The organism is Chitinophaga sp. ARDCPP14 (assembly GCF_051362515.1).
In the GTDB taxonomy this organism is placed as follows: domain Bacteria; phylum Bacteroidota; class Bacteroidia; order Chitinophagales; family Chitinophagaceae; genus Chitinophaga.
In genome coordinates, this window is record NZ_JBKIXB010000007.1 from 346,030 (window position 1) to 461,372 (window position 115,343).

Genomic DNA, 115,343 nt, shown 5'->3' on the forward strand with positions numbered 1-115,343 from the left:
TTCCTTCCGCCAAAAGTAAAAAGGTGAACGGTGTATTACGGCAGGACTGGGAGATAAGCCAGGCAGGGCTCAGCTTCGAGCATGGTGGTATCCTTGGTTCTGCCAATCATCGTGGACCTATTTTGCTGGCTAGTCATGCCGGTATGTTTGTGCGCATGTTCACCCTCACCGGCGATTCCCTGTTCCTGAACATGGCCCGCGCCGCCGTGCTCGGAAGAGATGCGTTTGTAGATAGCGCTACCAGCGTAGCCTCCTACTATTGGGATGTGATGAATAAAGGCGCCGGTCCTTATCCGCACCACGCCTGGTGGCAGGTGGGATGGATCACCGATTACCTGCTGGCTGAAATGGAGATGCGTTCATCCGGGAAAGTTCAATTCCCGAGAGGATTTATTACACCGAAAGTAGGGCCGCATCAAACCTATGGTTTTGCCGCAGGGAAAGTGTATGGTACCAGTGCGGATTTGTTGTTGAAAGATGGATTGCTGAAAACAAATAACCCTTACCTCGATTACTATTGCGCTATTAATCTTAAAGAGCATAAGCTGTTCCTGCTGTTGCTGAACAGCGACGACGATCCGCTGAAGTGTTCGATAGACATTGATTACACCAAAGTACTGCCCGGTAAAACCATAAAGCCGGTTGCCTGCTACCGGATCAGTAAAAACGGCAGTAAAAAGACCACTGAAATAACGCCATCATTCCAGGAAGACATCCCGCCTTACGGACTGAATGTAATAGAAATAAATTATGAGCTGTTGGCTAAGTAGATATTTATTCCTGGCTGCCATAGGATGCCTGTGCAGCGTATCATCAGTACAAGCGCAAACCGGCTACTTGTTGGAAGCAGAAGATTTCCAGTTCAAAGGCGGTTGGCAGGTGGAAAAGGTGCCGGGCGAACAAGTGTCCGGTAATACTATCCTCCGCGTTTTTTCCGGTAAAGTAAAAGCCGCGGATGCGCTTACCGTGATCAACAGCAAAGCTGCCGGCACATTTACTATTTGGGTACGTACCCCGGATTATCCCGCCAATAAACCCGGCACGCGTTTGTTCCAGGTAGCCATCAACGAGCAACCGCTGGAAAAAGAACCAGGGCAGCATGGCAAGGAAGGCTACTACTGGGAAAAGGCTGGTACTGCTACGCTTGATGCCGGCGAAAATGTAGTTGCGCTGCAGGATACAAAGGGTAATTTTGGAAGATGTGATGCCATCTTCCTGGCCACTGCCGGCTTTGATCCAAATACAGAACCGCTGGCATCACTCCAGCGTTTTAAAATAAGGCCACTAACGGTGAAGTATATACCACCTGCTCCGGTTACACCGGCAGCCGGTGTGAAAAATATTTCCGGGCAAGGCACTGTTATCGCTGGTATTAGCAACGGTAAACTCCGCCTGCAATTCCTGCAAACAACTGACCGGCAGATAGTAGCCAGTAACAGTATCCGGAAAGGCGATCAGTGGATCGATATGCAAACGCATGGCGAAGGAAGCAAAATATTCCTGCTTACCGCCAAAGATCCGCAGATCAGCTTTGGCAGTTTCTTCCCTTCCTGGAACGGACCGGCAGCTTCCGGTAGTTTCCAAAGCCGCGGCAAAACGTTCACGGTACTGGCTGCTGAAAGTCTTACCAATCCCTTTCTTGCGGGCACACTACAGGAATGCCTGCCGGTTGCCGTGAAGCAGTTATCGGATAAAAAACTGGATGTCACCTATCAGACTGCCGCAGGAGATACCCTGAAAGGTACCTGGCAACTGGCGCCTGGCAATAATCATTTACTGCTAACGTTAACGTATATACCAAAACAGGCGGGATATTACAGCCTGGCAGTTACCGGTTTTGAAGGAGTAAAAAAAGAAGAGGTAACCGCCATACAGCTGCCTCCCATGTTTCAATACCAGCGCATCCCGGATCACCCGGTGATGCTGCCTTCTGCCATGATGCCGCAGCCATTGGCCATCATGGAAACGAAGGAGAGGATCGCTGTTTTTGTTTCCGGAACACCGGCCGATTTCCCATTGGATTGGGGAGAAGCAGGTACTTCGCCGATGGGATTTACCATTAAGAATAAAGAGAATAACGTACAGCCGGTAGCGTTATCGCCGGTGCTGGGACTGGATGATTCCAGGCGTGCCGCCGGTGAGGCTGTCACCCGTGAATTTGCACTGGGTGCATTGCCCTCTGGCTGGAACGATGCACTGGCGTATATATCAGACAGTATCTATAAAGTAAAGGACTATCGCATACAGGGACCCGTTTCTCTCACAGAAACTGTTTTCAATATTACAGACCTGATCCGGAACGACACCGCAGCGGGCTGGGCGCCGGAACTGAAAGGCTTTTACGATATCGAAGCAGATCCGAAAGTGACGCCCACCGTTGTGCAGGCTGCGCCACTGGCAGTGGTTTCAGCGGCAGTGCTGGAAAAGGACGAAGCGTTTTACATCAGCAGGGCATTGCCCACTATCGAGTATACGCTGTCCCGCAGCGGGTTCCGCTGGTCGAGGGGCATTGCCGGCACACCGTTTAACAAAGATAAACAGTCGCTGGTGCTGAGCCCCTACCACTCGCAGTTTACCACGGCATACTACGAGGGCTTGCATCAATTGCTTGGTGAAGCCAATCCCTGGCTAAAAGAAATAGCGCTTCCCGGAAATAATATCAGGTCAGCGAAAGGCTATTCAGTGAACATTCCCGCCTGGACACAGGAACTGGCAGCTTACCGTTTCACCAAAGATAAAAGCTGGCTGGAGGCCGCAAAGAAACATGCGAAGGAGTATATTGCAACGGAAGTATATGGCACTAAAACCGCACCATTAGGCAAGCAGCCTTTTTATAATGCATCTTTCTACGCCTATTGGTGGGATCTCACAGACCTTTATGACATCACAAAAGATACGTTCTTCCTGCGCGCTGCGGAAACTACTGCTTTTCAGACGCTGGCGGGAGTAAGGGTGTATCCGGAAGTAAAGGAACAGCTGCAAACGATTCATCCGGGCAGTACCTACGATGGCAACACTACGTTGTGGTGGAAAGGCGGAGAGAAATACCGCCTCGGGTTTCCAAGAAAGAAAGGCGATGCACCGGAGAAACAGGTGCCGCAAAGCCTCGTATCTCCCGTTGGACTCGGATTTGAGCAACCCTTTACATTCTTTGATCCGGGCAAGCTGGTGCGACCGGTATTCATGAGCAGCTGGGCGCCTCACCTGTTACGTTTATTTGCTGAAGATAACCGGACGATTTTTGAAATCTATGCACGCAATGCCGTGATAGGACGCTTTTCAAACTACCCCGGCTACTATGCCACCGGGTTTACTGATATTACGATGCAGCCGGATTTCCCTTATAAAGGTCCGGATGTGAGCTCTGTTTATTATCATCATATTCCGCCGCATCTGGCGTTTACACTGGATTTCCTCATCACCGAAGCAATACAGCGTTCCCACGGGAAAGTGAGTTTCCCCTATGGCAAGCAGGACGGCTTTGTATGGTTTAATAACCGGGTATTTGGAGGAGGCAGCGGCAAAGTATTCGATGATGAAGGCGTGCGCCTCTGGATGAAAAGAGGACTGGTGCAAATAAACAACCCGGCCGTAAATTATGTCACCGCTATTTCTCACAACCGCTTCTGGTTGTTTTTACTCAATGAATCGCAGGAAAAAGTAACCGCTGATATTCTTCTTGGAAAGGAAGTCGCGGTGCAGGATAACGTAGTTGCTGCCTGTTATGCCACTGCCGCTGCTCCGCCGGCCACTGTTCCCGTGAACAACCGCAAACTGCGTGTGCCCGTTACCGGTAAGGGATTTTCTGCCATCTCTTTCCCGCTGAAGATAAAGAGAGAAGTGAAAAGTATACCGCCGGTAAAGAATGGTATGCAGGTGCTGGATCTGGGTACAGGGATTGGCAAATGTTATGCATTCAGGATACGTTCGCCCTTTGGATGGGATGCCATATACACCTACCTGGAATCGCCGCCTGAAGCGGGGTTGCAGACCAGCTTCCAACTGAATGGAGAAAGCCGTGTTATTACTGCCTATCCTTATGAAAGCTCGTTTTATCCCGTGAAAATATCAGCAGAAGCGGTGCTGAAAGTAAAGGTCACCACCGGAAACGGACAAGTGAAAGAAGGGATTGTCACATTTGATAACAACTGATCGCAATATGAAGCATTATTTTATCCTGGTACTATGTATGGGAATGTCGTTGGAAATAGCTGCACAGCATAAAGAAGAAGCGGAAAGAGCTAAGCTCATTGCCCTTTCACAGGCAGGCGCCTCGCCTTTATATTTTTACCCGGCTGATACTGTGCCATTAATAGCCCCCGGCAACTTCAACAACCCGGCGGAATCCACCGTGCGCAACGGAGCGCCTCATTTCTTTCAAAAAGTTGCGTCAGGAAAACCGGTGACGATCGGGTTTATAGGAGGAAGCATTACGCAGGGTAATCAATGCTACCGGCCACAGGCCACCCGTTATATCCAGTCGATGTATCCATCGGTAACCATGAAAGGCATCAATGCCGGGGTATCCGGCACAGGCACTGATCTTGGCGCCTGCCGCCTCCGGGATCAGCTGCTGCAATATCACCCCGACCTGGTATTTGTGGAATTTGCGGTGAACGGCGCCTATACAGATGGAATGGAAGGTATTGTGAGACAGATACGAAAGTATGATCCCACTATCGACATCTGCTTTATTTATACGATCCATAACGAACATACGAAAATCTACCTGGAAGGCAGCATCCCTGAAAACATCCAGGGCCTTGAGAAAATAGCGGATCATTACCAGCTGCCATCCATACATCTTGGTATGGAAATATCCGTGCTGGTAAAAGAAGGGAAGGTGGAGTGGAAGAGTGACAGCACAGCTATACCGGGCAAAATTATTTTTTCCCGCGATGGTATACACCCGATAACAGCCGGTGGCAACCTGTATGCAGCGGCTATTGCAAGAGGCATGAATAAGTTGAAGCAACACACCGCTATTTCTTCCACCACATTACCTGCACCACTGATAGCAAATAACTGGGAAGACGCGGGCATGTATGCCCCGCAGGATATTGCTGCATTCAGTGCTGACTGGAGCCGCGTTAATACCGCCAATTCCCCGCAAAAACAGTTTACAGGATGGTTCCCCTATATTATGAAAGCAACGCAGCCAGGCGCTTCCTTTACCTTTAAATTCAACGGCAGCATGTTTGGCATTTTTGATATCGGTGGTCCCGAAATGGGGCAGCTGGAAGTAATAGTGGATGGTAAGCCGGCCAGGCTCGCCGCCGCCGGTGTAAAAGGCGCCCGCCAGCTGAAGATAGTGAACGCAACAGATCCCAATGGCAGTAACGTAATTAACCGGTTCAATAACTTTTGCAATAATAGGTACCGCGGTCAATACGAGTTCATCTCCCTGGCGCCCGGTATTCATACCGTCACCATCCGGCTATCTTCCGAAAAAGCAGATAAAGTAAAAATCCTGGGAGATAAACAACTGGAAGATATTACCAGGAACCCCGCTAAGTACGATAAAACCACGGTGTATATCGGGAAGATCCTTTTAAGGGGAAAGCCCCTGTAACAACAGCAACTTTTTATGGGAACATTCCCGTGAAATGGGAATGTTCCCAACTTTTTTAGCGGCCCTATATTTTGAAGTTACGATGCGCAGGCTGTTAATTTGAAGGATTAAAAACTGATACGGTATTAATTATTTCACGTTCATATGCGGTGCTTGTTAATCATACTTCTATTATTGCCTGTTCAGATTGCACAGGCAACTGATACCCTGTTGCTGCAAAGTCCGCATAAAACACTGTGCACAAAACTTTTTACAGCACACGGCGCCCTCCTGTACCAGCTGCAGGCTGGCAAGCAGTGGGTGATCATGCCATCGCGCATGGGCATCAGGGTAAACAACAAAACCACCGGCGTCCATGTGCAACAAATGACCATCTCCAAAAGGGAGATAATCCGGGAAACACATCCCACGCGGCTGAATGCAGCTGTAGCTAAACAGGAGTGCATTGCCTATACGATCGCCATAAAAGAGCCTGGTACCACCTATACCATAGAATGCAGGATGTTTGATAACGGCTGCGCCTTCCGTTATATAATAGATGGAACAGCAGATAAACACGTGCAGGAAGAATTAACTGCTTTTACTGTGCCGGCTTCATACGGTGTATGGTATTTTGAACGGAACAACAGCTGGAAACTCCAGTCGTATGCAGGGTTATGGCAACGCTCTACCATCAGTCAGTTATCCACCGTGTCAGCACAAGGCCCCATTCAGGGAAAGCCGCTAGTGATTGAACTGCCACAAAAAAAATATGCAGTGATTACTGAAGCTGCGTTGTATAGCTATAGTGGCATGCGGCTCAAAGCCTCCGCCAATGGCAGCTTGCAGGTGAACTTCACAGAAGGCGATACCGGTTTTGTAGTGAAAGGTACATTAGTTACCCCGTGGAGAACGATCCTGTATGCAGATAACCTCAACGCAATGGTGAATAACCAGGTGATTGAAAATCTGAATCCGCAGCCCGACAGCCGTTTATTTACCGATATCACCTACATAAAGCCCGGTAAAAGCGTATGGAGCTGGATTACGAGAGATGAACACTATATGGAGCCTGCAGAAGAGATGCGGTTTATAGACGCCGCTGCTGCCCTGGGCTTTGAATATTCGTTGCTGGATGAAGGCTGGGAAACCAAATGGCCCCATAAATGGGAACAGCTGAAAATGCTGTGCAGTGATGCAGCAAAGAAAGGGGTACGTATATGGGTATGGAAAAACTCTAAAGAGATAAGAGACACCGCGCAGCGGGATGTTTTCCTCGACAGCGTAGTGATGGCGGGTGCGGCAGGCATTAAAACCGACTTCATGAACAGCGAAGCCCAAACACTGATCGCGTTTGAAGAGGGCCTGCTAAAAGCAACGGCCGCCAGGAAACTGATGGTTAACTTCCACGGCTGCCAGGCGCCTACCGGAGAAAGCAAAACTTACCCCAATGAAATGACCCGCGAAGGTATCCGCGGCATGGAACTGAATATTATGAAAGAACCGATCCCGGCATGGCATAATGCGGCGTTGCCTTTCACCCGGTTCCTCTGCGGGCACGGCGATTATACCCCCGGCTTTTTTAGCAACCGCGGACATACAACCAATACGCATCAGCTGGCACTGCTATACCTGTTTAATTCGCCGTTTCAATGCATCGCGGAAAACCCGGCCACTTTGCTGGATAATGATATTTATAAACCCATTCTCCCACTGCTGAAAACATTGCCGGTAACCTGGGATGAAACCATTGTGCTGCCTGGCAGCGATATAGGCAGGATGGCCGCTTTCGCCCGGAGGAAGGGGCGCGATTGGTACATAGCCGTGATTAACGGAACTGACAGTGCCAGCACATTTACCCTGCAGCCATCTTTTCTCAGTAAAAAAATAAAATATACAGCAACACTGATCACAGACACGCCTGATGGCAACGCTTTTGCATCCACATCTCCGGAGATCAATGCAAAATATTACAGGAAAATAATGATACCCGCAACAGGCGGTTTGGTTTTACGGTTAGCAGCACATAATAATGAAAACGACTAGAAAACTATATGGTCATATCGGATTGTTGTGCATCGCCGCTAACATGGTGAATGCACAAAGCCGGGTGTCTGTAAACCAGCAGAATATTGTTATCACCACTGCCGGCCGGTCGTACGCATTCGCTCCGTCATTTGTGGTATTATATAACGCCACGGATCCCGGTATGGCGCTAAAGCCCGCCGGTATTAAAAAAGTTGAATACAATGTGCTTACCTGGAAAGTAGCCGATAGCGCGAAGGCCGACTTCAAACAAAAGAAAATAAGTGCTTCGGTTGCCGGCGACGGCTTCGACGACAGGATACTGCGCAGCAAAAAAGAATACAGAACCGCGAATATATTTAACGCCGGGGAAAGGATGGAGGTCGTTGCAGATAGCATTGAACAAAAGAATGACACGGTTTTCTTCCGTTTCCCCTCTTCCCAAAAATTCCGGTTAACGGCTTATGTTATCACCTCCGCCAAACCTTACCCCGTATTGCAGTACAGCTTCCAGCCTTTGCAGGATGGCTATTACAGCATTGGTTATACCGGCGCGCCGGCATCTGTAAAGGAGAAGGCCACTGCCATATGGCAGCCACTGATCTGGCAGGAAAAGCGGATCCCGGATGCCGCCTATCTTACGCCGGCATTTATGGCTACACTGCCCACTACCATGGTATACGACGGCGCTGCTACCATTGGTGTGCTGGCCGCACCGGAGTACCTTCCTTTTCAGCCGTTGCCCGTACTGGCTAACAGCCAGTTTGGTATTGCACTGCTCAACCCGCAGCAACAATTGCAGCCACAGGTATATGCACCTATACCGGGAGGTTACGGTTCCCGCATGAATGCCGGGCAAACATTCCGTTTCGGACTTCAGCTGGTAGCGGAACCACTTGCCATCAACAATACTTATGAACGGATTGCGGAAAAAGTATTTGGCTTCCGCGATTACCGGCACAATGATATCTCTTCGCTTAATAGTACGCTGGATAATATGGTGGACTATGCCATGTCCGGCTACGCCTGGTTCATCGACAGCCTCAAAGGCTGCGCTTACTCCACAGATGTACCGGGCGCTGTGAAAAATGTTTCCAGTCTTAACCCGCTGGAACTGGCGCTGATAAGAGATGATACAGCGATGTTTGAAAAGAGGGCGTATCCGTTAATGGAGTTTATGTTGTCGAGGGAGAAGTTTCTTTTCAGCCTTGACAGCACCCAGAAGATCCAGAGTCCTTCCCGCAGGTTAAAAGGTCCGGTAGCGCCATTGTCGGAGTTAGCGGCGCTCTATGAGCTTTCAGGAGGCACTAATGATTTTTACCTGCAAATGATGCAGCGGGAATATAACAACGACCGCATACGCAATCTGGATGTAAAAGAAAAAGGTAACAACTGGATTAACGCGATGCAGCTGTACCGCGCCACCGGCAATAAAACCTACCTGGATGCCGCAGTAACAAAGGCAAAGCAATACCTGGAACAACGGGTGTACCAGCCACAAACTGCTTTTGATGATACGTTCTCCGGCAGCTTCTTTTTCTGGCCCACTTATACCAACAGGTGGATAGAGCTTTTACAGCTGTATGAACTCACCGGCAATAAAATATTCCTCGATGCAGCAGTGCAGGGAGCCCGGAATTATACCATGTTCACCTGGATGTGCCCAGTAGTGCCCGACAGCCTGATCACCGTGAATAAAGGCGGGAAGGCGCCCATGTATTGGTACCTGCAATCCAAAGGACATCAGCCCATGTATTACCCCGAGGAAAATGCGCCGGCCTGGCGGCTTTCGGAAACAGGACTGACGCCGGAATCATCCGGTACCGCCACAGGGCATCGCGCTATTTTCATGGCCAACTATGCCCCGTGGATGTTACGCCTCGGGTATTATGCGAAAGACAGCTTTCTCCTCAATGTCGCCAAAGCGGCCGTGATAGGCCGCTACAGGAACTTCCCCGGGTATCATATCAACACTGCGCGAACTACAGCTTATGAAAAAGCAGATTTCCCGCTGCATGAACATAAAGAACAGAGCGTAAATTCTTTTCATTATAATCATATCCTGCCTATGGCTTCCATGCTGCTCGACTACCTGGTAACGGAGACCTATATACGTAGCAAAGGGAGTATTCATTTTCCCGCAGCGTATATTGAAGGATACGCCTATCTGCAAAGTAATATGTATGGTATGCAGAAAGGATCTTTTTACCAGGATAAGAACGTGCAGCTATGGATGCCTGCAAGATTACTGCGCATCAGCAATACAGAGCTGAATTACATCGCTGCAAGGAAGGATCATAAACTATTGCTGGCTTTTACCAATCAGTCAGCGCAGCCCGTTACCGCCACAGTAACAGTAAACCCCGCATTGGTAAAACCGGCCGCCGGAAGTAAAGTGATTTCATACACCGGCGCGGCGCCGCAACAAACCAAGGACAGCACCTTTGTTGTTACCGTACCCGCCAACGGCATAGCCGCCGTAGTGCTTCCGGATGTAACCTATGCAGGTGCCGGGTTTCAGCAACAAATATTATCAGGGACCAATAACCGCAGCCGGGATTATACCAGGCTCAGCACCGGCAACGCACACGCGATGCTGTTTAAGTTCGGCAGTTACGGCAGGCGCCTGTATATCTACCTGGAAGACGATGATACCAAGCTGAAAAATGTCTCCCTGTATTATACCAGTAATACCAAGAAAGAAGCAAAAATCACGGATACCACCTACCCGTTTGAGTTTACGGTACCATTACCGGAACAACAACCGGTGAAATTCCGTTTAGCCGTAACCGGTATAGATGGAAAATCAGCAGAAAGTAAAACAGTTGTACTGGGAGAAAAAGAATAATTATGTACAATACACCGGCACAGAAAATTTTCAGGACCACAGCAGCCATCTTACTGGCTGCGAGCATCCACGTGTCCGCTCAATCCGTACACGTAAAAGATTTTCATGCCATCCCCAACGATGGCCTGGATGATGCCAAAGGCATACAGGACGCACTGAATTATGCAAAAGCAAATAGCATTCCTACCATATTATTTGACAGCGGCCGGTACGATCTGCTACAGGTAAGCGCCACTGCATTGAACGCTTACACTGGTCTGAAGGAATATGCAGGGCTGCATTTACAGGGAGCTGCAGCAGCGGATCATACGCCGGCTACGTGGCTGGTGAAGAAGAATCCGCAGCAGAATAACACGATACTGCCGCCGCATATGCGTTTCGACCAGTGCAATAACCTGGTGATGGAGAACCTGGTATTCGATAACGATCCGCAGTATGCTACCGCGGGAACAGTGGTGGAGAAAGATACTTCGCATGTAGTGGTGCAGGTGTTTGACGGATTGCCGGCTGTAAACGGAATGGGTTGCTATACTGCTAACATATGGGACAGTGCGACACGTATGTTGAAACAGGTGCCCAGTCTTACTTTCGTTGATGAGATAGCCACGCAGCAACTTTACTGGCAGCTGGAAACAAGGGAGCAAAAGAATTATATGCGGATGAACAACGCTGCCTTTGCATCACGGCTTGCCGTGGGAGATATAGTGTCGTGGCACTTTGGCGGGCAAACCATGTTCCAGCTGGCAATAAACAACTGCGATGATCTTGTTCTCAGAAATATCTCGATGGTTAACATCGCAGGATTTGGTATCCATACTTACGCCTGCAAAAACATTACCGGGCAACAGGTGGTATTCAAAGCCACCGGCCGACAACTGGCAGTAGGTCCGCGCGATGCCTGGAAAATAAACAGCTGCGATGGCCTGGTAGCAATAGATAGTATGTATGTGGAAGGTGTTCGTTGGGACGGACAGAATGTACACAGCGCCTTCTTCCAGGTGAAGGAACGGCTCGCATATAATAAAATAAGGGTGTGGAAAAGATATACCGGCGTAGCGCCTTTCTTAAACGACAGCATCGGGTTTTGGAATGGAAATAACGCTGTCAGTAAAATGCCGGTGAGCTGGCAGCTGGAACCAGCGGGAGACGGCGGTATTTATGGTATCATCACCTTGCAGGATTCACTGCCTGATTTTGTACAGGCGGGAACGCTTATCACGGTGTACGAGTGGGACATTGATGACTACCGGTTGTCGCACAGCACCTTCAGGAACATCGCCGGGTGCGCGGGTGTTATCAAATGCACCAAAGCTACGCTGCAGCAGGTTTCCTACGATCATATTATGTACCCTGCGTTGGTGCTGGGTACGGAAATTACCACGCATAATGAAGCCACTTTTCCGCAGGATGTGATGATCCGGGAATGCAACTTTAACGCCAGCGGCTGGGTGTCGCGCATCGGTAAAACAGGATTGGTGGGGATTGGCAACAGCGGCACGGAAGCAATGGCAATAGGAACCATACAGTTTGATCACTGTTCTTTTTCCAATGCACCTATCGGCATTAATGCCAGTGGTATTAAGGTGTTGAAAATTACCAATAATCATTTCATCTCGGTGAATCAATCTTATAAAGTAAACAATAGTAACACCGGCCAGGTGATCTTTGAAAATAATACTGAACAATGAAGATGAAGAATATACTATTCGTGTTATTGCTGAGCCCTTTCCTGGTGATGGCGCAGGGTACTTCAAAGGCGCCGCTCAGTGGCGTATGGACGTTTGCGTTAGACCCCATGAGCAGGGGCATACAGGATAAATGGTACGCTGCGGATTTTGCTTCAGCAGGCTTTGATAAAGTACAGGTGCCACATAGCTTTTCAGTGGATAAGCGCTATTTTTTTTATACCGGAACGGCCTGGTATTTTAAGAAGTTCAATGCGCCTGTTGTGCAGAAAAACGAACGCACCTTCCTGCAGTTTGATGCCGTGTTTTATAAAGCAAAGATCTGGCTGAACGGGCAGGTGGCCGGCGGGCACGAGGGCGGCTATACGCCTTTTGAAATAGAGGTAACCGGCTTACTAAAAGATAAAAATACACTCGCCGTATCGGTGAATAATGCGTGGGATACTACCACTATTCCCGGGGCTAAGGCCAGCGACGCCAAAGAAGCGCCAAATGCCACCCAGCTATATGCCTGGATGAATTATGGCGGCATCACCAGGCCGGTGCATCTTATTACACGGCCCGCAGCCTTTATACAAAATATAAAGGTAGTGGCCGAACCGGATCTGAAAAAAGGGAATGCCCGTATACAGGTAATCGCTTCGCTGAAAGATTACCTGTCGCCCGATGTAAAGGTGAACATCTATCAATCAGGTAATAAAAATAACATCCGCTTTAAACAAATATCTGCCAATGCTTCGCAAGTAACACTGGAAGGCATACTGTCATCTGCGAAGTTATGGAACCAGGATGCGCCGAATCTCTACGAAGCTGAAGTGATTGCAGGGGCAGACACCATGCGGAAAACATTCGGTATCCGGCGGCTGGAAATTAAAGGCACGCAACTGCTGCTGAATGGTGAGCCTGTCCGCATGGGCGGTTGCAACCGGCCGCTGGATTACCCCGGATACGGTTCCCTTGATCCGGATACGGTGCTGGAGAAGGACCTGCAGCTGATCAAAAGCGGTAGCATGGAACTGTCGCGGATCAGTCATTACCCGGTATCTGAAAGTATGCTCGACTGGGCCGATAAGCATGGTCTCCTTATCATCAGCGAAGCTGGTAACTGGCAAATGACGCCACGCCAGATGGCCGATCCGCTGATGCGGGCAAAGTATCAGTCGCAGTTGAAGGAAATGGTGGAGCGCGACTGGAATCATCCCAGCGTAATCGCCTACAGCCTGGGAAATGAGTTTCAATCGCAAACACCGGAAGGTATTTCCTGGGTGAAAGATATGGGCGTTTTCGTAAAATCACTGGATGCCAGTCGGCTGGTCACCTTTGCCAGCTTTAATGTATGGCGCGAATTTGTAAAACGTCCGGAAGATGAAGCGTCCCTGTATGTGGACTTTATCAGTACCAATATTTATGGCAACGATCAGCTGCCACATCTCCAGCATATTCATGAAATATATCCCAACAAGCCGGTTTATATCAGTGAATTTGGTATGCGGCTGCCGCAAAGTGGAAAAGAAGAAGACCGTATTACTTATTTCAGAAGGGCCATGCAGATCTTCCGCCAATGCGATTATCTCATAGGAGCTTCTGTATGGACGTTTAATGATTACCTGAGCCGGTATCCCGGAACAGATGCAAACGGTTACCGTGCATGGGGATTGGTGGCGCCCGACAGGACACTGCGTGCGGTGTATCCTGTATGGCAGGAAGAATTTTCTCCTGCTGTTATTGAACTGGTAAAGATGAATGAAGATAAAGCCATTGTTAAGATCACTGCCCGTGTTGATTTTCCTTCTTATGTACTATGCAATTACCAGCTCAGGTATGGTAATAATTCACTGGAGCTGCGGACGCTGAAACCGGGTGAAAGCCAGGAGGTGACCATACCTGTTACCGGTAAGGCACTCACAGTAGCCTTGGTGAAACCCGGCGGGTTTGTAGTAGTCACAAAAAGTATAAAGGAATAATACACGATCAATAAAATTATAACCGTACAATCATGATACAATCTGGAGAAACAAACAGTCGCTCTTTTCCCGGCATAGCGCTTAACGCGGACCTGGTTATCACCGGTGGCGGCCTTTCAGGCGTGTGCTGTGCCATTACAGCGGCCAGGCAGGGATTAAAAGTAGTACTGGTGCAGGATAGGCCGGTACTTGGAGGAAATTCAAGCAGCGAAATCCGTTTATGGATACTGGGCGCCACCTCACATATGGGCAACAACAACCGCTGGGCGAGAGAAGGTGGCTTGGTAGATGAGATCCTGGTAGAAAACACGTACCGGAACCCGGAGGGTAATCCCGTTATATTTGATATGGTGCTGCTGGATAAAGTGAAGAAAGAACCTAATATCACCCTGTTGTTAAATACCGCCGTATATGCAGTGGAAAAAAAGGATGCCACTACCATTCGTTCGGTGAAAGCTTTTTGCAGCCAGAACCAAAAGGAATATTTATTAAGCGCTCCTTTATTTTGCGATGCCTCCGGCGATGGGGTAGTGGGCTTCCTTTCAGGCGCCGCTTTTCGCATGGGCGCTGAAAGCAGTGAAGAATTCGGTGAAAAATTTGCTCCTTCCGCCACGTATGGAGAACTACTCGGACATACCCTGTATTTCTACAGTAAAGATACCGGCAAGCCTGTAACATTCATCCCTCCTGAATTTGCCCTGAAAGACATTACAAAGATCCCGCGTTTTAAAACATTCAATGCAAAGGATTTCGGCTGCCGCCTCTGGTGGGTGGAGTATGGCGGCCGGCTTGATACCGTTCACGACACAGAAGACATCAAATGGGAGCTGTGGAAGGTGATATACGGCGTATGGGATTATATCAAGAACTCCGGCAATTTCCCGGAAGCAGCCACACTTACCCTGGAATGGGTGGGCGCTATTCCCGGTAAAAGGGAAAGCCGCCGCTTCGAAGGTGACTACATGATGAAACAGCAGGATGTGATTGAGCAACGTACCCATGAAGATGCAGTAGCTTTCGGCGGCTGGTCGGTGGACCTGCACCCCGCCGACGGCGTTTTTAGTGAGAAGCCTGGCTGCAATCAGTGGCATAGCAAAGGCATCTACCAGATTCCATACCGGAGCCTGTATAGCAAAAATATCACGAACCTTTTCCTGGCGGGGCGCATCATCAGCGCATCGCATGTGGCCTTTGCCTCTACCCGTGTAATGGCTACCGCAGCATATGTATCGCAGGCTGTTGGAGTGGCTGCGGCGGTTTGTAAAGAGCAACATATTTTACCGGCAGACATTTTTAATAAAGGGCACATCACCACTTTACAGCAACGCTTACTTAAAACGGGACAATATATTCCCGGGTTAACGCTAAAGGATCATGAGGACCTGGTACAATCGGCCCTGATCACCGCATCCAGCGAGCTGGTGTTTAAAGAGTTTCCCGGCAAGCCGCTCCTGAAACCTTTAACCCTCTCCGTTGCACAAATGCTGCCTTTGCAAAAAGGAGAAGTGGCGCCCTTTATTTTTCATGCAGATGCCACCAGCAACACTGAAATAGAAGTGGAACTACGCGTGAGTAGTAAGCGCGGCAACTATACGCCGGATATTACCCTGGCAAAACAAACCATTCCGTTACATCCTGGCAGAAACTGTGTGGACCTTCGCTTTAATACATCTTTAGAAAATACGGCCTACGCATTTGTTACTTTCATGAAAAACCCGTTGGTGCAATTGCATTTTACAGAGAAGAGAGTGACGGGGATACTGTCGGTGTTCAACAGCGTAAACAAAGCCGTCTCCAATTACGGCAAACAAACACCGCCCGAAGATATTGGCATGGAAGCATTTGAGTTCTGGTGTCCGCAACGCCGGCCGGAAGGGCATAATATCGATTTAAAATATCACCAGGGCATAAACTTATTCAAAGCAGAAAATATCCGCAACGGAACCGACCGGCCTGCATCCACGCCCAATGCCTGGGTAGCCGACTGGAACGATCCGCAACCCCGGCTGACGCTGAAATGGAATGCGCCGCAACAGATCAGTACCATCGATCTGTTCCTCGATACAGATTATGATCATCCGATGGAATCAGTATTGATGTCGCATCCTGAAACGGTCATGCCTTTTTGTGTAAGGCAGTACAGGATTAAAGATGCAGCTGGAAATATAGTAGCAGAGAAAACAGGTAATTACCAGACGCACAACCGTATTCAATTCCAGCAACCTGTTACAACGGATACGCTGGTCATTGAACTGGAACATCCGTCTGCCAATGTGCCGGCGGCATTGTTTGCGGTGCGTTGCTATTAACGGAGTGTTCCTTTTTATTCCTATAACATAAGTATGGAGAGCCTTCAGATCGCAGGATTTGAAGGCTTTTTTATGATGGGAATGGAGATGAATCATTAACGTTTGAGCAGGGACCTTAATATATTCACGCTAACCGTCAGGCCGCATCTTTCCAGTGTAGCCAGTACCTGCTCTGCTGATTGCGGAGGACTCATTAACCTGTTTACCTGTGCGTGGAATGCTTTCAGCACCCTGGTTTCATCCAGGCTGATCAGGCTTTTGATAAATTTGTCAGGTGTTTGCGCTTCCAGCTGATAAGGTTGTAACCGTTTTGAAGGAAAGTCTTTCAGGTTATTAGTTATAATCAACTTCGCATCGCCTTTAATAGCTGCTGCCAGTACATGCCGGTCATCCGGATCGGGCAGTTCTATGCTGTTTATAAGCTGCTGATAGGCTGATATACGGGCATCCGGAAATGCACTATCCATGGCAGCCTGTAGACTTTTTAAACGCTTTAATGGTATTTCAGGTTTATTTATTAACAGGTTCCTCATCCATTCTTCCTGTATCTGATTCGTCCATTTGGGCCTGTATAGTTTAATATCTGCGAGGCTTAATAAAATATCTCGCAAAGGAGCAGGGTATAACACATTTGCGTCTAACACAGCTACCAATCCGGTCGAATTGATCATCAGTATCCCATATTAAGTTTCTGTGATTGCTTAGCTAAAAAGTTGAGTTTATTGGTCCGGTTCTTTTGTAGCTGTTTATCATAAGCAATAATATCGTTTAACAGGATTCTCCGGTGTGTACCTACCTTAGTAAATGGAATTTCTCCCTTATTCAAAAGGCTCACCACATGAGGTCTTGATACGTTTAATATGTCGGCCGCCTGTTGAGTACTGATTTCCGCGTCGCTGGGAAGTAAGGTAATTGATTTTCCATCTGCCATATTGTCGAGTATCGTGTATAGTAACCTAAATGCCTTTGCCGGAATCGCCCTCGTTTTCTTGGTATTGTCTATTGTAATAGCAATACTTTTACTCTTGGTTTGTAATATTTTCCTGGAAATCTCATACATCTCATTAATAAAATACCTGGCTATTTCCTGATCCGATTTCGTAGTTTTTTGTGTAATGGCTTCCATAATGCAATTATTGTTGATACGTATACAAAGATACGTAAACGAAATAAACGAAACAAAACTTTGTCTGAAAATCCTCCACCATCCCCTCATTCCGGCTTTCTTTTTGTGTCATCCCCCCTGGTACAAAACATCTTCTATGACACAACCATTCCAGGTCGCCATCAGACAACCGGTACTCGATGATCTGAAAGCCCGCATTCTCGCCACCAGGTGGCCGGACGCAATAAATCCAGCCGGCTGGGAATACGGAATGAGCCTTTCCTACATGAAAGAGCTGGCTACGTATTGGGCCCATGATTTTGACTGGAGAAAAACTGAAGACGCCATCAATGCCTGGCCCAATTTTATCATAGAAATTGATGGCTATAAAATTCATTACCTCCACGTAAAAAGTAAATACCCGGATGCCATTCCTATCATCATTTCCCACGGCTGGCCAGGTTCTTTCCTGGAAATGCTGAAAACCATTTCTTATCTCACGGATAATGAAACACTGCCATTCGATGTAGTGGTGCCGTCACTCCTGGGGTTTGGATTTTCAGATAAGCCGGCAAAAGAAGGCATAAACGCCTCATTGATGGCCCACCTCTGGGTGAAGCTGATGGAAGGGCTGGGCTATGACAAATTTATAGCACAGGGAGGCGATTTCGGCGCCATTATCGCTACGCATATCGCCATGCGGCACCCGGACAAGCTGACCGGGCTGCACATGAACTATATTCCGTTCAACTATAAGCCGTTTATACCGCCTGGTGAAAAACTGACAGCAGAAGAAACGGCTGCACAGCAAAAAAACGCTCAGTTCTTCCAGGCGGAAGGCGCTTATGCCCAGGTACAAACAACAAAACCGCTCACGCTTTCATATGGCCTACAGGATTCTCCGGTAGGACTGTGTGCATGGATACTCCAGATCTTCCGCAGCTTTTCGGATCCCGGCGCAGTGCTGGAGCAGTTATTTTCAAGAGATGAACTGTTGTCGAATGTTACCCTGTTCTGGATCACACAAACGATCCATTCTTCTATGCGTTTATACCATGAGATCCGGAAAGAACCGCTGGCGTTCGGAGAAAGTGATTTCATAAAAGTACCTGTTGGCATTGCACGCTATCCTTATCCCGTTAGTTTTCCTGCGCGGAAATATGTTGAAAGAGGATATCATGTTTGCTATTGGAGAGAGATGCCAACAGGGGGACATTTTGCCGCCATGGAACAGCCCGAACTTTTTGCACAGGATGTAAGCGCATTTGCGAATACTATTTTATCAAAGCAGCAGTAGATACTTTAGGCACTCATTTTTCTCCTGGCATTTAAATATTTCCGCACGGGAATATCGTACAATACCATCACCAGGTAGGAGAAGCCCACCAAAAGGAGGGTGCCGGCGGTGATGATAAATGCCAGCTGCATGGTTCCGGGTTTATACGCCGCATAGTAATTGGCAAAGATCCATATCCCTGCATAATGTGTCATATAAAGCGGATAAGATATCTTCCCGGAAAAAACACACAAGTTTTTTAATCCGGAAGTAAGCCTCGCGCCAGTTCCGAGTGCAATGAGTAAAGGGAAATAAAACAATACCACCAGCACTTCCACCAGCCAGTTCCATTGAAAATGAGGCATCAGGAACGGCAACATCAGTAAGACCGACAGCCCGATGAAGCCCAGCCGGTTCTTTATCATCCAGTTGAAACGGAACACCAGCAGTCCGGCCAGAAAGGAATAGGAAATACGCACAGCGCCATCCCAGAAGTTATCTTTTCCCCAGCCACCCATCAGGTTCCCTGCGTGATAACCGACTACGACAATACCCGCGGCAGCCAGCAAGGCTAATACGACCAGGTAGCGCCGGCTTAGTTTAACGAGAATAAGCGCATACAATATATTGGCCACGTATTCCCAGAACAGCGACCACGCAGGCGCATTAAAACTGAACAGGTTAAAACCCCGGTCCATCATAAGTGGAAAGGGAATCAGGAGGATACTGGTAAGAAAGAACAACGCTATTTTGCCAAATCCATATAATTCCGGGTGACCGCCGAACGGATCAAAAAGAAAGCCCAACAGCCCCAATACAGACCCGAAAATAACCAGGGGATGTAACCTGATGATCCTCGATTTAAAGAACTCCCTGACCCCCATTTTGCCAATGCGGTTATCATAGGCATATCCAATCACAAACCCGGATAAGCAGAAAAAGAAGTCGACCGCCAGGAAACCATGTCCCACAAAGTTCTTACTGTAATCAGTATAAACTACTTCCATAAAATGAAAAACAACTACCGTTAAAGCGGCTATTCCTCTTAATCCATCCAATATTTCAAAATGCTGTTTGGTTCTTAGCAGGTCCGGGTTCAATTTGTTCACGTTCATTAAATACTGTTATATATAATATAGATGATTGGCTGCTTTACAGCCGCTAAAGGGCGGTAAATAAATGACATTATTTCTAAATTTCCTAACAATCAAAGCTGGTGTGCCTTTTGTGAACGGGGTTACTATAAAATATATATAGTATGGAAACAACAGATATCACCGTTTATATCGACAATAAGCCTTACCGTTTTCACATCGACGTGGATTACGAGAATGACAAAACCACCTACCGGGTATCCACCGATGAGGAGCACAGCGAAAAGCTCGATTTTATGCCGCCACACCTGCAGTTTAACGAAGACGGGGAAGTGACCCTGAAAGAGCGGCTGCATACGGTAGAGCAGGAGCAGATTGCGCGGCTTATCTGGCAGGAAATCATTGACAAGATGAAACCATGAAACGGTATGTGGCACGTTTGCCACAGCCTTGTCTCCGGTCTCAGCCATAGAAATGATCAGATGCCAATATAGTATCAAAATTTGCTAATCACTTTGAATTTTTTAGCAAATGATATTATAATTTGATCTCACTGTATTCCCGTTCCCACAGGGTGGTTTTAAAGTGAGGTCATTTAATGAAAACAACTGAAATCATCAGCGAAGAATGTTATGCCATCCGCCTGCAGCAGGGCGACGAGGTGGCTTTCCGTTATATTATGGACCGGTATTTTGCGGTCATTACTAATTTTGCGAAGAGGATTGTCGTGAATCATGCTATCGCGGAAGATGTAGCAGAAGAAACATTTATAAAATTATGGAACGATCATGCAAAGGTCGGTTCCTTTCAATCTATAAAGGCGTTTCTGTACATCGCCGCCAGGAATGCCTGTTTTAATGAATTGAGAAAAGAGAAAAACCTGCAATACCGCCATCATGCCTATGCCGCCAGCATGACGGGCGAAGCCGATTTCGTAGCCAACGAAATTATCCGCGCAGAAGTAAAAGCAGAGATATTAAGAGCAGTGAACAGTTTACCCGTAAAAATGAAAAGAGTATTCCAGCTCGGCTTCCTCGAGGGCTTGCCCAACCGCAAAATTGCGGAAGAATTGCAGATCTCCGTTAATACCGTTAAGGCGCAGAAATTCCGCGCACTGGAACTGGTAAAGGGAAAACTCCAGGGAAAAGATATTCTTCCCTTTGCATTAATAATACTGGCGGCATTTCACAAAGATTAATCCCCGTCTTCAAAAAAAATAAAAAAAAACTTTCTCCTCCACTAACCCGAAATGATCCGGGCAGTGTATCCACTATATAACGGCATTAATTTTTTCTCAGCAAAGATGTGCAGCCCGTGGCCCTGTAATGTGTGGTCGCAGTGGTCATGGCTGCATACTATTATTTTCTATGGAAGAAAAAGACGTACAACAGCTATTATATATCGCCGGACTTATTTACCGGCAGCGATCGGGGGAACTGGATGAAGCCGAGCAGGAAACGGTGGACAACTGGCTGGCAGCCAGTGAGCAAAACAGGCAGCTGTTCCGGGAACTTTCCAGTCAGGATCTGGAAGCCATCACGCGCAACGAAGCCGATCCGGCTAACCTGCAGGCATCTGTTGAAAGAGTATACCTGGCCACCGGCATTAAACCCGGACCAGCACGTATATATATAAGTAAGTGGAGAACCTGGAGATGGGCCGCTGCCGTACTTGTTCTTACTGTTGCCGGCGCCGCCGGCCTGCAGCTGGCAAAAGAGAAAAGTAAACCAATAGCGGCCATCCATACCACCGATGTGGCGCCTGGTAGCCGCAAAGCCACGCTGAAACTGGGCAACGGCGCTACCATTATCCTCGACGACGCGCAGAACGGCGTAATCGCCAACCAGGGCAAAACCGTGATCAAAAAATCGGGTAATGGCCAGCTGGTATACGATGCATCCGCATCCGTTACCACAGAAATAACTTACAACACCATTACCACACCAAATGGTGGCGAATACGAAGTAATACTGCCTGATGGCTCGCACGTTTGGCTGAATGCGGCTTCGGTGATCCGTTTCCCGGCAGCATTCACCGGCAATACCCGTAAGGTGGAAATTAACGGGGAAGCGTATCTTGAAATAGTAAAAAATGAAAAAGCGCCTTTCATCGTTGTTTCCGGCAAACACTCGGTGGAAGTACTCGGAACAAAATTCAATATCCATTCCTATCCGAAAGAAGAAGATATCACCACTACATTAATCCAGGGAAGTATCCGCATCGCCGCCGGTAAATATACCAAAGTGCTGCAGCCCGGCCAGCAATCGCTCGTGAACACCAGCAGCAATAGCAATATCCGGCTGGCCACCGGCGTAAACATGGATGAAGTACTCGCCTGGCGGAATGGCAAATTCATTTTTGACGACGCCTCACTTAAAACAGTAGTGAGCCAGCTGGAACGCTGGTACGATGTAAATATTGACTATGCCGGTATGGAAGACTACCGCTTCAACGGCGAAATATCAAGGAATGTAAGTCTTTCGAAAGTATTAAAGATGATGGAACTCACCAGTAATATCCACTATAAAATAAACGACAGGAATATCTACATGACAAAATAAGCAAAGCAAAAGACAAAAAAACCGGAAGCGCGGGAACGCTGCCGGTTATCGTCAGGCTAATGGGGACTTCGTATCAATAAAATCCTTCAACCTTAACATCGCAAATGTATGAATTTTATCATTCATCGCAAGGACCATCTGCGCCTATCCAAACCGGTGCCAGGGAATTGCTTTATCAACCATTCCAAAGTACTCCTGGTTATGAAACTAACTGCTTTACTCTTAACAGGTATCTGCCTGCAGGTCAGTGCAACGGCCTGGTCACAGGAGGTCACCTTATCAGAGAGAAACGCGCCGCTAAAAAAGGTATTGCAGCAGATCAGCAAACAAAGCGGTTACACCTTTTTTTACGATGCCCGTTATCTCAACGAAGCCAAACGTATCAACCTTGACATCACCAACACGCCGGTAGATAAAGCCCTGGACGCCTGTTTCGCAGGCCAGCCCTTTACCTACGAAATGCTGGACCGCACCATTATTGTAAGAAGAAAAAAGACAGAGGAAAAAACGGTCGCACCAACGGCAGTTATCAGCTGGGTACTGTCGGGGAAGGTGATCAACGAAAAAGAAGAAGCCCTGCCCGGCGCTACCATCAAGGTGTTGGGCACACCCAAAGGCGTGGTAACAGACGTGTTTGGAAAATTCCTGGTAGAAATCGGCAGCGAAAACGATTCCCTGTCGGTTACCTTCATCGGTTATAAAACACAGATCATACACCCCGGCAATCAGAAAACGATCGTCGTAAAATTATTGCCTGACCTCGAAAACCAAAAACTCAATGACGTTGTGATCGTAGGTTTTGGTACGCAGAAAAAAATCTCTGTTACAGGCGCCGTATCCACTGTGAAGGTGAGCGAACTGCAGCAGTCTTCCACCGCCTCCCTGTCAAATACCATCGGTGGCCGGCTTCCCGGTATCATTACCCGCCAGAACTCCGCGGAACCGGGTTTTGACGCCGCCAGCGTATTTATCCGCGGCCTCGGCACGTTCACCGGTAACAAGTCGCCTCTCATCCTGGTAGATGGTATCGAACGCGATATGAACAACCTGAACGTACAGGAAATAGAAACCTTCTCAGTGTTGAAAGATGCGTCAGCTACCGCTGTTTATGGGATCCGCGGCGCCAACGGCGTAATCCTCATCAATACAAAGCGCGGCGCTGAAGGCCGGCCCATCGTTTCTTTCCGTACAGAAACCGCCCGTCTCACCGGTATGCGCTTTCCCAGTTATATCAACAGCTACGAATACGCAATCCTGGCGAATGAAGCCATGAAAAATATCGGCAAGCCTCCTTTCTATACGGATGAACAGGTACAGAAATACAAAGATCATTCAGATCCTTACCTGTACCCGGATGTAGACTGGATAGATGTAGTACTGAAGAAACATACCATACAAACCATCAATAACCTCAGCGTAAGAGGCGGTAACCAAACATTCCGCTACTACACCAATGTAGGTTATACGTTTGTTGATGGTCTTTATAAAGAAGACAAATCCGTTCCTTATAAAACAAATACCAGCTTAAAACGCTACAATTTCAGATCCAATGTAGATGCCAATCTCTCCAAGAATCTTACGATGGACCTCAGTCTTGGCGGCATCATTGAAAACGGCAACGCTCCCGGCCTGCAAGGCGGCGCCCCGGAATTATTCGATGCACTGAGATGGACGCCCAACAACGCTTACCCCATAAAAAATCCAAACGGATCCATCCCCGGATTAGGCACTTTTCTGAATGAAAACCCCTTTACGAAAAGTACGCAAACGGGCTACCAGAAAAGGTTCCGGAACACGATTCAAAGCTCGCTCGGCGCTACCTGGGATTTGTCGTCGCTGGTTACAAAAGGACTTAAACTGAGAGGACTCTTTGCATACGATTACTACGGCGCCATGACCACCGTGCGCGTGAAAAGCCCGGCGTCTTACCAGTACCTCGGCCCGGATGCCAACGGCGTAGACCAGTATCAGCTCATCAAAACAGAGCAGGCACTCGGCTACTATACCAACTCCGGCGCCAACCGCGCCGCCTACCTGGAAGTATCTGCCAACTACGACCGCAGCTTTGGCGATCACCGGATAGGAGGGCTTATATTAGGTAACCGGCGTGAATATGTAGACCTGCTCGCAGGAAGTTCTATCGGGAATATCCCTTTCAGGCGACAAGGACTCGCCGGCCGCATAACCTACGATTATAACTCCAAATATTTGCTGGAGTTTAACGTGGGCTACAATGGCTCGGAGAATTTCCCCAAAGGAAAACGATACGGCTTCTTTCCCTCCGCAGCTGCCGGTTGGCTCGTGTCCAACGAAAACTTCTGGAATAAAAATATCATCAGCTTCCTGAAAATAAGAGGCTCCTACGGACAGGTAGGCAACGACCAGATAGGCGGCGCCAGGTTCCTGTTCCAGACAACCATCGATAAAGCCCCCGGCCATACCTGGTTTGATCCGTACTATATGTTCGGCGCCAATCAAACCTACCAGACAGGCGCTTTCATGGAAAGCCGCATCGGTAATCAGAACGTGACCTGGGAAGTAGCTACCAAAGGAAATATCGGGGTAGATATGGAACTGCTCAACGGAAAAATTACCCTCACCGTAGATGCGTTCAAGGAACGGAGAAATGGTATCCTCATCGCACGGCAACAAATACCCATATCAGCAGGTTACCCGTCAGGGATCATACCTTATGCCAACCTCGGAATAGTGAACAATAAAGGCGTAGATGGAAACATCGAAATAAAAAACAAAACAAAATCAGGCTTCTACTATTCCATCCAGGGTAACTTCACCTACGCCCACAATGAAATAGTAGAAGATGATTCACCTCTGAGACCACTGGCCTACCAGAACAGCCGCGGGCAAAGCATCGACCGCCCCTTCGGCTATGAAGCCCTCGGCCTGTTCAAAGACCAGGCAGATATCGACAAAAGCCCTTCGCAATCGACGCTGCAATCGGTAATACGCCCAGGTGATATCAAATACCGCGACCTCAACGGAGATGGTAAAATAACACCCGACGACAGAACCTATTTCGGTTACGCACGCAACCCGGAAATCATGTATGGCTTCGGTGGCACGGTGGCGTGGAAAGGAGTGGACATGAGCATATTTTTCACCGGCGCAGCCAAAACAAGCTACCTGCTCAGCGGCCGCAGTTCGTATGCGTTTTCAGGCGGAGTAGGGAATTACAACGTGATGCGCGAAGTATACGACAACCGTTGGATACCGGGTGCAGATAACACCAACGCCAAATATCCTACGGTGATTGATATCAACAATACCAACAACTATGTAACCAGCACGCTCTACATGAAAAACGGCAACTACCTGCGCCTGAAATCTGCAGAGATAGGGTATACATTCACCAAAACCCTCACCAAAAGGGTCGGTATCAGCAGCGTTCGCGCATTTATCAACGGCACCAACCTCGCCGTATGGGATCATATCAAAATAGCGAATCCTGAAATTGATAACGGGGAAAGTCTCTACCCGCTGCAAAGCAGCATCAATGCAGGTGTACAGGTAAATTTTTAAAGCATTAAAATCATTAGGATGAAAACGATCACAACATATTGTACGTTCCTGTTCCTTCTCCTGGCAGCCGTGTCCTGTAAGAAAGACTTCCTGGATAAAGCGCCGGATGATGATCTCACTATTGCCGACGTATTCTCTAACCGCGATTACGCCAACAACTATCTCACCAACGTATACTCACACCTGCCGGATGAAATGGTATGGGCAGATAATAAAGATAATCCCTTTCATGGCGCCGCGGATGAACTGAAACAGTTCTACCCGCCGTCGTTTTGCAACAGCATGACTTCCGGCGCATGGGACCCTAATTCCACCGTGATTAATCCCTGGGCCAGGAATTATGCGGGCCTGCGCAAAGCAAATATCTTTATTGAAAATATCGACAAAGTACCGTTGGATCAATTCTATACAAAGGAAGCGCGTGATCGCCAGAAAGGAGAAGCTATTTTCCTGCGCGCATTCTACCATTTCCTGCTGGTAAGATTATACGGCCCGGTACCCATCGCCGACAGCAGCATTTCACTGGATACCGATTTCAAGAGCATCCGGCGGCAACCCCTGGAAAAGTGCGTGGCATACATCGTATCACAATGCGATCAGGCAGCTGCACTGCTGCCGACCCGTATTACCTCCGAAACAGAATACGGACGGCCCGCCAAATCTGCTGCACTGGCGCTGAAAGCAAGAATGCTGCTGTACATGGCCAGCCCGTTGTTTAATGGTAACCCCGACTATGTGAATGTAAAAGACCATGAAGGCGTGTCGCTGTTCCCGGCTTACGACGCCAGCCGCTGGCAGGCAGCTGCAGATGCCGCAAAAGCCTGTATCGATCAGACACAGGCCGCCGGGTATGCGCTCTATACTTCTCCCGGTAATAACCCGGTGAAAAACTACCAGGAAATATTTTACATGAACAACAACCAGGAAGTATTCTTTGCCTATAATGATGGTACCTACGATGGCCTGGATGTTTATAACGAACCGCTTAGTCTCGCCGGATTTACTTTGCATGCGCCTACCCAGGATATCGTGGACCAGTATGAAATGGCAAACGGACAACGCCCTATCACCGGCTACACCGGCGATCATTCGCCCATCATCAACCCGCTGTCTGGTTATACGGAAACCGGCTTTACCGATACTCCCGGACCGGATAACCTGTATGTAGCCGGTACCAGCAATATGTATGTAGGCCGCGAACCACGGTTTTATGCCAGTATTAACTTCTCGGGGTCGGTGTGGAAAACGCGTACCGGCGGACTGGAATTCTGGTTCAAGGGGGCCGACGGAAAGCAACGTGCAGGCGGAGGCAATTACAGCGTAACAGGTTACCTGCTGAAGAAATTATCTGACCCGAATTTTGTTTTTAAACCACAGGAGAAAAGAACGCTGCGCACCTGGATCTTCTTCAGGCTGGGAGAACAATACCTCAACTACGCCGAAGCGTTGAATGAAGCACAGGGCCCCGTGGCCGATGTATATAAATATGTAAACCTGATCAGGAACCGCTCCGGGCTGCCCGCCCTGCCAGGCGGATTAGGCAAGGACGAAATGCGGGAACGTATTCATCATGAAAGACAAATAGAGATGGCGTTTGAATCGCACCGGTATTTCGATTGCCACCGCTGGAAGATTTCTGAAACAACAGATAACGCCAACATGTATGGATTAAATATCTATGCAGGAGAATCAAAAACAGATCCTGCTTTCTTTAAAAGAACCGTTTTTGAACGCCGGGTTTTTGAAAAGAAACATTACCTGTGGCCAATGCTGAAATCTGAAACTGATAAAAATCCTAATCTACTTCAAAACCCAGGATGGTAATAAAATAAACCGGATGAAAATAATACTGATGATGTTAATCCTCCTGCCACTGAGCGTGGCGGCGCAGGAACTGTATAAGTTCCCCGCGGATGCAGATACCCGTTGGATCAGCTTCGAGAACCGCTCCGGCGCCAAAGGGAGGGCAGGAATAGAAAACAAAGGCGCCAAAGGACATGCATGCGATACACTGAAAGCAGGTGGGAGTGTAACCTTACTGGATTACGCCGGCGCCGGAATCATTAACAGGATATGGCTCACCACTTCCCATAAACCGGAAGCGCTGCGGTCCATTCATATCGATATGTATTGGGAAGGTGCGTCCAAACCCGCGGTATCCGTGCCTTTGGGCGATTTCTTCGGCATCGGGCTGGCACGTAGAACGCCGTTCCAGTGCGCCCTGTTTTCCGATCCCGAAGGACGGTCATTTAACAGCTATATCCCTATGCCTTTTAATAAACATGCAAGGATAGTGCTGGTGAATGAATCAAAGGAAACGCACCTGTTGTTTTATGATGTGAATATCACCGCGCTGAAAAAGCCGCAAAAAGACCTGCTGTATTTTCATGCTTACTGGAGCAGTAATCAACAAACCAAACTGGGAGAGGATTTTGAAATACTGCCTGCCATCAAAGGGAAGGGCCGTTACCTGGGCAGCAATATGAGCGTAATAGCGGATACTGTGTATGGCAACACCTGGTTTGGTGAAGGCGAGGTGAAAATGTACCTGGATGATGATACGCAGTACCCTACACTGGCGGGCACCGGCACAGAGGATTACATAGGCACCGGCTGGGGACAGGGTGTGTTTGCGCACCTGTACCAGGGCTGTCCTATTGCAGATGCGGCAAAAAAACAATTCGCTTTTTACCGTTATCATATTCCGGATCCGGTTTATTTCCATAGTGGTTGCCGCGTGGTGATACAACAAATGGGTGGTGGCGGGAGAGACCAGCTGCGGGAAATTGTAAAAGCCGGTGCGCGTTTAAAAGTGGTAACCGTTACTACACCGGCCACCCTGGTTAAAATCCTGGAAGAACCTGGCTACCCGGATCTCTTCGATGAAAAATTCCCCAACGGCTGGGTTAATTTTTACCGGTTGGATAATTATTCCGCCACTGCTTATTTCTATCTCGATAAACCGGAAAATAACCTGCCGGCGCTGGCGCCGTTGAAGGAACGTTTGGCGGGTATACTGTCACCAACAGGTAAATGAATGTTATGAACTGGAACCAACTGGATCTGTGGATAGTCATCAGTTATTTATTGCTCATGCTGGGAATGTCTTTGTGGCACCGGCGTTTCTCGGGCTCCAACCTGGAAAACTTTTTCCTTGGCGGCCGGAAAATACCCGGCTGGTTGAATGGAATTTCCTACACGGCTGCCCTGGTAAGCCCGGATGCTGCTACAGGTTATGGCGGCCTCGCCGTGGTAACGGGCGCTTTTATTTCCTGGTGGTACCTGAGCAGGTTTGGACTCGCCTTGTTTTTTGGCGGCGTATTGTTTGCTGTTTTCTGGCGACGGCTAAACCTCTTCACCACGCTGGAGTTTTATGATCTTCGTTTTCCCCCGCGTGCGGCAGCAGCCATGCGCTTATGGATAGCCATCCGGACTTCTATGATAGCCATGCCGGCCTGGACAGGCATCACTTTACTGGCGGCGTATAAAATTATGGGTCCTGCATTCGGGCTTACAAAGGCAGAAACACTTTACCTGGTAGTGCCCATCTCTTTCCTGTTTGTTTTCTTTTCAGGATACAAGGGAGTAGTGATTTCCAACCTGATCCAGATGGTGATATTTTTTGCAGGCACGCTTACACTGGCCGCGCTCACATTGGCGCATTTCGGCGGCGCTGCCGCTATGACGGCCGCGCTGGGTCATGCTTTCAATGGCACACATCCGGAAGTATTACAACTCATGCCACCAGGTGAACATCCCGTATTCCCACTGGCCGCCGCAATGGCCTGGATGGTGGGGCAAAGCATTGGTTACGGCGGCGATGCGGCGCCAATGGGCGGCGCAATGGAAGGACAACGGATCCTGTCTACCCGCACACCGGCTGAAGCGCTCACCATGTACGTGGTAACTGCCATCAGCATGTTCCTGCTGCTGCTGCTGGTTACGCTTCCCAGTATATCCGCTGCCGTTATATGGCCCGAACTGCGCGTGGAAGGCGCCGACCGGGAACTGGTATATGGAAAACTCATGAAAACAATGCTCCCTGCCGGCGCTATGGGATTGCTGGTAGCTGCGATGATGGCCGCCACCATGTCTACCGTTGGCGATAATCTCAACTTTGGGAGCCAGGTGCTGGTAAGTGATATTTACCGCCGCTGGTTTGTAAAAAAGGCCAGCGAAAAACATTACATGCTCATCGGAAAAATTGGAATGGCGTTGATCCTGTCGTTGGCAGTGGCAGTAGTATTCAACGTGAGCATTATCACTGATGTGGCCATTTTTATGTTGCAACTCAGTGCGGCGGAACTGCCGGCTAACTGGGCACAATGGTGGTGGTGGCGTTTCAACGGGGCAGCGCGTATCGCTGCATCCTTCGGTGGCGCTGCTATTTTTTGCATAGTGGTATTGGGGCCTAAACTATTAATGTACCTGCACGTTCCCTGGGCGCCGCAACTGGTGCTGCCGTGGTGGTGGCAAACATTGGTAGTGATGGCGCTTACCACCGCGCTGTGGGTTACAGTTGCGTTGATGACACCACCTGATCCGGCCGAACTGCTGCATTCATTTTATGAACGCGCACGTCCACTGGGTTGGTGGAAGCAACACAGCGGCAATATGATACAACCTATTGTGCGCGGAATGGGTATTGCCGTAATTGGTTTTGGGGCTACAGCCATGCTGATCACAGGGTTAACACAGGCATGGTTTGCACGTTACTGGCCATGTGCCTGGCTGTTGTCTGGTTCGCTGGTGTTATTTTTTGTTTTTAGAAAGATGGCCAACAGGTACCTGTCGTGGCTGGCCGCCAGGGCAACGGTGAGCAGGGCTGTACTGGAGCAGCAATCCTTCGAATCTTTATCTCAAAAAGTATAAAAAAATAATTATGTCTGTAAGAAAAGAAGTCAGGACAAAAGAAGAACACGTACTATACCTGGGCGATTGGGTATTTCACCTGGGGCCCACGTTTATAGAAACGCCGTTTGGCACAGAAACAAAAGATGCAGATCTGCATTTCTATGGCGAGCGCTTAACAGCAGCACTGGAACATGTGGCGGATGTTACCACGCTTGCCAACTGGGAGCTGTACCGCCTTGCGCCGGGTAAGCTGGAAGCGTTCCTGGAGGAATCTGTAAGTCTTATTATCAGCGATGTGGAGGCAAAATGTTTCCATCTTTACCCCAGCTTTTTCGACCGCTCCCGGCGGGAAAATAAAGTGGTTACATTCCCCGACAGGCTTAGCCTTATTAAAGAATGGATCAATGATGGCGGCGGACTGATGATGCTCGGCGGATGGTTGTCGTTCAGCGGTGTGCAGGGCAAATCAGGGTGGGGCAGGTGTACACTAACGGATGCGTTGCCCGTGAAATGCCTCGTTACTGAAGACCTGGTAGAGTCCTCCGCTGGATTTACTGCAGAAGTATTGGCGCCTGATCATCCCGCGGTGAAAGGCTTGCCATGGCATGCGTTCCCGCCCATATTTGGTTACAATGAAGTAAGTGCTGTTGGCACCGGGGAAGTGCTGGTGCGTGTAAAAGAAACCGGTCACCCGCTGGTGGTAGCCGGCAGCTATGGAAAAGGCAGGGTGTTGACCTACATGTCTGATCCCGCTCCGCACTGGGGAATCAACTTTGAATTATGGGAAGGATATGATGCCTTCTGGCAGCAATCATTGCAATGGGTAAAGAAACAAAACAGGTAATTGATGAACCGTTCCATTTTACGCGCAGGAACAGCCGTAGCTGATATCACCCCGCCGCTGGAAGCCGGATTGCTTACCTCTTCAGTAGAAGGGCGTTACGATCCGTTTACGGCGGTGCGGTTGCCGCTGAAAGCCAGGGTGCTGGCGCTTACCACCACAACCACTACCGTCGCACTGGTATCGCTTGACCTGTTAGGGTTAAGCGATACCGCTACCGGCGGGTGGAAAGTATTCAAGCAGGGGTTGTCGGATGAAATATTGCCGGAGCACATTATTATAACGTGCACGCATACACACAATGCACCGGAATCGGTAGCCTTATCGCAATTGTATTTAACACCGGTATATCGTACATGGTTACACGAAGTACAGCAGCAAATACGTAGTGCTATTCATACAGCGCTGAAAGAGGCGCGCGCAGGTACCATCAGCATCAGCAGCGGTGTGCTGGAAGGATACTCGCTGCAACGCCGCATACCCACGCCGCAGGGCATCGTGATGTCCGATTCCATGCAGCCCGTTACACCAGAACTGATGCGCCGCGAACCGGCTGACCGCCGCGTGCATACGCTCCGGTTTACCGGGGCGAACGGGATCATCGCAACAGTGGTGCATGCGGTTTGTCACCCGGTGCATGAAATGTGCCTGCCGCATGTATCGCCCGATTTCCCGGGGGAGCTCTGCAACGCGCTGGAAGCCACCGGCAATAACGGCATGGTGATGTTTATCAATGGCGCCGCCGGTGATATCAATCCGCCTACGGTATCCGGAGGGCCCGCCACTGCAAGGCAACATGGCGCCGCACTGGCCGCAGTGGCGCAACAGGATACCTACAGCGAATCGCTGCAAGGCAATAGGCTGCTGTTCGCACATGATGAAATCACTTTTGGAATACGTGCCGCTGCCGTCATCAACAAAGAAGATGCGCACGCCAGGGTAAATGTGATCGCAATCGGGGAGCTGGCCATCGTCTTTCTCCCGGGTGAACCATTTACCACTACCGCATTGGAAATAGAAAGCGCGTCTCCATTTACGCATACACTCGTCGCGGCATATGCCGAAAATACCATCGGCTATATTCCGGATATAAAAGGATTCGCCGAAGGAGGATATGAAGCCGGGCCCGGTAAGTGGTCATTCCTGGAAACCGGGGCCGCTGCTATGTTACAGGCTACCGCCCTCCGCCTGCTGAACCAGTTAAAAAACAACACATGAAAAAGAAAATACTGCTGAGTGCCCTGGTATGCCTGTTGTACAGCTGCATACAGGTATATGCGAAAGATAAAACGCTGTTGTTCTGCGGCAGCAATAAAAACGGTCTCTATTTCCTTTTAACACAGGAAGGATATAAACTGAAACAGTTCAGCACTCCCGCTGCTGCCATTACTGCTGCCACCGATGGCGCGGCGGTATTCATCGTATCAGACACTTACCCCGCAATTGATCCGGAAAAGCGTATTACGGAAGCGTTGCTGGCGGCCGCCAAACAAAAACACCTGCAGCTATATGTTGAATATCCCGCTGCATTCCCGGGTCTCGATATTCCTGCAAAACCGCTGGAAACGAGGCTGGAACGCGGCGTGGTAACTACCGGCGATTTCGGTGCGCCGTTACAGCCCATGAGCATACTGGGTATCCATAACTGTTATATCCTGCCGGTGAGTGCCAATGATCCGTTGATTGTACTGGCTAAAGTAGTGGGGTTCGATAAAGCAGAATATGGCCTGGACAGCACCAAATCATATCCGCTGCTGTTTAAACAGGACGGCGCTTTTATTGCCACCACTGCATTGAGTAACTTTGAGCGCGGACGATACGGTCCCGCGGCTTCCATAAAACAGGTGTGGACGTATATCCTTGCCCGTATGACCGGCAACCCGCACCTCGTTATAAAGCACTGGCCCATGGATGTAAAACCCATGTATGGCCGCAACGCGACACTGCCCGGCAACGCAAGGCTCAACGCCATCCGGAAGGGAACCGCCTGGTTCTTTCATGGCCGCTTCTTTGTGCATCCGGCCTGGCAAAAAGAATGGGAAGAATACAACTCCCGCGAAATGCCAACAGGCCCGCCAATAAGTGCCGATAAGCCCGATGGCGACGGCTCGCTCGGCATCATGGAGGGACATACCTCCACCATCAATTACGACGGTACCCAGCAATACCGCTACTGGATGCGCGCAGATGTACAGGGAGAAGTAAGCATGGCCCTTTCTGCCGCAGGCAGGTTGCTGAATATTAAAAGCTATCAGCAGAACGCCGTAAATCTTATTAACTATACGTTGAAAACCTCCAATATGAGGGCCGGCCCAAAACGGGATCCCAACAGTCCCGCCTACGGCCTTATAGGCTGGGCAACGCCTAACCCCACAACTTTTTACGGAGATGATAATTCAAGGGCCATCCTCGGTATTATTGGCGCTTCCGCTTACATGAATACCAACCAGTGGGACCAGGAGATGGCTGCCGCCATACTGGCTAATTTCAGAACCACGGGCAAAGATGGCTTCCGCGGCGAACGGCTGGAAGAAAAAGATATCATTAAAAACGGCTGGCAGTTTTACAGCAACCGTTCCTTCGTACATCCGTCCCCGCATTTTGAATCGTGGATGTGGGCACTGTACCTGTGGCTTTATAACAAAACGAAGTACGAACCGCTGCTGACCAAAACAAAAAATGCGATCCGGGTAACCATGGAAAGTTATCCCGGCAACTGGCGCTGGGGCAGCAGCATGCAAACACAACGCGCACGCATGATCCTTCCTTTAGCCTGGCTGGTAAGAGTGGAGGACACGCCGGAACACCGGCAGTGGCTCGACAAAATGGTGACCGAAATTATGAAGTACCAGGATGAAAGCGGTGCTATCAGGGAAGAACTGGGCGTAAAAGGGAAAGGAATGTTCAACCCGCTGAACACCAATTCTGCCTATGGTTCCGACGAAGGCTCCCTCATTTTTAAAAACGGGGAAAAAGTGTCGTGTCAGTTATACACCTGCAATTTTGCACTGTTTAGTTTGAATGAAGCCGCGCGCGCAACAGGCAATAAAAAGTACCAGGAAGCCGCCGGTAAATTGTCGGCCTATCTTACCCGCATACAGGTACAAAGCAATAAACATAAAGATCTCGACGGCGCCTGGTTCCGTGCATTCGACTACGGGCGGTGGGACTACTGGGCCTCCAATTCAGATGCAGGCTGGGGCGCCTGGTGCACGCTGAGCGGCTGGATACAAAGCTGGATCATCACCTCACAAATCCTGATAGAACAACAGCAGAGCTACTGGGAAGTAACACAAAAGTCAGCGATCAGCGAACCCGCAAAATCATTGATCAATACCATGCTTAAATAGTTGTATGAAGATGAAAATATCTTTGCTGTTGTGGTGCCTCACCGGTTGTGCATTATCCTGCCGGGCAAACATCCGTTTGCCGAAGGTGCTCAGCAGCAACATGGTGCTGCAGCAGCAAAGCCAGGTAAAGTTATGGGGATGGGCCGATCCGGGGGAACACATCTCCATTACCACCTCATGGGATCAGCAGATATACAACGTCACCACAGCCGGCGATGCCAGCTGGGCAGCTACTATTACCACGCCGGCAGCAGGCGGCCCTTTTACCATTACGCTGAAAGGAAATAATACCATCACGCTGCAAAATATCCTGTTGGGTGAAGTATGGGTATGTTCCGGGCAAAGTAATATGGAAATGTGCGGAAACTGGGGACTGAAAGACATCAAAGCCATTCAGCCGGCTGCTGATAACAACAACATCCGGTTCTTTAAAATTGCCAAAGCAACCGCCGCACATCCACAGGATCACCTGACCGCCCAATGGGTTGCGTGCGACAGCGCCGCACTGAATACTTTCAGCGCTGTCGGCTATTTCTTTGGGAGGAAATTAAATGAACAGCTAAAGGTGCCCATCGGGCTTATAGATGCCAGCTGGGGCGGTACCGCTGCAGAAGTATGGACACCAGACAGCATTGTAAGCAACAACCCGGTGTTAAAAGAGGCAGCTACGCATATATTGCCCAACGGCATGTGTCCGCATTTGCCGGGTGTGGCCTGGAACGCCATGCTGGCGCCGGTTACACGCTATGCCATTGCCGGCGTTATCTGGTACCAGGGAGAAAATAATACCGGCACCGCCGCCACTTACCACCTTTTATTTACGGCTATGATAGATGCATGGAGGCAGGCATGGCGTCAGTTGCTGCCTTTTTATTTTGTGCAGATAGCCCCGTTTAATTACCGCGAAAAAAATACCGGCGCACTGCTCAGGGAAGCGCAACAACAAAGCATGCAACATCCTAATACCGGCATGGTCGTCACCACCGATATTACCGGCAACGTATACGATGTACATCCGGCTAATAAGCATGATGTAGGCTACCGGCTGGCCGACTGGGCGCTGGGGGAAACTTATCACCGCCAGGGATTTAGCTACAAAAATCCGTTGTTTAAAGAGATGATGATAAGGAAAGATAAAGTGATCATCTCCTTTGAAAATGCGCAACAGGGACTATCAGTAAGAGGCGATAGCCTGACGGAGTTATTTATTGCAGGAAACGACCGGCAGTTTTACCCCGCCCGGGCTACTGTGAAAGAAAACACACTGATGGTATGGAACAATAAAGTGAAACAACCCGTGGCCGTGCGCTACGCTTTCAGTAACACCGCTATCGGTAACCTGTTCAGTAAAAACGGTCTGCCCGTAGCGCCTTTCCGCACCGATCACTGGGAGGTGCCAACAAAATAAATTTATCCGCATGAAACATTTTGTCTTTTTATTACTCATGATATCATTCACTGGTTTACAGGCGCAGGACCTCGCCGGTCTCACACTCATCAAAGAGCATGTAACCACAAAACGGATCAGCAGTTACGACAAGGCCGGTGGTCCGAACGACAACCTGCAACACATTGAAAACGGCGGTAAAAGGACCCTTGTGGATATCAAAGGCGCCGGCATTATTAATCATATCTGGATCACGATGTGGCCCGCCCCGGATAAACTGAGCCGCAACGATGTGATCATCCGCATGTATTGGGACGGGAAACCATATCCTTCCGTGATATCGCCCATCGGTCCCTTTTTCGGACAAGGCTGGAACGAATCTTACCCTTTTACATCATTGCCACTGGCCGCTGCACCAATGGATGGTACCAGCCTGGTGAGCTATTTTGCAATGCCTTTTTCCAACGGGGCAAGAATAGAAATAGAGAACCAGTCGGGCACGGAAATACAACCTTTTTATTTTTGCGTGGACTATGTGGAAATGCCCAAACTGCCCGCCAATACCGGCCGCTTTCATGCCTGGTACAATAAACAGCTCATGGGATCGCAGGATAGCATAGAAAACGAGCATTGGATCTTTGGCCCCGAAGGGCAAAATACCGATGGCCGCAATAATTATGTAATAGCAGATATCAAAGGCGAAGGGCATTTCGTCGGCGTAAATTACTATGTGCAATCGCCCACACCTTTATGGTATGGAGAAGGGGATGATATGATTTTTATAGATGGAGAAACAATACCGTCCCTCAATGGTACCGGTACGGAAGATTATTTTAATACCGCCTGGGGCCCCAAAGTATTATATATGCACCCGTATTTCGGGTATGCAAGGGTGAACAACGATATCGGTACACTTGGCCGCACGCATCTTTATCGCTTTCACATCACCGATCCTATCTATTTTAATAAGTCGCTGAAGTTTACCATCGAACATGGTCATAATAACGAGATGACACTCGATCTTGCCAGTGTAGCCTATTGGTACACAAAGGAAGCGTTGCCGGTACCGGACATCCCGGATGCCAAAGCCCGAAAGCCCATGCCCGCGATCAACTCATACGATATCCACCGCTGGCGCAATGAGTGGCGGAAAAACAGGGGCAAGGATCCGAAGTTATGGAACTAACTATTTCATCATCATACATCTCACTAAATGAAAAATATATCCTGGTTATTACTGCTGCTTTTTAGTATGTCTTGTACGGGCAAAGCAAAAGACTCCACCGTGGCGCCGCCACCGGCGCCCGCGGATACCACCTTCTCCAATCCGCTGCTGGATGGCGGCGCGGATCCCTGGGTGTATAAAAACGGCAATGCTTATTACTTCCTTTGTACCAATGGCGGAAATATTACCATCCGTAAAACCGCCGCCATGTCGGAATTGAGAAATGCCATTCCCAAAGTGGTATGGACGCCTCCTGCCACCGGCGCTAATTCAAAAAATATCTGGGCGCCGGAACTGCATCGCCTGCAAGGCAAATGGTACCTGTATTATACAGCCGGCGCTACATCCGACCTGGCTACGCAGCGTTTGTTTGTACTGGAAAATGAGGCCGCGGAACCATTGGAGGGTGTTTGGAAAGACAAGGGAAAAATAGGCGATCCGCAGGCCGATTTTTTTTCTATCGATGGTACGGTGCTGACTTACAACAACAAAAATTATTTTATCTGGAGCGGCCAGATCTCCGGGAAAGATATCACCCAACGCATTTACATCGCCGAAATGGAAAATCCCTGGACCCTCAAAACAGGCAGGGTACAGATTTCCATGCCGGATTATGACTGGGAAAAACACGGTTCACCGGTAAATGAAGGCCCGGAAATACTGAAAGGCCCTGATGGACAGATCATACTGATCTACTCTGCCAGCAGTTGCGGCACAGATGACTATGCACTCGGTATGCTGCGCCTGAAGAAAGACGGTGATCCGCTCAATCCTGCACACTGGACCAAAGCCGGCCAGCCGGTGTTCACGAAGAGCGTTATCAACACCGTATTTGGTCCCGGTCACAATGGCTTCTTCAAATCGAAAGACGGAAAAGAAGACTGGATCATTTATCATGCAAATCCTCATGCCGGCCAGGGCTGCGGCGGCGCACGGAGTCCGCGTATCCAGCCGTTTACCTGGCGCGCCGATGGCACTCCCGATTTTGGGGAAGCCCTTAATCCTTATTATAAACTCAAAAAGCCCTCAGGGGAATAATACTATGGCTGTTTTTTTAAAAGAAGGGAAGAGCGAAGCGGCATTAAAAGCTACCGATGCCCGGGTAAAGGAAACGGTAGAGAAAATGATCAGTGAGATAGAACAGCACGGCGACGCTGCCGTGGTGAAGTATTCCGCTTCCCTGGATCGCTGGTCGCCACCTGCTTTCCTGTTATCGGCAGAAGCTATCCGGGAGATTATAGCACGCACACCGGACCAGGTGATCCGCGATATCCAGTTTGCGCAACAGCAGATCCGTTTTTTTGCGGAGCAGCAACGCGCTTCCATCCTTGATATCGAAATAGAAACACTGCCGGGCATCTTCCTGGGGCATAAAAATATCCCGGTCAACAGCGTAGGGTGTTATATTCCCGGTGGGAGATACCCGATGGTGGCCTCTTCGCACATGAGTATCCTCACCGCAAAAGTAGCCGGCGTAAAACGGGTCATCGCCTGCACACCACCGATCAACGGCCAGGTGCCGGAAGCCACTGTTTGTGCCATGCACCTTGCAGGAGCCGATGAAATCTACATTTTAGGCGGCGTGCCTGCACTGTGCGCCATGGCAATAGGCACCGGGTCCATCACCCCGGTGGACATGATTGTAGGGCCGGGAAATGCCTATGTAGCAGAAGCCAAACGGCAACTCTATGGTAGGGTAGGCATCGACCTGTTTGCCGGTCCTACGGAAGTACTGGTGATTGCAGATGAAACCGCCGATGCGGAAATGGTGGCCTGCGACTTATTAGGGCAGGCAGAACATGGCCCCACCTCTCCGGGTGTGCTCATCACCACTTCTGAACAGCTGGCCCGTGAAACCCTGGTGGAGATAGAAAGACAGCTCACCTTTCTTTCCACTGCAGACATCGCCAGGGTGGCCTGGGAAAATAATGGTGCCGTGATATTGGTAAAAGACGAAGCAGAAGCCATCGCCGTAGCAGACGAACTGGCCAGTGAACATGTGGAAGTGCTCACCCGCAACCCCGGTGTATTCCTTGAAAAAATGACCAACTACGGCGCCTTGTTCCTTGGTCCTGAAACCAATGTAGCTTACGGCGACAAAGTGATTGGTACCAATCATACACTGCCTACCCGTAAAGCGGCAAAGTATACCGGCGGACTATGGGTAGGTAAGTTCCTGAAGAATTGTACCTATCAGCGTTGCACGCCGGAAGCCAGCGCTATGATTGGTGAATATGCCATGCGGCTGTGTGAACTGGAAGGATTTGCAGGACATAAAGCACAGGCTGCCCTGCGCGTAAAGCGTTATGGAAAAAACTAGCCCGTTTTGGCCTGCACGTATACCTTCTGGTATTGCAGCGGCGTTTTGTGTGTGAGCAGTTTGAACTGCCGGTTGAAATTGGAGAGGTTGTTGAATCCACAGGTATAGCCTACCTGCGACATAGGCAGGTTGTTTTCTATCAACAGTTTACAGGCATAGCCAATGCGTACTTCCATTAAAAACTGCCAGTACGTTTTCAGTGTCCTGGATTTGAAATACCGGCAAAAGGAATTAGGGCTTACGTTGGCCGCCGCAGCCACTTCTTTGAGGGTGATTTTGTTACGGAAGTTATTGAAGGTATAATGATAGATCTTGTTGATGTTATCGGTGTTGATGATGTTGTAGGAACTGGCAAAACCAATGCTCGACAGCAGGGTACAGTCTTTTGAACCGGCGATGGTGTCCAGTATGTTGAGCAGGGAGGTGATCCTTTGTACCTGCCCGGCTTTGAGGATGTTCTCCATTTCCCGGCTGATCAGTTCACGGGTAACGCCATGAATCCGGATGCCGTGCCTGGCTTTTGCAAGCAGTTCTTTTATTGCTGTCAGTTCCGGCAGGTCAAGGAAACCGGCGCCCCAGAAGTGGTCCCCGAAATGTATGGCAATGGCTTCTATCTGCAACCCGGGTTGATCCTGGAAGTAAATGGCATCGCTCCGCCACATGTGCGGAAGTTCACTGCCCAGCAGCACCAGGTCGCCATCTTCAAATCTTTCCATACTGTCGCCCACCAGCCGCATACCGCTGCCCTTGCGGATCAGCGTAAGTTCAATTTCCGGGTGGTAATGCCAGTGATTATAAAGGTAAGGGTAGATGTCTTCCCGGATGCTGAACGAATAGTTATGGCCGGTGTCAACCTTACGCAGAATCGGTTTCATACAACGGAATTATATAATGAAGCTAATACAATTTATGATAGTTGCAAAACACATACACCCGCTGAAATCATGCGTGACAACGTATTTACGGTATACCTGCCTGCTGGTGCTTGTCCTCTGTAAATCCGTGCTGCCGCTTCAGGCCCAGCGCCTCCCCGTGATACCTGCCGGCGCCGATGCATACCGGATGTGGGACAAATGGCCTTCCCAACGGTTCGGAATGCGAACTTATATGAGAAGCACCTACGACCGCTCCGGCAGTAATGAAGCGGCCGACGCCAGCCACTATCTTTTCATGAACGGCGAAACGGATAACGTTACATTGGATGTAACGGGAACGGGTATACTTTATTTTTTTCGTACCAACCACTGGCACGGAAGTCCCTGGCATTTCACTACGGACGGACAGAAACATACCATAAAAGAAACGGCTACCGAAGATCCTGTAAATGCCCTCCGGAACATTAAAGCAAGCGCCTTCATCCCGGCTGCGCCGTTTCCCCGCCCGCTGGCCTGGACCTGGGGCGACACCAAAGGAGCAGACCTCATCTGGACCCCTATTCCATTCCGGGAATCCCTGCGCATCGCGTATTCCCGCACACACTACGGCACAGGATACTACATTTACCAGTTGTTTGCCAACCCCCGCAATCTTTCACAACGCATCAACAGCTGGGATATAGAAAAAGCACCCGACAAAGACGTAGTAGCGCTGCTCAGTAAAGCAGGGCAGGATATTGCACCGGTACATATACCAACCAGCCAGGGAACGGTAGCGCTCAACCAGGAAAAGGTAACGTTGACGGATATACGTGGTATGGCGGTAGTAAGGGCCCTTAAATTCATTATTCCGCTTGCAGACGCGGAAAAACTGGAAAGACTCCGCCTGTTGGTTACCTGGGACGATGCCTCCCTGCCTTCTATAGATGCGCCGCTCAGCCTGTTCTTTGGCGCAGGTACCCTGCACAACGCGGGCGCCCGGGAATACCTTGTAAAAGGCTTTCCTATCAATATCCGCTATGATAGTATCCGGCAAAATGTAGTGCTGGCCTGCTACTATCCGATGCCATTCTTCAAGGCAGCAAAGTTTGAACTGGCTGGTATCACACCCGGGGAGACTTTCATTAACTATGAGATTCGCTACCAGCAACAGCAATTGCGGCCCGCATTCAGCAGCTATTTCCATGCTACCTACCGCAATTTTCCATCACCGGAATTGGGAGAAGATCTAACGTTGCTGGATACACGTGGAATGGAAGGCAAATCCGAATGGTCAGGCAATTTTGTTGGCACCTCTTTTATTTTTACACATAGCGGCGATCTTGGCACGCTGGAGGGAGACCCGCGTTTTTTCTTCGACGACAGCCAAACGCCGCAGGCTCAGGGCACCGGTACGGAAGAGTGGGGTGGTGGCGGCGATTACTGGGGCGGGAGGAATATGTCGCTTCCACTTGCCGGGCATCCCTGCGGCGTAGCCCGGAAGGAGCAGGCAAAAGATAAAAAAGACCTCATCCACTCGGCATACCGTTTCCTCCTCGCTGATCTCATGCCCTTTGGACGCAATGCCCGCATCCAGCTGGAACATGGTGTGGACAATCGCTCTACCGAACACTATGAATCTGTTACCTACTGGTATGGACTGCCCGCCCCCTCTTTGATAAAAACAGATGAACTGGATATCGGTGATCCGGGCAGTGAACAACAACATGGCTATTATTCCCTGCAGGCATCTCCGGTAGAATCCATTGTTTCCCGTTACGAACTGGGTGTTGATTCGCTTATCATTAAAGGACAGGGCAGAAAGGAAATCTACCCCGTACACACAGAAGATGGCCGTTATACCACCGGGGTGTCGGAATTCACCATCCGCCTCGATCCCACCAACGTTGGTGTGCTGCTGCGGCGTACACTGGATTACAGTCACCCTAATCAAAAGGCGGCAATATATATCGCAGACGACAACGGAGACACCACCCATCTTAAATGGAAGCCCGCCGGCACCTGGTACCTGGCCGGCGCCAATACCTGCATGCATAGCAATCCGCCAAAAGAACTGGATAAAAGGGTGTACGAAGTGCAAACCAGTAACCGCCGCTTCCGCGATGATGAATGGCTGGTTCCGGCCGCCCTTACAAAAGGACGCAGCCGCATCAGGGTAAGGATCGTATTTGTACCGGTAGAACAGGAACTATACCCGGGATTTAAATTCCCGGGGAAAAACGCATGGAGTGAACTGCGTTATACCGCCTATAGCTATGTGGTGCCTGATTTTAAAGATTAAACATCTTCCAGCAGGATTTTCACCATGTTCTTGTAATTATTGATAAACTGGTGAGAGATCTTATAATTTTCTGTGGCGGTATAACTGGTTTTTTGGATCCCGTTTTCTGTCAGCTGGTAAATAAGGGCATCGGGGTAAGCCATTACAATAGGGGAATGCGTGGCAATGATAAACTGCGACTGCTGCCCGATCAGCTGGTGCATTCTTGTGAGCATGGCCATTTGCCGCGTAGGGGAAAGCGCGGCTTCCGGTTCATCCAGTATATACAGGCCATTACCGGAAAAGCGATGCACCAGCAAAGACCAGAACGCCTCCCCATGTGATTGCTCGTGCAGGGACACGCCGCCGTAACTGTCAATCACCCGCCGGCCCATGCCTTCCCGGTCCAGTTCTTCAATGTTGGTACCCACGTTGAAAAAACTCTCCCCTCGCAGGAAAAAGCCATCCTTTGCGCGCACTGCCGCCCTGGCTACCCGGATGTACTGATGTAACACGGAATGGGAAGCACGCGTGGAAAATGTGAAGTTCAATGATCCGCCTTCGGGGTTAAAACCACAGGCCACCGCAATGGCCTCTATCAGGGTGGATTTTCCCATGCCGTTTTCACCGGAAAGGTAGGTAACCTTCGGATGCAGCTGCAGGGTTGAAAAGTTTTTTAACGCGGGTATGTTGAAAGGATATTCCCCCGGTGTGGTGATCTTGTCCCTGTTGAGTGTAATGGCCGTTAATCCCCTTTGTGTAAGCATAGCCTTGCCTGTTAGTGTAGTTGTTAAAAGAAAGTAACCTTTCCGCTGTTCATATCGTAAACGCCGCCTGTAATGATCAGTTGCTTCTTTTTTTCCATTTCTGCAATAATAGGGCTATTTTTACGTATATTCTCTACCGTTAGCCTTACATTTTGCTCGCAAACGGCATGTACATACGACTCATTTTTGCTGTTCATATCTCCTTTAAATTCTTTGATGCTGGTAACTGCCGGCCGTATTTTTGACAGCAGCGCGGTTATATTGCCCAGTTTTACATTATCGATGGCCGACTTAATCGCGCCGCAATGCTCGTGGCCCAATACCAGGATTACCTTTGCACCGGATACTTTGCAACCGTATTCAATACTGCCCAGCATATCTTCATTCACAATATTCCCCGCCACACGCGCCACAAACACATCGCCGATCCCCCTGTGAAAAACATCTTCCACGGGTACCCTTGAATCCAGGCACGACAGAATCACCGCCTTAGGAAACTGGCTCAATGCCGCTGCCCTTACCCTGGAAGAAGTATTCCTGACCGTTAAGCGGTCATTTACAAAGTCCTCATTTCCCTCTTTTAAAATATCAAGCACTCTTTCCGGCGTCAATGACTGCTGTTCGTTGGACGACAGTACTTTATTTTCCAACACATCGGTGCTGTCTATAGCAACCTCCTTTTTTGTACTGCTGGTATCGCTGCCTTGTTGTAACCCTTTTTCGTTGCCCGGGTTGCCACAGGCGTATACCAACAAGAGGAGCATGATAACAGATAATTTTGCAGGTATCTTCATAATTTTTTTTTAGATGATTAACGGAATGCTTGGCATGTATAAGCTAACAATCCGGCAAATAACATTGTTTTATTTTCCGGAAAGATAAGCGAATAATGATCACAGCCTTGTATAAAAGTACAACGCCCGCGCTTGGCGCAGGCGTTGCAGGTTATGGTAATGTATCGTTTAAAACAATGGTGTAACCAGTTTAATAAAATAAACAGTATTAAAATCTGTTTTGCCGGTAAGCGGCAGTATTTTCTGGATATAGGTATTGTCTACCGGATCGGGGGGAACGATGCCAAAGTCATCGTCGTTGCTCACTGCCAGGGTAGTGCTGTTCACCAGTACAATACCTTCCGGTTTATCATGCGGGTAACCGGCGATATCTTTCAACAGGTCAACCACCAGCGATTTGGAAACGGTTTTGATGCCTGCAGCCTGCAGTTCTTCATCGGTCAGCACTTCTACTGTTTTGCCATTCACCAGCTTGCCGCCCGCGCCGTCGCCGGCATCAGAAATATCAGTAGCTGCCGAAAGGTCGATTTTATAGATTCTTTTGATCAGCGATGGTTTAACCGGATCGCCGGGGAATTCACCGTCGCGCTCCAGCACCAGGAAGGTACTATTGCTGATCACGGTGATTTCGCTGTTAGCGGTATTTTTGTTTTCCAGTTTATAGAGGTATTGCTTAGTTTGACCGGAGGCGATATCATAGGTGAGGATGCGGGTAAACAGGGAGTTTTTCACCGCATCTTTGGTAGGATTGTATAAGGGCGACTGCATAATGCCTACCAGTGTTTTGCCGTCAGGGGTAATGGTAAGCCCTTCCATGCCACGATTGGCGCGGCGCATCGCAAATACTTTAGGGATCTTCCTGCCGCCGGTGCCTGTACCAAAAGGATTGATCCTTTCCAGTGTTTTGCCGCTTCTGTCGAGATGCACCAGGTGCGGACCGTATTCGTCACTCAACCAGAAAGTACCGTCAGCTGCTACCGTAAGCCCTTCACAGTCTATGCCTTCTGCATCTACAGGAAGTGTTTTGCCATCCTTATCCAACGCCGTTTCCCCGGTACCGCCTGATCCTGCAGGATTGGGAAGCCCCGTTACGGGTACGTTTGCAGCAGATTTGATATGAATGGTTTCTACCAGTACGAGCGAGTCGCCATTCAGCTTGAATTTTCCGATCTGTGGATTAAACCCCGGTACGGCAAATACTTTGGAGTCCTTGATGATACCGTCCGCATTCGGACCGCGGTCGGTCATCAGGTAAAAATAACCAGGCTGCCCGGGCACGTTTGCAATAGAAGATCCATAACCGCCATTGTAAACTTTCACACCGGCCATGTTGGTGGTCATTACTACAGCACCAGCCAGGGTGGCTTTGGCAGGATAAGACGTATTGTTGTTATCAGGAGGGGTGTCGTTTTTCTGACAGGCAAAAAGGAACACAAATCCTAATGGAGCAAAGTAGCGTACTACAGTCATAGTGGTTGATACGTTTAAGGCGCAAATGTGCCCTTTCCGTATGAAGACTATGTTACCGCAATATTATCAAATCGTGAAATTGCTATTCCTTTTTGGGTTCTCTTTCTACGGTAATGCTGCACTCGCCGATCAGTGCCGCCAGTGCGCCAACTGCTGCAAAAACGGGCGCCAGTAATGCACCCACTACGCCAATGGTTAGCGGGAAAGTCATCAGCTCCTTTCCTTCTTTATCTGTAATGGTAATCTTCCGTACATTCCCTTCAGCAATCAGCTCTTTGATCTTTTTTAAGAGGTTTTCGCCGTGGAGGGTGAAAGTTTCTTTTGTGGTCATAGTCTACAGGTATTTGTCTTTTAAGGTACTAATATTTGGTGGGATAACGGTGATGTTCATACATCTGTCAGCTCTATCCACACCGGCGCATGATCACTGCTCTTTTCCCAACCGCGCACATGGCGGTCCACGCCACCGGCAACGAGACGGCTATCCAGTTGCGGGCTCAGTAAAAAGTGATCGATACGCAGGCCTGCATCGCGGCCATATGCATTACGGAAATAATCCCAGAAGGTATAGATCTTTTCATCAGGGTATAGTTTCCGGATGGCATCAGTCCAGCCCTGATCCCTCAGGTTCCTGAATGCTTCGCGCGTTTCGGGGCGGAAGAGGGCATCATCCACCCAACGTTCCGGTTTGTATACATCCTGTTCCGTGGGCATTACGTTATAGTCGCCTGTCAGTACCACCGGTGTTTTGGCCGCCAGCAGCTCTTTGGCATGCGCCGTGAGGCGTTTGAACCAGCTCAGCTTATAATCGAACTTAGGACCGGGAGCGGGGTTGCCGTTTGGTAAATAAAGACAACCAATGGTAACGTTATTAATTTCGGCTTCTATATAACGGCTGTGGATATCCTCGGGATCTCCGGGGAGCGCTCTTCTTATTTCTTTGGGTTCACCTATCCGGGAAAGGATGGCTACGCCGTTCCAGCTTTTTTGTCCGTGCCAGATGGGGGAGTAACCCGCATCGCGGATAGCCTGCTCCGGAAATTTTTCAGGAGGTGCTTTTAATTCCTGTAAACAGGCCACATCAGGCGCCGTTTCCTTTAACCAGCGAAGTAATACCGGGAGACGTCCGTTGACGCCGTTAACATTATAAGTGGCTATTTTCATGGATGCTGTTTATTCATTTGGGTTCGTAATTAGCAACACAATCACGCTGCCATGTGCTTTGTGAATATAGGCAATTATCTGTTTCCGTTTGCCCCGGCAAAGGGAAAAAACTTACTTTTGTAACCTGTTATCAACAGGGGTAGCAGGTTTTATAAATAACGGAACATCATGGCAAAGAAGCATACATCACAACCACACATACACCAGTCGGGCTTTCATTTTTTAAGTAAATTAAAAGAGAATAACAACAGGGACTGGTTTAATGCCCACAAAACAACTTATCAGCAAGAGCTGGGCCTGGTAGAAGAATTTGCAGAAGCACTGCTGGCCAAACTTTCGGTGCATGACCTGATAGAAACGCCCTCCGGGAAAAAGAGCCTGTTCCGCATTTACAGGGACACCCGTTTTTCCAACGATAAAACCCCTTATAAAACACATTGGAGCGGGAGCTTCCGGCGCGCCACCAAATTCCGCAGGGGCGGATATTATTTTCATATAGAAGAAGGCAACAGCTTCGTTGCAGGCGGATTCTGGGGTCCCGTTCCGGAAGACCTGAAGCGGATCCGGGAAGAAATCGCGTTTGATCCGGCACCGCTGAGAAAGATCCTCAACAGTAAATCTTTCAAAACCTATTTTAAAACACTGGAGGGAGAACAGTTGAAAACTGCGCCGAAAGGTTTTGCCCCGGATCATGAAGCGATCGACCTGTTGCGTCATAAGCAGTTTGTACTGGTAAGGAAGTTCACTGATAAAGAGGTGTTGAGTGCAGATTTTCTGAAAGAAGTAAACCTGACCTTTAAAGCCATGCGCCCGTTTTTAGATTACATGAGCGAAGCGCTTACAATGGATCCCAATGGTCTTACGGAGTAATTGCCCTCGTTGAGGCAGTTGCCTGTTATTTTCATACATTCAGGTATGGACAAGCTACAGCAGGCCATCAACGTTTTTGATAAACGTGCGGTCCAATACCAGGATAAATTTATGGACGTAGCATTATACCACGATTCATTTGATCTTTTCTGCAACAGTATTCCCAAACAAGAGGCGGCTGTTTTAGAGATCGCCTGTGGTCCCGGCAATATCACCAAATACCTGCTGCAGCAGCGGCCAAACATTCACGTGCTGGGAATAGACCTGGCGCCCAATATGCTGGAACTGGCCCGCAGCAATAATCCGTCCGCGGAGTTTATGCTGATGGATGCCAGGGACATCCTCCGGCTGAACAAATTGTTCGAGGGGATTATGTGTGGGTTTTGCCTGCCATATCTTAGCCGGGAAGAGGCCGTGAAAATGATCGGGGATGCCGTCCGCTTACTGGCGCCGGGTGGCGTGTTTTATATCAGCACGATGGAAGATGATTATGCCAGATCCGGCATTCAGCGCTCCAGTGCGGGCGATGAGCTGTATATGTACTATCATCAGGCTGATTACCTGGTGAATGCTTTGAAAGAAAACGGGTTTAAGATAATGGATCTTCAACGGAAGCAATACCCCGCCGCTGATGGAAGCACTACAACAGACCTGATCATCATGGGAGGACTATAACCTGTTGAGAAGAAATTTAATATCTTACAGCTTAAATCATCTCTGTGACCAACGATATTTCCTCCATTTTTGACAAAGATTTTTCAGGCGAATCAGCCGTTCGCCGCCGCGATATAATGCCGCTTGCGCTGAGAATATATGCCTGGGTTTTTATGGTTTCTTCCATTTATTCGCTGTTAGGCAACTGTTTCCGGTATATCCGGTATCCTGATGTATTTAAGTTGAATGAATTCAGTCTTACCGTAATATTTTCTATTGCCACTGCCGTGTTGCTTCCGCTGATAAGGTTCCTGCCTAATCTTTTAATTTTGCTGGAGAAGAAGTACGCTATACTGTTATCCCTGGTAGCGGTGGCGATTTCCATACTGGTGGGGTGCTACAGCTCTTACATTAGTATGGCTCACGGGATGATGGGCTACGTGGTAGTGGCCACGAATATTTTCTGGTTGTTAGTAGATATCCCTTATCTCATGATCCTGCTAAGGATCAGGAAGGACTGGGAAAAGGGCATGGGTCGGCCTCAGGGAATATAAGGTCCGCCCGGTTCTCCCCATCCCCACTTCGGCATCGGTTCATCCGGCTTCAGGGGCACTTCCGTTTCCCTGGAGTTGATTACGGCTATACGTGTTCCCCATTCGATATACGCCACAAAAGCAGACCTGAATTCGGGATCATCCGGGAGGTTCAGCGTGTCGGCCGTTTCTATCAGCAGTTGCACCCATCTTTTCCGGTGTTGCTCAGTGAGGTGTTTCCCGAGGTGTTTTTGGATCATCTTAAAATGAGAGCCATCTTCTTCACTGTACATTTTTGGTCCGCCGAAAACTTCCGCAATAAAATGCGCTACATGCAATTGATGTGAAGGCGACATATGCCGGAATACGGGCGCTAATAATTCATCCTGCAATACCTTTTCATAAAAGGCATTCATCAGCTTTTCAAATACGGGCATACCGCCGGCCCATTCGTATAGTGTGGGAATTTTTTTCTCTGAAGTCATTACCGGGTGCTTGATTATGCTAAAGATAATAATTAAGCAGCCAAGTTAGCAGGAGTAACAATGCAAAACAAGCGCCTACCAAAAAGTAGGTGGGGTTATTCACCCGGCGCCGGGATGAAGCAGCACCGGGTGAAATTATTTTAGTTCATCAGCTTCTCAATAGAATTGTATAGCATTGTTTTATTAAAAGGCTTCTCCAGGAACAGATCTGCACCGTTAGCCAGCGCCACATCCTTTGCAGCCGCATCCATCCCTGATATCATGATAATCCTGGTGGCCGGATATTTTTCCTTGATATAACTGATAAAGTCCAGTCCGTACCCATCCGGCAGCCGGTTATCCAGCAATACAATGGCTGGTGGCTGCTGTTGAAAATATTCCACAGCATCGGAAATTGTTTGTACATGCTCTATCTCCATCTCTTTCCCGTCGAGCAATAAATTGATGAGCAAACACATTTCCCCTTCATCTTCCACTATCAGGAGCTTCTGTTTGGGCGTGGTATTCGTAAGATTATGTTCCATAAAATTAATTTAAATGTAATTATTGACGCGGGATAAAAGTTTAAAAACCGTACCAAAGCAACCGGGGATGAATTATCTTTACAAATACCTTTATCAACGGTTAATATATTTCAATGGAAATAAAAGATTTATCACCAAAACACTTATGGCAGCATTTTGCTGAACTGAACGCCGTTCCCCGCGCTTCCAAAAAGGAAGAAAGAGTGATCGCTTTTATGATGGATTTCGGAAAACGTCTTGGCCTGGAAACCACAAAAGACGCCATCGGTAACGTAGTCATCAAAAAGCCTGCAACCCCCGGCATGGAAAACCGGCAAACGGTTATCCTCCAGTCGCACCTCGATATGGTGCATCAGAAAAACAGCGATACCGTATTTGACTTTGATACCCAGGGCATCGATATGTACGTGGACAACGACTGGGTGAAAGCCCGTGGTACCACACTGGGTGCAGATAATGGCATCGGTGTAGCGGCTATCATGTCGGTACTGGCGGCAAAGGATGTCCCGCACCCCGCTATTGAGGCCATGTTTACCATCGATGAGGAAACGGGCATGACCGGCGCGAAGCAACTGGACCCCGTTAACTTTTCCGGGAAGATCCTCCTGAACCTCGATACAGAGGAGGAAGATGAGCTGACCATCGGTTGTGCCGGCGGCATCGACACCAATACAAAAGGCGTTTATAAGGAAGTGCCCGCAGGTAAAAACGCCATCGCATTTCAAATCAGCATTAAAGGATTACTGGGCGGCCACTCCGGTATGGAAATTCATAAGGGCAGGGCCAACGCCAATAAGGTGATGAACCGGTTACTGTATAAAGCAGCAGGGCAGGTAAACATTCAGCTGGCCAGTTTAGATGGCGGAAGCCTCCGGAACGCTATCCCCCGCGAATCACAGGCCATTGTGGCTATTCAGGCTGCGGATAAGGATAAGTTCATGAACGTTATCAGTGAATTTGAAGCCACTATAAAAGAAGAGTATAAAACCATAGAGCCCTCCTTCGTACTGGAATGTAAGGAAACGGCGATGCCTGCGCTGGTAATGGACCCTGCCTATCTCCCGCAGCTGTTGCGTGCCATCTACGCAGTGCCCAACGGTGTGTTCCGCATGAGTCCTGATATCGCCGGACTGGTGGAAGCATCCTCCAACCTCGCCAGGGTACAGGCAAAAGAAGGTGTTTTTATCACACAGTCGCTGCAACGCAGCAGCGTGGAAAGTACCAAAAGCGATGTAGCCACTGCCGTAAGCGCCGCATTCGAAATCATCGGCTGCGAAATAAACCAGGGCGGCGACTACCCCGGATGGAAACCCAATGCCGATTCTGCAATACTCCGGTTATTACTGGCCTTGTATAAAGATCATTTCAGCCACACGCCTAACGTAGGGGCCTGTCATGCCGGCCTCGAATGCGGTATCCTGGGCGCACACCTGGGCAACCCGGATATGATTTCTTTCGGGCCTACCATCCGCGGCGCACATTCCCCGGATGAAAAGGTGCAGATCTCGTCCGTTGGAAAATTCTACGATTACCTGCTGCATATTCTCCGGGAAATACCGGTTAAATAAATGTAGAGAATAAATGTTGTGGTTGTCCGCTTCCGGGCAATCACTTTCCCTTCGGCATATAACGGAAACGGATCATCGCATTTTCTGTTTCTGAAGAAGTAACTTTTAGTTCATAGCGCTTGTCGCTGGTTAAAATAACCATTTTAGAGGTGTTGGGCGGAATATCGCCGAGGTTATTGGCATGTAATACCAGCTCCTGGTATTCCTGTGTGCTATCTGCTGTAAGATGAATGCGCAACGGGCTGCCGGTAAGCTCCTGCCGGTCAGCCACTTTTACCCCATTGAAAAATACGGTTACGGTATCGTGATCAACGGTGCCGTAATCATACAGGCTGATATCTATACCCGGACTGCTGATATCATAGCTTCCCTGTACCCGGTTTTTCCGTTCCGGCGCTGGTTTCGCTGCAAGTGGTACTGTATCTGGTTTGGGTGGAGGAGTAGCCTCCGATGGAGGAAATGTTTTCCCGCTGCCGGGAATTTCCAGGGCAGCAATTTTCGCTCCGCTGAGCTTCGATAACCGCAGCACCCTCTTCGTATGCACTTTCCCGGTGTACTTTGAATAGCTGATCATGCTTCCCTGCAACACTGTTTCTCCATCAATATCAAACAATTTCAGGCTCATGACTGCCAGCCGGGCGCTATGATTTTTGGGGATGGTGAGCTGGTTGAATTTTATCTCTTCAAAACGCCAGTTATCGGCACTGTCGTTTCGTTGGCCGGTCACCGTTAGTTCGCCGTACAATTGCGGTGTTTCGTAAAACCAGGCAGTGCCGGTGTATTTCCCGGCGGCGGTTTGTTTTATATCCATAATGTAACTGCCGGTGCCATAAAACCATCCCTGTGATTCGGCGGCAGCGTAGCCTTTCCATACGCCTTCGAGATTTTGCGCACGGAGTGCGGCAAACAGGAGGAGTCCGCAGCAGGTCAACAATATTGTTTTCATCCGGTTGGTTAACATATGGCCTTAAAGATAAGGTTTCTACGCATGCGCCGGCAATGCGGTTACTGGTTGTAACCGTTGTTGCCGGAAAAGGAGCCCGCCAATAACGATGGTTACCAGGCCTTGTAGCAAAACGGTGTTTGGGGTACCTATCCATTGGGAAATAGCGCCTACCAGCAGTCCGCCGAGTGGCTGCATGCCGAAAAATGCCATCGCATAAAAGCTGATCACCCGGCCCCGCATCGCAGGGTCTACGGTTGTCTGTATCAGGGTATTGCTGATCGTGATTTGCGACATCATGCCAAAACCAGCTACGGTGGCAAATATCAGTGCAACAGGATAAATGGTGGAGTGGGAAAACAACACAAGTCCTGCGCCGAATACCAGTGTGTTAAACGCCAGGATCTTCCGCAGGTTTTTCCCTGGTTTCAGGGAAGCGAGGAAAAGAGCTCCGCAAAATGCGCCCATCCCGATGGCGCTGTCTATCACTCCAAAGGTGGAAGCATTGCCCTTGAAAATATCTTTGGCATACACCGGCATCAGCGTGCTGTAAGGCAATACCAGCAGGCTCACGGAAGCCAGTGTGACTAATATCAGTGAAATAGCCGGAGTGGCCCGGATATAGGCAAACCCTTCTTTCAGCTCTCCCAGCATATTGGTAGTACGCACTTTGGGCGTATAAGCGGGCAGCTTCATACACAGCAACGATCCTATTACGGCAATAAAGCTGATGGCGTTTATACCAAAACAAATGTCTTCTCCGAATTTTTCAAGCGCCAGCCCGGCGATGCCGGGGCCAATGAGCCTCGACAAATTTACCATCGAGGAATTCAGCGCCAGCGCATTGGGAAGGTCCGCTTTGTTCTCCACCATTTCATATACCAGCGATTGCCGCGCAGGTACATCAAATGCGTTGATGAGCCCCAGGAAAGCGCTTAGTCCAATGATCTGCCACACCTCGTAGTGCTTAAAGTAAATCAGCACCGTTAACAAAACAGCCTGGAACATAGATGCAAACTGGGTTATCAGCAACAGCTTGTACCGGTTATACCGGTCCGAAGCCACACCGCCCAGGAAGGAAAAAACAAAGGAAGGAAACATGCTCGCAAAAAGGGTGAGCCCCAGCATGAACTTGGAATGTGTTTGCGAATAGATCACCCAGCTGACCGCAGTTTTCTGCATCCAGGTGCCTATCAGCGATATGGACTGACCACTGAAATATAACCGGTAATTACGACTCTTGAAAGCATTAAAAGTGCTGATGTTCATGTTAGTTCCCCGCTTTTATTCGTACTCCACCAATTTGGATAAAGGCCCGATGGCTGCCAGCAGGATCGCCTGCTCTTCTTTAGTGCAAACCTCGCTGATCGCCTTGCCTAACCATTCGTCCCGCTCTTTCCGTACCCGCTCGATCCGCGCTTTGCCCGCTGCCGACAAGGAAATATGAATCTTCCGCTTGTCGTGGGGAGAGGCCGTCCTGTTGATTAAATTCAGCTGGAAAAGATGCTGGAGTAATTGTCCCATCGATTGCGGCGTCATTTTCTCCATTACCGCCAGTTCTGCCGACAGCAGGTAATCGTGCTGGTCCAGTAATACCAGCACAGAACGCTCACTCTGCGATAGCTCCTCATTTGCCGGCGATAGCTTTCGCAGCTTTCTCACCAGCCTGGCAAGAAGTGGACGGAGTTGTGCGGCAAGTTGGTGCGGATTTCCGGAAGCCATATAGTAAGGTAAAGTTATAAGTTTACCTTACAAATATAGTAAATTATTTCCGGAGAAAATAAAAGGAATAGTTACTTCCCTGAGAAACGGCTTAGCGTTTCACGCGATACGCCAAGATAGGCGGCAATCAATGTTTTGGGAACCCGTTGAAAAAGCGCCGGGTATTGTGCCAGCAACTGTTCGTAGCGCGACTGCGCATCATTGTTGAGCAGCGACAGGATCCGCTGCTGTGACGCCACATAGCCGGAAGTGGCTTTTACCCGGAAAAAATGCTCCATTTTATGGGAAGCTTCACAGAGCTTTTTTTTATTTTCGAAAGATAAACACAGCAGGGTAGATGCTTCAATACAATCAATGTTCAGCTTTGCAGTTGTTTGGTTTACGTACGCATGGTAATCGGTGATCCACCAGTTTTCCATCGCGAACTGGATAATATGCTCCTTACCGGCTTCATTAAAATATGCCGCTTTTAACAAGCCGCTTACCACAAAATATTCATGTCCCACCAGGTTGCCCTCCTGCACCAGGAACTGGTGCTTACGTAATTTCTTTTCGGTGAAGTACGACTGTATATGATCGAATTCCGTATCGGTGAGTGGGGAGATTACTTCAATATGTTGCCTTAGCGCATTACTCATAAGATACAAATTAACATAAAAGCTGTGACCTGTATCACAATTAAATGGTGATCTGTTTCCTTTTGCAACATATTTATAAATACCAACTTTGTGCAAAAATCAGGTAAATGAAAACTAAAAAAACGGGCTTATTGCTGTTACTGTTGCCCTTTCTGGCTTTTCAGGCATATAGCCAGCATACAAAAACAAATAATCATCAGTCTATGAAAAAAATACTTATTGTGGTGACTTCCTTCAGCGAAGTAAAAAGCACCGGGCATAAAACCGGTACCTGGATAGAAGAATTTGCCACACCCTACTACCTGTTTACCGATAAGGGGTTCCAGGTAACCATTGCGTCACCCGCAGGTGGAAAGGCGCCCATTGATCCAAAAAGCACCGCACCCGATTATAGCACGGCATCAGTAAAAAGATTTTTCAATGATCCGGCAGCCCAGGAAAGATTGAATCATACTGTTTTGTTGAAAGACGTGCAGGCAGCGGATTATGATGCTGTGTTTTATCCCGGCGGACATGGCCCCATGTGGGACCTGTCAGATAATGCCACCTCCACGCAGCTGATAGAAACATTTTATGCCGCCGGAAAACCCGTGGCACTGGTATGCCATGCACCTGCTGCACTGAAAAATGTAAAGGATAAGAATGGCGCGCCTTTGGTAAAAGGGAAAAAAGTATCGGCATTCACCAACAGTGAAGAAGTAGCCGGACAAACCACCGCTGAAGTACCTTTTTCTTTGGAAGATATGTTGAAGGAGCGTGGAGCAAACTATGTGAAAGGGGCCGATTGGCAGCCCTTTGCAGTAGCCGATGGTAACCTTATCACCGGGCAGAACCCTGCTTCCGCACAGTTAACAGGCGAAAAAGTAATCGCAGCCCTGGGCGTGAAATAATATAACAATAGTAATAGAAAGCCTTCAGACATATACGGTCCGAAGGCTTTCTGTTATCAGGCAACCACCACGGGTGGATGCAGTTTGTGATAGTAAACATAGGAAACCACCAGGCTTACAAAAAAAGAAGTATGACCTATTTCCAGCAATACACTGTCGCCGCTTGATAAATGCGCCACCGCCGCGGAAATCAGGGTTATGCCAAACCCGAAGTAGGCGAACTCCCGGAGCTTCGGCGGCGTAAAGGGCAACAACAGCGCCAGTGAGCCCAGCACCTTGGCAATGGTAAGTTCTATCCGGAACCAGTTGGGCAGCCCCAGGTGAGCAAAGGCGCCTTTCATTTCAGGATTGAAAGCAAAATTAAAGGCGCTCCATAACATTACGCCGGTAAGGATAAGTGTGGCTGTCCAGTAAATGATTTTATCTTTTTTCATGATGTTCAGTTTGATCAGTTGAATTTGTAAACACTCAACAGGATGATGATGAAAACGAAAAGTAATTGTATCGTGTGGAACAAACGGATGTTGCCCCTGATCTTTTGAACAGTGCCGGCAGATGTTTCAAAGGATTTCTTTAACTGCTTTTTCTGCCGCTGTCCGAAAAGGAAGGTGTTGAGGATAATAACGATCACCAGGCCAAACTTCACCCGGAACCACAACTGCTCGCCAAAAACACCATGCGTCATGTACATAATGCCTATGCCGGAAAGAATGATCAGCCCTATTCCCACTCTCATTAATACCGGGAAAACAGAGATGGCCTGCATTACCGTGGCGGCTTTGCTTTTATCCACGTCGTACTGCTTCCAGAACTGCCGGAAGCCTACAAAATCCGCTACCGAAGTACCGGCGAAGAGAAGAAATCCTATGAGGTGGAGCACAACGAAGCCCTGGAAAATAATCTGTGTTGACATCTGACTATGATTTTTATATGACAGAATCGAAATAATATAAGTAAATGTATAACGGAAATATAGTAAAAACAAAAAATCCGGAGTATTTTTTATATTATTGCTTCGGAAATAAAATATCTGGTATGAATAAAGCCGTAGAACTGATGACTGAATGGGGAGCGTTTGATGATCAGCATCCGGAAAGCAGCATTGAAGAATTTTGCAGGCATTACCTGGCACGCAAACAAACACGGAAAGCGGTTCCGCCGGAAGGGAAGTTTCTGCCGGTACAAAGCGAAGGCGTTTTGATGCGGGTAATAGGAAGAATCTTTAAACTACACACTATTTACACGGTGGCGGCGCTGGACGGCACCGGTATCAACACAATCGATGAATATTCATTGCTCAATACGGTTGCCCAGTTAAAAGAACCCCGGAAAACAGAAGCTATCTACGCGGCGTTGCAGGAGCTGTCTACCGGCACGGATAAGTTAAACCGGCTGAAAAAACTCGGCTACCTCACCGAATATGACGATAAAGAAGACAAGCGCTCCAAACGGTTAAAAGTAACGCCCAAAGGAGAGAAAGTACTGATCCAATGCAGGCGGCGGATCAGCCAGCTCGCGGAAGTAATGTTCCACGACATGACCGATGATGACCGTAAGTTATGCGTGCAGCTCCTGAAAGGCGTGGAAACAAAATTCGCCGGTATCTGGCAATCGCACAAAGGAAAAGATTTTGAAGAAATCTATGCGGAGATCATAACGGATAAAGGTTAGTACTTCATATCAAACCGCCCGTCGGTCATACGAACGGTATCACAACCTGCTGTTATCAGCGTACAGGTAAAGGTGCCGGCAATGACTTTTTGCTCGGTGTCCAGCTTCGTGATAACCAGCTGTCCTTCCTGCTGCACCTTTGCCGCATCCATGCCAATATACTCACAACCGGTATTGGTGCGCATTAGCAGCCGGGTATATACAAAGGCTACATCCGTCGCAGGCGTGGTAACAGGATAAGTTCCCGTTTTATTTAAGTTGGTGGCGATAATCTGGAAACTCCGCTGCACAGAGTCGCCGAAGTCGAACCGGGTCATGGATACATTAAAACTTCCGTTCCTGGTACTAGGGTCATAATATGCGGAGGGATTGGGCAGGCCTACACTTCCGCGTGGAATGAACACCTTCCCGTTTACCAGGCTGCCAATAGTATTTTTACCTTCCTGTGTGATGGAGGGCAGCGTATCCGGAAGGGAGGAAGGAGGGATCACGGTTCCCCGGCCGCAGTGAATACTAAACAGGGAAAAGGAAAGAAGCGCTATACAGAACAGTTGTTTCATGGGTCTTATTAAGAGGATATGAAATTAGGATATTCTCTAAATAAAACGGGAAGGGCCGGCAAAAATTGCCAGCCCTTCTGAGTCATTTTACGTTTACTTATCTACATCCATGCAGTAAGTAACGCAGTGCCATACTTTATTAAAATCCTTGCCTTCATGTTGTCCGCTGGCTTCTTCGGTAAAAGTACCTTCCAGCAGGTAGCGGCCTGCCCATGCGGGTGAAAAAGTAACATCACCAGCCTGACCGGCTTTGAATTTCTTAGTCCATCCCTCCGGCGACTGTACGATTACTTCACCGGCAGCAGGAACAGCCTTCTTATAGCTTAACTGCACGGTGGCCGGCTGATGCAGCTTGTTTGCTTTTTTGAGATTCGTCAGCATGGAGAAATCCGTATGTTCTTTTGCGTTGTCTGCGCCGGTTAAAGTATTGTTGACTTTCACCAGCCCCATCGCATAATAATGGATCTTACTGCCGCTGTATACTTCCTGCACGGTATGATCAATAGCTAACAGGTGTGTGCCGGCAACAGCAGGCGTAAAGGTGGCGGTGAAGTAATTGCCGTTGGCGGTACAGGTCAGTTTCTCTTTTTGTCCGTCGGGTTTTACCAGGTACAGTGTAAAATCTTTCATATTACTGAACCAGTGCTGAATAGAATCGCGCTCGTTATCGGCATATTCTCCCAGGAAAACTTTCACTTCCTGTGCCTGCCCGATCTTCCCGGTAGTAACGGTTTCGATCCAGATAGCATGGGCAAAAAGTGATTGAAGGCTACAGCATAAAATAACAGAAAACAGGAATTTCTTCATTATATCTTAATTTATAAATGGCGCATCATCTGCAATGCGGCAAAGCTATGCCGGCAGAGGGCCGGCCGGTAAGCGAAAAGGGAATATTATTTACGCAATCGGGAAAAATTAGGCGCTAATTTATTGAAAGAGCGCTTCATTATTCCGATGGCAGTATCCACTGTAATCCTTTTATAAAGGTAGGCAGCTGCGTATCCATATGTCCCAGGTTGGAATAAACATCTCCCCGGTAAGTAACCTTTGGGGAGATAGAAGTCGTTAGTTGCACCATCAGTATCTGCAGGGATAACGCCCCGGAATCCCCGGCCTCCGGTTCCTCCTGCCCTCCGAATGTAAAGTAAGCCCTGACATTCGTCCGCATGCTGTCCTTTCCCCGCGCTGTTTTCAGTTGCTCCGGCAAATAGTAGTGGTTATAATGTAATGCCGGGCTCGCCGCAATATACCCGCTGAAACCGGTGGAAGCGCCCGCCAGATCACGGTAAAGCGCATACGCCGTAAAATAACCGCCCAGCGAATGTCCCATCAGTACGCGCTTCGTGGTATCGGTGCGATATTGCCGGTCTATCACCGGTATCAGCTCCCTGTGTACAAACGACAGGAATTTATCGGCGCCGCCACTGGTGCTCATTTCATATTCCGGGATGGCAACAGGATAGGTGTCATCCCGGTTCCTTAAGGAATCCATCTCCGGAAAATCTTTATAACCAATACCCACTAAAATCACATTCGGCGCCAATCCTACTCCGGCATATTTATTCAGGGTAACTGCCATCACATCAAAATACAGGTTGGCATCCAGGAGGTATACCACCGGGTATTTTTGAGATTGCTCCGGATGGTAATCATCCGGAAGGTTTACGAAGATAGAAAAGGAATCAGCCACCGCTTTTGAATACAGGCGCATCACGGCAGTTTTGCCTTGCTCGTCTGCCACAGGCGCACATCCGGCCATTAGCAGCAATACAATAACGGGAGTAACATAACGGGTCATGGCTGTGAATTTAGATACATTCTAAAGTATCACTTATTTCTGTTTACAAAATGTTATATTTAAACTCATCTTTTCCTGAACAAACAACAAATCCTCCATGAGTAATACCGCGAATGAAAGAGCCGCCATGCCAAAAGATAGCAGCGTTTTAGACAGCAGGAGTTTGCAGAACAGCTACGCCACGCTGATACCACTGCTCAGGGAAGGTATGCGGGTGCTGGATGTTGGCTGTGGTACAGGCGCCATATCTGCCGGTATCGCCGGCGCAGTGGGTAAAACAGGAAGCGTTGTGGGCATCGACAGCAGCGCGCACCTGATTGCTAAAGGAAACACGGATCACGCGGATCTTTCCAACTTAACACTGCTGGAGGCAGACCTGTTCGCCTACAATCCGGCAGAAAAATTTGACGTCATCGTTTCTGCCCGTGTGCTGCAATGGTTAAGTAATCCACGCGAAGCACTGCTGAAATTTAAATCCCTGCTAAACCCGGGCGGCTATATTTCTATTTTAGACTACAACCATCACCAGCTGGAATGGACGCCTGCGCCTCCGGAAAGCATGCAGCGCTTTTATAAAGCATTCCTTTCCTGGCGTGCAGATGCAGGCATGGATAATGAAATTGCGGATCACCTCTCGGGGCTTTTTGAAGAATTGGGCTTTCATCACATCACCGTGTTGAACGCCGATGAAATATACACCCGCGGCGAAAATAACTTCGCAGAAAAGGCAGGCATCTGGTCCAAAGTAGCGGAACTAAGAGGCCCGCAGATGGTGGAAAGTGGTTTTATCACAGAAGAGGAGCGCATCCGTGTCGTCACGGATTACCAGGTATGGATCGCGGAGTCAGCGCAAAAGATGGTGATGAAATTGAAAGATGTGCAGGCACGGATTACTCCCCTACATACGCACTAAACTTCAGTACCCGGTCCTTTTCAATGGTAAATGCCTGTCCGCAGTCGGCGCTGTAAGCGGAAACACCACCGCGGGCTTCGTCCTTGTAGGTAATACCATAGCAACCACTGGCCGTGGACGATCGGATCACCATCACATAACTGCGTTTGGCCGCTACCGTTATATGCGGTTTGATAGTAACCGGCTCCGGCGACCAGCTCAGGCTGTCGCGGGGAATGGCCGCCTCATACAGCGCTTTTCCTGTTGCCGGTAATCCCTTATCATCTGCCGGGTAAATGCTGATATGCAGGTCGTCGTCCGGATAGCCGCTTTTAAAAGCAGTGATGCTTACAGCCGTAAGCACGCCTGAGCGGGTAGGAGTAAAGCTTTGCGAACGCTGCATACATCCGTTAATGTCGCACTGGAACCGGAAGCCTTCCTGCCCGCTGCTGTTGTCGGGCTTCACTTTCATAACAGGAGTCGAAGCAGCGCGCAAGGGCAGCTGTATGCTGTCTTTACAAACAATAGGTTCAATAGCGCCGTCTGCTGCAAAGGAAAGCGGCGCCCAGTAATAATTAGCCAGCGCTTCATTTTTTGCCGCATTGTTCCACAGATCACTGCCATACAGGAAAACGCTGTCGCCGTTGAGCTTAATAAGAGATACAAAAGACGGTTGTCCACCGCAGGATCGATCGCTGATCTTTATTCCATCGGACCATGGGCCCAGCGGCGATTCCGCACGGCGATAAGAAGTACCAGTACCTGCACAATAGCCGCAATTAGGATCGGAGTACAACAGGTAGTAACTGCCGAAGCGCCGGAAGAGCGCCGGCGCTTCGGTATTGCCTTTCGTCACTGCTTTTACATGCTCTCCGCTGCCAGTCAGATAATCGGCACTGAGCTTTTCAATTACAATGGTGCCTTTTGTTTGCCAGTCGGTATACGCAATATAAGCGGTGCCATCTTCATCTACAAAGGTATCATGATCACCGTTGTTCAACCCGGCGATAGCGCCGTTGCTGTTCACTGCCATCCGGGGCTCCGCCACTTCTGTAAACGGACCGGTGGGTTGCTGGCTGGTAAATACGCGGAAGCCGGTACGGTTATCATATACATTGATCCACAGTACATACTGTTTTGTTTTTTTATTATAGATCACATGCGGCCTGAAACAGCCATAGGTACTGCCATTACAGCGGGTTTGCCATACCGGTGTGCGGGCGTTAAATAAAAAGCCTTTGTCGGTCCACTGCTGAAGATCTGTAGAAGTATATACTTTAAATCCGCAAAAGGGAGCCTCTTTTCTGCCCCATTCAAATCCACAGCCATAGCTGGTACCATAGAGGTAATAGGTACCGTTGAAATAAGCGATTTCACCGTCGTGCGCATCAATGGCTGCGCCGGCAGTACTGAAGCGGATAGTTTGTTGTTGCTGCGGGTTGAAGTTAACAAGCGACGAATTCGTTTGCGCATGCACGTTATACATCAATAACAACAGGCAGCAAACCATGTTAAATATCGCCTTGCGCTCTTTTCCGGTATTCCGTGGGCGTAAATCCGGTCTTCTCTTTAAAGATCCTGGAGAAGTAAAACGAAGAATCAAACCTGAGATCATACGCAATTTCTTTTACAGATACAGCGGGATCATTCAATAGCTCCCTCGCTTTCTCTATTTTAAGTTGGATATAATATTGAAACGGAGATAGCCCCGTGTATTGCTTAAACGCTTTTCTGAACCAGGAGTAACCCACCTGCAACTCTTCTGCGGCCTGCTCCGGGGAATAATGCCGGGAAATGTTGGCGCGGAATAACAGCCGTGCTTTGTTCATCAGTTCTTCTCTCTCTTTATTCCCGCTTGCCTGTTGCTTCACGAGGTAGTGGATGTTTCCCATCAGGTGAAGCGCTGCGCCGGCAATGAGCGGCTGGTAGCCAGGGCGCTCCTGTTTTGTTTTTTCTATAATAAGATGAAACAACTGCAGGGTACCTTCCTGGTAACCGATATATAAACAGGGCTTTTCCCTGGTGAAAAAGTTTTCCTTCAGGAGGTTGTCGAGCACAGGGCCTTTCATGCCTACCCAGTATTCATCCCAGCCGGTTTCGGCGAGTGGCCGGTAGCGGTGCCTTTCTCCCGGGAACAGCAGGATAATGGTACCGCCTTTTATTTCCTGCTGCCGGCAGCTGTCGGACTCAAAAATGCCTTTGCCGCCGGTGATATAAATAACCTGGTATTCATTCAATACCCTTCCTTTCTTCCAATTAAAATGATGATGCGCCGGATGATCTTTCCCCGGGTAAATGCCCGCTGCTGCCACCTGCGTACAACCGGTATTCAGTACCCAAATGCCCCAGCGCTCATCTTCCCTGCTCACGGGCAGATACTTGTAATAGTTCATCATAACGCTTTCTTCTTTATATAAAAATATAAAAAGCCGGAAAGGTTTCGGAAAGTAATAAGAATTTCCGCCACCCGCCGGGATTGTATCATAAAGTACAACCGAAATATCAAATAATTCATCGCACCGCGACTAGCTTTATCACAGGATCCGGTTACCATTCAAAAAATTGCGTTATGAATACATTAAAAGTGGGCCTGTTTGGGATAGGCCTCGCTGCCTATTGGGAACAGTTCGAAGGACTGCAGCAGCGGTTGTCGGGGTATATTGATATTGTGCATCAGCAGTTGCAGCACTACGGCGCCGATATCGTTCACCTCGGCCTGATAGACACGCCGGAGAAAGCTTTTGAAGCGGGCAGCCGTTTCCGGAAAGAAGACGTTGATCTGATCTTTTTATATGTAACCACCTACGCGTTATCTTCCACGGTTTTACCGGTGGTGAAACGCGCAAAGGTACCGGTGATCGTATTAAATCTCTCTCCGGCCGCGGCCATCGACTATGCCGCATTTAATCAGCTGCCGGACCGCACCACCATGACCGGCGAATGGCTCGCCTTCTGCGCCGCCTGCCCGGTGCCGGAAATAGCCAGTGTATTCAAACGTGCACACATTCCTTTTTACCAGGTAACTGGTATGCTGCAGGATGATCCTGTGGTGTGGAAAGAAGTGGAAGAATGGATCGCCGCCGCAAAAGTAGCCCACACCCTGTATCACAACAGGCTGGGCCTGATGGGTAACTACTACGGCGGCATGCTGGATATTTACTCCAATCTTACCCTGCACGCAGCCGTGTTAGGCGGACATATGGAAATTATTGAGGTAGATGAATTATCAGGACTCCGGAATACGGTCAGCGAAGCGGAAATTGCCGCGAAGCTCCGGGAAGCGCAACAGTTGTTTGACATACAACCCGATTGCTCACCGGAAGAATTGCACCGCGCTGCCAAAACAGCGGTGGCTTTGGATAAACTGGTGGCAAAGCACCAACTGGGTTCCCTGGCGTATTACCATAAAGGAAGTGGCAACGCTATCAATAAAGATACCATGAGCTCCGTGATCATGGGTACCTCTCTCTTAACGGCACAAGGCATCCCGGTAGCGGGGGAGTACGAAGTGAAAAATGCGCAGGCCATGAAAATCATGGACAGCTTTGGTGCAGGTGGTTCCTTCACAGAGTACTATGCCATGGACTATAAAGATGATATTGTGCTCATGGGACACGATGGGCCCTGCCATCCTGTAATCGCCGCCGGTAAAATAAAACTGAAACCATTACAGGTATATCATGGAAAAGTAGGAAAAGGATTGTCCGTGGAAATGTCGGTGGCACACGGCCCGGTAACATTACTGTCTGTAGTGGAAACAGCCGATGGAAAATTGCAGTTCCTCCTGGCGGAAGGGATGTCGGAAGCCGGCCCTATCCTTGAAATCGGCAACACCAACAGCCGTTACCGGTTTCCCACAGGCGCCAGGAATTTCGTGGAAGCATGGAATGCGCACGGACCGGCGCATCATTGCGCAGTAGGCAAAGGGCATATAGCGTCAAAAATAAAAAAGCTGGCGGAGTTGTTGGGAGTGGAGGCGGTGCAGGTCTGTTAACACCGCAATAATCGCTGTATATTTATTCAAGTTTTACAAGCGGTCACCTGCTGTATCAAAAGCGGACATATTATTTAAAAAATAACTTTTTAAACTATTGGAACGTATGTAACTTTTGGTATGGCATGTTTTTTCAACAGGTGCTGTAACTGATACTGACTATCATGATAAGCAACTACTTCAGGATTGCATGGCGCAACCTTGTCCGCAATAAAGCATTTTCTTTTATCAATATCCTGGGACTGGCGCTCGGACTGGCCTGCAGCCTCCTCATGATCCTGTGGGTACAGGATGAAAAAAGCATGGATGGATTTCATGCCAACAGCGATAAACTATACCAGGTATATGTGCGCCAGTCGTCCGGTGGCAAAGTGAACGCCGGCTATCTCACACAGGGGCCGCTGGCGGCAGAACTGAAAAAGGAAGTGCCCGAAGTAGAATACTCCAGCGGCTTCGAGGTTTTTCTGCCAGTAACATTACGCGTAGATGATAAAGTAATGAAGATCACCGGCGCCTATGCAGGCGCTGATTTTTTGCAGATGTTCAGCTACCCGGTATTACAGGGCACAAAAGCATCTGCCATCGATAAACCAGGCACCATCGCTATCTCCAAACACCTCGCGGAATTATTTTTTGGCAGCCCGGAACAGGCGCTGGGGAAAACACTGCGTTATGAAGACACGGTAAGTCTTTCTGTTACTGCAGTGTACGAGGTGCCGGCCAATTCATCACAACAATTTGAGTACCTCCGCAACTGGGAAGATTTTACCAGGGACAATGCCTGGGCAAGAAATTGGGGCAGCTTTAACCCGCTGACGTATATCCGTCTCCGTGACAATGCCGATGCAGGTAAAGTAGCCGCCAAAATAAAAGACTTCGTTTATAATTATCAGCAACGCAACAACGATTCCTATACTGAACTGGGTTTACAGCCTTACAGCGAAAAATACCTGCACGGTGTATTCAGCAACGGCATACCTGATGGCGGGCGTATTGAATACGTGCGCCTCTTTACCCTGCTGGCCATATTCATTATGCTCATTGCCTGCATCAATTTTATGAACCTCGCGACGGCGCGGTCGGTAAAAAGAGCAAAGGAAGTAGGCGTGAGAAAAGTAGTAGGCGCCCTGCGCTCTTCCCTTATCATCCAGTTTATCGGAGAAGCCATGCTGCTGGCATTTTTTTCACTGGTTATTGCCCTGTTGGTAGTGATATTACTGCTGCCCGCGTTTAACCAGCTCAGTGGAAAACAATTGGCATTACCCGTTTCACAACCAGTATTCTGGGGTACTTTACTGGGCCTCACGGTACTCACCGGCTTCGTGGCCGGTAGCTACCCGGCCTTGTTCCTGTCGTCCCTGAACCCGGTACGGGTGCTTAAAGGCAGCCTTAAATTTGGCTCCGGCGCTACCAATTTCCGGAAGGGCCTGGTGGTGTTTCAATTCACCCTGTCCATCCTGTTAATGATAGGCATGTTTGTGATTTACCGCCAAATGGATTACGTGCAAACAAAGAACCTGGGCTACAACCGGCAGAACCTTATCTATATTCCTATCGAAGGCGAATTGATTTCCAAATACGATGTATTCAGGGAAGCGGCAACCAACCTGCCCGGCGTGCTGGCTATTTCTAAAATGAAAGAGTCGCCAACGGTGATAGAACATCATAAAGGAGGTATCAGCTGGTCAGGGAAAGACCCCAATGATGACGCCTCTTTTGCGGATGCGGCAGTGGGATACGACTTTATAAAAACCATGGGTCTCACCTTACTGGAGGGCCGCGACTTTTCCCGTGCATTCGGGAATGACTCAGGGAGTTATATCCTGAATGAAAGCGCCGTGAAAAGGATTGGTTACCAGCATCCGGTAGGACAGCCATTCACACTCGGAAATGTTCCCGGTACCATCGTGGGCGTGCTCAAGGATTTCCACTTCAACTCCATGCACGACGCCATAGAGCCGCTGGTAATCCGCCTGGATGAAAAACCTAAGTGGGGCAATATCCTGGTAAGGGTCGCCGGGGGTAAAACAACACCGGTGCTGGCCGGACTGGCAGGGATCTGCAAAAACTTAAATCCTAACTTCCCCTTTACTTACCAGTTCTCCGATGAAGAATATACCAAGCTTTATAAAAGTGAACAGATGGTAAGTCAGCTGTGCAACTACTTTGCCTGTCTCGCTGTATTCATTTCCTGTCTCGGCTTATTCGGACTGGCCATGTTCACCGCCGCGCAACGTACTAAAGAAATAGGCGTGAGAAAAGTGCTCGGCGCTTCCGAATCCAGTATTTTCCTGTTGCTGTCGACCGGTTTCCTGAAGCCGGTATTTATAGGAATGCTCATTGCCTTCCCGCTTGCCTGGTATACCATGAACCAATGGCTGAATCACTTCGCGTATAAAGTAAACCTCGATTGGTGGATCTTTGGCGGGGCTGGGCTCATCACCATCATAGTGGCTTTAGTCACGGTCAGCTTCCAAAGCATCCGGGCGGCGGCCATGAATCCCGTGAAAAGCCTGAAAATGGAATAATCCTACTTATTGGGGTGCTATTTCCCCATTATACCGCTAAAAATGCTGCCACAGCAATGGCATGTGGATTGCCGGTATATTCATAAACGCAACATTATGAAAGTACTTGGCATCATCCTCATTATTGCTGGTATTGCAATGATCGTTATCAGGGGCTTCTCTGTTCAAACAGAAAAGAAAGTGGTAGACATTGGTCCTGTTGAAATTAATAAGAAAGAAAACAGATGGATAGGCTGGCCCACTTATGCCGGCGGTATCGTAGCCATTGTAGGTGTGGTACTGGTGGTATCGGGTAAACGGAGAGACTGATCAATAACAATAACGACTATATGCAGAAATGAGCGCCTCCCCCGGGCGCTCATTTCTGCATTTGGGGTACGCCTGCCAAAAAAGTGTGGTAATTCATCGTAATCAGATAAAAAAGTATGCTTTTATGCTAACTCCCTGCAATAATTTTATACTATCGCCGGCGAAATATCGAAACCCTTTTTATTCAACATTTACAGCAACACAATAACTCCCTGTATGCGCTGCATCAACAGGTAAAGGAACCTTTATGTCTGCATAGCATTTCCCGTCTTTTCAACCATAAAAATTCCACTAATGAACAAACAAACAATCACCCGGAACTACATGATTACAGGAACATTAATGCTGCTGCTATTGGCAGCCTGCTCCCGCAAAGAAGCGGCAGTAACACCGGAAACGACTCCGCGCCCGGTAACCACCGAACTAACTAACGGTATTGGGAATGGCGTAAACCTGCAGCCTTCCTACTACAACGGCGGCAATGTAAACTTCGCATGGGCGCTGATGAAACAGCAAACAAAGATCAAAACCGTGCGCATTGAAATTGAACCAACCGTAAGTATTACGTTGGCGAAATCCTGGATTCAGCAGGCAAAGAACAACGGCTTTGCGGTGATCGCCACTTATCACAAAGCGAGTGTATTGGGAAGCGACAATGCCAGCGAACTTACTGCGGCCGCCAACTGGTGGAAGAATAACTACGCTGCATTGAGCCAGGCGGGATCATTTACTGTAAACCTGATGAATGAATGGGGCAGTCATAACATCAGTTCCAATGCCTACGCTGCTGCGTATAATTCCGCTATTGCGCTGGTACGGCAGGTATACAGCGGAGCTATTATTATTGATATTCCCGGCTGGGGACAGGAAACCCGTACCGCCGCCGAAGCCGTTAAGGGAACGAATGGTACCAAAATAAATGATGTGAACATTATCCTGTCTACACACATTTATCCCGGCGCCTGGAACCAGGGCAGAAACCGTACCCTCATCAATGCTGATCTCGATGAAATGGCTACTTCCGGACGCCCTTGTATGGTAGGGGAGTTCGGCACCGGCTCCGGCAGCGCCAACTGGTCCGGCTTAACGAATTATGCCAAATCCAAAGGATGGACTGTATTGGGATGGGCATGGAATGGCGATGGTGGCAGTCTGAATATGGTTACACCCTCCTGGGCCACTAATCCCACCGCTACTTCTTTCAGTACCAATAGTTACTTCACTACTATTTACAGCCTGCTGTAAATAACAACAGGTTTTCAATATCTACAGCCGGCCCCGTGGCCGGCTTATTTGTTATATTGCAGGATAAAACCTGGAAGATGTCGACATCCCTGTTGGATCAAAGCAAGGATCCGCTGCTCAAAACTTTCATTGCCGGTAGATCAGATCCCGCATTGATGCTGTTGCAGCACTTTGTCTCACAATATGAAAAACTGGGAAAGATATACCTGTATCCCACCAAATCTATGATGGGTATCGGTTTTGGCGATAGGCGGGTAGCATGGATCACACAGTTGGGAAAGAATTTTGTGCACATCGTATTCCCTTTTGAAAAGGCGTATCCCGACAATTTATGCTTCCAGAAAATTGCGCAGGTACCGGGCGATAACCGGCAGTTTAATCATCATTTCCGTATGTATCTCCCGGAAGATATTAATGAAGAAATACAACAGTTTATGCGCCTGTCGCTGTTATAACCGGTTTTAAGTATATTTAGGAAGAAACCTGTATAAAATACTGTCATATGAATCACCACCGCCCTGCCTCTAAAAATATGATTGAATCCATCCTGGTGCTGTTGCTGTTGCTGGCTTTGCTGCTGGCACTGTATGATGTGTTGCGGCTGTTTTTTGGTATTCTCACATTTGCACTGATCTTTTCCGTTTCTTTCCATCACCTGTTTGAGCGCATGGTTGTTTGGTTCAAAGGCCGCCGTAAACTGGCCGCCACCATATATGCGGTGGCGTTAGTTGCCATCATTGCCCTGCCGGTTACTTATTTCATTGCCGCGCTGAGTTCACATATCCGGGAAGCATTGCACTGGATTGGTAACGTGAAGGAAAACGGATTGCCGGCGCTGCCCGAATGGGTGGTTACCATGCCATATGTTGGCAGCGATATCGTGGACTTCTGGGAGCATTTGCAGGAAAGTCCCCGCGAAACTTTGTCCACCAGCGTACATGAACAACAGGTAAGAGTGGTGCTGCATCATATTATCACCAGCGGCGCAGGTATTCTCGGTGCAGCCGGCCAACTCATACTCGGCATCATTATATCTGCATTTTTCCTGGTAAGCGGTGAAAAAGCAGTACGGCCTATCAGGGCTACTGCACAGCACCTGCTGGGACGTAAAGATGGCGCCGATCTGTTGAACGCTACCACGATGGCCATCAAGGGCGTGTCTATCGGTGTAATGGGTACGGCTTTCATCACAGCGGTGGTGGCGTTTATCGGGCTTAAAATTGCAGGCATCCCCTTTGCGCTTGGCTTGTCCGCGTTTATCTTTTTCCTGGTAGTGATCCAGATAGGCCCGCTCGTGGTTTGGATCCCATTAACCATCTGGATGGCTACACAAGGTCATCCCGGTATGACGCTCTTCCTGGCTATTTACGGTACCGGCATCCTGATAGGGGAAGCCATCCTGAAACCCCTGCTCATCGCTAAAAGCGGCAAACTGCCTTTCCTGGTATTATTCCTCGGTGTAATTGGCGGTATGGCTGCATGGGGATTCACCGGCATGTTCAAGGGCGCTATCATTGTAGCCGTATTCTATACCGTATTTAATTCCTGGCTGTTGCGTAAAGACGCCGCCCACGCTTCACATGCTGCGGAATAGGTAGTATCTTCGCCCACAAGCACCAGATGAATTATGAAAGCGGCAAGTATCAGCGATATAAAAAAAGAATTAACTACCCTGCCTCCGGCAGAGCTGTCGGCCCTGTGTTTGCGGCTGGCCAAATTCAAGAACGATAACAAGGAACTGCTTACCTACCTGCTGTTTGAAGCCCACAACGAAGAAGGGTACATCGCCGCCGTGAAAGAAGAAATCGACAAAGGGTTTATTGAAATGGCCGGTGATAAATTATACCACGCCAAAAAAAGGCTGAGGAAAATCCTGCGGATAACGAACAAGCATATACGATATACTGGTTCCAAAACCGCCGAAGTAGAACTACTGATCTATTTCTGTACAAAAATGAAACTGTCCGGTTTATTATCTTCCTATAGTGTTCAGTTAAATAACCTCTACGAACAACAGGTGAAAAAGATCACCAAAATAGTGTCTGCACTGCATGAAGACCTGCAGTATGATTATCTCCGGCAGCTGAAACGGCTTACAGGCGAGGACTAAAATGCTTCAGCAAAATTAATATAAAAGCCCTGCCAGTTGCCCGGCCCGAAACCCATATCAAACCGCAGGTTGGTATTGTTCTTCGAGTCCACCCTTATCCGCAACCCCAGGCCATAGCTGAGATGGAATCCTTCCAGCGACAGATCACTATAGCTATCTGCTACCCGGCCGGTGCCCACCCATGCAGCCGCGCCAAAAATATTCCATATAGGCGCACGGTACTCCACCTGTGCATCTACCAGCACGTTATCCCGGTAAGCGCCCATATAGTAGCCCCGCATTTTACTATCGCCACCCATCTGGGCCAACTCATAAAATGGTACATCCCCGTTGGTAAATGTAGTAGTAGCCTGTAAGGCCACCACATGTTTCAGCCAGGGATTGAAGTACTTGCGGAGGTCAATATCCACCCGGGTAAACTGGTATACACTTCCCAGGAAATCGGGGTGCCAGATCACAGTGCCAATGGCATAAGCGCCTTTATAGGGATTATAGCGGTTATCACGGCTGTCGTACGCGGTGCTCAGCCCAATACCTGTGCTGAAGCCACCTTCCAGGCCAGGATAGTTTTCCTTTACCAGGAAACTGTTACTGTCGGGCTTCACACTAAAATAATCCGATACGGTAACGGCTACACCGCCATAGAAATTTTTAAACCACTGCCGCAAAGCGGTAGCGGAAAACTGGAACCGGCTGTATTCTACTTCCTGTATGCTGTCTTTCGAAATATCATTTCCGATCCCGTAAATATATTCCGGTTGTTTTTTATAATTAACATAGCTCATGATCACATACCTGTTTTCTTTTAAGATCATTTCGGTAGATACAGACGCGTTAATCCTGCCGTTGCTGGAAATAGTGAACACTTCCGATAATTTGGAGGGTTTTGAAACGGTATCTTTCCTGGAGAAATGTAACAGGTTATATTTGGCCAGCCCGAAAATATGCCCGGCCTCTGTAGTGTAGGAGTAGAGCGGCACCGGGATGATCTTGAACAGTGCTTCGGCCTTTTTATTAAATTGATCGAACTTCGATATTTTCTTTTGCGTGGTATCCGCCGGGATGTGTGAAGTATCTGCTTGCGCCAGGCCCAACGAATAACTGCATAACAACAGCATCGTTATGAGTATGGGGCGATATGGCGCAGTAAGCATGCAGTATACGTTTACAGGATGATACAGCAAGACCACCGCTATAAGCCGGTGGTCTTGTTGTATTTATTAAACGCACCATTCGTGGCTTTTGTTCAATAAACCGGTTAAATCAGGTTTGTTGCCTTCACAGGAAAATTTTATTTTGGAGGGTGTTGATGAATTAAAGAGGCTTTAAAATGAAGGCATGAAAATTCTATTTGAAACGCCGCGGCTGCAGGTCCGCACTTTTGCCGCTACAGATGACGCATTCGTCCTGGAATTGCTGAACACGCCCTCCTGGCTGCAATACATCGGCGACCGGCAGATCCGGACCCTTGCAGATGCACAACGCTATATCATGAATAACCTGTTGAAGCTATACGTCGAACAAGGCTATGGCGCATGGGTAGTAGTGCTGAAAGAAACAGGGAATCCTATTGGTATCTGCGGGTTATTTAAGAGAAAGTACCTTGATCAGCCCGACCTGGGATTTGCTTTTTTACCGGCCTTTGAAGGCCTGGGGTATGCTTACGAAGCGGCTACCGGTACCATTACCTATTCCCGGCAGCAATTGCCGTTTCCAAGGCTGTTTGCCATTACCCAACCGGATAATCACCGGTCGGTTCGTTTATTGGAGCGGTCTGGATTTACCCGGCAGGGCACCATCCTTCCACCCGGAGAAGCGGAAGAACTGATGTTATTTGATCTTGAATTAGGAAGCTGACTGCCGCCGTTTCCGGTAGGCCATCATCCTGCTTCCCGCCAGGTAAAGCAACGACCCCACACACAATACCACCAGTCCTGATCTGAGCCATGTAGCAGCGGTTACAGACAACCCGATTCCTGTACCCAGGGCTACATAGGCAGCGAAACAAATGGGGCACTTTGGCAGCAGTACGAGAGTGATGCCCGGTATCAGCCATCGTACGCCTTTTACAAAGCGTTGCCTCAAAGTAAGCGGACCGGTGGTTTGCGCGGCGGTTGTTTTGCGGGCGCCGCTGCCCGTAGCGGCGCCGCAGGAACAATGTGTTTTCATAATACTTAGTCTTCTGAACAACAGGAACCCGGCGTTTTCTCTTTGTGATACCTGCCGGTATTATCTACATGTCCTTTCTCTTCGTATTTGTCGTGGTGCCGTACCCACGATGTTAAATCGCCACGTTCGTTGATTTCATTACGTCCCAGCGGCGCTATATCCAGGTAGTTGTAAGTAGCGAGCTGTAATTCGCCACCACGGCCATACGTGGAATAGGTGTGATAAATATCGCCTGCTTCATCTTTATAAAAAACGCTGATGCCCTGGAGGTCTTCCAAATGATGCGGCAATCCTTCCACGATATCGTAGTTGTAATACACCTTACCGCTTTCCAGGTCCTCTTTACGGAAAGACACGTGATAGTCGTAGTTGAAATCACTGCTTTCAGAAGATACCCATTTGAAGTGCCAGTCCATACGCTTACGGAAAGCCTCCAGCGCAGGCAACGGTGCGCGTGATATCACTACAACGGACACATCATGATGCTCCAGGTGAGGCAATACGCCGTTAATGGAATCTGCTGCAAATGAGCAACCCACACAACCTTCTTTTTCATGGGGACCAAACATAAAATGCTGGATGATCAGCTGGCTGCGGCCTTCAAAAAGGTCAGAAAGGGTGACCTTACCCTCCGGACCATCAAATACATAGTTCTTCTCTACCTTTTCCCATGGTAATGCCATGCGCTCACGGCTAAGCTCATCCCGCAAACGGGTATATTCCTTTTCTTTTTGCAAAAACTTCTTCCTGGCTTCCAGCCACTCTTCGGAGGATACAACTTTGTGCGGGGGACCGGGTTTAACAGCACTATCTTTAAAACCAGTCGTTACAGGAGTACTCATGATTTTGTGATTTTAATGTCTTACAAATCTCCGGAGTTAATATGTAAATGTAGATGGGTGAATGCGACTTATTTAGGGGGTGATTGTGCCACCGGAAAGTAGTAAATTCGTGTTGTAACAGACACAAACTGCCATGAAGACTGTTTCTTTGCTTATTTATGAAGATGCCATTTTATCTTCCGTATCCAGCGTGATAGATATCCTGCTGGGCGCTAACCGCTTTCTGGTTGGAGCCGGAAAGGAACCTGCCTTTAAACTGGAGCTGGTCAGCGAAAAGATGAAGAATATCCAATTGCACAGCCCTGCGCAGTTTATCTGCTATAAAACCATCGATGAAGTACAACATACGGACCTTATCCTGGCGCCGGCCTTTGAAGGCCCGCCGGATACGGTGCTGGAGAAGAATAAGGCGTTGGTGAACTGGATCCGTAACATGCATGCCAGTGGCACAGAGGTAGCCAGCCTGTGCTTTGGAAGCTATTTCCTGGCCGAAGCAGGACTGCTCACCGGCAAATCCTGTACTTCCCACTGGGCGGCACTCGACGATATGCGCAGGCGCTACCCGGATATCCATATCCTGCCGGATAAGGTAATGACCGACGACGATGGCGTTTATACCAGCGGCGGCGCCTTTATTTCATTGAACCTGGTATTGTACCTGATAGAAAAATTCAGTGGCCGCGACACAAGTATTTGGGTGAGTAAAATGTTTTCGATAGATATGGACCGCTTTAACCAGGCCCATTTCGCCGTGTTCCAGGGACAACGCCGTCATGAAGATGAAGACATCCTCAAAGCGCAGGCCTACATCGAACAAAACTACGATCAGCAGATCTCTGTGGAACAGATCGCCAGCCAGGCTAATATGAGTAAACGTAATTTTGTTCGACGCTTTAAACTCGCCACACACAATACGCCCATGGAATACCTGCAACGCGTAAAAATAGAATCCGCCAAAAAAGAACTGGAGAAAAATGCCATCAATATCAGCACACTGATGTACAATGCCGGGTACAACGACCAGAAAGCATTCCGGCAGATATTTAAACGGTACACCGGTTTAACCCCGCAGGAATACCGTAGAAAGTACTCCCGCGGCGGCGTGGAGATGAATTAAGCATTATTCCGTCCGCAAACTTTTTACAGGATTCATCAGCGCTGCTTTGGCCGACTGGTAACTGACCGTTAGCAGTGTAATGACGATTGTACCGGCGCCAATGGCTATAAAAAGCCAGATCGATACGGGTGTATGATATGCATAGTGATTCAGCCACATCTGCATAAAATACCAGGTAAGGGGAGTAGCCACCAGTAAAGCAATGATCACCGGCTTCACAAAATCTTTCGACAGCAGCAACAAAATACCAGACACCGTAGCGCCCATCACTTTGCGTATCCCGATTTCTTTGGTGCGTTGTTCTGCCATGAAAGCAGCCAGTCCAAGTATACCCAGGCAGGAAATAAAAATCGCAAGCACGGCAAATACAGTGGTCAGCCGCGCAATGCGCTCTTCATCGGAAAACTTCTTCGCATAAACCTCATCTGTAAAAGTAAAATCAAAGGGTCCCTCGGGGTTAAACTTTTTAAATACGCCGGCAATCCCGGTTAATGCCGTCCGCATAGGCATTGCAGGGTTCACGCGAACAGTTAACGCATTATATACGCCGTATTCCAGGCAAAAAACCACCGGCTGCACCGGTGCATATGGCGATTCCATTACCATGTCTTTCACCACGCCAATGATCATGTGCGGCTCACCACCCGCCTGTATAATTTGCCCGATAGGATGTTTAAATCCCGTTAGCTTCACCGCCGCTTCATTTAAGATCAGTGCGCCCGTATCCGTAGGGAAGCTCCTGGAAAAATCGCGGCCCTCTTTTATTTGCCAGCCAATAGTATGGCCGTAATCATGCGATACCGTTACAAAGCCCAAAGGCGCTGCAATACCGGGTACTTTACCTTCCCAACTCAGGTCGTCACTATTGCCGGGATTCTCCGTGGTAGGATGCGACGCCTTCGCCATATCCGCCACCGCACCGCTTTCCAGTAAAGCAGCCCTCAATTCATTGTAAGGCGCACCAAACATTTCAGGGGTGTTCATCGTGAGGTTAATCAATCCCTCCCGGCTGTAGCCCACCGGACGGCTTTTGGCATATTGAATTTGCTGGTACACAATTACAGTACCTATGATCAGGGCAATGGATACGCTGAACTGTACTACCATCAGGGCGTTGCGGGGGAGCAATGAAAAACGGCCCGTAGTAAAACCTCCTTTTAATATTTTTACCGGCTGAAAAGAGGATAAATAAAAAGCAGGATAACTGCCGGCCAGCAGGCCGGTAAACACGGCAAACCCTGTTCCTGCCAACCATAGCACCGGCGCGTCAAATGGGATCGTGATCTGTTTTTCAGTGATCCGGTTAAACAGCGGCAATAAAAGCCACACCATGCCCACCGCCACTATAAAGGATAAAAAGGAGAGCAGCAGCGATTCGGCGAGGAACTGCCGGACAAGACGTCCCCGCGAAGCGCCGATGGCTTTGCGGATACCTGTTTCTTTGGCACGTTTGGCACTCCTGGCGGTAGACAGGTTCATGAAATTGATACAGGCCAGCAGCAACACCAATGCACCTATAACACCAAACAACCACACCAGGCGGATACGCCCGCCGCTTACCTGCCCGTTCTTAAACTCGTTATATAAATGCCATTTGTTCATCGGATGCAGCAACAGCGTTTCCTTGCCCGCCTTTACATGCTGTTGCACAACGCCGCGGATCTTTGCACTGGCCTTATCCATGTCAATGCCCTCATTCAGCTCCACGTATAATTTCCAGTAATGGGTATCCCATTTGGATACTTCCTCTTTCAGCCACGGAATGGTAGTCACGGCCCGGTCCCACGGAAGGAACAGCTGTGTGCCATAAAAAGCCGTGCTTTGCGGGAGATCTTCATACACACCCGCCACCTGCAGATCAGTGCGGTTATCCATGCGGATCGCCTTCCCCATAGGATCGGAACTGCCAAACAGGGAAGTGGCCAGCGACTGGTTAATCAACACTGCGGCGGGCGTTTTCAACGCATCCCTTTTGCCCTGAATCATTTTGAGCGTGAGCATCTCAGGCAAATCCGGGCCTGCCCACACTCCCGATTGCGATAACTTTTTATCACCCACGGCAATCGTATGGGTGAAGTTGGGATAAACAATAGCCACCCGCTTGAAATCGCCTGCATAATTATTCCGGAGTTCATCTGCGAGTGGAATGGCAATAGCTTCACCGGTAGTGGTTTCACCGTTGATGGTTTGTACATCCATTACCTGTGCCAGCCGGTTATGATGATCATGCCAGTGATTAAATGACACTTCATCCCATATCCATAACCCTATCAGCAGCGTAACTGCCATACCGGTAGCCAAACCAATAATATTGATGGCAGTGTAACTTTTATTTTTTATAAGATGACGGAAGGTAAATTTAAACAATTGCATGCAGCCGCTATTTTTAATGGGTGCCGGAAAAATAATGCCGGAACCGGATTCTTTTATAAATAACAAATTTATACTTTTGCAGATATTCTAATGTGTCCGTTTTCAATACAGGCGGCGGCCGGTTTTGAAAACAACCTTTCTCCTTATCTTTCCCTAATTTTAGCGTTTTCAAATTGGCAGATGCGTATGAACAGAATTATCTATAGCCTGCTGTTGCTGATGGGAGTAAACACCATCGCATCAGCACAGGAATTGTATATGCCCCGCAATATTAAACAGGCATATGTGAACGGAACCCGGGACAAAAGCGGCGCACCCGGCAAGTATTACTGGCAGAACAAAGGCGTGTACGATATCCGGCTGGCAGTAAACCCGCCCGACCGTAAAGTAACCGGCAGCGAAACCATCAGCTATGTGAACAACAGCCCCAATGCATTAAAAAACATAGTACTCCGCCTCATCGTTAACCTGCATAAATACCAGGCCCCCCGCTCCGGGTATGTGAGCAAAAACTTTTTAACGGATGGCATCACCATCGATACATTGCTGGTGAATGGCGTGAAGCTAAAAGTTAATAATGATGTAGGCACGCTCTCGTATGTAGTATTGCCAACGCCATTGCAGCCGAAAGACAGCCTACAGCTGCAAATCGCCTGGCACTACGACCTCTCCGTGCAAAGCGGCCGGGAAGGCATGTTGGATAGTACCTCGGTTTTCATGGCCTACGCATATCCCCGCGTATGTGTATACGACGATTACAACGGCTGGGACGGACTGGATCATACCGACCGGGTAGAGTTTTACAGCGACTTCAACGACTACAACGTATCGGTAACTGTACCAAAGAACTTCGTGGTGTGGGGTACCGGCGACCTGCAAAATGCTTCAGAAGTGCTGCAGCCCGGGTTTGCAAAGCGCCTTCAGCAATCTTATACCGCTGATAACGTAATGCACATTGCTACCCTCGATGAAATGCAGCGGAAAGTGGTTACCCGCCAGCACAACACGAACACCTGGAAGTTTAAAGCCAACCACATCGCAGACGTTACCTTTGCGGCAAGCAACCATTATGTATGGGACGCTGCCAGCGTAATCGTGGACAGCAGCACCATGCGCCGCGCCAGCGTACAGGCAGCCTATAACGATACTGCCACAGACTTCCATCACTCGGTAGCGTTTTCGCAAAATGCACTGGGCTGGTTCTCGCACCAATGGCCGGGCGTACCGTATCCGTTTTCGGTAATGACAGCCGTACAAGGCTTTGCAGATATGGAATACCCCATGATGGTAAATGATGGTTCGGCCGGGCACGACCTCAGCTTTGCGCAATTAGTGCAGGACCATGAAATAGCGCATACCTATTTTCCTTTTTATATCGGCATCAACGAAAGCCGCTACGCCTTTATGGATGAAGGCTGGGCCACCACTTTTGAATACCTTATTGGCATTGCGGAAAAAGGGAAGGAGGTAGCCGATAACTTCTACAAAAAATTCAGGGTCACCAAGTATATCTTTGACCCGTCCACGGAAGAAGACCAGCCGATTATTTCCATGTCCAACCAGGTAAGCGGAATGGGCTACAGCAACAACTCCTATGGCAAAGCATCCTTGTCCTACCTCGCGGTAAAAGACCTGCTGGGCGATGAGCGGTTTAAAAAATGCCTGCATGCTTATATGGACAACTGGCATGGCAAACATCCCATCCCCTGGGATTACTTTTATTCCTTCAATACGGCGGCCGGTGAAAACCTCGACTGGTTCTGGAATAACTGGTTCTTCAGTTATAACTACATCGATCTTACTCTATCAGATGTAAAACAAGAGAAGAAAAGTATAAAAGTGAAGATAGATAATACGGGTGGTTTCGCTATCCCGTTTGACGTGATAGCTACTTTTGCCGACGGCAGTACGGCTACCTGGCATCAAACACCCGCTGTGTGGAAAGCCAATACCAAAGCTACTGTGCTGGATCTGGCGGTGAAGAAAGAAGTAACTGCTGTGCGGCTGGAAGGCAACCTGTTCATGGATGCCAATGCAAAAGATAATAGCTGGAAAAAATAATAACAGGAGGGGATCGCATCCCGCGATTCCCTTATTCCTCTTTCAGTAAGCCGTTTATTTTACAGTACTCCACGGCTTCTTCAATACTGTTTACCTGGAACTTGCGCAGGATGTTCATCCGGTGCGCTTCAATGGTGCGGATGCTGATGTTCAGCGATTCAGCAATGTCTTTATTATTGAGTCCCTGGCTGATCATCCGCATGATCTGTTCCTCGCGGCGGGAAAGGGAGATCTCCTGCGTGCCGCTGTTGCCGGGCGTTTGCCTGGCATCAAGATATTTTTTTACGAGAACATCACTGACTTCCCCGATAAAATAATATTTCCCCCGGTGGATGGTGCGGATCGCGCTGAGGAATATCTTATTACTCGTATCTTTCAAAATATAGCCGCTGGCGCCCATTTCAAGGGCTGCTGCTACGTAGTCGGGTTCATCAAAAAGGCTAAAGAAAAGGATCCTGCCACGGGGATTTTTTTCCAGCAGGCGGGTACTGGTTTCCAGTCCGTTCATACCCGGCATGCGGATATCCATGATAATAACATCCGGTTGGATAACGGCTAACCGTTGCAGTGCATCTTCGCCGCTGCTGGCTTCTCCCGTCACTTCCATGTCGGCTTCACTGTTGATGAGCTGTTTAAGACCGTTCCGGAATATTTCATGATCATCTACTAAAAAAACGCCTATTTTTTTCATTGCTAAAAAGTTATTGCCAACTGTACAATTGTTCCGGTGTTGGGTGTTGAATTGATTTGAAGCGTTCCGCCCAGCAATTCCGCCCGCTCTTTCATATTACGGATGCCATTCACCTTTTTGGCCTGTTCGGAAGAGTAAAGCTGCTGGCTGTCGAAATGAAAACCGTTGCCGTTATCCCTCACCGTCAGCTGCAGGAAATTGGCCGTACCGTCAATATCTATTTCAATGGTATCTGCATCAGCATGTTTGATGGCATTGTTCAATGCCTCCTGCAAGATACGGTAAACGCCTGTCTTTACTTCCTTTGGCAGCGGCGCCGCCGCTAAGGTGTCTTCCAGCTGGAAGTCTATACCAGGGGCTGTTTGCCGGCAAAGTTTAATCAGTTCATCAATGGCGGCCCGCAAGCCGAAATCTTCCAGCACACTGGGTAACAGGTCGGCGCAAATCCGTTTGGTTTCATTGATAATGCTGTACATCATGGTATTCACCATGGCAATTTCAGGATCGTGCTGCATACTCCGGTCTTCTATCTGTTCCAGCTTCATACGCAGGCTGGTGAGCATTTGCCCGATGCCATCATGTATTTCAGCGGCCACCCGCTTACGCTCTTTTTCCTGCCCGTTGATAATGGAATACGACCGTATGCGCTGCTCCGTTTCCTGTCGCAGCAATTTCTCCTGGTTGGCCAGTTGCACCTGCTCTGTTAACTTGCGTGCGCGCTCTTCGGCATCTACCAGCCCGCGGATAATTTTCCGGATGCGGGTAGATAACGGGTAGAAGATCACCCCTGCTTCCAGCATCAGCGTAAACAGCACCAGTCCCAGCACGATGTATTCAATTTCCTTCAGGTTGCGGATGCGTTCTTTAGAAAATCGGTCGTAGTCGAATACAATCAGCTCCATACCCAGCAGGTACGACTTTTCATAGGCCAGTATCGTTTGCACATACGGCCGGATGCGCTCCGGTTTAAAGGCACTGTCGCTGTACAGTACCGTAATCATTTTACTGGCGGCATCCCATATTTCCTGGTGGGGATTGCGGATAATCTCGAACATCTGCTTCAGCTCATCCTGGTCGTTTGCCGGTAAGTTGAGAAAGTTACTGCCGGCCTGTAAGCCTTCGTGCGATTTCTGCCACTGCTTCAGCGTATTGATAAATTCTTTCCGGTTATCATCTATATCCCTGCCGGATTCCAGTAGCAGCGCCAGTTTACTCAGCGTTTGACTGTACGTTCGCAGCTTTCCTGCAAAGTTGATTACATGCGAATCATTCATCTGGTGGTTCAGCGCCTGCTGGATCTTTATCTGGCTGAATACAGATAACAACGCAATAGTAGTGAGCGCCACCGCGTAGAGGATGGTGAAGATCTTAAAAATACTTCTGTCTTCGGATACAGGATGCATAATGTTAAAGATAAATAAAACCCGCGCCCGGTGGCATCACACCGCAATATGTTTTTCCAGTTCCGAGTGCTTCAGCTCTTCCGCGGTGCCATCCAGCACCATCCGGCCACGGTCCATGAAATAGTAATGATCCGTTACCTGGTTGGCGAAATCTATTTTCTGCTCCACCAGTAATACCGACAGTCCCTTTTGCTGTACCAGCTGTTGCAGGATACTGCCAATTTCCTGCGCAATGGAAGGCTGTATCCCTTCTGTAGGCTCATCGAGCAACAGGAGGGAGGGGTTGCTTACCAGTGCCCTGGCAATAGACAGCTGTTGCTGCTGCCCGCCGCTCAGGTTACCACCCGCGCGTTTACGGAAATCTTTCAGGATGGGAAACAGGCTATAGATCTCTTCTTCCGGGATCTTTGCTTTCCGGTTGGGATGCGCTTCCAGTCCCAGCAGCAGGTTTTCGTATACCGATAGTTTCGGGATAATTTCCCTGCCCTGTGGTACGTAAGCGATGCCGGCCTTTGCTTTTTTATGCGGCGGCAATGCTGTAATGTTTTCATTGTTGAAAACGATACTGCCTTCCTGCGCGGGCAGCAGTCCCATAATCGTTTTGAGCAGCGTGGTTTTCCCTACGCCATTGCGGCCCATCACGGTGGTAACGGCGCCTTTTTTTACGGCAAGGGTAGTGCCGCGCAAAATGATGCTCTGTCCGTAAGCGGCAGAGATATTGTTGATGGTCAATACCGGTGTGCTGATCATAATGTTTCAAGTTGAGCGTTAGTACGGCCTAAATAGCAATCAATTACCCGCTGGTCATTCTTAACTTCCGCAAAAGTGCCTTCCATTAATCGTTTGCCACGAACCAGTACCGTCACCAGTTCGTTGGCTATCTGTTCTACAAATTTCATATCATGTTCAATCACAATGATGCTGTGCGCTTTGGACAACTCCAGTAACAACGCACCGGTTTTCTCCGTTTCTTCATCACTCATGCCGGCAGCAGGTTCGTCTATCAGCATCAGTGTAGGGTCCTGCAATACCACGATGGCAATTTCCAGCCATTGCTTTTGCCCGTGCGAAAGATCGCCGGCCAGTTTATACATTACGTTGGTGAGCGACAGCTTCACGGCTACGCTGTGTATCCTCTCTGCCAGCGCCGGTGTGGATTTGAAGAAGAGGGAAGAAAAGATGTCCTTCTTCATTTTGGCCGCCAGCAACAGGTTGTCGTGCACCGTTAATCCCGGGAAAACGGAGGGCTTCTGGAATTTCCGGCCTATGCCGGATTCCGCGATCTTTACTTCGGTTTTCCCCAGGATGGATTTGCCATTGAAAAATACTTCGCCTTTGTCGGCTTTTGTTTTTCCGCAGATGATATCGAGGAAGGTGGACTTGCCCGCTCCATTCGGACCAATGATCACACGTAGTTCTTTATCGCGCAAACTGAAATGATCCAGGTTCAGTGCATGTACACCGCCAAATGATACCGCCAGGTTGTTTACGTTGAGTAGCATATCAGTGTGTAGTTTGAGGCGTTTTAAACCGGGCAGCGGAGATCTTTTGTTTGATAGTCTCCAGCAGGCCCATAAATCCTTTATCAAAATATAATACCGTGATCACAAACAGGAAGCCCAGTATAAACAGCCATGAATCCGGGAATAAACTGGTGCAGATGCTATACAGGAAGTTCACCAGCAAGGCCCCCAGCACTGCGCCTTTCAGGTTGCCCCGGCCACCGAGCGCTACCCACATCACCATTTCCACCGATGCTTTTACATCCATACGGCCGGGTGTGATGATGCCTGTTTGCGGCAGGTATAACATACCGCCTACCGCGGCTAACAGTGCCGCCACTACGAAAACCGCCAGCTTGTAATCCACCACTTTGTAGGCGGCGTAGCTGATACGCGATTCACTGTCGCGGATCGCCTGCAATACTTTCCCGAACTTGGAGTTGGTGATCCGGTAGCAGAAAAAATAAGCGGCACACAATACTGCAAAGGAGATCATGTACAGCGCAAGTTTTACGGAAGATGAAGAGAGGTTATAACCCAGAAGGGTGTTGAAATCGGTAAGACCGTTGGTACCACCAAGATTGGTTTCATTCCGTAAAAAGATGAGCCACATCGCCAGCGTAAGCGCCTGCGTGATGATAGCCATGTACACGCCTTTGATCCGGCTCCGGAACAACACAAAGCCCACTACAAAAGCAAAGAGGGCAGGGATTAGCAGGCATAGCGCCAGCGACCAGCCAAACGAATGAAATGGTTGCCAGAATAACGGTAACGTATCTATTTTATTCCACGCCATAAAATCGGGCAATACAGCGCCCGCCGCCACTGTTTTCTTCAGCAGCAGGTGCATGGCAATGCCATAGCTGCCCAAACAAAAGAAGAAAGCCTGGCACATGGAAAGGATGCCGGTATACCCCCAGATGAGATCAATACCCAGTGCCGCTATGGCAAAGCAGAAATACCGCCCCCATACAGAAATGGTATTCACGGAGAGGAGCCCCGACAGGTAACCCGCCGGCAACAGGATCGCAAAAATTGCGATGAACAATATATAATACAGTGGATTGTTTTTCGTTTTCATATGCCCGGTTTTTAATCTTCCGCAACGCGGCCTTTGTCAGGAAATAAGCCTTTGGGTTTATACTGCATGAACAGCATAATAAACACCAGGATAAACACTTTGCCGTATACCGCCTGGAAAAAGGATTCTGATATTTTGGTGAAGAAGCCAATGCCCAGCCCGGAGAAGATAGTGCCGGCGAGTTTGCCCACACCGCCTGTTACTACTACCAGGAAAGAATCTACAATATAAGTTTGTCCCATGTCGGGCACCACGTTGCCAATCAGCGTAATGGCGCAACCAGCGAGGCCGGCCAGCCCCGAGCCAATAAAGAAAGTAATGGATGCCACACGCCTGGTTTCTATGCCCAGGCAGGCGCTCATCTGCCGGTTTTGTGTAACGGCCCTGATCTGTAATCCTAGCCTGCTGCGGTACAGCATCAGGTAAGTGAACACCACCATCAACAGGGTGAGTACAATGATAAAAATGCGGTTATAGGGTAAGGTAAGATGTGGCGATACCTGCCATCCACCGGATAACAGTTGCGGCGTTTTCACCGCTGTAAGATCGCCGAATAACAAACGGGCGGTTTGTATCAGTATTAAGCTCACGCCCCAGGTAGCCAGCAGGCTTTCCAACGGCTTGGCGTACAGGTGGCGTATGACCAGCCGTTCGAGTATCCACCCCATTGCGCCTGCTACCATGAAAGAAAGGGGCAGGGCGGCGAGGAAGAAAAGATCTGTTTGCGGAATGCCCAGTGTGTGGGTGAAAAATACCTGCGTGCAATAAGTAGTATAGGCGCCTATCATCATAAACTCGCCATGCGCCATGTTGATGATACCTGCCAGTCCGTATACGATAGAAAGTCCCAGGGCAATCAGTATAAGGATGCTGCCAAGACTCAGCCCGCTAAAGAAGTTCTGTATCCTTTGCAGGCTGTCGTAGCGTTTCTCCAGGCTGATGGCCTGTGCTGCGGCATAGTGGGCTGTTTCCTGGTTTAAGAACCCGGCTTTTGCATAGTTTCTCAGCAGCACGGGTGCATTGTCGCTCCAGTTGTCGCCGATACTGTCAATATACGCTTTGGCGGCAGCGGTGCTGGCGGCGCTGTATAAGCGGGCGGCGTACAACACATCTTTACCGGTGCGCCGCGCATCCGCATTGGTTTCTTTTGCCAGTGCGGCCTGCAGGATAGGGAGTGTGGCGCTGTCGCCCGCGTTTTTCAGCTGAGTATAAGCGAGGATACGTTTTTGCGCATCGTTGCTGAACAGGTTCAGCAGCGGGGCTATCCCTGCCAGTTGCAGCCGGTCGGCGCGGGGAATGTCTACCGTTTGGAGGGCTGACAATGGTAACAACAGCGGTTGCCCGCTGCTGTTGGTAAGGAGTCTGTTATCGGGATAAAGGGAGTAAAGCCGGTAGGTTCCTTCTCCGGTCGGTTTGCTGTCCACCGTTACCGCCTTATGATCCAGCAGGTACAGCTTTTTATCATTGATCGCCATCAGCAAAGGAAAGGTGGCCGGTATCCGGAGGGCGGCCAGTCTGCCAATAGCCTGCGTTCGCACGGAGTCGTTAGTTGGTTGCAGCAGCTGTGCGGTGTAGATGGAGGCGCTGTCCTGTGCCGCTACTTTCAGGGGTAGCAGCAGTAAGCAGCACATCAGCATCCGTAGGGAGATTTTCATCGCATCGTATTTGATAATTTGGAAATAGCCTGTCTTTTTAAAAAGTACCCGCTTATTTTTTAGCGTAAGTACCGTTGTGGTTCACCCAGTCGCAGTCTTTATCAGGAGACGTTAACGGCGACCATGGCTGCGGATCCACGAGTCCTTCGGATTTCCAGATGATATCAAATTGTCCGTCGGGTTTTATTTCGCCGATCACAACGGGCTTTGCCAGGTGATGATTTCTCGGGTCCATTTTAACCAGTCCGTCGGGAGAAGGGTAATCCAGTCCGTACAGTGCGTTGCGCACTTTTGATACATCGAAGGAGCCTGCTTTTTCAGCGGCTTTTGCCCAGAGATAAACACCGGTGTAAGCCCAGCAGATAGGATCATCTGTTACTCTTTTATCGCCGCCGGGTAATCCTTTTTTGGCGCAGAAGGCTTTGAAGTCGGCTACAAACTTTTTGTTTTCGGGCAGGTCGTTCGACTGGAAGTAGTTCCATGCCGCGAGGTGTCCTACCAGGAATTCTGTGTCCATAGAGCGGAGTTCATCTTCTGCCACAGAAAATGCCATGATGGGGCAGGTAGCGGCAGAAAGGCCCTGGTTGGCAAATTCTTTATAGAAAGGCACATTGGAATCGCCGTTGATAGTAGAAAGGATACAGGCTTTACCATCTGCTGCAAAGCGTTTTACTTTAGAGATGATGGTTTGGTAATCCTGGTGATGGAACGGCGTATATTCTTCAATGATATTTTCTTTCGGGATGCCTTTGGAGAGCAGGTATGCTTTCAGGATTTTGTTGGCAGTGCGGGGAAATACGTAGTCTGTTCCGAGCAGGTAGAACTTTTTATAGCCGCCGCCTTTTTCACTCATAAGGTATTCCGCGGCTGGGATCAGCTGTTGATTGGGGGTGGCGCCGGTGTAGATCACGCTGTTGGAGCATTCTTCTCCTTCGTATTGCACCGGGTAAAAGAGCAGGCCGTTGTTCTGTTCAAAAACCGGCAGTACGGATTTGCGGGATACGGAAGTCCAGCAGCCAAATACGGCAGATACTTTTTTATCGATCAGCAGTTCTTTGGCTTTTTCTGCAAACAGGTCCCAGTCGGATGCCGGGTCTACGATCACCGGTTCTATTTGTTTGCCGAGTACGCCGCCTTTGGCGTTGATTTCATCTACTGCCATTTGCACGGCATCTCTTAAAGATACTTCAGAGATGGCCATGGTGCCGCTGAGTGAGTGGAGCACGCCTATTTTAACCGTTTCTTTGGAAGTGGCAGAGTCGCTGCTGCCGGCTTTTCCGGCGCTGTTGTTACAGGATGAAAAGAGTGCGGTGGCGCCGAGGAGCAGGATGGGTAGTTGTTTCAGGAAAGCGTTTCTCATGTGTTGTATTATTTTATAAAGAAGATGAATGAATGCGTATGTCCTTTAGAAAATGAAGAATTGAGCCTGCAGCCAGAGTTGTCCGAATGTTTTTTTCGTGTAGTCGTCGGCGGTAGCAGTGGCCACGTTGTAGGTACGGGTAGTATAGGAGAGGCGCAGGTTAGTCCCGGTGCCATTGAAGAAGTAGTTTAGTCCTCCCCCCATTACAGTGCTGGAGTTCATCTTATCAAAGTTGGTGGGTTTTACGGTGCCGGCTTGTGCGGCTTCGGCGCTTACATCCTGGTTTTCGTACCGGATCCAGGGTTGCAGTTTTGTTTTTTTGAAGTAGTAGCCGAGTTCCAGGAACTGAACGGTTTGTTTAGGAATGAGGGTAGCAAAGGAGTATTTGGAATCCAGTTTGGTGCCGCCGGTCATGTACTGGAAGGCTGCATTTACTGTAATGGAGCCTGCATTTCCCAGCGGGTGGTCAAAGAATACATCCGTGCTGAGGTTGTAGTAGGTGGCCTGTGCATCGAATCCTGCGGCCCATGCGAGTGTTTTACCATTGCCCAGTTTGGTGCCGGCATAGTAATAGTCCTTTTCCGCATCGAGGAAGTTGTAGGCAACACGGCCTACGGTACGGAGTGGTGCGCCGCCATCTACATTGCGGCCGGTGAAAACTCCCAGCCGGTATTCCAGTTTATCGTTGGCAAGGAATCCGCGGGCGTTGATCCCGAGATCGCGGCCAAAGTTTCCCTGCAGCGGGCTGTTGGCAAACAGGTTATAAGGGTACTGGAAGTAGGTGAAGTCGTTGGCCATTAAGCCGGCGGCGCCCTGTAAGCCGTTACGGTTGTTGGACACCAGCTGCATCCCTGCCACCAGCTGGAAGGCATTGGTGAAAGTATATTCCAGTTGTGCATCCAGTATGATGGGCGACACCTTTACATTCTTCTCGCCATTGGATTGTATGCCGATGGGAGAAGGGATTTCCGTTTCCATAAAGAAGCTGGCCTTTTTCGTAAGCTGGCCGCCCACGAGTACCCTGGCGCGGTAAATGGAAAAGCCCTTGTTCCAGTCCTTCGCCGTTTTATCGTTACTGGGGGTGCCAAAGCCTGTTTGCTCGCCGGAGGCGAACATATGAACAATGGCGCCTACCTGGATAGAAGGTTTAAAGGGGAGGTCTGAAGCCTGGAAAAGGGTGATAGCTTTTGCGCTGTCGTTGCTGGTATTTAAAGAAGCGGGCAGTTCAATTAAGTAACCGCCTCTCTTTTTCTTTTTAGGGGGATCGTTGTTTTCGGCTTTCGCAATAAATGGAGCAGTGGCAAGTATGAAGATAAATGTGGCTGACAATTTCATAAAATAAGTAATTAAAAATTAGATAATGTACTTAAGTACTTTTTTGGTTGATCGATCAGTATACTTAAGTATAAAAGTAGAAGATTAATTTACTTAATTCATATAATTTTTAGAAAAAGTATTAAAAATCGTGTGATGTGCTGATAATAAACGTACATATAATTTATTATAATATAACTGTTGAGGCTGTTTTTTACTTGATTAAGTAAGTTGATTTATAGTATGTTGTAAGATAATATAGGAGGACCAGGAAAAATTTTGCTTCCCAGTTATACTCTTATATTTAATAATATTATATATATTAACTATGTAACGATAGAATGGAGGAGCAACCTATCTCCGGATAAGGTCCGAGGCAGTGTTGCTGCCACCCCGATTTTGAGATAAGCCATAGATAAGCCGTATTTAAGCCTTAGATAACTCGTATCTATTAGATACGGCTTAGCTATGGCTTATGCGTAAGTAAACTATGGGTATACTTGAATAAACATGATTGGATACCAGCATGAGCTTTACACGCAGTACCGGGAGGACATGGCCATGCAGGAGAAAATGAATGGTTTTGGAGAAAGTGGCCTCAGCGTTTCAGCCAGCCGGTGATACTCATCCTGGGTTTATGGGTGAGCTGCACTTCATGTTCCAGTTCACTGCTTTTAAAGAAAACGGTTTTGCCGCTGCTGGGATCTACCTGCTGCGCATCGCCATTGGCATGGTAAATAGATAGCTGCCCCCCATCGGCGGGCAACCAGCCGGTATTGAGGTAAATGATCATGGAATATTGACGGCTGTCGTTATTGCGGAACTGATCCAGGTGTTTCTTATAAAAGCTACCTGTTTCATACAAGGTGTAATGAAACTCATACCCGGTAATGCCGGTGTAGCACGACTGGTTCAGGTAAGCTACGAAGGCATCCATCACATCAAAAAAGGCATTTTCATGCGCGTTGTTGTGTTGCCTGTCGAGCCAGTAAATAACATCCCCGCGAACGGATTTGTCCTGGTTCACCAGTGACTGATTACCGGTACCTGCGGCCAGCATATTTTTTTCGGAGTGAAGATGAAACAGGTTTTCTTTTAAGTCGTTGGAAAGCTGACTGCTTAAAAAATTTTCTGAGATACCTACTTTGCTTTCAATGAAGCTGTTAATTAATGTGTCAAAGGCCTGTTGCAAAAAGGGGCGTGCTTATAGGAACAGAATTATTCCCATTCCGGTGAAGGTAGCGGGAATAAACAGATTTAGCATCATTAGTAGTTAATATTCTCGTAAAACAGGTTAATATCTGCGTGTATTTTATTTTGCAATCTGGTAACTTCACGGCGAAAGTACCTGCCACATGACCGAAAACAACAGCGCCGCACCAACGCAACAGGAAAAAGAGAAGCGCTTTGCGGCGCTGTTTGAACTGTTTAATGCGCGCCTGGTACTCTTTGCAAAATCCATGCTCCCGGCAGGAGAAGAAGCCGCAGATCTTGTCCAGGAGGCATTTGTAGCGTTGTGGCAACGGTTGGAAAGTTTCAGCGACACATCGGCTATCAAAGTATTCCTCTATCTCACCGTTAAAAATAAATGCCTGAACATTTACAAACATGAAAAAGTAATACGCAGGTACCAGCACCGTCAACTCCCCGAACAGGAAGAAAAACACATGATGCTCCGGCTGATAGAAGCAGAAGTGGCAGGCGAAGTACAACAGGCATTACAGCAACTGCCCGCCGGCTGCAGGAAGGTTATTTATCTCAGCTACTTTGAAGGGCTGCGTAATCATGAAATAGCAGCACGGCTACAGGTATCCGTTAATACCGTGAAAACGCAGAAAACACGCGCCTTGCAGCTAATGCGCGGACTATTGAAAAAACAGCCGTTACACCTGCTCGTCTTTTTAGGCAAAGTATTTTAGAAAAAAAATCTTTAAAAAAATCCACTTCTTCTTTCACCCACTTTTTAAAACTGGTTGTTTATGTACTACCAGTTATGGAAAATACCAGCAAACACCTAGTCATCGCGCAGCTGATAGCCAGGCAGCTGGCGGGAAACATTACGCCCGCGGAACAGCAGCAGCTGCAGGCATGGAAAAAAGAAGATCCGGCTCATGAGCAATTATGGCAGCAACTCACCCATCCCGGTTACCTGGATGAACGGGTGACGGCGCTTGGTGAAACGGAAAATAAAACCGCATTTGATAAACTAATGATGCAGGTACGCCACCTGGATGCCGCACCAGGTATACCAGTGCTTACCCGGAATAGCCGGCGAAGATGGCTGCAATACGCTGCCATTGCCATGCCTTTATTGGCGGCCATTTCCATGGGATGGTACCTGCGTGGGAAACAGGCTTCTCCGCCAGCGGTGTACCCGGTGAACGGCACCGGCAGGGAAGGTGCGCCGGCAGCATGGCAACAGCTTGTTACGCCAAAAGGAATGGAGGATAAAGTTGTGCTTCCCGATGGCAGCCACGTATGGGTAGGCGCCGCTACCTCGCTGCGGTTCCCCGCCACCTTTAGCGGAAAGGAACGCCGCGTGGAACTGGACGGAGAAGCCTATTTTGAAATAGCTGCTGATCCGCAACACCCTTTTGTGGTGCATACCAGCAAAACAACTGTGCAGGTGCTCGGCACTGCCTTTAATATAAAAGCGTATAAGGGTGAACGTTATGAACGCACCACGCTGGTATCCGGCGCCGTAAAAGTATCCGCGGCAAACAGTACCAACAGCCGGTTATTGGCCCCGGGCCAACAGGCGGTGGTCAATGGCGCTATCGCTGTGGAATCCACCGACGTGGACGCTGCCCTCGCCTGGAAAAGGGGAGTGTTCATTTTCCGCAGCGAAAAGTTATCGGACATCCTGGAAGAATTATCCCGCTGGTACAACGTAGTGATTGTTACCGAATCATCCGTAGATGGTAACGCGCATTTCACCGGCCGCATTATCAGAAGTGAACAATTAGATGATATACTGCAATTCCTCGAAGCAACCGGGAAGGTACATTTCTCCCGGGAAGGCCAGCTGTTAAGGGTAAGCGCTGGCCGCAGAAAAACAGATTAATACAACCAAATCAGTTATTCCATGTAAGCAGGATCAAAAAGAAAACCGGGAATGCGCGAACACTCCCGGCTTATAATGCCAAACAACCTGTATGTACTGTGAAAAGGGAACAGACAGGTATTGTCTAACTATTATGCTAAACAAAGTTATGAAAAAAATTGGATGCTCCGGGTACCTCCCGGACGACAAACTATTGCTGGTATTCATCTCCCGTACAATGCGTATTACCTTACTCCTTACACTGATGTGCATCTTACAACTGCGCGCAGCCAGCTACTCCCAGGAAATTAAGTTATCCGTTTCCCTGAAAGAAGCAAAAATTTCAAGCCTGTTTAATTTCCTTCAGCAAAAGAGCGACTACCAGTTCCTCTACAATGATGAAGACCTGCAGAAGATGCCGGTCATCACTATTTCCCTTCATGATGCCACCATTCCGCAAATCCTGGATGCCGGCTTCAACGGGTTACCACTGGGCTACCGCATCACTAACAAAATGGTAGTAGTATTTGAAGCGCCTGAAAAAATGCCGCTTCAGCAGGAACACACCATTAGCGGCATCGTGAAAGATACAGAAGGAAAGCCGCTGGCTGGTGTTAGCGTAGGGCTGCAACATTCCGCCAATGGCACACAAACCGATCAGAACGGACACTACACCATCCGGGTAAAAGAAAACACCGGCACACTCGTATTTTCCTTTATCGGCTACCAGAGAAGAGAAGAAGCCATCCGCACAAGAAGCGAAATTAACGTTGAGCTGGAAGCCAGTATTTCCGCGTTGAACAATGTAGTAGTGATTGGGTATGGTACTAAAAAACAGGTAAATGTCACCGGCGCTGTATCCAGCGTAAAAGGAACAGAACTGAAACAAAGTCCTTCCCCCAATTTATCGAATGCACTGGCAGGCCGCATTACCGGTGTAATTGCCAACAACCGCAGCGGTGAGCCGGGAAACGATTTTTCGTCGATCCTTATCCGTGGCAAAGGCACCCTCAACGATAACAGCCCGCTGATAGTGATCGACGGTGTAGCCAACAGGGGCTCCTTCGAACGCCTTAACTCCGATGATGTGGAAAGCATTACCGTGCTCAAAGATGCTTCCGCCGCTATTTACGGCGCACAAGCCGCCAATGGGGTTATCCTCGTTACCACAAAAAGAGGCAAACCTGGCAAGCCCGTTATCTCCTACAATGGCAGCTATGGCGTTGCACAGCCCACCTATATTACCAAATTACTCAATGCAGGGCAGTACGCCACCTACATGAATGAAAAATATACCCGGTCCAATAAACCCCTTTTGTTCACGGACGAGGATATACGAAAATATACCGACGGCAGCGATCCGCTGGGTCATCCTAATACCGACTGGTACCACTCGGTTCTCAAAAAATATTCCCCGCAAAACCGTCATGCCCTGTCGGTAAACGGCGGCAGCGACCGCGTGGATTATTTTATCTCCGGTGAATACCTTTACCAGGACGGGATCTATCGCAAATCAGCTACCAACTATCACCAGTATAACCTGCGCTCCAATGTAGGCGCCAGCATCTCCAAAAACCTGAAGGTAGCGGTGGATGTTTCCGGCAGGATGGAAGACCGGAAATATTCCAACTACAGCAGCGGCACTATCTTCGGCGAAACATTATCCGCTTATCCCACGTTACCTGATTATTATCCCAACGGGTTGCCAGGCCCCGGGCTGGCTGGCGGGCGCAACCCTGTGCTGATGGCTTCCGGCGCTACCGGCTATAACAAGGTGAAGGATTTCTTCGTACAATCTAATTTATCGTTTGATCTGAAATTGCCCGCCCTCACACCCGGCCTGTCGCTGAGCGGACTGGCAGCCTACGATTTCCAGTTCCATAACGATAAAACATTCCTCAATAACTGGGATGCATACCGGTACGATCCTGCCACCCAGAAATATAACAACGTACGCGATGCAGAAAGCCCCATGCGGTTGGATGAAGGATTCCGTCATTACAATAATAAAACCTATAACCTCCGGCTGGCCTATGAAAGAAAATTCCATCAGCATGAGGTAAGCGGTTTTGTGGCGTATGAACAAAGTGAAGGATATAACGAAGGCATCACCGCTATGCGCAAAAATTTTCTCAGCGACCAGGTAGACCAGATTTCATTAGGTGCGGATAAAGACAAAGACAACAGCGGTTCAGCAGCGCAGGTGGCGAGGCGAAATGTTTTTGGAAGGGTGAGCTATGGTTATGCGGATAAATATCTGGCAGAAATTATCATCAGACATGACGGGTCTTTTAATTTTCCTAAAAACAAACGTTGGGGTACCTTCCCCGGTGTTTCAGTAGGGTGGCGTATTTCAGAGGAACCCTTCTTTCAGCAATCGGTGAATTTTATGGATCAGCTCAAAATAAAGGCATCCTGGGCGCAAATGGGGAACGATAAAATTAATCCTTACCAGTATATTTTACAGTATAATAAAGATAACGGGGTGTATTTCGGAAATGATCCGCAAAGAGTACCCGGGCTTTCTGCCGGCATTTCTCCCAACCCCAATATCACCTGGGAAGTGGCTGAAACAAAGAATGTGGGCATAGAAGCATCTTTCCTGAAAGGGATGTTTACCCTGAATGGCAACTACTTTACTTCCCGCCGCTCCAATATCCTGGTAGCGCGGAATGCCTCAGTGCCGGCATCTACCGGGTTAACGGGCAGTTTGCCTCCGGAGAATATTGGTATTGTAAATAACCACGGATTTGAAGTGGAGGCAGCACACCAATACCGCGTGAGTAAAGATCTGAGCTATAGTCTAGGATTTAACTATACCTACGCGCAAAACGAAGTGGTGTTTAATGATGAAGCGGCCAACATCCCATCCTGGCAGCGGATCCAGGGCCACCCGATGAATTCCTGGCTGATCTATAAAACTACGGGCATCTACCATAACCAATCTGAAATAGATGGTTCCGTACACCCGGCAGGAACCCAGCCTGGTGATATCCGCTATATAGATGTAAACGATGATAAGAAAATTACTTCCGACGACCAGGTGCGGGTTTTTGAAAGCACTACGCCCACCAGTATTTATGGCATTACCATGGGCGTGAACTATAAAGGAATTGGTCTGAACGTGCTGTGGCAGGGACAGGCAGGCGCAAAGATGCTGATTCTTCCGTCGCAGAACGGCGGCGCCTTAACACCACCCTTATGGATGTACGAAGACCGCTGGACGGCCACTAACGTGAATGGCAGTATGCCCGCATCATTCGATCGTGATAATGACATTACCAACCGCCAGTCGGATTTCTGGTTGCGGAACGCTTCCTTTCTCCGGCTTAAAACAGTAGAACTTTCGTATACTTTCCCGGCTGCCAGTCTTTCCCGTTTCAAGCTGCAGCAGCTGCGGGTATACGCCAATGGCTTTAACCTGCTGGTGTTCAGCCAGGTGAAAAAGTATGATCCGGAGTTGAACAACGTAACCGGCAACTACTATCCGCAAACGAGGATCTTTAATATGGGCGTGAATCTTTCTTTCTAAATTATCATAATTAATAATCATGAACAAAACGATATATAAACTTTTTGCAGCGGGCATAGGTGCATGGGTAAGTTTATCTGCCTGCAATAAAGATATCCTCGACAAGCAACCTCCGATGAGCTACTCTGATGAAGTGATGTGGTCTGATCTGCGGCTGGTGGAAGCTTATGTGAATTCGAGGTACTGGATATTGCCCCACTTTATCGACGCTTCCACGAAAGCCAGTACTACCGGTCTTTCCGGCGCTTCCGACGAAGGTTATGACCACTGGAACTACGAAGGCGAATTCCGCTTTAACCTCGGGCAAATTACGCCGGATTACACCGGCCTGGATAACTGGACCGATGACTATGCATATATCCGCAGCTGTAATATTTTTTTTGAAAGAATAGCAGGGGTGAAGGGAGATGAAGACCTGCGTAACCGGCTGACCGGTGAAATGAAGTTCATCCGTGCCTGGTGTTACTTTGATTTGCTATGCCGCTATGGCGGTGTGCCGCTGATTACAAAATCGTATACTATTGCCGATAGCAGTTTCCTGGTAAAACGTGATACTTATGAAGCAGGTATAAATTTTATTATAAAGGAGCTGGATGAGGCGTTGCCACTGGTGCCCTACGTTTATAACAGCAGCAATACCGGTCGCATTACGAAAGGCGCCATACTGGCTTTCAAATCCAGGGCTTTGTTGTATGCTGCCAGTGCGCTGAATAATGCTGCCGGTGACAAAGCCAGGTGGCAGCTGGCGGCAGATGCGGCCAAAGCCGTGACAGACCTGGCCGCGCAGGGATATTACCAGCTGGATCAACGGACAGATTATAAACAGCTCTTTCTTGATAAAAAAACACCGGAAGCAATTCTCTCCTTCGGCATGAATGCCACTTATGGCGATAACTATATTGATGTTTATATTTATCCTAACGGTTCACATGGATATTCCGCGTATGTGCCTTCGCAGAATATAGTTGACGAGTTTGAAATGAAGAACGGGAAACCTGTCACAGATCCGGCTTCCGGGTACGATGCCACACATCCCTATGACAACCGCGACCCACGCTTTTATGCAGATATCCTGTTTAACGGCGCCCCGTTCAAAGGCAGAACGGTAGAATATTTCACAGGGGGCATGGACAGCCCGCAAAGCAACGTGGATAACTGGAATGCGAGCCTCACCGGTTATAACTGGCGCAAATATGCGGATGAAACCAATACGAATATCGATGGCGGCAGCGCGCAGAACTGGATTATTTTCCGGCTGGGGGAAATTTACCTTAACTATGCGGAGGCAGCCTGGGAGCTTGGCGATGAAGTGAACGCGCGTAAATACCTTAACCTGGTACGTTCCCGCGCCAGTGTGAATATGCCGGACGTTACCGCTACAGGTACCGCGCTGCGCGACCGGATCTATCATGAAAGAATGATTGAGCTTTGCTTTGAAGGGCACCGGTTTTTTGATGTCAGGCGCTGGAAGATTGCTGCTATCACCGATAATAAGCCATTGAAACGGGTAAGCATTGACAAAAAGGCCGATGGTACTTTTACGTATACCTACCCGACGCTGCAAAACCGCAAGTTTAATTTAAATAATTACCTGTTTCCCATACCTAAAGAGGAGATGAATAAGAATAATTTACTGGTGCAGAATCCAGGCTATTGATAAATATTTCGTCCATTGTTTCCCCTTTTTTTTAATTTGATGATACATGAATCGTATTCGCACGTTATTACTCAGCTGCCTGTTAACGGGCATTTCCTGTTACGCAACCGCGCAGGAGGCCCGCTGGGAACTGGCCGCAGATGGCGGTATCCGCTGGACGGTAAAAGATTCCCGGCCGCATACCGATCACATTGAAATGAGCGGCAAGCAACTGTCGGCCATCATCACCTATGGCACAAACGAACAGCGGGAACTGCTGTTAAAAAAACAGTTGGTGTTCCCGATGCTGCGCACCATTCCCAATAATACCCATGCCAGCCTGAAAGTTGATTTTACTGGTAGTGAGCTGCCGCCGGTGACGGTAGATGGTGTGCTGCTCCGGTCTATACCTGTTGGTTTTTATCTTAAAGGAATGCTCCGCATTCATTCCCGCAGTAATACAGCGATGGGGGTAACAGATCTGCTTTCCCCTTCTGTAGATAAGGCTGGTTTTATACAATTGCGTGAGCTGGTGAATAATGGCAGCCGTGTTTGCCATGTGCAGGTGGACAGCCTTGTGAAAGAACAGCATACTGCGGCTGATAAAGGCGTGTACGGGGAATATGCCATCCGTTCGGAAGTAACCGGGTATGGCAGCTTTGATTTGCAGCCCGGAGAGAAGCATTCCGTAGCGATAATTTATTCCGCCCGTAAAATGAGTATGCCTGCTTACCATTTTTCGCCGGGTTATGAGTTGGGAAGACGGGAAGCTTTTGTGCAGGAGCTGATGCGGAACCTTGTGCTGGAAACACCTGATGATACTATTAACCGCGGCTTCGATTTTGCGAAGTTGCGGGCAACGGAAAGTATTTATGACACCAAGGCCGGACTGATGCACGGTCCGGGTGGAGGGGCCTATTATGCCGCTATCTGGGCCAATGATCAGGCAGAATATGCCAACCCGTTTTTTCCTTTCCTGGGAAATCTCAACGGCAATGAATCGGCCGCCAACAGTTTCCGTTTATTTGCCACTTATATGAACCCCGCTTTTAAGCCCATTCCAAGTTCCATTATTGCGGAAGGGGATGGGTACTGGAACGGGGCTGGCGACCGGGGTGATCAGGCCATGATTGCTTACGGAGCCGCCAGGTTTGCACTGGCTTCCGGCGATACTGCTATGGCGCGGCAGTTGTACCCATTGATTAATTGGTGTTTGCAATACCTGGAGCTGCACAAAAGGGCAGATGGGATCATTACTTCCGATGCCGATGAGCTGGAGGGACGTTTCCCTGCGGGCAAGGCTAATCTTTCCACCAATGCCCTGGCTTACGGGGCATACCAGGGTGCGGCTTACCTGGCTAAAGCACTGGGCTATCGCGATACGGCCGCATTGTATAACAAACGGGCTACGCAGCTTGGCCGCGACATGGAATTGTTTTTTGGTCGCCGTGTACAGGGATTTGATACCTACCGTTATTACGAAGAGAACACTGTGCTGCGCTCCTGGATCTGTTTGCCGCTGGTGATGGGGCTTAATCAACGCCGGGATGCGACCATGAAAGCGCTGTTATCGCCTTATTTGTGGACGCGGAACGGTATCCTCACTGCGGCCGGTGATCATACTTTCTGGGACCGCTCCACACTGTATGCTTTCCGTGGGTTATTTTTTGCGGGGGCTACTGATACCACCCTGAAATACCTGGCGTATTATACCCGTCAGCGTTTATTGGGTGAGCATGTGCCATACCCGGTGGAGGCCTGGCCGGAGGGGGATCAGCGTCACTTGTCGGGCGAGAGCGCGTTGTATTGCCGCGTGATTACTGAAGGGCTTTTTGGTATTGTTCCCACGGGGCTGCGGAGTTTTGACATGTGTCCGCGGTTGCCTGCCGCCTGGAACCAGATGGCTTTGCGCCATATCAGGGCTTTCGGCGCGGATATGGATATTACCGTGAAACGTTTGGGCGGGCAATGGAAGGTGACCGTAACAAGTAAAGGGAAAACGGTATTGGCGAAAAACTGGGACGGTATTTCTCTGATCCCGGTATTATTGCCGGGTTAAAAAGGAGGAGGGTATTTTTTTGAGAGAAATTGTTCCGCGTCCTCCAAATGTGCCTTAACCTATTTACATTTGAAAGATGAACTTAATTGGTAACATCATCTGGCTCATCTTCGGGGGCTTTTTTGCATTTATACAGTATATGGTCAGCGGTTTTCTCCTTTGCCTGACGATTATCGGTATTCCGTTTGGATTGCAGTGTTTTAAGATTGGTTTCTTTACTTTGTTTCCATTTGGCCGGCAGGTGAGAGACGTGCCGGGGCAAACGGGTTGCCTGGCCACGATCTTCAACATTATCTGGATCCTTATCGGCGGTGTATGGATAGCGCTCACGCACCTGGTTTTCGGTCTGCTGCTTACTATCACCATTATCGGCATTCCCTGGGGCCGGCAGCATTTTAAGCTGATGAGCCTGAGCTTTACGCCTTTTGGGAAAGAAATCTTCTAACGGTTGTGTGTGCCGCTATTGGCATGACTATTGGATTTCTGTTTTCGGACTAAAAACTGAAATATGAAAAAGATATTGTTTGCAGCAGCAGCTGTAGGTACTGCAGCCTCCCTGGTTATCTTATATCTCAGAAAACGTCAACAGGGACAGGATTTGCTGGAAGACGCCAAAGATTCCGTAAAGAAATCTGCCGGTACGATGCGTGATTACGTGCGTAAAGCAAAGGCAGAGGCCAATGGAATTTATAGTAACGCAATGGGGTAATCCAGATAACTTTTTGAAAGCGCGTCCTGTCACGGGACGCGCTTTTTTTTATCCAGTCGAAATTAAATGCAGCTGATTTGCCGGGAAAATAGTAGGTTTACGGCATCAGTATTTTCACCACATATCTCCTCCCGGTTACCAAAAACCGGTTTTCCCCGGAAAGGGACAGGGTTTCCTTTCTTTAATATTTCCACACTATTTTAATGCAAACAGGTGCTTATGTGCACATTTAACCAGGTAATTACATGTCATCAATATCCAATAAGGCCATTGTACTGGCCGCATTCAAACACCTCACCGGGGAGCGCAACACCGGTGTAATAGATACTTATCTTCATGGTTCCTACATCCAGCACAGTCCTATGGTAAAAGACGGCAAGGCCGGTTTGCTGGAGGCGCTGGCGTACCTGAAGCAGCAACCCGCTCCTGCAGAGGCAAAATCGCCCGTAGTGCGTGCCATCGAAGATGGCGATTACGTAATGCTGCATATGGATGTGGCTTTTATGGGTAAAAACGTGGCGGTTGTGGATCTTTATCGCCTCGAAGAGGGGAAGTTGGCAGAGCATTGGGATGCCACGCAGGAACAGCCGCAAAATGCGTCTATAACGGAGGGCGCCACTGCCATCACTGACCTGCATCTCACTGCCGGTAACAAGATCATTGTAGAACAATACCTCCGGGAGCCTGATGCCGCGCTGCTGTCGCCCGGTTATCGTTCACATGATATGGGTTATTCAGTACTGGAAAACCCCAGGGTTCACCGCATCATAGGAGAGGGGAACTTTGTAATGGCGCAATGTTCCACTGCAGATGTAGTTTGTTACGATATATACCGGCTACATGAAGGATTGCTGGCCGAGCACTGGCGGGTGGCACAGGCTATTCCCGCAAAGCTGCCGCATAGTAATGGAATGATATAGTTTTTTTACAGCTGGAATGGCCGGTCAGTGAAACTTTTCGTGCCGTTCCAGCTTTGCGATGAAATCGACGATACGCTTCGCCCTTGTTTCTGCCTTTTTCGCGTTTTGTAACCGGAAGTAAATAGCGAATTTATTTTGCTTGTTCAGCGTTTCAAAGAAAGCCGCCGCCTTTTTGTTCTTTTTTAATGCCGCCATAAAATCGTCCGGCACCGTTGCCTCACTCTGCGTAGCGTAGGCCTTTTCCCAGCGGCCATCGGCCTTTGCCAGCTCCACCTGGTGGATACCTGCAGGCTTCATCTTCCCTTCCGCCGTAAGGCGCTCTATATGTTTTGTATTCCTTTCCGACCAGATGCTCTTAGCCCGTCGCGGCGTAAATTTTTGTATAAAGGATTTTTCATCAACGGACTTCGACTGGCCGTCGATCCACCCGTAGCACAACGCTTCTTCCAGTGCCTGGGCATAATTAATAGAAGGGATTTTGGTATCTTTTTTATACATGCGCAGCCATACGCCATCTTCCTGGGCATGATTCTTTGCGAGCCATTTCTCCCACTGCTGCTGGGTTTCGAAGAAAAGTTCGGGTAGTTCTTTAGGAGTTGCCATAGGTATAAAGATAGGGATTTGATGTACGTGTATGCATGGGGGTTAGCATTTTTTTTAAGAATTATTTGGAAGTTTTAAATTAATTCCTACTTTTGCACTCCCATTAAATGAAACGATTCCCTAGCTCAGTTGGTAGAGCAATACACTTTTAATGTATGGGTCTTGGGTTCGAGTCCCAAGGGGATCACCATAAAGAATACAAACAGTATCAAAGCCGCATAAATCGCACGATTTACGCGGCTTTTCTGTTTTCCGGCTACAAAGGTTTATCATTCAAAACGAAGGTGAATGGTAACATAAAAGGTTACACCTGCAATACTTAATTTTAGTGTAACCTTTCTCTCTGTAATGCTTCACTGATCAGGGTTTTAGGACTTCAAACCAAAACAATTAACACCAAACAACACCAAAGGCGTTAACCTAAACCCACAAAGAACATGAAAGTCAGTCAAGAATTATCAATTTCATTCTGGTTAAGGAAGGACAACAACAACCCCGACAGCAAGGCAACTATTATGCTGCGGATCACCATCGACGGACAGCGCGACGGTTTCTCGCTGGGGTACCAGGTGGAACCGGCACGGTTCAATAATAAAGCGGCCGAAGTTGCCGGCAAATCGATGGAGGCCATTGAGATTAACAAGCATATTCTCCATGTGAGGGGAGAGCTGATCCGGCATTATAATCTTCTGAAGGCACAAGGGCCTACCATTACTCCCACCATGTTAAAGAACGCCTATCTGGGTGTTCACATCGAGAAAAAGACCCTGATACAGGTGATCGACTACCACAACGCAAAATTCAAAGAGAAAGTAGAAAAGGAAAAACGCTCAGACGGTACGCTGAAGAAATGGTACACCACGAAGGAAAAGCAGGTTGCTTTCCTGAAGGCGGTATTCAAAATGCCCGATATTCCGCTGGAACGAATTGAGTATGCGTTTGCGGAGGACTTTTTCGATCACATGACCCTTACAGAAGGTATCCAGGATAATACCGCCATGAAATACCTGAAAAATACTAAACAGGTCTTAAAACTGGCGGTCCAAAGAAAATGGCTTAGTGTGAATCCTCTGGAGGATTACGTGTGTACCTATGTAAACCCAGAACGAGATATTCTGAGCATGGAGGAGCTAAGCACTTTATATTATAAAGATTTCAAGATTCCTCGCCTGCAGGAAACCAAAGACGCCTATCTTTTTATGGCACTTACAGGCTATGCATACAAGGATGCACTGATGCTGAGCCCTGATAATATCGCCAAATTCTTTGACGGAGAAGACTGGATCATTAAAAATAGAGAAAAGACCTGGTGCCGTGAAAATGTTCCCTTGTTACCTATCGCAAAGGAAATTCTTGCCAAATATAAAAATCATCCCTACTGTATAGCCAACAATGTGCTTTTACCAATCAATAGCAATCAGCGTTTCAATGGTTACCTCAAAGAGGTAGCAGACATTTGCGGTATCAACAAAAATCTTACTACTCATACCGCCCGGCATACTTTTGCAACAACCGTCACGCTGGCCAACGGTGTGCCGCTGGAAACAGTAAGCGCGATGCTGGGGCATAAATCAATACGTACCACACAGATCTACGCTAAGATTGTCGCCGGTAAAGTGAGTAGTGACATGAAAACCCTGAAAAATATCTTTAACCTTGCACTGCCGGACTCCCTCATGTGCGCAGCTGTGGCTTAGTTGAGTTGTCAGGGCAGAAATGTTGTTTAGTTTCTGCTCTGACTTTCTTGATATTTATCAAGAATTAGTATTGACATATATCAAGAATCAAAATTGATAAATGTCACAAAATGGTTTGCATAACAAATGCATAACAACAACAATGCACCCAAAAGTATTTCTTGCAGGCACCGTTTGAATCCCGGAATATTAACCCAAGTCATGTGAAAGGTTACGGCCAATCATTTGGACAATCCTGACGCGTGCTTACTCAAAATCATCCATTGATATGCAATACCAGCATTACCAATTATCCTATTTTGAAAAATTAATTCGTGTTGACCTTAAAAATGCATCCGCCACGCAAAAAGAACCTGACAGTAAGTTCTTTGCTTTCACCACCACCGACGTCATTAATCAAAAGGAAAGCATGCTGCAAAGCTTTGGCCGATACCTTTATGATCTTGGCAAAAAGAAACAGATCGAGTGGTATATCAGCATGCATCAACAGCAGCTGGTGCTACTTTTAGACCAAATGGCAATCTACTTACCGGAAGCCGATGTTATAGATAGTGAGGTATCATTAACAGACATTACCTGGTTAAATCTTTACAAGGTAATTTATTTAAGCCTCAGCGAACTTCTATCATTCCTGGAGTGTCAGTTTGTTCGCTACCTGGACATTGACTGTAAGGTTCCATCATCATATCTTCTGAGAGCAAAGAATAAGTTCTTCAATGATGTTGAGAGGCTAAAGGACGATTTCGAAGAAACGGCCACGGAAAAGCGCTTGATATCAATAGTATTCCAGCCTTTTACGGACTTGGTAAAGGCTGACCGGACTGGGCTTTTGATAAGTTACCAGCAGCTGTATTTTCTAAAGGAAATGGGGGATAAGCTGTCAGAATTACTGGAGGACGTGGACGATGAAGTTGATCTGACAGAGAAAGTGAAAGATTTATTGCTGTATCTTAACTTCAATAGTATAGAATATTTCCACTACTGGACGGAGACTATAAACGCAGAAATTGACAATCTGCCTACCATCCGGGAAAAGCTTGATCGGCTTATTTTCCTTCAGAAAAAAGCCAGCCAGGCAATAGCTAAACCCGGTTTCATTTTTAAAAGACTGTACGCTCCACTTCAAAGTCAGTTATTGTCCTGGTTGGCCGATGAAATTACTTATCAGAAGGAGAAATCCGCTTTAGCTCATAGTAGTCATACCCCGGATGAATTAGGCCGCTGGAAAGATTTTAAAGTACTTACCGGTTTTTCTGTTCCACAACTTGGTAATATAATCAGGCTATTGGTGGATAACGGTTTATATCTCAATAAGAACAAAACAGAAGTGCTGGACTTCTTTTCTCATTTCTTTACTACTGTTAAACAGGATACCATTTCCGCAGGAAGCCTGCGTTCAAACTTTTATAAAGATGATGCAGCTGTATCCAAAGCAGTCCGGAATATTCTAACCGATCTTATTAAGTCTTCTCATAAATGAATAAGCCTTGATATTTTCTTTGCATTGGAGTATCTCCTATGGCGATACTAAATTTGCAGAAAGCGCTATCGCCATATAATTCTATAAAATTCTTCTTATTAATAATCAAATAGTTACAGGGGGTACTGTTACCCCCGTGACTGTTCTTGCGTAGGGAATAACTTTTCTTTTGCTGCCATACCAAACAAACCCCAAACGTATGGCACTAGAAATTTTAACCCGTGAAGATTTTGCAATCTTCAAAGCCGAATTATTCCAGGAATTAGGTAAATTATTCAACACCCCAGCCGTTAAATCCCGTAAATGGCTCAAATCTCACGAAGTCCGTGAACTCCTTAGCATTTCTCCCGGTACCCTCCAAAACATGCGTATTAACGGCACACTTGCCTACACCAAAATTGGCGGCTTGATCTTCTATGATCAGGACGAAATATTAAAGCTGCTGGATGGCAAAAAGAAACCTGTAAAACATTCCTGATGAAGACATCAGCTCATACCAACTATATCAGGCATATGAATGCCTTCTTCGCACAGGTGCGGAAAGATGATCGGTTACATGCCAATCATGTCAGCCTGTACATGGCTTTATTCCAGATATGGAACCAGCATCACTTTAAAAAATCCTTTCCCATCCTGCGCGAAGAAGTCATTGCATTGTGCTGTATCGGCTCTATGAACACGTATACCCGCTGCATAAAAGAACTCCACATCTACGGGTATATTATATATCAACAGGGCAGGCTTACACTCCCTGGAATTGTTACCATCCGTTCATTCCCTGGCTCTTGCGATGACGATACTACCCAGCTTCAATTATTTGATGAATTAAAAGGAGGTGAATCAGGCATGAGCAGTAGCCGTTCCGGTCGCAAAAGTGATACCGATACTTGTATCATAAATGCGATTACGCCGTGTCGCAAAATTGCGACTGGATCGTATCGCAGAAATGCGACTATGCCGTGTCGCAAAAGTGATACTATACCAGTCGCAATTTTGCGACGCTTTTATAATAAACAAATAAACAATTATAAACGAGAGAGAGAAAAGAGGCTCTCGCTCTCAAAAAAAAATTATAAAAATGAAATTAAAAATCCCCAACTCGATCAGTATACACCCCGCGCGGAAAATGCAGATGCTGCCGGGCGTGTTCTCCCCACCTTGTCCCAGGTGCAGGAATTTTTTAATACCAACGTCTACCCGGCGATGGAAGCAGGCAAGTTTTTCCACCACTACCAGGCCAATGGCTGGCAACAAGGCGGTGGGACGCTGATTATCGACTGGCAGTCTGCCGCCCACAAATGGATACTGAATATTCCTTCTCTTAAAACCGTAACCCATGACCGAAACACCAAACAACCAACCGGGCCAGGAAGGCTCCATGTCAATGAAAACAAAAGCTACTCAGACCCCTTATGACTACTACCTGTTAATGCAGCAGCTGGAAGAACACGGAAAGAATATCTATGGAATCCACTTCCGAATTGAAGATATGGATCGGCCGGTAGTAGTGAAATTACTTGCTTATTTCCTCCATGACGCCGCTGTTGCCACCGTCGAAGGCGTAGATTTGCATAAAGGCATACTGCTTACCGGTCCCATTGGATGTGGCAAGACCTCCCTCATGAATCTGACGAGAAATTTAGCGGCAGATTTGTACAGGCCGCAGATGATTTCCTGTAGAGATATCAGTTTTGAATTTGGGAAGATAGGGTATGATGTCATTGCCCGATATAGCAGGAACGCTTTTTTCCCTTACTCGAGTATTCCAAGGGTACATTGTTTTGACGATTTGGGACTGGAACAGCAGATTAACTTTTGGGGGAATAATTGCAATGTAATGGGGGAAATATTGCTTTCACGGTATGATCTGCTGATTTCAAATAAAATGTTGACACATGTAACCACAAACCTGAATAACCAGGAACTTGAAGATGTCTACGGCAACAGGCTAAGGAGTAGAATGCGGGCAATGTTCAATCTCGTCGCTTTTGATTCCTCAACAAAAGATAAAAGGCGTTAGACTTGACTAATCAATTTTTTTGGTTTTGTTCTCATTAAGCAGGGAAATGCTTTTTTTAGGCAAAAGTTCGATATAAGCTAAAACAATTTGAAAAGAATAGCTGTTAACAGTCATTATATTAAAATATTGTTTTGTGGTCATTCCTGGAAACCCTTTCAAATTGTAAGTAATTATCCCCTTTTAATGGTATCATAAGGGCCTTTTAAATCATGTAATACCCGCATTCCTAAGCAGCAACATCTCGCAATCGCCCTCAGTCACCCTCAAAATCAAAATCACAGATGAGGCGAATATTTACTATCCTGATTGTGTTATTTTTTGTTTGTTTACAATTGATTGCGGTGCAGGGAGTCGCGCAGCTTGTTGTTACGGCAACTGCCACGGATGCTACCTGCTCCGGTAATGGCAGCATAGCCACGCATACCGTAAAAGCTGTTGCTCCCATTGCATTTGAACTGCGCAATGGCACTACAGGCGCTGTGATCAGACTGTCGCAGTCGGATAGTGTATTTAATAATCTCCAGGCGGGTACTTATCAAGTGGCGGTGTATGATGCAAATAATGGTACCGTACCAATATTGAGTAATAAAGTAGTATTGAAAAGTACGTATGTACCAATGGCGATCACAAGCGCCAGCAACCGCACTCCTTTGCCTTATTTGTGTACGGCCAGTAATAGCGCGGGTATTTTAGATATTTATTTCAATTATGGAGTGGCGCCATATACTATAACGGTTATTTCGGGGCCTACAATTCCTGCACCCATCATCACCAATAATAAATCAACTCCTATTACCGGACTTTCTTCGGGAAGTTACGTTGTGCAGGTGGCAGATGCCTGTGGAAATACAGCTGTTACAAATAGCGTGACGGTAAATGGTAATGCGAGTGCATATCCTGCAAATCTGATAGCAGTCCTGGGAAGCAATCCTGTTAATTTTACTTTGAATCAGAGCACAAACTGTGGTACTACAGCAAGTCTTGCTGTAGTAAACAGTGTTGGGCAATTGCGGTGGTATATGGAGTATCCGGCAGGTTCCGGTAATTTTACAGATACCATTACCGGCTCTGGTACACAGGTGCCGCTGCCTTATGTAGCCCCTGATCAATTACAGGGAAAGCAGTATAAATTATGGATACAGCATCCGTGTACAGGTTTGTGGCAAACGACTACGGTGAATATTCCTGTTTCCGGACTCAGTGCGAAAATATCCACTAATTATGTTGCGGTTAATAACTGTGATTCCGTATATCCGGTGATACAATTGAATTTTCCGACATTGAGCCCGGGTAGTTCCTCTCCGTTTTATTGTTATCCGGTACATATTACGGTGGCTAATAAGGCCACTCCAGGTAGCTATATTTTTGATACTACCCTGACTAACAGGGGGCTTGCTTATCAGTCGGCCTATCCCGCTGCTTCGGGAACTTATGTTGTTACGCTCACTGACGGAAAAAATAATGTCATCTCACAGGAGGTGACTGTTATTGCCGGTAACCCTAACGACCTTTCTTTCAGCAACAGTTATGTAGGTTGCGATTCAATTACAGGTTCAATCCAGTTTTACAATATCAAAGCCCAGGGGCCCTTTCCCGTAAAGCTACACCTGGTGTCTTACCCCGGGGTAACAGATTTATCGAAATTCCCGGACCTGACCTATAATAGCCAGGTGTCATCTTATGTCACCGCGTGGACAGGGCTTCCGGTGAATGGAGGTACGGCCGTTGTACAAACTATTTTTCCCTGCAGAACAGTTACCACTAACATACCTATCAAAACGCAGATCCCCGTAAATTCGCCGAAAATTGATTCTGCCTGGATAACCATTCCGGTTACAGGTTGTAGCTCCGGACTAGTTAATCTTAATTTCAGAATTCAGGTAAAAGATACACTTGGTAAGACCTATTCTACACCATCTTCTACGCTTCCGATGGATTATTATGCGTTGAAGATAATGGGTGCTAGTTCACCGGTGTATAATACTACAGTCCTGAATAATATCACTTCCGGCAGAACTTATACCGTCGGGTTAGTGCCGAGGTATGGAGATGGTAATGCCTGTACACCTGTTAGCCAGTATACTGTAGAGGTGCCAAATTATGGTGCGCCGGTATTTGATATGAATAAAACTTATGGCCTTGTATGTCCTGGTTCAGCTACAGGTAGAATGGTTATAGTGGTTAATGGTTTCGGTCCCTTCCAGTACCGCATTACCAACTATGGTACTGGTGCATGGCAATCTTCCAATGTGTTTAACAATCTGCCGGCAGGCAATTATACGGTGCAGGTAATAGATGGCTGTAGTGCCACTTCCTCTCAACAGGTAAAAGTAGTGGATGGCGCGGGGGCCTCTCTGATTAAGCCTTTTGGCATCCGCCAAACAACCGGGGATACTTCCTATGTATGTGTGGGCGACAGCGTTAGTCTTACTGCGGCTCCAGTGGGACCGCTTGATTCCCTGAGATGGAATATCCCACGGGATTCCACAATACGCGACTCGCTGGTGATCCGGATACCACATTTTAATACTTCAAACAACGGTAATTATATCCTTCGTGCTTATTCTTCCGCTGGTTGCGTGTTGCAGGATACTCTGCCGATAGTGGCAGTACCGGCTCCGGACTTAAATATCACAGACCCTGAACCGCTATGCACACCGGAAACTGCCGACCTCACCGCACCGGCCGTAGTTGCCGGTAGCAGTGGATTCAGCTCATTGGAATACTTCATGGATGCAGCAGGCGCCAACCCGGTTCCTGATCCATCGAAAGTGGGTGTGCCTGGTATATATTATATCGTAGCTACTAACGCAAACGGCTGTACGGTAACTGCCCCGGTGACTGTAAAAATATATCAGTCAGCCACTTTGATGGGTGACCTTAGCGGTAACGTGGTTTGTAGTGGAACGCCCTTCAGCTTTAACCCGGAAACAGATATACCGGTGACTGCAATTACCTGGACCCGCGCCGCGGTCGCAGGTATCAGTAACCCCACCGCCAATGGCAGCGGTCCGGTAAATGAAACGCTGATCAATACAACCAGTAACCCGGTTAGCGTAACATATGTCTACCATCTGGAAACAGCTGACGGATGTGGCAGTGATTTCATTGTCAACCTGGTTGTGTCACCTTTACCTGTACTGACTTCGTCTCTCACCCCGCAAGCTATTTGCAACCGGCAGAAATTCAGTTATAGCCCTGTAAGCAATGCAACCGGCGCCACGTTTAGCTGGACAAGGGAAGCCGTAGCCGGTATCAGCAATCCAGCTGCCAGTGGAACAGGCAACCCGAATGAACAGTTGATCAATACCACCCGTGCGATACAAACGGTGCGGTATATATTTACAATAGCAGCTAACGGCTGTACCAATTCACAGGCGGTTACAGTAAACGTGAATCCAGATGTCAATGTACTGGGGCTTTCTTTCCCGGAATTGTGTAATGGTGAAACGGCACCCATTACACACCTCACAACAGATGCAGATGCAAATGCGGGAACAGTGGATATCCGTTGGTACAGTGGCGCTTCTAATGGAGTTCCTGCCAATGGCTATGGTGATATTCCTTCTTTTACCGGTACTAATACTACTGATAATATCTGGAATGTAAGCGTTACTTCCTGGGCAGTGGTAAACGGATGTAATAGCTCTCTTACCGTTACCAAGCCAGTGGTGATTTACCCGGTACCGAAGGTTACGGTTCCTGCAAATGCAGAGATCTGTTCCGGTGAACCGTATCAGGCGCCCGCATTTCAGAAGAATAATGTGGCGGTAACTGTCAGGTGGACTAATGATCATCCTGAAGTAGGTCTCCCTGCGAATGGCTTTAATAACCTGCCCGCCTTCAATGCCATGAATAATACGCGGGATGCCGTAACAGCTACAATTACCGCATTGCCTGCTATGGATACAGGACGTTGCATAGGGGATGCTAAAACTTTTAATATTAAAGTACAACCCTTCCCGGATGTAATACCGCCCAATGATATCATTACCTGCGCAGGGGGCAATGTATCTGTGTCACCCTTACAGCTTACAGCTAATGGCGCTTATGTTAAGTGGCATAATGATCATCCGGAAATTGGCCTGCCGGCAGATGGGGTGGGTGACATCCCACCATTTGCTGCGGTAAATAACACGGGTGCACCTATAAAGGCAACTATCGATGTATCATCTGGTCTTGCCGGCGTATCCGGCTGTGTGGGTCCGGTACATCAGTTTACGATCACTATTAATCCCGCTGCGCAGCTCAATGATTTGCAATCACTCGAGGCATGTGTGGGCAGCCTGGTAACGCCGGAGCCGTTTAGTTCCTCAAATGTAACCTGGACGAACAACGACCCCAGAACTGGATTACCTGCATCAGGCACTGGCAATCTTCCTTCATTCACCGCAACTAACCTTACCAGTAGACCGATGGTGTCCACTATCAACGTGTATGCCAATGATGCCTGTGGTAATTCAGTTATGAAAACAATGACCATCACCGTGAATCCTGTACCGGAAACGGTGAATATTAATTTGCCGCCGGGAGCATGTGGTGGTCAATTGATAAATGTGAGTCCAATGGAATCAGACGTTCAGGGCAGCACCTTCGCCTGGAAAACAGATCACGCTTTTTCTACTTTACCTCCGGATGGTACAGGCGATATTCCGCCTTTTACCGTCTATAACCAGCCAGTATCGGATATAGGCCGTATTATGATCACACCTTCCTTTAGGGGATGTACCGGCCCGACTACCACCTTTGAACTGCCAATTGGCGCCCGGCCGGATGTGATTATGCCTTATAATCAAATGGTGTGTAATGGTAGCATGATAGACCCCATTGAGTTCCATAGTACCACACCGGAAGATGTAATGTATGAGTGGGTCAATAGTAACCCGGGCATCGGCTTACCGGCAAGCGGTATAGGATCGATTCCTCCTTTTACGGCTATCAATACCGGCACAGAGTCAGTATTCGCCATTATAACAGTGACCGCCAGTATCGGCTACTGTAGAGGTAGTACTGCCGATATGGTGTTGGTTGTTGACCCTACGCCGGTGGTACAGGTAAATACGCCAACACAGAATACTTGTGCTGGTAAATCCACTACGGGAATAGATTTTAGCATCAATTTAGCAAATGCCTCTTTATCCTGGACCAACGATCATCCTGAAATAGGTCTGCCGGCCAGCGGCAGGGGTGATATCAGCGCCTTTACCCCCGTGAACAACACCAATGCGCCTATTACAGCGGTTATAACGGCAAGGGCTGAACTAAATGGTTGCGTCAGTGCACCGGTTACCGCATCTATTACGGTGAATCCGAAAGTGCAGGTAAGCCCACAGCCGGAACAGACGGTGATCAGTGAAAGCATGATGCTGCCCATTAACTTTACCGGCGCTCCTGCAAATGCCACCTACACCTGGACAAATAACCGTCCTGATATCGGGCTACCACCTTCCGGTACCGGCAACATTCCGGCAATGCCATTATTTAATCACACAGGATCACCTGTCAAAGCCGTTATCACCGTTACTCCGCATGCCAATGGTTGTGATGGGGACCCGGTAGAAATGATTGTGACCGTATTGCCATTGCCAATGGTATATGTACCCGGAAACCAGGAATTATGTGCGCAGGAAATAACGCAGGAAGTGATTTTTGATGGTACTTATGGCGTAAATGGAGAATATACATGGACCAATGATCATCCTGAAATAGGTCTCGCTGCCAATGGCACAGGAAATATCGCTGCATTCACGGCGGTCAATACCACAAATACGCCCATTGTAGCCAGCATTACGGTAACACCGGTTTTCCAGGGTGTAGCAGGGGCGCCGGTGATTTTTACCATTACTGTAAATCCAATACCTGTAGTTTCGGGAGATGGTTCTAAGGATGTGTGTGCCGGTGATTGGGTCGATAACCCGCTTACTTCGAATGTGCCTGGAGCAGTGATCAGGTGGACGAATGATCATCCTGAAATCGGACTGCCGGCAGCAGGAGAGGGCTTTATCCGCTTCAATGCCCAAAACAATACCAACGCTGCCATCGTAGCAAATATCACCTTCAGGGCAGATTATAAAGGATGCGTTGGGCAGGCACAAACGATTCAGTATACTATACATCCGTTACCGGTTATAACGGTACCAGCTAACACGGCTTACTGTAACGGCAATACGGTACCAGCAGGAATACCCGGCAGCACTGTTACCGGTACAGTTTACAGCTGGACAAACAATCATCCTGAAATTGGGCTGGCTGCAGGAGGAACAGGCGATATTCCTTCCTTTGTTGCGGTAAACAATACGGCTACACCTATCACGGCTACCATTACGGTAGTGCCGGATGCCGGTGGTTGTCCGGGCGCTGCCAAATCCTATACGATTGTGGTGGAACCGTCACCAACCGTAGCCAGGCCTGCGAGTCAAACCGTGTGTAATGGTGCTGCTACAACACCGGTGGCCTTTGCTGCTGGCGTCAGCAGCTCTCTGCCGCACGCTGCAAATAATTACAGCTGGACGAATAATACACCTGCTATTGGTCTCGCTGCCAGCGGTACCGGTAGTATACCATCGTTCACTGCTGTTAACACCGGCACAACACCAGTGGTAGCTACCATCACAGTAACGCCGCAAAACGGTAGCTGCAGCGGTACTCCGCAAACATTCACTATTACGGTAGATCCAACACCGGATGTAACAGTACCGGCTAATCAGTCGTTCTGTAACGGAGACACCAGTACGACATTGAATTTCACCAGCCTGGTAAGCGGCACACTGTTCAACTGGATCAACGACCACCCGGAAATTGGCCTTGCCGCCAGCGGTACCGGTAATATACCGGCATTTATACCGGTAAACAATACCAATGGAGTAATTACGGCAACGATAACTGTAACGCCTGTGAGAAACGGCTGCACAGGTACACCGAAAATATTTACGATCCTTGTTTCTCCGGATGCGTCTCTTATTATTCCTCCGTCACAGGAATTATGCAGCGGCGCATCCACTACGGCCATTGCCTTTGGAAGCGGTACTTCCGGCGCCGTTTACAGCTGGACCAACGATCATCCTGAAATAGGTTTGGCCGCCAGCGGTACCGGTAATATTCCTGCCTTCACCGCTTCCAATAGTGGCAGCAGCCCGATTATAGCCACGCTTCACATTACAGCAGGTATGAATGGTTGTGCAGGCGCAGCGGGTGAAATGACCATCACCGTGAACCCAACGCCTGTTGCCGGTATTACGGGAACTCCACAGGCAGTTTGTGCAGGCGCTCCAACAGGTAACATTACTTTCACCGGCAATGCCGGCACATTGTTTAACTGGACAAACAGTAACACTTCCATTGGGCTGGCTGCCGGCGGTACCGGAAATATCGACGGGTTCCCTGCGGTAAATACGGGTACAACACCAGCCGTAGCAGTAATAACGGTAACGCCTGTATTAAATGGATGCGCCGGCGCGCCGGTTACAGGTAATATTACGGTGAATCCTGCTGTTAGCATGACTACACCGGCCAGTCAAAATATAGTAAACGGAACTGCTACCACCGGCGTTACCTTCAGTGGTACAGCAGCAGGCATGACTTTCGACTGGACGAATGACCGTCCGGATATCGGTTTGGCTGCCAGTGGCAGTGGCAATATTGCAGCCTTTACAGGTATCAATAATACCGGCCAGGCTATAGTGGCTACGGTTACTGTTACGCCCCATGCGAATGGTTGTGAAGGGGAACCGGTAACCTTTACCATCACAGTAGAACCTACACCAGGCGTGGTGGCCCCGGATAACCAGGAGGTATGTAACGGTGCGCAAACCCAGGCGGTTATCTTTACGGGGTTCCCGCCGGCTACAACTTTCTCCTGGACAAATACTAATCCGGCTATTGGCCTAGCCGCGAGTGGCAATGGCGATATTGCCGCTTTCACGGCTGTAAATAATGGTAAAACAACGGCAGTAGCCAGTATTACAGTGGTACCTGTTACCCTCGGCGTTCCGGGTGTACCTGAAACATTTACCATCAGCGTATATCCTTCACCGGTGGTAACGGTACCCGCAAATATTACTGTATGTAACGGTAACAGTGTAAGTGCCGACTTTGACACAGATGTGCCTGGAACGGTATTTAACTGGACGAACGATCATCCCGAAATAGGCCTGGCTGCCAGCGGTAATGGAGATATTGCCGCTTTTGTTCCGGTGAATACTACTAATACACCTGTTATTGCCAGTATTGTTGTCACCCCGGTGTTACACGGTTGTCCGGGTACATCGAAAACATTGACCATTACTGTCAACCCTGAACCGGTAGTGACACAACCGGCCAATATACCTGTTTGCGATAACAGCACGGTGAGTGCAGTAACCTTTAACGGCGGTGTAACCGGTACTACTTTCAGCTGGACCAACGACCATGCCAGTATCGGATTAGCTGCCAGCGGTACCGGTGACATTCCGGCTTTTACTGCGCAGAATAACACGACTTCAACAGTAACGGCACAGATCACCGTAACGCCATCTGCGAATGGTTGCACAGGGGCGCCGGTTACTTTTACGATTGCCGTAGATCCGTTACCGATAGTAGCAGATCCTGCCGACAGAAAAGTATGCAGTGGCGCAACAGTACCGGCTATTGCTTTCAGCAGCGCCGTGAGCAGTTCGCTCCCTGCAGGTGTACCGGTGTACAACTGGACCAACGACAACCCCGGCATAGGACTGGCGGCTTCAGGTACCGGTAGTATACCATCGTTCACTGCGGTGAACAATGGTAATACTACACTGGTGGCTAATATCACGGTGACGCCAAGTGCAAACGGATGTAATGGTATCTCCCAAACCTTTACTATTACAGTAGATCCGATAGCAGAGGTAACAGTGCCTGCCA

The 115,343-nt window shown here is 48.4% G+C and carries 91 protein-coding genes and 1 tRNA gene (2 of these 92 only partly in view); 56 read left to right on the forward strand and 36 right to left on the reverse strand.

The window, feature by feature from the left end; genetic code table 11:
* The 8 genes from ACLHR0_RS20805 to ACLHR0_RS20840 form a co-directional block, all read left to right on the forward strand.
* On the forward strand, positions 1 to 770 hold the end of the coding sequence (locus ACLHR0_RS20805) for a glycerophosphoryl diester phosphodiesterase (protein WP_436489186.1). It extends 1,834 nt beyond the left edge of the window; 770 of the gene's 2,604 nt are visible here — the last part of the coding sequence; its start codon lies beyond the left edge, outside the window; it ends in the stop codon at positions 768 to 770.
* Positions 751 to 4,152 (forward strand): hypothetical protein, encoded by a 3,402-nt coding sequence (locus tag ACLHR0_RS20810; protein ID WP_436489188.1) that lies wholly within the window; start codon positions 751 to 753, stop codon positions 4,150 to 4,152. Before ACLHR0_RS20805 ends, ACLHR0_RS20810 begins: the two co-directional genes overlap by 20 nt.
* Before the next feature lie 7 nt (positions 4,153 to 4,159).
* Positions 4,160 to 5,572, forward strand: coding sequence for an SGNH/GDSL hydrolase family protein (locus ACLHR0_RS20815; RefSeq protein WP_436489190.1), 1,413 nt, complete (start codon positions 4,160 to 4,162; stop codon positions 5,570 to 5,572).
* A 174-nt stretch (positions 5,573 to 5,746) separates the two neighbouring features.
* On the forward strand, positions 5,747 to 7,597 hold the full coding sequence (locus tag ACLHR0_RS20820; RefSeq protein ID WP_436489192.1) for a glycoside hydrolase family 97 catalytic domain-containing protein: 1,851 nt from the start codon (positions 5,747 to 5,749) through the stop codon (positions 7,595 to 7,597).
* Positions 7,584 to 10,424, forward strand: a complete 2,841-nt coding sequence (locus ACLHR0_RS20825; RefSeq protein WP_436489194.1) for a hypothetical protein — start codon at positions 7,584 to 7,586, stop codon at positions 10,422 to 10,424. Before ACLHR0_RS20820 ends, ACLHR0_RS20825 begins: the two co-directional genes overlap by 14 nt.
* A 2-nt stretch (positions 10,425 to 10,426) precedes the next feature.
* Positions 10,427 to 12,112, forward strand: a complete 1,686-nt coding sequence (locus tag ACLHR0_RS20830) for a hypothetical protein (protein WP_436489196.1) — start codon at positions 10,427 to 10,429, stop codon at positions 12,110 to 12,112.
* 2 nt (positions 12,113 to 12,114) lie between these two features.
* On the forward strand, positions 12,115 to 14,073 hold the full coding sequence (locus ACLHR0_RS20835) for a glycoside hydrolase family 2 protein (RefSeq protein ID WP_436489198.1): 1,959 nt from the start codon (positions 12,115 to 12,117) through the stop codon (positions 14,071 to 14,073).
* Positions 14,074 to 14,105: 32 nt separating this feature from the next.
* Positions 14,106 to 16,382 (forward strand): FAD-dependent oxidoreductase, encoded by a 2,277-nt coding sequence (locus ACLHR0_RS20840; protein WP_436489200.1) that lies wholly within the window; start codon positions 14,106 to 14,108, stop codon positions 16,380 to 16,382.
* A gap of 95 nt (positions 16,383 to 16,477) precedes the next feature.
* Here the strand turns inward: ACLHR0_RS20840 and ACLHR0_RS20845 are convergent, their stop codons facing one another.
* On the reverse strand, positions 16,478 to 17,053 hold the full coding sequence (locus tag ACLHR0_RS20845) for a PIN domain-containing protein (protein WP_436489202.1): 576 nt from the start codon (positions 17,051 to 17,053) through the stop codon (positions 16,478 to 16,480).
* Positions 17,053 to 17,508 (reverse strand): helix-turn-helix domain-containing protein, encoded by a 456-nt coding sequence (locus ACLHR0_RS20850; RefSeq protein ID WP_436489204.1) that lies wholly within the window; start codon positions 17,506 to 17,508, stop codon positions 17,053 to 17,055. Before ACLHR0_RS20850 ends, ACLHR0_RS20845 begins: the two co-directional genes overlap by 1 nt.
* Before the next feature lie 136 nt (positions 17,509 to 17,644).
* Here ACLHR0_RS20850 and ACLHR0_RS20855 point away from each other — a divergent pair, with 136 nt between their 5' ends.
* Positions 17,645 to 18,784 (forward strand): epoxide hydrolase family protein, encoded by a 1,140-nt coding sequence (locus ACLHR0_RS20855; RefSeq protein ID WP_436489206.1) that lies wholly within the window; start codon positions 17,645 to 17,647, stop codon positions 18,782 to 18,784.
* A 5-nt stretch (positions 18,785 to 18,789) separates the two neighbouring features.
* Here ACLHR0_RS20855 and ACLHR0_RS20860 read toward each other — a convergent pair whose 3' ends face one another.
* On the reverse strand, positions 18,790 to 19,878 hold the full coding sequence (locus tag ACLHR0_RS20860) for an acyltransferase family protein (RefSeq protein WP_436489208.1): 1,089 nt from the start codon (positions 19,876 to 19,878) through the stop codon (positions 18,790 to 18,792).
* A 143-nt stretch (positions 19,879 to 20,021) separates the two neighbouring features.
* On the opposite strand from ACLHR0_RS20860, the gene ACLHR0_RS20865 reads away from it, so the two are divergent.
* From ACLHR0_RS20865 to hisD, 14 genes are all read left to right on the forward strand, one after another.
* A complete protein-coding gene (locus ACLHR0_RS20865) occupies positions 20,022 to 20,279 on the forward strand; it encodes a hypothetical protein (protein WP_429050076.1) in 258 nt (85 codons plus the stop codon).
* A gap of 176 nt (positions 20,280 to 20,455) precedes the next feature.
* Positions 20,456 to 21,055: an RNA polymerase sigma factor gene (locus ACLHR0_RS20870; RefSeq protein ID WP_370907689.1), complete on the forward strand. Its 600-nt coding sequence runs from the start codon at positions 20,456 to 20,458 to the stop codon at positions 21,053 to 21,055.
* Positions 21,056 to 21,224: 169 nt separating this feature from the next.
* Positions 21,225 to 22,418: a FecR domain-containing protein gene (locus ACLHR0_RS20875; protein ID WP_436489210.1), complete on the forward strand. Its 1,194-nt coding sequence runs from the start codon at positions 21,225 to 21,227 to the stop codon at positions 22,416 to 22,418.
* 201 nt (positions 22,419 to 22,619) lie between these two features.
* Positions 22,620 to 25,958 (forward strand): TonB-dependent receptor, encoded by a 3,339-nt coding sequence (locus ACLHR0_RS20880; RefSeq protein ID WP_436489212.1) that lies wholly within the window; start codon positions 22,620 to 22,622, stop codon positions 25,956 to 25,958.
* Positions 25,959 to 25,976: 18 nt separating this feature from the next.
* Positions 25,977 to 27,782: a RagB/SusD family nutrient uptake outer membrane protein gene (locus ACLHR0_RS20885; protein WP_429050069.1), complete on the forward strand. Its 1,806-nt coding sequence runs from the start codon at positions 25,977 to 25,979 to the stop codon at positions 27,780 to 27,782.
* Between the two features lie 13 nt (positions 27,783 to 27,795).
* Positions 27,796 to 28,995, forward strand: a complete 1,200-nt coding sequence (locus tag ACLHR0_RS20890; RefSeq protein ID WP_436489214.1) for a glycoside hydrolase family 172 protein — start codon at positions 27,796 to 27,798, stop codon at positions 28,993 to 28,995.
* Between the two features lie 5 nt (positions 28,996 to 29,000).
* The gene (locus ACLHR0_RS20895; RefSeq protein ID WP_436489216.1) at positions 29,001 to 30,830 is read left to right on the forward strand and encodes a sodium:solute symporter family transporter; all 1,830 of its coding nucleotides are present in this window, start codon (positions 29,001 to 29,003) and stop codon (positions 30,828 to 30,830) included.
* 10 nt (positions 30,831 to 30,840) lie between these two features.
* The gene (locus ACLHR0_RS20900) at positions 30,841 to 31,656 is read left to right on the forward strand and encodes a glutamine amidotransferase (protein WP_436489218.1); all 816 of its coding nucleotides are present in this window, start codon (positions 30,841 to 30,843) and stop codon (positions 31,654 to 31,656) included.
* A 3-nt stretch (positions 31,657 to 31,659) separates the two neighbouring features.
* On the forward strand, positions 31,660 to 32,871 hold the full coding sequence (locus ACLHR0_RS20905; RefSeq protein ID WP_436489220.1) for a hypothetical protein: 1,212 nt from the start codon (positions 31,660 to 31,662) through the stop codon (positions 32,869 to 32,871).
* A complete protein-coding gene (locus tag ACLHR0_RS20910; protein ID WP_436489222.1) occupies positions 32,868 to 35,003 on the forward strand; it encodes a hypothetical protein in 2,136 nt (711 codons plus the stop codon). Before ACLHR0_RS20905 ends, ACLHR0_RS20910 begins: the two co-directional genes overlap by 4 nt.
* A 4-nt stretch (positions 35,004 to 35,007) precedes the next feature.
* Complete coding sequence (locus ACLHR0_RS20915) at positions 35,008 to 36,411, forward strand: sialate O-acetylesterase (RefSeq protein ID WP_436489224.1); 1,404 nt, start codon at positions 35,008 to 35,010, stop codon at positions 36,409 to 36,411.
* A 10-nt stretch (positions 36,412 to 36,421) separates the two neighbouring features.
* Positions 36,422 to 37,576: a glycoside hydrolase family 172 protein gene (locus ACLHR0_RS20920; RefSeq protein WP_436489226.1), complete on the forward strand. Its 1,155-nt coding sequence runs from the start codon at positions 36,422 to 36,424 to the stop codon at positions 37,574 to 37,576.
* 27 nt (positions 37,577 to 37,603) lie between these two features.
* A complete protein-coding gene (locus ACLHR0_RS20925; protein WP_436489228.1) occupies positions 37,604 to 38,653 on the forward strand; it encodes a glycoside hydrolase family 43 protein in 1,050 nt (349 codons plus the stop codon).
* A gap of 4 nt (positions 38,654 to 38,657) precedes the next feature.
* Positions 38,658 to 39,935 (forward strand): histidinol dehydrogenase, encoded by a 1,278-nt coding sequence (hisD, locus tag ACLHR0_RS20930; protein ID WP_436489230.1) that lies wholly within the window; start codon positions 38,658 to 38,660, stop codon positions 39,933 to 39,935.
* On the opposite strand, the gene ACLHR0_RS20935 is transcribed toward hisD, so the two are convergent.
* A complete protein-coding gene (locus ACLHR0_RS20935) occupies positions 39,932 to 40,810 on the reverse strand; it encodes an AraC family transcriptional regulator (RefSeq protein WP_370907676.1) in 879 nt (292 codons plus the stop codon). The two genes, hisD and ACLHR0_RS20935, sit on opposite strands and share 4 nt — an antisense overlap.
* Before the next feature lie 34 nt (positions 40,811 to 40,844).
* Here ACLHR0_RS20935 and ACLHR0_RS20940 point away from each other — a divergent pair, with 34 nt between their 5' ends.
* Positions 40,845 to 43,091 (forward strand): DUF2961 domain-containing protein, encoded by a 2,247-nt coding sequence (locus ACLHR0_RS20940; protein ID WP_436489231.1) that lies wholly within the window; start codon positions 40,845 to 40,847, stop codon positions 43,089 to 43,091.
* Here ACLHR0_RS20940 and ACLHR0_RS20945 read toward each other — a convergent pair.
* From ACLHR0_RS20945 to xth, 5 genes are all read right to left on the reverse strand, one after another.
* A complete protein-coding gene (locus ACLHR0_RS20945) occupies positions 43,088 to 43,837 on the reverse strand; it encodes an AAA family ATPase (protein ID WP_429063470.1) in 750 nt (249 codons plus the stop codon). The two genes, ACLHR0_RS20940 and ACLHR0_RS20945, sit on opposite strands and share 4 nt — an antisense overlap.
* A gap of 23 nt (positions 43,838 to 43,860) precedes the next feature.
* On the reverse strand, positions 43,861 to 44,631 hold the full coding sequence (locus ACLHR0_RS20950; protein WP_429050044.1) for a carbonic anhydrase family protein: 771 nt from the start codon (positions 44,629 to 44,631) through the stop codon (positions 43,861 to 43,863).
* Between the two features lie 168 nt (positions 44,632 to 44,799).
* Positions 44,800 to 46,101: an esterase-like activity of phytase family protein gene (locus tag ACLHR0_RS20955; RefSeq protein WP_436489234.1), complete on the reverse strand. Its 1,302-nt coding sequence runs from the start codon at positions 46,099 to 46,101 to the stop codon at positions 44,800 to 44,802.
* 82 nt (positions 46,102 to 46,183) lie between these two features.
* The gene (locus tag ACLHR0_RS20960; protein WP_370907671.1) at positions 46,184 to 46,432 is read right to left on the reverse strand and encodes a DUF4342 domain-containing protein; all 249 of its coding nucleotides are present in this window, start codon (positions 46,430 to 46,432) and stop codon (positions 46,184 to 46,186) included.
* A 56-nt stretch (positions 46,433 to 46,488) separates the two neighbouring features.
* Positions 46,489 to 47,265, reverse strand: a complete 777-nt coding sequence (gene xth, locus ACLHR0_RS20965; protein WP_429063473.1) for an exodeoxyribonuclease III — start codon at positions 47,263 to 47,265, stop codon at positions 46,489 to 46,491.
* A 168-nt stretch (positions 47,266 to 47,433) separates the two neighbouring features.
* Between xth and ACLHR0_RS20970 the strand changes: the two genes are divergently transcribed.
* The 3 genes from ACLHR0_RS20970 to ACLHR0_RS20980 are packed head-to-tail and all read left to right on the forward strand — an operon-like array spanning position 47,434 to position 49,343.
* Positions 47,434 to 48,135 (forward strand): DUF2461 domain-containing protein, encoded by a 702-nt coding sequence (locus ACLHR0_RS20970; protein ID WP_436489236.1) that lies wholly within the window; start codon positions 47,434 to 47,436, stop codon positions 48,133 to 48,135.
* A gap of 45 nt (positions 48,136 to 48,180) precedes the next feature.
* Positions 48,181 to 48,810, forward strand: a complete 630-nt coding sequence (locus ACLHR0_RS20975; RefSeq protein WP_436489238.1) for a class I SAM-dependent methyltransferase — start codon at positions 48,181 to 48,183, stop codon at positions 48,808 to 48,810.
* Positions 48,811 to 48,854: 44 nt separating this feature from the next.
* A complete protein-coding gene (locus tag ACLHR0_RS20980) occupies positions 48,855 to 49,343 on the forward strand; it encodes a hypothetical protein (RefSeq protein WP_429050036.1) in 489 nt (162 codons plus the stop codon).
* Here the strand turns inward: ACLHR0_RS20980 and ACLHR0_RS20985 are convergent.
* Both ACLHR0_RS20985 and ACLHR0_RS20990 read right to left on the reverse strand, forming a co-directional pair.
* Positions 49,331 to 49,807, reverse strand: coding sequence for a group II truncated hemoglobin (locus tag ACLHR0_RS20985; RefSeq protein WP_436489240.1), 477 nt, complete (start codon positions 49,805 to 49,807; stop codon positions 49,331 to 49,333). The genes ACLHR0_RS20980 and ACLHR0_RS20985 overlap by 13 nt on opposite strands.
* Before the next feature lie 140 nt (positions 49,808 to 49,947).
* The gene (locus ACLHR0_RS20990) at positions 49,948 to 50,331 is read right to left on the reverse strand and encodes a response regulator (protein ID WP_429050032.1); all 384 of its coding nucleotides are present in this window, start codon (positions 50,329 to 50,331) and stop codon (positions 49,948 to 49,950) included.
* A 113-nt stretch (positions 50,332 to 50,444) separates the two neighbouring features.
* On the opposite strand from ACLHR0_RS20990, the gene ACLHR0_RS20995 reads away from it, so the two are divergent.
* A complete protein-coding gene (locus ACLHR0_RS20995) occupies positions 50,445 to 51,899 on the forward strand; it encodes an aminoacyl-histidine dipeptidase (protein WP_436489242.1) in 1,455 nt (484 codons plus the stop codon).
* A 40-nt stretch (positions 51,900 to 51,939) separates the two neighbouring features.
* On the opposite strand, the gene ACLHR0_RS21000 is transcribed toward ACLHR0_RS20995, so the two are convergent.
* The 4 genes from ACLHR0_RS21000 to ACLHR0_RS21015 all read right to left on the reverse strand — a co-directional run bounded on the left by ACLHR0_RS21000 (position 51,940) and on the right by ACLHR0_RS21015 (position 55,202).
* On the reverse strand, positions 51,940 to 52,845 hold the full coding sequence (locus ACLHR0_RS21000; RefSeq protein ID WP_436489244.1) for a hypothetical protein: 906 nt from the start codon (positions 52,843 to 52,845) through the stop codon (positions 51,940 to 51,942).
* A gap of 36 nt (positions 52,846 to 52,881) precedes the next feature.
* Positions 52,882 to 54,111: an MFS transporter gene (locus tag ACLHR0_RS21005; protein ID WP_436489246.1), complete on the reverse strand. Its 1,230-nt coding sequence runs from the start codon at positions 54,109 to 54,111 to the stop codon at positions 52,882 to 52,884.
* 15 nt (positions 54,112 to 54,126) lie between these two features.
* Positions 54,127 to 54,564, reverse strand: coding sequence for a MarR family winged helix-turn-helix transcriptional regulator (locus ACLHR0_RS21010; protein ID WP_429050020.1), 438 nt, complete (start codon positions 54,562 to 54,564; stop codon positions 54,127 to 54,129).
* A gap of 71 nt (positions 54,565 to 54,635) precedes the next feature.
* Positions 54,636 to 55,202, reverse strand: coding sequence for a Crp/Fnr family transcriptional regulator (locus tag ACLHR0_RS21015; protein WP_436489248.1), 567 nt, complete (start codon positions 55,200 to 55,202; stop codon positions 54,636 to 54,638).
* A gap of 203 nt (positions 55,203 to 55,405) precedes the next feature.
* On the opposite strand from ACLHR0_RS21015, the gene ACLHR0_RS21020 reads away from it, so the two are divergent.
* Positions 55,406 to 56,092: a type 1 glutamine amidotransferase domain-containing protein gene (locus tag ACLHR0_RS21020; protein ID WP_436489250.1), complete on the forward strand. Its 687-nt coding sequence runs from the start codon at positions 55,406 to 55,408 to the stop codon at positions 56,090 to 56,092.
* Between the two features lie 56 nt (positions 56,093 to 56,148).
* On the opposite strand, the gene ACLHR0_RS21025 is transcribed toward ACLHR0_RS21020, so the two are convergent.
* A complete protein-coding gene (locus ACLHR0_RS21025; protein ID WP_436489252.1) occupies positions 56,149 to 56,526 on the reverse strand; it encodes a DoxX family protein in 378 nt (125 codons plus the stop codon).
* A gap of 14 nt (positions 56,527 to 56,540) precedes the next feature.
* Entirely contained in the window at positions 56,541 to 57,005 is a 465-nt protein-coding gene (locus ACLHR0_RS21030) for a hypothetical protein (protein WP_429063484.1), read from the reverse strand.
* Between the two features lie 122 nt (positions 57,006 to 57,127).
* On the opposite strand from ACLHR0_RS21030, the gene ACLHR0_RS21035 reads away from it, so the two are divergent.
* A complete protein-coding gene (locus ACLHR0_RS21035; RefSeq protein WP_436489254.1) occupies positions 57,128 to 57,763 on the forward strand; it encodes a MarR family winged helix-turn-helix transcriptional regulator in 636 nt (211 codons plus the stop codon).
* On the opposite strand, the gene ACLHR0_RS21040 is transcribed toward ACLHR0_RS21035, so the two are convergent.
* From ACLHR0_RS21040 to ACLHR0_RS21050, 3 genes are all read right to left on the reverse strand, one after another.
* Positions 57,760 to 58,323, reverse strand: coding sequence for a hypothetical protein (locus ACLHR0_RS21040; RefSeq protein ID WP_436489255.1), 564 nt, complete (start codon positions 58,321 to 58,323; stop codon positions 57,760 to 57,762). The two genes, ACLHR0_RS21035 and ACLHR0_RS21040, sit on opposite strands and share 4 nt — an antisense overlap.
* Positions 58,324 to 58,416: 93 nt before the next feature.
* Positions 58,417 to 59,130 (reverse strand): hypothetical protein, encoded by a 714-nt coding sequence (locus ACLHR0_RS21045; protein ID WP_436489256.1) that lies wholly within the window; start codon positions 59,128 to 59,130, stop codon positions 58,417 to 58,419.
* 139 nt (positions 59,131 to 59,269) lie between these two features.
* A complete protein-coding gene (locus ACLHR0_RS21050; protein ID WP_436489258.1) occupies positions 59,270 to 60,121 on the reverse strand; it encodes an alpha/beta hydrolase in 852 nt (283 codons plus the stop codon).
* A 97-nt stretch (positions 60,122 to 60,218) separates the two neighbouring features.
* Between ACLHR0_RS21050 and ACLHR0_RS21055 the strand changes: the two genes are divergently transcribed.
* A complete protein-coding gene (locus ACLHR0_RS21055) occupies positions 60,219 to 61,034 on the forward strand; it encodes a class I SAM-dependent methyltransferase (RefSeq protein WP_436489260.1) in 816 nt (271 codons plus the stop codon).
* Here the strand turns inward: ACLHR0_RS21055 and ACLHR0_RS21060 are convergent.
* Together ACLHR0_RS21060 and ACLHR0_RS21065 are read right to left on the reverse strand one after the other, a co-directional pair.
* Entirely contained in the window at positions 61,012 to 62,523 is a 1,512-nt protein-coding gene (locus ACLHR0_RS21060) for a family 43 glycosylhydrolase (RefSeq protein ID WP_436489262.1), read from the reverse strand. The two genes, ACLHR0_RS21055 and ACLHR0_RS21060, sit on opposite strands and share 23 nt — an antisense overlap.
* A gap of 1 nt (position 62,524) precedes the next feature.
* On the reverse strand, positions 62,525 to 63,409 hold the full coding sequence (locus tag ACLHR0_RS21065; protein ID WP_436489264.1) for an AraC family transcriptional regulator: 885 nt from the start codon (positions 63,407 to 63,409) through the stop codon (positions 62,525 to 62,527).
* 173 nt (positions 63,410 to 63,582) lie between these two features.
* On the opposite strand from ACLHR0_RS21065, the gene ACLHR0_RS21070 reads away from it, so the two are divergent.
* The 7 genes from ACLHR0_RS21070 to ACLHR0_RS21100 all read left to right on the forward strand — a co-directional run bounded on the left by ACLHR0_RS21070 (position 63,583) and on the right by ACLHR0_RS21100 (position 71,199).
* Complete coding sequence (locus ACLHR0_RS21070; RefSeq protein ID WP_436489266.1) at positions 63,583 to 65,007, forward strand: arabinose isomerase; 1,425 nt, start codon at positions 63,583 to 63,585, stop codon at positions 65,005 to 65,007.
* A 164-nt stretch (positions 65,008 to 65,171) separates the two neighbouring features.
* The gene (locus tag ACLHR0_RS21075) at positions 65,172 to 67,535 is read left to right on the forward strand and encodes an ABC transporter permease (protein WP_436489267.1); all 2,364 of its coding nucleotides are present in this window, start codon (positions 65,172 to 65,174) and stop codon (positions 67,533 to 67,535) included.
* 96 nt (positions 67,536 to 67,631) lie between these two features.
* The gene (locus ACLHR0_RS21080; RefSeq protein ID WP_370907647.1) at positions 67,632 to 67,844 is read left to right on the forward strand and encodes a hypothetical protein; all 213 of its coding nucleotides are present in this window, start codon (positions 67,632 to 67,634) and stop codon (positions 67,842 to 67,844) included.
* A gap of 294 nt (positions 67,845 to 68,138) precedes the next feature.
* Positions 68,139 to 69,089, forward strand: a complete 951-nt coding sequence (locus tag ACLHR0_RS21085) for a hypothetical protein (RefSeq protein ID WP_436489269.1) — start codon at positions 68,139 to 68,141, stop codon at positions 69,087 to 69,089.
* Positions 69,090 to 69,166: 77 nt separating this feature from the next.
* Positions 69,167 to 69,544: a hypothetical protein gene (locus ACLHR0_RS21090; RefSeq protein ID WP_436489271.1), complete on the forward strand. Its 378-nt coding sequence runs from the start codon at positions 69,167 to 69,169 to the stop codon at positions 69,542 to 69,544.
* Positions 69,545 to 69,591: 47 nt separating this feature from the next.
* The gene (locus ACLHR0_RS21095) at positions 69,592 to 70,683 is read left to right on the forward strand and encodes an AI-2E family transporter (RefSeq protein WP_370907644.1); all 1,092 of its coding nucleotides are present in this window, start codon (positions 69,592 to 69,594) and stop codon (positions 70,681 to 70,683) included.
* 33 nt (positions 70,684 to 70,716) lie between these two features.
* Positions 70,717 to 71,199: a hypothetical protein gene (locus tag ACLHR0_RS21100; protein WP_429063499.1), complete on the forward strand. Its 483-nt coding sequence runs from the start codon at positions 70,717 to 70,719 to the stop codon at positions 71,197 to 71,199.
* On the opposite strand, the gene ACLHR0_RS21105 is transcribed toward ACLHR0_RS21100, so the two are convergent.
* Positions 71,196 to 72,353: a BamA/TamA family outer membrane protein gene (locus ACLHR0_RS21105; RefSeq protein WP_436489274.1), complete on the reverse strand. Its 1,158-nt coding sequence runs from the start codon at positions 72,351 to 72,353 to the stop codon at positions 71,196 to 71,198. The two genes, ACLHR0_RS21100 and ACLHR0_RS21105, sit on opposite strands and share 4 nt — an antisense overlap.
* Before the next feature lie 184 nt (positions 72,354 to 72,537).
* Here ACLHR0_RS21105 and ACLHR0_RS21110 point away from each other — a divergent pair, with 184 nt between their 5' ends.
* Positions 72,538 to 73,056, forward strand: a complete 519-nt coding sequence (locus ACLHR0_RS21110) for a GNAT family N-acetyltransferase (RefSeq protein WP_436489275.1) — start codon at positions 72,538 to 72,540, stop codon at positions 73,054 to 73,056.
* Here the strand turns inward: ACLHR0_RS21110 and ACLHR0_RS21115 are convergent.
* Both ACLHR0_RS21115 and ACLHR0_RS21120 read right to left on the reverse strand, forming a co-directional pair.
* Entirely contained in the window at positions 73,045 to 73,368 is a 324-nt protein-coding gene (locus tag ACLHR0_RS21115; RefSeq protein ID WP_370907640.1) for a hypothetical protein, read from the reverse strand. The genes ACLHR0_RS21110 and ACLHR0_RS21115 overlap by 12 nt on opposite strands.
* Before the next feature lie 5 nt (positions 73,369 to 73,373).
* On the reverse strand, positions 73,374 to 74,210 hold the full coding sequence (locus tag ACLHR0_RS21120) for a DUF899 domain-containing protein (protein ID WP_429049989.1): 837 nt from the start codon (positions 74,208 to 74,210) through the stop codon (positions 73,374 to 73,376).
* A gap of 133 nt (positions 74,211 to 74,343) precedes the next feature.
* Between ACLHR0_RS21120 and ACLHR0_RS21125 the strand changes: the two genes are divergently transcribed.
* Positions 74,344 to 75,327, forward strand: coding sequence for a GlxA family transcriptional regulator (locus ACLHR0_RS21125; RefSeq protein ID WP_429049988.1), 984 nt, complete (start codon positions 74,344 to 74,346; stop codon positions 75,325 to 75,327).
* A gap of 3 nt (positions 75,328 to 75,330) precedes the next feature.
* Here ACLHR0_RS21125 and ACLHR0_RS21130 read toward each other — a convergent pair whose 3' ends face one another.
* Positions 75,331 to 77,700, reverse strand: a complete 2,370-nt coding sequence (locus ACLHR0_RS21130; protein ID WP_436489278.1) for an ABC transporter permease — start codon at positions 77,698 to 77,700, stop codon at positions 75,331 to 75,333.
* Between the two features lie 186 nt (positions 77,701 to 77,886).
* Between ACLHR0_RS21130 and ACLHR0_RS21135 the strand changes: the two genes are divergently transcribed.
* Positions 77,887 to 79,761, forward strand: coding sequence for a M1 family metallopeptidase (locus ACLHR0_RS21135; RefSeq protein WP_436489280.1), 1,875 nt, complete (start codon positions 77,887 to 77,889; stop codon positions 79,759 to 79,761).
* Positions 79,762 to 79,792: 31 nt separating this feature from the next.
* On the opposite strand, the gene ACLHR0_RS21140 is transcribed toward ACLHR0_RS21135, so the two are convergent.
* The 9 genes from ACLHR0_RS21140 to ACLHR0_RS21180 all read right to left on the reverse strand — a co-directional run bounded on the left by ACLHR0_RS21140 (position 79,793) and on the right by ACLHR0_RS21180 (position 89,959).
* Complete coding sequence (locus ACLHR0_RS21140; protein WP_429049982.1) at positions 79,793 to 80,452, reverse strand: response regulator; 660 nt, start codon at positions 80,450 to 80,452, stop codon at positions 79,793 to 79,795.
* Positions 80,453 to 80,454: 2 nt separating this feature from the next.
* Entirely contained in the window at positions 80,455 to 81,855 is a 1,401-nt protein-coding gene (locus ACLHR0_RS21145) for an ATP-binding protein (RefSeq protein WP_370907634.1), read from the reverse strand.
* A 36-nt stretch (positions 81,856 to 81,891) separates the two neighbouring features.
* Positions 81,892 to 82,605 carry an urea ABC transporter ATP-binding subunit UrtE gene (urtE, locus tag ACLHR0_RS21150; RefSeq protein ID WP_436489282.1) on the reverse strand — a complete coding sequence of 238 codons (714 nt, stop codon included), beginning with the start codon at positions 82,603 to 82,605 and terminating at the stop codon, positions 81,892 to 81,894.
* On the reverse strand, positions 82,602 to 83,357 hold the full coding sequence (gene urtD, locus ACLHR0_RS21155) for an urea ABC transporter ATP-binding protein UrtD (protein ID WP_429049976.1): 756 nt from the start codon (positions 83,355 to 83,357) through the stop codon (positions 82,602 to 82,604). The genes urtE and urtD overlap by 4 nt, the downstream gene beginning before the upstream one ends.
* Before the next feature lies 1 nt (position 83,358).
* Positions 83,359 to 84,438, reverse strand: a complete 1,080-nt coding sequence (gene urtC, locus ACLHR0_RS21160; RefSeq protein WP_429063506.1) for an urea ABC transporter permease subunit UrtC — start codon at positions 84,436 to 84,438, stop codon at positions 83,359 to 83,361.
* 11 nt (positions 84,439 to 84,449) lie between these two features.
* Positions 84,450 to 86,093: an urea ABC transporter permease subunit UrtB gene (gene urtB / locus ACLHR0_RS21165; protein ID WP_436489284.1), complete on the reverse strand. Its 1,644-nt coding sequence runs from the start codon at positions 86,091 to 86,093 to the stop codon at positions 84,450 to 84,452.
* Positions 86,094 to 86,145: 52 nt separating this feature from the next.
* A complete protein-coding gene (gene urtA, locus ACLHR0_RS21170; protein WP_370907629.1) occupies positions 86,146 to 87,453 on the reverse strand; it encodes an urea ABC transporter substrate-binding protein in 1,308 nt (435 codons plus the stop codon).
* 45 nt (positions 87,454 to 87,498) lie between these two features.
* Positions 87,499 to 88,788, reverse strand: a complete 1,290-nt coding sequence (locus tag ACLHR0_RS21175; RefSeq protein ID WP_436489287.1) for a hypothetical protein — start codon at positions 88,786 to 88,788, stop codon at positions 87,499 to 87,501.
* A gap of 577 nt (positions 88,789 to 89,365) precedes the next feature.
* On the reverse strand, positions 89,366 to 89,959 hold the full coding sequence (locus tag ACLHR0_RS21180) for a 2OG-Fe(II) oxygenase (protein WP_429049965.1): 594 nt from the start codon (positions 89,957 to 89,959) through the stop codon (positions 89,366 to 89,368).
* A 163-nt stretch (positions 89,960 to 90,122) separates the two neighbouring features.
* Between ACLHR0_RS21180 and ACLHR0_RS21185 the strand changes: the two genes are divergently transcribed.
* The 8 genes from ACLHR0_RS21185 (at position 90,123) to ACLHR0_RS21220 (ending at position 100,666) form a co-directional block, all read left to right on the forward strand.
* The gene (locus ACLHR0_RS21185; protein WP_429049963.1) at positions 90,123 to 90,686 is read left to right on the forward strand and encodes an RNA polymerase sigma-70 factor; all 564 of its coding nucleotides are present in this window, start codon (positions 90,123 to 90,125) and stop codon (positions 90,684 to 90,686) included.
* A gap of 74 nt (positions 90,687 to 90,760) precedes the next feature.
* Positions 90,761 to 91,831 carry a FecR family protein gene (locus tag ACLHR0_RS21190; RefSeq protein WP_436489289.1) on the forward strand — a complete coding sequence of 357 codons (1,071 nt, stop codon included), beginning with the start codon at positions 90,761 to 90,763 and terminating at the stop codon, positions 91,829 to 91,831.
* A gap of 148 nt (positions 91,832 to 91,979) precedes the next feature.
* Complete coding sequence (locus ACLHR0_RS21195) at positions 91,980 to 95,342, forward strand: TonB-dependent receptor (protein WP_436489291.1); 3,363 nt, start codon at positions 91,980 to 91,982, stop codon at positions 95,340 to 95,342.
* A 19-nt stretch (positions 95,343 to 95,361) separates the two neighbouring features.
* On the forward strand, positions 95,362 to 96,999 hold the full coding sequence (locus ACLHR0_RS21200; RefSeq protein ID WP_436489293.1) for a RagB/SusD family nutrient uptake outer membrane protein: 1,638 nt from the start codon (positions 95,362 to 95,364) through the stop codon (positions 96,997 to 96,999).
* Positions 97,000 to 97,045: 46 nt separating this feature from the next.
* Positions 97,046 to 99,037 carry a hypothetical protein gene (locus ACLHR0_RS21205; RefSeq protein ID WP_436489295.1) on the forward strand — a complete coding sequence of 664 codons (1,992 nt, stop codon included), beginning with the start codon at positions 97,046 to 97,048 and terminating at the stop codon, positions 99,035 to 99,037.
* A 76-nt stretch (positions 99,038 to 99,113) separates the two neighbouring features.
* Entirely contained in the window at positions 99,114 to 99,482 is a 369-nt protein-coding gene (locus ACLHR0_RS21210; RefSeq protein WP_429049951.1) for a YccF domain-containing protein, read from the forward strand.
* Positions 99,483 to 99,545: 63 nt separating this feature from the next.
* Positions 99,546 to 99,746 carry a hypothetical protein gene (locus ACLHR0_RS21215; RefSeq protein ID WP_079472574.1) on the forward strand — a complete coding sequence of 67 codons (201 nt, stop codon included), beginning with the start codon at positions 99,546 to 99,548 and terminating at the stop codon, positions 99,744 to 99,746.
* Positions 99,747 to 99,991: 245 nt separating this feature from the next.
* A complete protein-coding gene (locus ACLHR0_RS21220) occupies positions 99,992 to 100,666 on the forward strand; it encodes a nuclear transport factor 2 family protein (RefSeq protein WP_436489297.1) in 675 nt (224 codons plus the stop codon).
* 24 nt (positions 100,667 to 100,690) lie between these two features.
* Here ACLHR0_RS21220 and ACLHR0_RS21225 read toward each other — a convergent pair whose 3' ends face one another.
* Positions 100,691 to 101,269 (reverse strand): YdeI/OmpD-associated family protein, encoded by a 579-nt coding sequence (locus ACLHR0_RS21225; protein ID WP_370907624.1) that lies wholly within the window; start codon positions 101,267 to 101,269, stop codon positions 100,691 to 100,693.
* Positions 101,270 to 101,383: 114 nt separating this feature from the next.
* On the opposite strand from ACLHR0_RS21225, the gene ACLHR0_RS21230 reads away from it, so the two are divergent.
* From ACLHR0_RS21230 to ACLHR0_RS21260, 7 genes are all read left to right on the forward strand, one after another.
* Positions 101,384 to 101,459, forward strand: a tRNA-Lys gene (locus tag ACLHR0_RS21230).
* A gap of 247 nt (positions 101,460 to 101,706) precedes the next feature.
* Positions 101,707 to 102,966, forward strand: a complete 1,260-nt coding sequence (locus ACLHR0_RS21235; RefSeq protein ID WP_436489300.1) for a site-specific integrase — start codon at positions 101,707 to 101,709, stop codon at positions 102,964 to 102,966.
* 268 nt (positions 102,967 to 103,234) lie between these two features.
* A complete protein-coding gene (locus ACLHR0_RS21240; protein ID WP_436489302.1) occupies positions 103,235 to 104,446 on the forward strand; it encodes a hypothetical protein in 1,212 nt (403 codons plus the stop codon).
* Between the two features lie 199 nt (positions 104,447 to 104,645).
* Positions 104,646 to 104,924 carry a helix-turn-helix domain-containing protein gene (locus ACLHR0_RS21245; protein WP_436489304.1) on the forward strand — a complete coding sequence of 93 codons (279 nt, stop codon included), beginning with the start codon at positions 104,646 to 104,648 and terminating at the stop codon, positions 104,922 to 104,924.
* Positions 104,924 to 105,862: a hypothetical protein gene (locus ACLHR0_RS21250; protein ID WP_436489306.1), complete on the forward strand. Its 939-nt coding sequence runs from the start codon at positions 104,924 to 104,926 to the stop codon at positions 105,860 to 105,862. Before ACLHR0_RS21245 ends, ACLHR0_RS21250 begins: the two co-directional genes overlap by 1 nt.
* The gene (locus ACLHR0_RS21255) at positions 105,783 to 106,466 is read left to right on the forward strand and encodes a hypothetical protein (protein ID WP_436489307.1); all 684 of its coding nucleotides are present in this window, start codon (positions 105,783 to 105,785) and stop codon (positions 106,464 to 106,466) included. Before ACLHR0_RS21250 ends, ACLHR0_RS21255 begins: the two co-directional genes overlap by 80 nt.
* A 281-nt stretch (positions 106,467 to 106,747) precedes the next feature.
* A protein-coding gene (locus ACLHR0_RS21260; protein WP_436489309.1) for a PKD-like domain-containing protein crosses the window boundary here: on the forward strand, positions 106,748 to 115,343 show its 5' portion. 6,032 nt of this gene lie beyond the right edge of the window; 8,596 of the gene's 14,628 nt are visible here — the first part of the coding sequence; the start codon lies at positions 106,748 to 106,750; the stop codon falls past the right edge of the window.

What these genes read in the sequence shown, in the direction of transcription:
- ACLHR0_RS20810 (WP_436489188.1), top strand. Translation starts at nt 751, where the DNA reads ATGAGCTGTTGGCTAAGTAGATATTTATTCCTGGCTGCCATAGGATGC.
- ACLHR0_RS20815 (WP_436489190.1), top strand. Translation starts at nt 4,160, where the DNA reads ATGAAGCATTATTTTATCCTGGTACTATGTATGGGAATGTCGTTGGAA.
- ACLHR0_RS20825 (WP_436489194.1), top strand. Translation starts at nt 7,584, where the DNA reads ATGAAAACGACTAGAAAACTATATGGTCATATCGGATTGTTGTGCATC.
- ACLHR0_RS20830 (WP_436489196.1), top strand. Translation starts at nt 10,427, where the DNA reads ATGTACAATACACCGGCACAGAAAATTTTCAGGACCACAGCAGCCATC.
- ACLHR0_RS20835 (WP_436489198.1), top strand. Translation starts at nt 12,115, where the DNA reads ATGAAGAATATACTATTCGTGTTATTGCTGAGCCCTTTCCTGGTGATG.
- ACLHR0_RS20840 (WP_436489200.1), top strand. Translation starts at nt 14,106, where the DNA reads ATGATACAATCTGGAGAAACAAACAGTCGCTCTTTTCCCGGCATAGCG.
- ACLHR0_RS20845 (WP_436489202.1), bottom strand. Translation starts at nt 17,053, where the DNA reads ATGATCAATTCGACCGGATTGGTAGCTGTGTTAGACGCAAATGTGTTA.
- ACLHR0_RS20850 (WP_436489204.1), bottom strand. Translation starts at nt 17,508, where the DNA reads ATGGAAGCCATTACACAAAAAACTACGAAATCGGATCAGGAAATAGCC.
- ACLHR0_RS20855 (WP_436489206.1), top strand. Translation starts at nt 17,645, where the DNA reads ATGACACAACCATTCCAGGTCGCCATCAGACAACCGGTACTCGATGAT.
- ACLHR0_RS20860 (WP_436489208.1), bottom strand. Translation starts at nt 19,878, where the DNA reads ATGAACGTGAACAAATTGAACCCGGACCTGCTAAGAACCAAACAGCAT.
- ACLHR0_RS20865 (WP_429050076.1), top strand. Translation starts at nt 20,022, where the DNA reads ATGGAAACAACAGATATCACCGTTTATATCGACAATAAGCCTTACCGT.
- ACLHR0_RS20870 (WP_370907689.1), top strand. Translation starts at nt 20,456, where the DNA reads ATGAAAACAACTGAAATCATCAGCGAAGAATGTTATGCCATCCGCCTG.
- ACLHR0_RS20875 (WP_436489210.1), top strand. Translation starts at nt 21,225, where the DNA reads ATGGAAGAAAAAGACGTACAACAGCTATTATATATCGCCGGACTTATT.
- ACLHR0_RS20880 (WP_436489212.1), top strand. Translation starts at nt 22,620, where the DNA reads ATGAAACTAACTGCTTTACTCTTAACAGGTATCTGCCTGCAGGTCAGT.
- ACLHR0_RS20885 (WP_429050069.1), top strand. Translation starts at nt 25,977, where the DNA reads ATGAAAACGATCACAACATATTGTACGTTCCTGTTCCTTCTCCTGGCA.
- ACLHR0_RS20890 (WP_436489214.1), top strand. Translation starts at nt 27,796, where the DNA reads ATGAAAATAATACTGATGATGTTAATCCTCCTGCCACTGAGCGTGGCG.
- ACLHR0_RS20895 (WP_436489216.1), top strand. Translation starts at nt 29,001, where the DNA reads ATGAACTGGAACCAACTGGATCTGTGGATAGTCATCAGTTATTTATTG.
- ACLHR0_RS20900 (WP_436489218.1), top strand. Translation starts at nt 30,841, where the DNA reads ATGTCTGTAAGAAAAGAAGTCAGGACAAAAGAAGAACACGTACTATAC.
- ACLHR0_RS20905 (WP_436489220.1), top strand. Translation starts at nt 31,660, where the DNA reads ATGAACCGTTCCATTTTACGCGCAGGAACAGCCGTAGCTGATATCACC.
- ACLHR0_RS20910 (WP_436489222.1), top strand. Translation starts at nt 32,868, where the DNA reads ATGAAAAAGAAAATACTGCTGAGTGCCCTGGTATGCCTGTTGTACAGC.
- ACLHR0_RS20915 (WP_436489224.1), top strand. Translation starts at nt 35,008, where the DNA reads ATGAAGATGAAAATATCTTTGCTGTTGTGGTGCCTCACCGGTTGTGCA.
- ACLHR0_RS20920 (WP_436489226.1), top strand. Translation starts at nt 36,422, where the DNA reads ATGAAACATTTTGTCTTTTTATTACTCATGATATCATTCACTGGTTTA.
- ACLHR0_RS20925 (WP_436489228.1), top strand. Translation starts at nt 37,604, where the DNA reads ATGAAAAATATATCCTGGTTATTACTGCTGCTTTTTAGTATGTCTTGT.
- hisD (WP_436489230.1), top strand. Translation starts at nt 38,658, where the DNA reads ATGGCTGTTTTTTTAAAAGAAGGGAAGAGCGAAGCGGCATTAAAAGCT.
- ACLHR0_RS20935 (WP_370907676.1), bottom strand. Translation starts at nt 40,810, where the DNA reads ATGAAACCGATTCTGCGTAAGGTTGACACCGGCCATAACTATTCGTTC.
- ACLHR0_RS20940 (WP_436489231.1), top strand. Translation starts at nt 40,845, where the DNA reads ATGATAGTTGCAAAACACATACACCCGCTGAAATCATGCGTGACAACG.
- ACLHR0_RS20945 (WP_429063470.1), bottom strand. Translation starts at nt 43,837, where the DNA reads ATGCTTACACAAAGGGGATTAACGGCCATTACACTCAACAGGGACAAG.
- ACLHR0_RS20950 (WP_429050044.1), bottom strand. Translation starts at nt 44,631, where the DNA reads ATGAAGATACCTGCAAAATTATCTGTTATCATGCTCCTCTTGTTGGTA.
- ACLHR0_RS20955 (WP_436489234.1), bottom strand. Translation starts at nt 46,101, where the DNA reads ATGACTGTAGTACGCTACTTTGCTCCATTAGGATTTGTGTTCCTTTTT.
- ACLHR0_RS20960 (WP_370907671.1), bottom strand. Translation starts at nt 46,432, where the DNA reads ATGACCACAAAAGAAACTTTCACCCTCCACGGCGAAAACCTCTTAAAA.
- xth (WP_429063473.1), bottom strand. Translation starts at nt 47,265, where the DNA reads ATGAAAATAGCCACTTATAATGTTAACGGCGTCAACGGACGTCTCCCG.
- ACLHR0_RS20970 (WP_436489236.1), top strand. Translation starts at nt 47,434, where the DNA reads ATGGCAAAGAAGCATACATCACAACCACACATACACCAGTCGGGCTTT.
- ACLHR0_RS20975 (WP_436489238.1), top strand. Translation starts at nt 48,181, where the DNA reads ATGGACAAGCTACAGCAGGCCATCAACGTTTTTGATAAACGTGCGGTC.
- ACLHR0_RS20985 (WP_436489240.1), bottom strand. Translation starts at nt 49,807, where the DNA reads ATGACTTCAGAGAAAAAAATTCCCACACTATACGAATGGGCCGGCGGT.
- ACLHR0_RS20990 (WP_429050032.1), bottom strand. Translation starts at nt 50,331, where the DNA reads ATGGAACATAATCTTACGAATACCACGCCCAAACAGAAGCTCCTGATA.
- ACLHR0_RS20995 (WP_436489242.1), top strand. Translation starts at nt 50,445, where the DNA reads ATGGAAATAAAAGATTTATCACCAAAACACTTATGGCAGCATTTTGCT.
- ACLHR0_RS21000 (WP_436489244.1), bottom strand. Translation starts at nt 52,845, where the DNA reads ATGAAAACAATATTGTTGACCTGCTGCGGACTCCTCCTGTTTGCCGCA.
- ACLHR0_RS21005 (WP_436489246.1), bottom strand. Translation starts at nt 54,111, where the DNA reads ATGAACATCAGCACTTTTAATGCTTTCAAGAGTCGTAATTACCGGTTA.
- ACLHR0_RS21010 (WP_429050020.1), bottom strand. Translation starts at nt 54,564, where the DNA reads ATGGCTTCCGGAAATCCGCACCAACTTGCCGCACAACTCCGTCCACTT.
- ACLHR0_RS21015 (WP_436489248.1), bottom strand. Translation starts at nt 55,202, where the DNA reads ATGAGTAATGCGCTAAGGCAACATATTGAAGTAATCTCCCCACTCACC.
- ACLHR0_RS21020 (WP_436489250.1), top strand. Translation starts at nt 55,406, where the DNA reads ATGAAAAAAATACTTATTGTGGTGACTTCCTTCAGCGAAGTAAAAAGC.
- ACLHR0_RS21025 (WP_436489252.1), bottom strand. Translation starts at nt 56,526, where the DNA reads ATGAAAAAAGATAAAATCATTTACTGGACAGCCACACTTATCCTTACC.
- ACLHR0_RS21030 (WP_429063484.1), bottom strand. Translation starts at nt 57,005, where the DNA reads ATGTCAACACAGATTATTTTCCAGGGCTTCGTTGTGCTCCACCTCATA.
- ACLHR0_RS21035 (WP_436489254.1), top strand. Translation starts at nt 57,128, where the DNA reads ATGAATAAAGCCGTAGAACTGATGACTGAATGGGGAGCGTTTGATGAT.
- ACLHR0_RS21040 (WP_436489255.1), bottom strand. Translation starts at nt 58,323, where the DNA reads ATGAAACAACTGTTCTGTATAGCGCTTCTTTCCTTTTCCCTGTTTAGT.
- ACLHR0_RS21045 (WP_436489256.1), bottom strand. Translation starts at nt 59,130, where the DNA reads ATGAAGAAATTCCTGTTTTCTGTTATTTTATGCTGTAGCCTTCAATCA.
- ACLHR0_RS21050 (WP_436489258.1), bottom strand. Translation starts at nt 60,121, where the DNA reads ATGACCCGTTATGTTACTCCCGTTATTGTATTGCTGCTAATGGCCGGA.
- ACLHR0_RS21055 (WP_436489260.1), top strand. Translation starts at nt 60,219, where the DNA reads ATGAGTAATACCGCGAATGAAAGAGCCGCCATGCCAAAAGATAGCAGC.
- ACLHR0_RS21060 (WP_436489262.1), bottom strand. Translation starts at nt 62,523, where the DNA reads ATGGTTTGCTGCCTGTTGTTATTGATGTATAACGTGCATGCGCAAACG.
- ACLHR0_RS21065 (WP_436489264.1), bottom strand. Translation starts at nt 63,409, where the DNA reads ATGATGAACTATTACAAGTATCTGCCCGTGAGCAGGGAAGATGAGCGC.
- ACLHR0_RS21070 (WP_436489266.1), top strand. Translation starts at nt 63,583, where the DNA reads ATGAATACATTAAAAGTGGGCCTGTTTGGGATAGGCCTCGCTGCCTAT.
- ACLHR0_RS21075 (WP_436489267.1), top strand. Translation starts at nt 65,172, where the DNA reads ATGATAAGCAACTACTTCAGGATTGCATGGCGCAACCTTGTCCGCAAT.
- ACLHR0_RS21080 (WP_370907647.1), top strand. Translation starts at nt 67,632, where the DNA reads ATGAAAGTACTTGGCATCATCCTCATTATTGCTGGTATTGCAATGATC.
- ACLHR0_RS21085 (WP_436489269.1), top strand. Translation starts at nt 68,139, where the DNA reads ATGAACAAACAAACAATCACCCGGAACTACATGATTACAGGAACATTA.
- ACLHR0_RS21090 (WP_436489271.1), top strand. Translation starts at nt 69,167, where the DNA reads ATGTCGACATCCCTGTTGGATCAAAGCAAGGATCCGCTGCTCAAAACT.
- ACLHR0_RS21095 (WP_370907644.1), top strand. Translation starts at nt 69,592, where the DNA reads ATGAATCACCACCGCCCTGCCTCTAAAAATATGATTGAATCCATCCTG.
- ACLHR0_RS21100 (WP_429063499.1), top strand. Translation starts at nt 70,717, where the DNA reads ATGAAAGCGGCAAGTATCAGCGATATAAAAAAAGAATTAACTACCCTG.
- ACLHR0_RS21105 (WP_436489274.1), bottom strand. Translation starts at nt 72,353, where the DNA reads ATGCTTACTGCGCCATATCGCCCCATACTCATAACGATGCTGTTGTTA.
- ACLHR0_RS21110 (WP_436489275.1), top strand. Translation starts at nt 72,538, where the DNA reads ATGAAAATTCTATTTGAAACGCCGCGGCTGCAGGTCCGCACTTTTGCC.
- ACLHR0_RS21115 (WP_370907640.1), bottom strand. Translation starts at nt 73,368, where the DNA reads ATGAAAACACATTGTTCCTGCGGCGCCGCTACGGGCAGCGGCGCCCGC.
- ACLHR0_RS21120 (WP_429049989.1), bottom strand. Translation starts at nt 74,210, where the DNA reads ATGAGTACTCCTGTAACGACTGGTTTTAAAGATAGTGCTGTTAAACCC.
- ACLHR0_RS21125 (WP_429049988.1), top strand. Translation starts at nt 74,344, where the DNA reads ATGAAGACTGTTTCTTTGCTTATTTATGAAGATGCCATTTTATCTTCC.
- ACLHR0_RS21130 (WP_436489278.1), bottom strand. Translation starts at nt 77,700, where the DNA reads ATGCAATTGTTTAAATTTACCTTCCGTCATCTTATAAAAAATAAAAGT.
- ACLHR0_RS21135 (WP_436489280.1), top strand. Translation starts at nt 77,887, where the DNA reads ATGAACAGAATTATCTATAGCCTGCTGTTGCTGATGGGAGTAAACACC.
- ACLHR0_RS21140 (WP_429049982.1), bottom strand. Translation starts at nt 80,452, where the DNA reads ATGAAAAAAATAGGCGTTTTTTTAGTAGATGATCATGAAATATTCCGG.
- ACLHR0_RS21145 (WP_370907634.1), bottom strand. Translation starts at nt 81,855, where the DNA reads ATGCATCCTGTATCCGAAGACAGAAGTATTTTTAAGATCTTCACCATC.
- urtE (WP_436489282.1), bottom strand. Translation starts at nt 82,605, where the DNA reads ATGATCAGCACACCGGTATTGACCATCAACAATATCTCTGCCGCTTAC.
- urtD (WP_429049976.1), bottom strand. Translation starts at nt 83,357, where the DNA reads ATGCTACTCAACGTAAACAACCTGGCGGTATCATTTGGCGGTGTACAT.
- urtC (WP_429063506.1), bottom strand. Translation starts at nt 84,438, where the DNA reads ATGAAAACGAAAAACAATCCACTGTATTATATATTGTTCATCGCAATT.
- urtB (WP_436489284.1), bottom strand. Translation starts at nt 86,093, where the DNA reads ATGAAAATCTCCCTACGGATGCTGATGTGCTGCTTACTGCTGCTACCC.
- urtA (WP_370907629.1), bottom strand. Translation starts at nt 87,453, where the DNA reads ATGAGAAACGCTTTCCTGAAACAACTACCCATCCTGCTCCTCGGCGCC.
- ACLHR0_RS21175 (WP_436489287.1), bottom strand. Translation starts at nt 88,788, where the DNA reads ATGAAATTGTCAGCCACATTTATCTTCATACTTGCCACTGCTCCATTT.
- ACLHR0_RS21185 (WP_429049963.1), top strand. Translation starts at nt 90,123, where the DNA reads ATGACCGAAAACAACAGCGCCGCACCAACGCAACAGGAAAAAGAGAAG.
- ACLHR0_RS21190 (WP_436489289.1), top strand. Translation starts at nt 90,761, where the DNA reads ATGGAAAATACCAGCAAACACCTAGTCATCGCGCAGCTGATAGCCAGG.
- ACLHR0_RS21195 (WP_436489291.1), top strand. Translation starts at nt 91,980, where the DNA reads ATGAAAAAAATTGGATGCTCCGGGTACCTCCCGGACGACAAACTATTG.
- ACLHR0_RS21200 (WP_436489293.1), top strand. Translation starts at nt 95,362, where the DNA reads ATGAACAAAACGATATATAAACTTTTTGCAGCGGGCATAGGTGCATGG.
- ACLHR0_RS21205 (WP_436489295.1), top strand. Translation starts at nt 97,046, where the DNA reads ATGAATCGTATTCGCACGTTATTACTCAGCTGCCTGTTAACGGGCATT.
- ACLHR0_RS21210 (WP_429049951.1), top strand. Translation starts at nt 99,114, where the DNA reads ATGAACTTAATTGGTAACATCATCTGGCTCATCTTCGGGGGCTTTTTT.
- ACLHR0_RS21215 (WP_079472574.1), top strand. Translation starts at nt 99,546, where the DNA reads ATGAAAAAGATATTGTTTGCAGCAGCAGCTGTAGGTACTGCAGCCTCC.
- ACLHR0_RS21220 (WP_436489297.1), top strand. Translation starts at nt 99,992, where the DNA reads ATGTCATCAATATCCAATAAGGCCATTGTACTGGCCGCATTCAAACAC.
- ACLHR0_RS21225 (WP_370907624.1), bottom strand. Translation starts at nt 101,269, where the DNA reads ATGGCAACTCCTAAAGAACTACCCGAACTTTTCTTCGAAACCCAGCAG.
- ACLHR0_RS21235 (WP_436489300.1), top strand. Translation starts at nt 101,707, where the DNA reads ATGAAAGTCAGTCAAGAATTATCAATTTCATTCTGGTTAAGGAAGGAC.
- ACLHR0_RS21240 (WP_436489302.1), top strand. Translation starts at nt 103,235, where the DNA reads ATGCAATACCAGCATTACCAATTATCCTATTTTGAAAAATTAATTCGT.
- ACLHR0_RS21245 (WP_436489304.1), top strand. Translation starts at nt 104,646, where the DNA reads ATGGCACTAGAAATTTTAACCCGTGAAGATTTTGCAATCTTCAAAGCC.
- ACLHR0_RS21250 (WP_436489306.1), top strand. Translation starts at nt 104,924, where the DNA reads ATGAAGACATCAGCTCATACCAACTATATCAGGCATATGAATGCCTTC.
- ACLHR0_RS21255 (WP_436489307.1), top strand. Translation starts at nt 105,783, where the DNA reads ATGACCGAAACACCAAACAACCAACCGGGCCAGGAAGGCTCCATGTCA.